The following is a 114,626-nucleotide window of genomic DNA, read 5'->3' as shown; positions in this document are numbered from 1 at the left end:
CTGGCAGCACGGGCCAGTTCAGTCGCGTCTGTTGGCGGTCGTTGCCTTGGTGCTGGCGGCACTGTTCCCGCAGCGACTGATGTTCGGTTTCTTCGGCGTGCTGTTGCCGCTGGCGATGTTGCTGGTGATCCAGCGGCCCTGGTATTTCGGCCTGTTGCCGGGGCTGGTGTGCCTGGCGGCCAATCAATGGCAAGTGCTGTACTCCGCTGCCTGGTTCGGCAGCGGTGCGGCGATTTTGGGTATTGTCGTTTGTCTGATTGCGCCATTGTCGGGCCTGCTGCTATTGCGACATGCCCAAGGCATCCAGCCACCGCCGATGCGCCGCTGGGCCTATGCCCTTTATCCTGGGCATTTCCTCGCGCTTCTGGCCTTGCGCCAACTCGTCGCCTGACGCCCGTCCCCTGTGGCGAGGGAGCTTGCTCCCGCTGGGCTGCGCAGCAGACCCAAACCCGGCGCATGTGGTTAGTCAGTTAGATCGAATTTGTCGGTTTCACGACTGCTTCGCAGTCGAGCGGGAGCAAGCTCCCTCGCCACAGGAGTGTTCGCCCGTTCACCCATTTCGGCCCATGTCGTAAACGCACCTTTGCGTGGCGTCCATAGGCATTTGACCTGTCTGCGCCGGTCATACCATCGCTATCAAAGGGCACTGCCGAAATGCCAGTGCCTCACCGAGACGAAAGGCGCACCGCCGCCGCTGGGAGAGACGCGATGTTCAGCAAGCAAGACCAGATTCAGGGTTACGACGATGCACTGCTGGCGGCGATGAATGCCGAGGAGCAACGCCAGGAAGATCACATCGAGCTGATCGCGTCAGAGAACTACACCAGCAAGCGCGTGATGGAAGCGCAAGGCAGTGGCCTGACCAACAAATACGCCGAAGGCTATCCGGGCAAGCGCTACTACGGTGGCTGCGAGCACGTCGACAAGGTTGAAGCCCTGGCCATCGAACGCGCCAAGCAATTGTTCGGTGCCGATTACGCCAACGTGCAGCCGCACTCCGGTTCTTCGGCCAACAGCGCCGTTTATCTGGCCCTGCTGCAAGCCGGCGACACCATTCTGGGCATGAGCCTGGCCCACGGCGGTCACTTGACCCACGGCGCCAAAGTGTCGTCCTCGGGCAAGCTGTACAACGCTGTGCAGTACGGCATCGACACCGACACCGGTCTGATCAACTACGACGAAGTCGAGCGCCTGGCCGTCGAGCACAAACCAAAAATGATCGTTGCCGGTTTCTCGGCCTACTCCAAGACCCTCGACTTCCCACGTTTCCGCCAGATCGCTGACAAGGTCGGTGCCCTGCTGTTCGTCGACATGGCTCACGTCGCCGGTCTGGTCGCTGCTGGCCTGTACCCGAACCCGCTGCCTTACGCCGACGTAGTGACCACCACCACCCACAAGACCCTGCGCGGTCCACGTGGTGGGCTGATCCTGGCCAAGGCCAACGAAGAAATCGAGAAGAAGCTCAACGCCGCGGTATTCCCTGGTGCCCAGGGCGGCCCGTTGATGCACGTCATCGCCGGTAAAGCAGTGTGCTTCAAGGAAGCACTGGAGCCTGGCTTCAAGGCCTACCAGCAACAAGTGATCGACAACGCCAAGGCAATGGCCGGCGTATTTATCAAACGCGGCTACGATGTAGTGTCCGGCGGTACCGATAACCACCTGTTCCTGGTCAGCCTGATCCGTCAGGGCCTCACCGGTAAAGAGGCGGACGCAGCACTCGGTCGCGCCCACATCACCGTGAACAAGAACGCTGTCCCGAACGATCCACAGTCGCCGTTCGTGACCTCCGGCCTGCGTATCGGCACCCCGGCGGTGACCACTCGCGGCTTCAAGGTTACCCAGTGTGTTGAACTGGCTGGCTGGATCTGCGACATCCTCGACAACCTCGGCGACGCCGATGTCGAGGCCAATGTCGCGCAGCATGTGGCAGCCCTGTGCGCGGACTTCCCGGTTTATCGCTGAGCGCGGTTTTGGAGTAAATGACTATGCAACGCTATTCGGGCTTCGGCCTCTTCAAACACTCCCTCAGCCACCATGAAAACTGGCAGCGCATGTGGCGTACGCCGACCCCGAAAAAGGTCTACGACGTGGTCATCGTCGGCGGTGGCGGGCATGGTCTGGCGACCGCCTACTACCTGGCCAAGGAACACGGCATCACCAACGTGGCCGTGGTCGAGAAGGGCTGGCTGGGCGGCGGTAACACCGCGCGCAACACCACCATCGTGCGCTCCAACTACCTGTGGGACGAGTCGGCACACCTGTACGAACACGCGATGAAATTGTGGGAAGGCCTGTCCCAGGACCTGAACTACAACGTGATGTTCTCCCAGCGTGGCGTCTACAACCTGTGCCACACCCTGCAGGACATTCGTGATTCCGAGCGTCGGGTCAGCGCCAACCGCCTCAACGGCGTGGACGGCGAACTGCTCGATGCCAAGCAAGTGGCAGACGAGATCCCGTACCTCGACTGCTCCAAGAACACCCGCTACCCGGTGATGGGCGCTACCGTCCAGCGTCGCGGCGGCGTGGCCCGTCACGATGCCGTGGCGTGGGGCTTTGCCCGTGCCGCCGACGCCTTGGGCGTGGACCTGATCCAACAGACCGAAGTGATCGGTTTCCGTAAGGAAAACGGTGTGTGCATCGGTGTTGAAACCAACAAGGGCTTCATCGGCGCCAAGCGCGTCGGCGTGGTGACTGCCGGTAACTCCGGGCACATGGCCAAACTTGCCGGTTTCCGCCTGCCGATCGAATCGCACCCGCTGCAAGCGCTGGTGTCCGAGCCGATCAAGCCGATTATCGACAGCGTGATCATGTCCAACGCCGTACACGGTTACATCAGCCAGTCCGACAAGGGCGACCTGGTGATCGGCGCCGGTATCGACGGCTACAACGGCTACGGCCAGCGTGGTTCGTACCCGGTGATCGAGCACACCATCCAGGCCATCGTCGAGATGTTCCCGGTGCTGTCGCGCGTACGCATGAACCGTCAGTGGGGCGGCATCGTCGACACCACGCCGGATGCGTGCCCGATCATCTCGAAGACTCCGGTACCGAACATGTTCTTCAACTGCGGTTGGGGCACCGGTGGCTTCAAGGCTACACCTGGCTCGGGCAACGTGTTTGCCGCAAGCCTGGCCAAGGGTGAAATGCACCCATTGGCTGCACCTTTCTCCATCGACCGCTTCCACAGCGGTGCGTTGATCGACGAACACGGCGCTGCAGCAGTCGCCCACTAACAGGAGAAATCCCTATGTTGCATATCTTCTGTCCTCACTGTGGCGAACTGCGCTCCGAAGAGGAATTCCATGCATCCGGCCAGGCGCACATCCCGCGTCCACTGGATCCGAACAGCTGCACCGACGAGGAGTGGGGCGACTACATGTTCTTCCGCGATAACCCTCGCGGTCTGCACCACGAACTGTGGGATCACGTCGCCGGTTGCCGTCAGTACTTCAACGTGACCCGTGACACCGTGACCTACGAGATTCTCGAAACCTACAAGATCGGCACCAAGCCGCAGTTCACCGACAAGACCGACAGCCCGAAAGCGGCCGCCACGGCTCTGGGAGAGAAGGTATGAGCCAGATCAATCGCCTGTCCAACGGCGGACGCATCGACCGCAACAAAGTGCTGAGTTTCACCTTCAACGGCCAGGTCTACAAAGGTTTTGAAGGCGACTCGCTGGCCGCAGCCTTGCTGGCCAACGGTGTCGATATCGTCGGCCGCAGCTTCAAGTATTCGCGCCCACGCGGCATCTTCGCCGCCGGTGCCGAAGAGCCGAACGCCGTGCTGCAGATCGGTGCGACCGAAGCCACGCAGATCCCGAACGTACGCGCCACGCAACAAGCGCTGTATCAAGGCCTGGTCGCCACCAGCACCAACGGCTGGCCAAGCGTGAACAACGACATGATGGGGATTCTCGGCAAGGTCGGCGGCAAGCTGATGCCACCGGGCTTCTACTACAAAACCTTCATGTACCCGCAATCGTTCTGGATGACTTACGAGAAGTACATTCGTAAGGCAGCCGGTCTTGGCCGTTCGCCGACCGAGAACGATCCGGACACCTACGACTACATGAACCAGCACTGCGACGTGCTGATCGTCGGCGCTGGCCCTGCGGGTCTGGCGGCTGCACTGGCGGCTGCCCGCAGCGGCGCCCGTGTGATCCTGGCCGATGAGCAGGAAGAGTTTGGTGGTAGCCTGCTCGACTCCCGCGAAAGCCTCGATGGCAAACCAGCTACCGAGTGGGTTGCCAGCGTCATCGCCGAGCTGAAAAACACCCCTGACGTGCTGCTGTTGCCGCGCGCCACGGTCAACGGTTACCACGACCATAACTTCCTGACCATTCACGAGCGCCTCACCGATCACCTCGGCGACCGCGCTCCGATCGGCCAGGTGCGTCAGCGCATCCACCGGGTTCGCGCCAAGCGCGTGGTGCTGGCGACAGGTAGCCACGAGCGTCCACTGGTTTACGGCAACAACGACGTGCCGGGCAACATGCTCGCCGGCGCTGTGTCGACTTATGTACGTCGCTATGGCGTGGCACCGGGCAAGAAACTGGTGCTGTCGACCAACAACGACCACGCCTACCGCGTTGCCCTGGACTGGCTCGACGCCAGCCTGCAAGTGGTGGCCATCGCCGACGCCCGCAGCAACCCTCGCGGTGCGCTGGTGGAAGAAGCGCGCGCCAAAGGCATTCGCATCCTGACCGGCAGCGCCGTGATCGAGGCCCGTGGCAGCAAGCACGTGACCGCCGCTCGCGTTGCAGCGATTGATGTAAAAGCACACACCGTGACCAGCCCGGGCGAATGGCTCGATTGCGACCTGGTCGCCAGTTCCGGCGGTTACAGCCCAGTGGTTCACCTGGCTTCGCACCTGGGTGGCAAGCCGATCTGGCGTGAAGACATCCTCGGTTTCGTACCGGGCGAAGCACCGCAGAAACGCGTGTGCGTCGGTGGCATCAACGGCGTCTACAGCCTCGGCGATTCGTTGGCCGATGGTTTTGAAGGCGGTGCTCGCGCTGCCAGCGAAGCTGGTTTCGGCAAGGTCGAAGGCGTACTGCCCAAAGCCCTGAGCCGACTCGAAGAGCCGACGCTGGCGCTGTTCCAGGTGCCTCACGAAAAAGCCACTGCCCGTGCGCCGAAGCAATTCGTCGACCTGCAGAACGACGTCACCGCAGCCGCCATCGAACTGGCGACCCGCGAAGGTTTCGAATCGGTCGAGCACGTCAAGCGCTACACCGCACTGGGCTTTGGCACCGATCAGGGCAAGCTCGGCAACGTCAACGGCTTGGCCATCGCCGCCCGTTCGCTGAACGTGACCATCCCGCAGATGGGCACCACCATGTTCCGCCCGAACTACACGCCGGTGACTTTCGGCGCCGTGGCCGGTCGTCACTGTGGGCACATCTTCGAGCCGGTTCGCTTCACCGCGCTGCATCACTGGCACGTGAAGAACGGCGCCGAGTTCGAAGACGTCGGTCAGTGGAAACGTCCTTGGTACTTCCCGAAAAACGGTGAAGACCTGCATGCCGCGGTCAAGCGCGAATGCAAAGCCGTGCGCGACAGCGTCGGCCTGCTGGACGCTTCGACCCTGGGCAAGATCGACATCCAGGGCCCGGACTCCCGCGAGTTCCTCAACCGTATCTACACCAACGCCTGGACCAAGCTCGACGTGGGCAAGGCGCGCTACGGCCTGATGTGTAAAGAAGACGGCATGGTGTTCGACGACGGCGTGACTGCATGCCTGGCCGACAACCATTTCGTGATGACCACCACCACCGGCGGCGCTGCGCGCGTGCTGCAATGGCTGGAAATCTACCACCAGACCGAATGGCCAGACCTGAAGGTGTACTTCACTTCCGTGACGGATCACTGGGCAACCATGACCCTGTCCGGGCCGAACAGCCGCAAGCTGCTCAGCGAAGTCACCGACGCCGACCTGAGCAACGAAGCCTTCCCGTTCATGACCTGGAAAGAAGCCCTGGTCGGTGGCGTGCCGGCGCGGATTTTCCGGATTTCGTTTACCGGTGAGCTGTCGTACGAAGTCAACGTGCAGGCCGACTATGCGATGGGCGTGCTGGAAAAAATTGTCGATGCTGGCAAGAAGTACAACCTGACGCCATATGGCACTGAAACCATGCACGTACTGCGGGCCGAGAAGGGCTTCATCATCGTCGGTCAGGACACTGACAGTTCGATGACCCCGGACGACCTGAACATGGGCTGGTGTGTCGGTCGCACCAAACCGTTCTCGTGGATCGGCTGGCGTGGCATGAACCGTGAAGACTGCGTGCGTGATCAGCGCAAACAGCTGGTTGGCCTGAAGCCGATCGATCCGACCAAATGGTTGCCGGAAGGTGCTCAACTGGTGTTCAACACCAAGCAAGCCATCCCGATGACCATGGTGGGCCACGTGACTTCCAGTTACCTGCACAACTCCCTGGGCTATTCGTTTGCCATGGGCGTGGTGAAAGGCGGCTTGAAGCGCATGGGTGAGCGGGTGTTCGCACCGCTGGCCGACGGCAGCGTGATCGAGGCGGAAATCGTTTCTTCGGTGTTCTTCGATCCGAAAGGCGATCGCCAGAACGTGTAATCGATCACCCCCCGCGCCAGGCGCGGGGGGCGACAAAGAATTCAGGACAGGTGCTTTATGACCGCAGCCAATGTTTACCAACAACGCCCAACCACTGGGGCCAAGGCCGAGTCGTCGCTGCATCACGCCGACCTCGCCAGCCTGGTGGGCAAGGGTCGCAAAAACGCCGGCGTGATCGTGCGTGAGAAAAAACTCCTCGGTCACCTGACCATCCGTGGCGATGGCCACGACGCCGCGTTCGCTGCTGGTGTGCACAAGGCCCTTGGCATCGAATTGCCAGGTGCGCTGACCGTGATCATCAAAGGCGAAACCAGCCTGCAATGGATGGGGCCGGATGAATGGCTGCTGATCGTGCCGACCGGTGAAGAATTCGCCGCCGAGAAAAAACTCCGTGAAGCGCTGGGCGACCTGCACATTCAGATCGTCAACGTCAGCGGTGGCCAGCAGATCCTCGAACTCAGCGGCCCGAACGTACGTCAAGTGCTGATGAAATCCACCAGCTACGACGTGCACCCCAACAACTTCCCGGTGGGCAAGGCTGTTGGCACAGTGTTCGCCAAGTCGCAACTGATGATCCGCCATACCGCCGAAGACACCTGGGAACTGCTGATTCGCCGCAGCTTCTCGGATTACTGGTGGTTGTGGTTGCAGGATGCGGCGGCTGAGTACGGGCTTAGCGTCCAGGCGTAATTAGGTTTGTGACTGCTTTTGTGGCGAGGGAGCTTGCTCCCGCTCGGCTGCGCAGCAGTCGTAAACCCTGCCTCCGCGTTCCTTCTGCAGGAATGCGGATGTTGATTTTGGGGTCGCTTCGCAACCCAGCGGGAGCAAGCCCCCTCGCCACAGAGTTCTCTCTGATCACAGATGTTGCAGCAGGAGTCACCGCACTATGAGCCGCGCCCCAGACACATGGATTCTGACCGCCGACTGCCCAAGCGTCCTCGGCACCGTGGATGCGGTGACCCGCTTTCTGTTCGAGCAGGGCTGCTACGTCACCGAGCACCACTCCTTTGATGACCGGCTCTCAGGCCGTTTCTTCATCCGAGTGGAGTTTCGGCAACCCGACGCTTTCGACGAACAAGCCTTCCGCGCAGGCCTGGCGGAGCGTGGTGCCGCCTTCGGGATGGTCTTCGAGCTGACCCCGCCGAACTACCGGCCGAAAGTGGTGATCATGGTCTCCAAGGCCGATCACTGCCTCAACGACTTGCTCTACCGCCAGCGCATCGGCCAGTTGTCGATGGACGTGGTCGCGGTGGTCTCCAACCACCCGGACCTCAAGCCGTTGGCCGACTGGCACCAGATTCCGTACTACCACTTTCCGTTGGACCCCAACGACAAACCATCGCAAGAGCGCCAGGTCTGGCAGGTGATCGAAGAAGCCGGCGCCGAGCTGGTGATCCTTGCCCGCTACATGCAGGTTCTGTCGCCAGAGCTGTGCCGCAAACTCGACGGCAAGGCGATCAACATTCACCACTCGCTGCTGCCGGGCTTCAAGGGCGCCAAGCCGTATCACCAGGCCTACAACAAAGGCGTGAAACTGGTCGGCGCCACGGCGCATTACATCAACAACGATCTGGATGAAGGTCCGATCATCGCCCAAGGCGTGGAAGCCGTTGATCACAGTCACTATCCCGAAGACTTGATCGCCAAGGGGCGGGATATCGAAGGGCTGACGTTGGCGCGGGCCGTGGGTTATCACATTGAAAGACGCGTGTTCCTTAACGCTAACAGGACAGTTGTTCTCTAGCGTTTTTACTGCCTGAAAAGATCGCCTGTCTCTGTAGACGCTGCCGAAGGTTCGGGCCGCGTTCGGACGATCTTTTGATTTATCGAGCAATCAACGCGCCGCCGTTTCCTGGCGACGCGACCGCTACATAAAAACAACAGCGAGGTGAAAGCATGTCTGGTAATCGTGGTGTGGTGTATCTCGGCGCAGGCAAGGTCGAAGTACAGAAAATCGACTATCCCAAAATGCAGGACCCGCGCGGCAGGAAGATCGAGCACGGTGTCATCCTGCGCGTAGTTTCCACCAACATCTGTGGTTCCGATCAGCACATGGTGCGCGGGCGTACCACCGCTCAGACCGGTCTGGTGCTGGGCCACGAGATCACGGGTGAAGTGATCGAGAAGGGTAGCGGTGTCGAGAACCTGCAGATCGGCGACTTGGTGTCGGTACCTTTCAACGTTGCCTGTGGCCGTTGCCGTTCGTGCAAAGAGCAACATACTGGCGTCTGCCTGAGCGTTAACCCGGCGCGTCCGGGCGGTGCCTATGGTTATGTCGACATGGGTGACTGGACCGGTGGCCAGGCTGAATACGCGTTCGTGCCGTATGCCGACTTCAACCTGCTGAAACTTCCAGATCGCGACCGGGCCATGGAAAAAATCCGTGACCTGACCTGTCTCTCCGACATCCTGCCGACCGGTTACCACGGCGCAGTGACTGCCGGCGTTGGCCCTGGCAGCACCGTGTACGTCGCCGGCGCCGGCCCGGTTGGCCTGGCAGCTGCCGCTTCCGCTCGCCTGCTGGGTGCTGCGGTGGTGATCATCGGTGACGTCAACCCGATCCGCCTGGCCCATGCCAAGGCTCAGGGCTTCGAAATCGCTGACCTGTCGACAGACACCCCGCTGCACGAACAAATCGCTGCACTGTTGGGCGAACCGGAAGTGGACTGCGCCGTCGATGCCGTAGGCTTCGAAGCTCGCGGTCACGGCCATGCCGGCGTGAAGCACGAGGCTCCGGCCACCGTGCTCAACTCGCTGATGGGCGTGGTTCGCGTCGCTGGCAAAATCGGTATTCCTGGCCTGTACGTCACCGAAGATCCGGGTGCAGTGGATGCTGCCGCGAAAATGGGCAGCCTGAGCATCCGCTTCGGCCTGGGCTGGGCCAAATCCCACAGCTTCCACACCGGCCAGACGCCAGTGATGAAGTACAACCGCCAGCTGATGCAGGCGATCATGTGGGACCGCATCAAGATTGCCGACATCGTCGGTGTGGAAGTCATCAGCCTGGATGATGCGCCACGGGGTTACGGCGAGTTCGATGCCGGCGTGCCGAAGAAGTTTGTGATCGATCCGCACAAGTTGTTTAGTGCGGCATAAGTAAAAAAACGGGCGGCCCTTGGGTCGCCCGTTTTTTATATGAATCAAAGGTACTCAGTAAAAGGTACCCGGCATTAGCTTGCCTTGAGCTTCAGATAAGGAACCGCTGTCTCGCCATTCTCTACTAACGTTTTGCCGCCGTAGCTGCAGATGGAGCCATCAAAGCTTTCGGCTTTCAGTTCGTATTTTTTGGCCAGATAATCATCGTTGGTAGCCATTGTGACGCCAGTCCATGTTTTGCCATTGGCGGTCGCGGTGTATTTGTAACCTTCATTGAAAGGGGCGGGAATATTCTTGTCGTCACTTGTATAAGGCGATGATTTGATATCACCCACTTTAGGGCAGGTGCTGACGTCTGCTGCATAAACATTGCCCATCAGCGCCATCATTGCAAACACACCCACCGCAATTTTGCTTTGCATTATTTAGTACTCCATTACGTAATTGGAGTGCCAATGCTGGTGGGCTTTCCTTTTTGTGCCTACTGTCAGATTTGATAGTTTTTTATGCTGTTTTCGAATCGTTAGTAGCTTAATTATTCGAATATGAAATAAGCGAACTAGACAAGGAACATGCCTCCGGATACCCGGTCCAATCGGCAGTTTTGCCGCTCCCGTTACCGGGCGGTTTTTCATGGCACAAGAGGATGTCTGGATGAACGTTTCACGCGGTTTTGCACTGGCATCGCTCATGGTTGTCGCTTCGTTGACGACGCTGGCCGCCAGCCCGGCTTTTGCACAGTTAAGCCTCAGCGATGCGGTCAAGGCGGTGTCATCGATGCAGGACGACGAGGATGTCGAGGGTGTCGAGGCCGATGATGTCGACGGCATCGTGGCGGCGGCGCCCAAGGCGGCCGGTTTGCTTAATACCCTGGGTTCGCAGCTCGACATTACCCCGGAGCAGGCCATCGGCGGTGCCGGTGCGATGCTGGGGCTGGCGAGGAATCAGCTCAGCGGCCAGGACTTCTCCGAACTGAGCAAAACCGTGCCGGGCCTCGCTCAGATCGCCGGCAACAGCGCGATCAGTGGCCTGACTGGCTTGGGTGGGTTGCTCGGTGCGGGTTCAGACAAGAATGCGTTGCTCAATGGCTTGCTGGGTAACGTCAAGGACACCAAGGACCTGAACAACGCCTTCAGCGCCCTGGGCATGGACACCGGGATGGTCGGCGTGTTTGCCCCGGTGATCCTGCAATACCTCGGTCAGCAAGGCGTTGCCGGTTCGTTGCTGCAAAACCTCGGCGGGATCTGGGGCACAGGCGCCGGTAGCTGAGTCAGCCCTCTGCGCGTAGTGCCTGGATGCGCCGGTCTTTCTCGATCCAGAGCTGGTTGACCCAGTTCTGGATTGTTTCGCGAAACTCCGGATCGTTTTCGTAATCGCCTTGCCACAGCGCCGGGTCCAGTTCGCGGGTGTGGATGTCGATGATCACCTTGGGTACGTTGCCGCTGAGCAAATCCCAGAACCCCGGAATCTTCTGCTGCGCATACACCACCGTCACATCGAGAATGGCGTCCAACTGTTCGCCCATCGCCGCCAGCACGAACGCCACGCCGCCCGCCTTGGGCTTGAGCAGGTGGGTGAACGGTGACTGTTGTTGGGCGCTTTTCGCCGCGGTGTAGCGGGTGCCTTCCAGGTAGTTGACCACGGTCACCGGCTGGCGCTTGTACAACTCGCAGGCTTGTTTGGTGATCTCCAGGTCCTTGCCGGCCAGCTCCGGGTGCTTCTCCAGGAACGCCTTGCTGTAGCGCTTCATGAACGGATAGTCCAACGCCCACCAGGCCAGGCCCAGGAACGGCACCCAGATCAATTCTTTCTTGAGGAAGAACTTGAAGAACGGCGTGCGCCGGTTCAGTGCCTGGATCAGCGCCGGGATATCGACCCAGGACTGATGGTTACCGATCACCAGATACGAGGTGTCGCCGCGCAGCTCATCGCCGCCGCGAATATCCCATTGGGTGGGAATGCACAGGCGGAAGATCAGCTTGTCGATCTCGGCCCAGGTCTCGGCAATCCACATCACCGCCGCCGAGGCGTAATCGCGAAAGCGCCCGGGCAGGAGCAGTTTGAGCAGCGCGAACACCATCAAAGGCCCGAACAGGACCAGCGTGTTAAGCAATAGCAGCAGGGTAACGAAACAGCCGGTGAGCAGGCGGCGCATAGATAACTCTTGAAAGCGTGTGGGCGCGCCATGATAAGCAGCTTCGGGTGACAGGCCAAATCACCGATGACGAATGTTTCACCTTTGCGGCGATATGCTCTCGACGTATCGACAATTGCCTTTGTGGCGAGGGAGCTTGCTCCCGCTGGGCTGCGTAGCGGCCCCAAAACCAGGCACCGCGATTTTCAGGTGTACCGCAGGCAACGGTTTTACGAGTGCTGCGCACCCGAACGGGAGCAAGCTCCCTCGCCACAAAAGTGGGAAGTGGTCCAACTATCGTTGTTTTTTGCGGTCTAGAATTCGGCCATGCGTCCACATCCTCAAGGAAGCCCCTTACGTGAAATCTCTCCTTGCACTGCTTGCCCTCGTGACCTTGCCGGTTCTGGCCGCTGAGCCGACCCTTTACGGGCGTTACGAATACATCGCGCTGCCGGAAATCGGCGGTGAAGTCCTCAAGGCCAAAATGGACACCGGTGCCCTGACCGCATCGCTGTCGGCCAAAGACATCGAAACCTTCACCCGCGACGGCGACGAGTGGGTGCGCTTTCGCCTCGCCACCAAAGGCGCGAGCAACAAGGTCTATGAACACAAGGTCGCGCGTATCAGCAAGATCAAGAACCGTGCCGATGAAGAAGATGAAGACAAGGCCGTGAGCGAAGTGACCAAGCGCCCAGTGGTCGATCTGGAACTGTGCCTGGGCAACGTCAAGCGCACCGTCGAGGTCAACCTCACCGACCGCAGCAGCTTCAATTACCCGTTGCTGATCGGCGCCAAAGCCCTGCGCGAGTTTGGCGCGGCAGTGAACCCGGCGCGTCGCTTTACAGCCGACAAACCCGACTGCTGATTGACGGCGAATCAGCCTTGGGGCACCGTTCGTCCACTTAACCAGCGGGCTCGGACGCCATGCCTCATATCCTGATTGTCGAAGACGAAGCGGCGATTGCCGACACCCTGATTTTCGCCTTGCAGGGCGAGGGCTTTACCACCACCTGGTTGAGCCTTGGCGCGGCGGCGCTCGAACATCAGCGCGCCACGCCGGCCGACCTGATCATTCTCGATATCGGCCTGCCGGATATCAGCGGCTTCGAGACCTGCAAGCAATTGCGGCGTTTCAGCGAAGTGCCGGTGATGTTCCTCAGTGCACGTGACGCCGAGATCGACCGCGTGGTGGGCCTGGAAATCGGCGCCGACGACTACGTGGTCAAGCCGTTCAGCCCTCGGGAAGTGGCGGCGCGGGTCCGGGCGATTCTCAAGCGCATGGCGCCACGACCGGTGGCGGAGATGTCGGAGGTGGCTTCAGCGCTGTTTCGCATCGACGGCGAACGGGTGCAGATCAGCTATCGCAACCAGCCGCTGAGCCTGACTCGCCATGAGTTTCGTTTGCTGCAATGCCTGCTGGAACAACCTGAGCGAGTCTTCAGTCGCGAGCAATTGCTCGATGCGCTGGGTGTGTCCGCCGATGCCGGTTACGAGCGCAGCATCGACAGCCATATCAAGAGCGTGCGCGCCAAGTTGCGCCTGGTGAAGGCCGACGCCGAGCCGATCCAGACTCATCGCGGCCTCGGCTACAGCTACAGCCCGGGGCACAGCTGATGTCACTGGGGATCCGGATTTTTCTGGTCTACGTGCTGTTCATCGGCCTGACCGGCTACTTCGTGCTCAACACCGTGATGGAAGAAGTCCGCCCCGGTGTGCGCCAGTCCACTGAAGAAACCCTGGTGGACACCGCCAACCTGATGGCCGAGATCCTGCGCGACGACTTCAAGGCCGGCACCCTCAGCCAGAACCGCTGGCCCGAGTTGCTCAAGGCTTATGGCGAGCGGCAACCGAAGGCGAAAATCTGGGGCCTGTCGAAGAATCAGGTCAATCACCGCATTTACGTCACCGATGCCAAGGGCATTGTGGTGCTGGATTCCAGCGGGATTGCGGTGGGCCAGGACTACTCGCGCTGGAACGACGTCTACCTGACTCTGCGTGGCGAGTACGGCGCGCGTTCGACGCGCAGCAACCCCGATGACTCGAACTCGTCGGTGATGCACGTCGGGGCACCGATTCGCGACAACGGCCAGATCATCGGCGTGGTGACCGTGGCCAAACCCAACAGCTCACTGCAGCCTTACGTCGATCGCACCGAACGGCGATTGCTGACGTATGGCGCCGGATTGATTGGCCTCGGTTTGTTGTTCGGTGCGCTGTTGTCCTGGTGGCTGAGCGCGGCACTGCGGCGGTTGACGGCTTATGCCCAGGCCGTCAGCGAAGGTCGACGGGTCGAGGTGCCGCATTACCGCGGCGGCGAGCTGGAGCAACTGGCCACGGCGCTGGAGCACATGCGTACCCAACTCGAGGGCAAAGCCTACGTCGAGCGTTATGTGCACACCCTGACCCATGAATTGAAAAGCCCGCTGGCGGCGATTCGCGGCGCGGCGGAGCTGCTGCAAGGCGAAATGCCGCCGGCCCAGCAGCAGCGCTTCGTCAGTAACATCGACAGCGAAAGTGCGCGCATGCAGCAGTTGATCGAGCGACTGCTGAATCTGGCGCAGGTTGAACAACGCCAAGGATTGGAGGAGCGGGTGGCGGTGCCATTGGCGGGCCTGGTGGAAGAACTGTTGAACGCGCAGGCTGCGCGAATCGAAGGCAAGCAATTGCGTGTGGAACGGCAAATTGCAGCGGATCTGAATCTGCTTGGCGAGCCGTTTCTGTTGCGCCAGGCGCTGGGCAATCTGCTGGAGAATGCCTTGGACTTCACCCCAGCGCACGGCGTGCTGCGATTGTGTGCCGAGCGAGTCGGTGAGCAGATCGAGTTCAGGCTGTTCAACCAGGCCGAAGCGATTCCCGACTATGCGTTGCCACGCTTGAGCGAGCGCTTCTACTCACTGCCGCGTCCGGACAGTGGACGCAAGAGCACCGGTTTGGGGCTCAACTTCGTTGAGGAAGTGGTCAAGCTGCATGGCGGTGCGATGAGTATCGGCAACGTCGACGGCGGTGTTCAAGTGCGTTTGCGGTTGCCTTCAAGCCGCTGAAGATCGCAGCCTTCGTCAGCACCTGCGCCGAGCGCAAATTCCACACACTCTCCACATTCTTCCCACAAAACCCCCACATACCCAATCCAGACTTTCCCCATCCAAACAGGGAGAGTCCCATGAACCGAAGCCTGACCCTAAAACTCGGGGCAATTGCCCTGCTGATTCTGTTGCTGCTGATCCCGCTACTGATGATCAACGGTGTGATCCAGGAGCGCCAGCAACTGCGTGACGGTGTACTCGAAGACATCGCCCGCAGTTCCAGTTACAGCCAGCAATTGAGCGGCCCGCTGATGGTGGTGCCCTATCGCAAAACAGTGCGCACCTGGAAAACCAACGAAAAAACCAACCAGCGTTATCAGGATGTCGTCGAGGAGCGCGGGCGTTTGTATTTCTTGCCGGAGCGTTTCGAACTCGACGGCCAGGTCCAGACCGAGCTGCGCGCCCGGGGTATCTACGAGGCGCGACTGTTCCATGCCGATAACCGCATCAGCGGGCATTTTTCGGTTCCGGCACAACTGGGCATCAAGGAGGACTTCGCCGATTACCGCTTCGATCAGCCGTTTCTGGCCGTTGGCATCAGCGACATTCGCGGCATCGAGAATGCGCTGAAACTCGAACTCAATGGCCAGAAGCTGGATTTTGTACCGGGTAGCCAGGTGGGCTGGCTGGGCGAGGGTGTGCACGTGACGCTGCCGGCGCTGGACACCCAACAGGCCACGGAACTGGCCTTCGGTTTCGACTTGCGTCTGCAAGGCACCGGCCAGTTACAAGTTCTGCCGGTGGGCAAGACCAGCAAGGTTTCACTGGCCGCCAATTGGCCTCACCCCAGCTTCATCGGCAATTACCTGCCGGCCCAGCGGGAAATCACCGATCAGGGCTTTACCGCCAACTGGCAGACGTCGTTTTTCTCCACCAACCTGCAAGAAGCGTTGAACAGTTGCGTGTCGGGCGGTCATTGCGAGGCGTTCAGCGGTCGCAGTTTCGGCGTGAGTTTCATCGACCCGGTGGACCAGTACCTGAAAAGCGATCGGGCAATCAAATACGCATTGCTGTTCATCGTCCTGACCTTCGCCGGTTTCTTCCTCTTCGAAGTGCTGAAAAGCCTGGCGGTGCACCCGGTGCAGTACGCCTTGGTGGGTGTGGCGCTGGCGTTCTTCTACCTGTTGTTGCTGTCGCTGTCCGAACACATCGGCTTTGCCCTGGCGTATCTGCTGTCGGCGAGTAGCTGTGTGGCGTTGATCGGTTTTTATGTCTGCCATGTGCTGCGCAGCGTGCGTCACGGTTTGAGCTTTTCGGCGGGGTTGGCGGCGTTATACGGGCTGCTTTACGGCTTGTTGAGCGCCGAGGATTACGCGCTGTTGATGGGCTCGCTGCTGTTGTTCGGGCTACTGGGTGTGTTCATGGTGCTGACCCGCAAGCTGGACTGGTACGGGATCGGGCAGAAAACCGCGAAGCCCTTGGACTTTGATATAGGTGCCGTGGAATGAGCCGGTGGTTGGGGTTGCGCGAGGATCAGCGTGTGGGTGAGGTGTTGGCGACGCGGATTGCCAGGTTGTTTGCACAGAGATCAAAAGATCGCAGTCTGCGGCAGCTCCCACAGGAGCACGCGTTCGGCGTAGGAGCTGCCGAAGGCTGCGATCTTCTGAGGCCGGCATGGCCGACCAACGATCAAACCTTGGGCATCGTCGCGATCATCGAAGGCCGCTGACTCACTTCGAAATACCACTCGGCCAACTTTGGATTTTCCGTGCGCCATTCCAGATCCGGATGGCGCAAATCCAGATAACCCAAGGCACAGGCAACACTGATCGCCGCTACATCGAAATGGCTGGTCAGCTCGGCAATCGCATCGGCCTCCAACAGCGCCAAGGCGCGGCGAATCTTGTCGCGCTGACCGTCGAGCCATGCGTCCCAATGTTTTTCCGGCGAGCGCAGGGCCACTTCATAGCGAACCATCACTGCGGCATCCATGATCCCGTCTGCCAGAGAGGCCAGGGTCAAGCGCCGCCAGCGCGCCGAGCCTTCACGAGGAATCAGCGGATTGCCGACGTGCTGGTGATCGAGGTAATCGAGGATCACCCGGCTGTCGTACAACACATTGCCGTCGGCCAGGCGCAGCGCAGGAATCTTGCCCAACGGGTTGTCTTCGTTGAGAGCCGGATCCGGGCTGACCGGCGTGAGCTGGCTGGCTTGCAGCGCCACGCGGTTGGTTTGACCGGTCTCGTGCAACAGCACCATGACTTTGCGAACAAAGGGCGACGCGGGGTTGTGGAACAGGGTCATGCTGGGGGCGGACATGTCGGCATCTCGATCATGGGCAGTGTCGGGAGCATAGCGCTTTAGTGTTTGAGTGTGGGAGCGAGCTTGTGGCGAGGGGGCTTGCCCCCGTTCGGCTGCGCAGCAGTCGTAAAACCGCCGAATGCGGTCTATATGGCGAAATGCAGGGGGCCGCTTCACGACCCAACGGGGCGGTGCGGCGGTCCGACAAGCCCCCTCGCCACAGGTCAGAAAGAAGGCGCTTGCCGCCGCCGCTTCCACTGACTCAACCGCTGCTGCAGGTTCAACGGGCTATGAATCTGTTGCTGCCGCGCTCGGCTGAACAAAATCAGCATCAGCTCCGCCGTTGCCAAGGCATCGGCACTGGCGTTATGCCGTTCGAAGACCTCCAGCTTGAACCAGTCGATCCACTCATCCAGCCCGGCCTCGCGAAAGTGTGCCTGGGGGCAAAGCAGCGGGGCGATGTCTGCCACGTCCAGAAACGGATGCTGCAGCTTGTAACCCAGATGTTCTTTCAGTGCGCGCCCCAGCATGTGCTGGTCGAACGGCGCATGAAAGGCCAGCACCGGGCTGTCGCCGACAAATTCCATGAATTCGAGCAGGGCCTGCGCGGGGTCGCTGCCGGCGGCAATGGCGCTCGGGCCCAGGCCGTGAATCAACACGCTGGGGCCGAGTTTGAGTTCGTTGCATTGCAGCGTGCGCTCGAACTGCTGGCTGAAATCGATCGCGCCGTCCTCGATCACCACGGCCCCGATGGACAGCAGCCGATCCTTGTTCAGGTTCAGCCCGGTGGTTTCCAGGTCGAGCACCACCCAGCGTTGCTCGCGCAGGCTGCAGTCGCTCAGCTGGGTCACGGCCGGCAAGCGCTCCAGACGGTGTTGCAGTTCGCCGGGCAAAACGGGACTGGCCGGGCGCAGCCATGAAAACAGGCTCATAACTGATACCGCAGGGTCAGGCTGCTTTGCAGGCGTTGGGCCTGGCGCAGGGATTCACGCAGGATGCGTCGGTCCAGATGATTGAGGCTGTCGGGATCGACCCGGTTGGAGTAGGGCAAGTTCTCACGGGTCTGTAGCTGATGTTGCTGCATGCGGGTTTGCTGGATGAAGTGATACGCCTCTTCATAGGCCGCGCCGTCCAGCTGATCGATGACCTCTTTTTCCACCAATTGGCGAAAGCGCTCCAGGGTGTTGTTGGCATCGATGCCGTGGGCCAGGGCCAGCACTCGCGCGCCGTCGACGAATGGAGTCAGGCCCTGGAGTTTCAGGTCGAGGGTGGCTTTCTCGCCATTCTTGCGCGCCAGGACGAATTCGCGGAAACGTCCTACGGGCGGACGGTTGCGCAGGGCGTTCTCGGCCATCATGCGCTGGAACAACCGGTTGTCGCCGACCTGATCGAGAATGCCCCGGCGCAGTTGCTCGCAGCCCCGCTCATCGCCCCAGACCACGCGCAGATCGAAATAGATACTCGACCCCAGCAGGTTTTCCGGCGTTGCCTCGCGGATAAACGCTGCAAAGCGTCGTGCCCACTCGATCCGGGACAAACACAGCTCGGGGTTGCCGGCCATGATGTTGCCTTTGCACAAGGTAAAGCCGCACAGTGCGAGGCTCTGATTGACCTGCTGGGCGATGGGCAACAACTTGCCGCGAATCTCGGCGGCGTGGGCCGCATCGCGAGCTTCGAACAGAATGCCGTTGTCCTGATCGGTGTGCAGCGTCTGCTCGCGGCGGCCTTCGCTGCCGAAGCAAAGCCAACTGAACGGCACACCGGGATCACCTTTCTCCGCGATGGCCAGTTCGATCACCCGGCAGACGGTGTGGTCGTTGAGCAGGGTGATGATATGGGTGATCTGCGTCGAGGACGCGCCGTGGGCTAGCATCCGCTCGACCAATTGGCCGATTTCGCCGCGGATCGCCACCAGGTTTTCCACCCGCTGGGCGCTGCGAATGGTCCGCGCCAGGTGCACCAGATCGACCCTTTGCAGGGAAAACAGGTCACGCTCCGAAACCACGCCACACAGGCGCTGGTCCTTGACCAGGCAGACGTGGGCGATGTGTCGCTCGGTCATGGCGATCGCTGCGTCGAAGGCACTGTGGTCCGGCGTCAGGAAAAACGGCGCCCGGGTCATGTGCCGCTCGATGGATTCATTGAAATCGCTGGTGCCGTTGGCCACCACATGCCGCAAGTCACGCAGGGTGAAAATGCCCAGCGGCGCCTTTTGCTCATCGACCACCACAATGCTGCCGACTTGCTGATCGTGCATCAGCGTCACCGCTTCACGCAGGGGCGTGATCGGGCTGCAGGTTACCGGGTGACGCATGGCCAATTCGCCCAGCCGGGTATTGAGCGAGTACTGGGTGCCGAGGGTTTCCACGGCTTTTTGCTGGACTTGCTGATTGACCTGATCCAGCAAGCTGCTGACACCGCGTAGGGCAAAGTCGCGGAACGGGTTGGACAGTGCGAACAGTTTGATGAACGCCAGCTTGTTCAGTTGTAGGCAAAAGGTATCTTCGGCCGCCAGGTGTTCGGTACGGGTCGCACGTTCGCCCAGCAGCGCGGCCAGGGGAAAACACTCGCCGGTGGTGATTTCGAAGGTGGTTTCGGTGCCACCCTTGGCCGTGTGCGGGCGTTCGCCCACGACCCGGCCCTGTTTGACGATGTAGAAATGCTCGATCGGGCCATCGGCGGGTTTAATGATGCTTTCGCCGGGGGCATAAAAGCGCAGCTGACACTGCTCGACCAGATAAGCCAGATGGGCGTTTTCCATCTGATTGAAGGGTGGGAAACGCCCCAGGAATTGCAAAGTGCCCTGGATGTTCTGCAACACCGCGGTTTTCCCTGCCTGGGTGAAGGCGTCCGCTTTACTCATAACCATTACCGCAGTCTTTTTCTGATTGTTGTGTCGGATCGTTGTTTCAGATCGTTCCAGGCATGGTCGACCCCTGCGGGCAGGGTGCCCATTGGACGTAAGTCTAGGTAGGCGGTGCAGCGGCCGAAATATGGGAAATGTCTGACACAACGGTGGGAAAAACCTCCTACATTGTCTATTGGAAAAGTTTCCGACGAAGTGCACATTGAAGTCTGCTGAGCGATGTCTGACGCCCTGTGTCAGGGATCGCATCGAAAACGTTGAGAACGCCATGTCCGACCACGATATTTTGAGTGATGCCGAGCGCGAAGCGCTCAGCGCCGTCATGCTGGAACCAGACTTGCCGCCGCAGCGGGTGCTTATCGTCGATGACGATAAGGATGCCCGCGAATTGCTATTGGAAATTCTGGGGCTCGATGGCATTCACTGCATGACGGCGGCCAGCGGCGAAACGGCGCTCAAAATGCTGGCGGAGAAGCCATCGATCGGTCTGGTGATTACCGATCTGCGGATGGGGCATGTCGATGGCCTGGAATTGATCCGCCAGGTGCGGGAATCGGCACGTGCGGCGATGCCGATCATCATCGTTTCCGGCGATGCCGATGTGAAGGATGCGATCGAAGCGATGCACTTGCACGTCGTGGACTTTCTGCTCAAGCCCATTGATAGCGAAAAATTGCTTGAACTGGTCAAGCATGAGCTGGGGATGGATGTATAGCGCGGACTTCCAGGTTGGCAGCTTTTGTGGCGAGGGGCTGTTGTGGCGAGGGGGCTTGTCGGAACGCCGCACCGCCCCGTTCGGCTGCGCAGCAGTCGTAGATTCTCACTGAAAAAGTGCATGGGGCTGCTTCGCAACCCAACGGGGGCAAGCCCCCTCACCACAGGAATTGCATGTCTAGTCCTGAAACAGGTGTGAACCTATTTCAGGACTAGACAGCGTAAATGAAAAAGCCCTGATCTCTCGATCAGGGCTTTTTTACGTCCGGCTTCAGCGTCTACTCAAAGGCCATTGGCAGCTTTGAACTCGCGACGACGACGGTGCAGAACCGGCTCGGTGTAGCCGTTCGGCTGTTTAGTGCCTTCGACCACCAACTCGACCGCCGCCTGGAAGGCGATGTTGCTGTCGAAGTTGGGTGCCAGCGGGCGGTACAGCGGGTCGTTGGCGTTTTGACGGTCAACCACCGGCGCCATGCGCTTGAGGCTTTCCATCACTTGCGCTTCGGTAACGATGCCGTGGCGCAGCCAGTTGGCGATGTGCTGGCTGGAAATACGCAGCGTCGCACGGTCTTCCATCAGGCCGACGTCGTTGATGTCCGGCACTTTCGAGCAACCTACGCCCTGGTCGATCCAGCGCACCACGTAACCGAGAATGCCCTGGGCGTTGTTGTCCAGTTCGTTCTTGATCTGTTCCGCAGTCCAGCTCGGATTCACAGCCAGCGGGATAGTCAGGATGTCGTCCACCGAAGCACGCGCACGTTTGGCCAGTTCGGCCTGACGGGCGAACACGTCGACCTTGTGGTAATGCAGCGCGTGCAGCGCAGCAGCGGTCGGCGATGGAACCCAGGCGGTGTTGGCACCGGCCAATGGGTGAGCGATTTTCTGTTCCAGCATCGCTGCCATCAGGTCCGGCATGGCCCACATGCCTTTACCGATTTGGGCACGACCTTGCAGGCCGGTGCTCAAGCCAATATCGACGTTCCAGTTCTCGTAGGCACTGATCCACTTCTCGGCCTTCATGTCGGCCTTGCGCACCATCGGGCCGGCTTCCATGGAGGTGTGGATTTCATCGCCCGTGCGGTCGAGGAAACCGGTGTTGATGAACACTACGCGCTCGCTGGCAGCCTTGATGCAGGCCTTGAGGTTGACCGTGGTACGGCGCTCCTCGTCCATGATCCCGACTTTCAGCGTATTGCGCGGCAGGCCGAGGACGTCTTCGATGCGACCGAACAGCTCGTTGGTGAACGCGGCTTCTTCCGGGCCGTGCATCTTCGGCTTCACGATGTAGACCGATCCGGTACGGCTGTTCTTGCGCGAGCTGTTGCCGTTGAGGCTATGGATCGCCGCGAGGCAAGTCACCAGACCGTCGAGAATGCCTTCTGGCACTTCGTTGCCGTCTTTGTCGAGGATCGCGTCAATGGTCATCAGGTGACCGACGTTGCGCACGAACAACAGCGAGCGACCGTGCAGGCTCAGTTCGCTGCCATCGAGAGCGGTGTAGGTGCGGTCGGCGTTCATGGTGCGGGTAAAGGTCTGACCGCCCTTGGAGACTTCTTCCGACAGGTCGCCCTTCATCAGGCCGAGCCAGTTGCGATAGATCACCACTTTGTCATCGGCATCGACTGCGGCGACCGAGTCTTCGCAGTCCATGATGGTGGTCAGCGCGGCTTCCATCAGGATGTCTTTGACACCGGCTGCGTCGGTCTGGCCGACCGGGGTGCTGGCATCGATCTGGATTTCGAAGTGCAGGCCGTTGTTCTTCAGCAGGATCGCGGTCGGAGCCGCCGCATCGCCGTGGAAACCGATCAGTTGAGCATCGTTGCGCAGGCCAGTGTTGCTGCCGCCTTTGAGGGCGACGACCAGTTTGCCGTCAACGATTTTGTAGCCGGTGGAGTCGACGTGGGAACCGGCAGCCAGTGGCGCGGCCTCGTCGAGAAAGGCGCGGGCGAAAGCAATGACCTTGTCGCCACGTACCTTGTTGTAGCCTTTGCCCTTTTCCGCGCCATCCGCTTCGCTGATGGCGTCGGTGCCGTAGAGCGCGTCATACAGCGAACCCCAGCGGGCGTTCGAGGCGTTGAGCGCGAAACGGGCGTTCATTACCGGCACCACCAACTGTGGGCCGGCCATGCGGGCGATTTCGTCATCGACGTTTTGTGTCGTTGCCTGGAAATCGGCCGCTTCTGGCAGCAGATAACCGATGTCTTGCAGGAAGGCTTTGTAGGCCACCGCATCGTGCGCAACACCTGCACGAGCCTGGTGCCAGGCATCAATGCGAGCCTGGAAATCATCGCGTTTGGCGAGTAGGGCTTTGTTCTTCGGCGCCAGGTCATGGATGACCTTGTCGGCACCGCCCCAGAACGTGTCGGCGGTGAGGCCGGTACCGGGAATGGCTTCGTTGTTCACGAAGTCGAACAGGACTTTGGCGACCTGCAGGCCACCGACTTGAACGTGTTCAGTCATTGCTTGCCTCACTCTGCTCAGCTATTTCGCTTTTCAGCTCTTCAATTTAACAATGAAGCCTCTGGCCATTTAAACCACAAACCCTTCTACCAGTACATGCCATTGCTGGCGGCTGGGTTCGTTCCGATCAACGGCATTGCGGCCTTGCTGACGGGGCTTTCAGGGTTGCGAGTGTGCCTGCGGCAGACATCGATCCAACGTTATGTAGTGCGCGCTGCGGCATACTACATGATGAATTGCGGTTGTGAAAATTAGACTAATTACGTCGTTCTGCGACCCTATGACGCATTGCAGTCATGTCGGGGAGCGGGATGTTCTCAAAAAACCATTGGATTGTTCCAGCTAAATATAAAAACTTGTACACATAATCTTCGATGCCCTGCTATGGAGAGGGGGTTTTTGTGGCGAGGGGGCTTGCCCCCGTTCGGCTGCGAAGCAGTCGTAGATCGCCTGATGCGAATACGCTGGAGAAACTCAAGGGGCCGCTTCGCGACCCAACGGGGGCAAGCCCCCTCGCCACAACCAGCGCCTTGCCTATACTTGCCTTTCCATAACAAAAGTCATGACAAGAGGGCTGCGCCATGGACCATCTCGTACTCACGGTATTCGCCCCGGACAAGCCCGGGCAGGTCGAGCGCATTGCCCAATGCATTGCCGAGCATGGCGGCAACTGGCTGGAGAGCCGCATGTCGCGCATGGCCGGGCAGTTCGCCGGGATTCTTCGGGTGGGCGTGCCCGCCGAAGCCTACGATGAACTGGTAGACGCCCTACAGGGACTGTCGACCCAGGGCATCCGCGTGATGATCGCCGAAAGCAGCATCGAACAATCCTGCACCTGGAAGCCGATTGCCATGGAACTGGTGGGCAATGATCGTCCGGGCATTGTGCGAGACATTACGCGTCTGCTGAGTGAGCAAGGGGTGAGCCTGGAGCGGCTGGTGACCGAAGTGCGTCCGGCGCCGATGAGCAGCGAGCCGTTGTTCCATGCCGAAGCAATTCTCGCGGTGCCCCTGACTTTGTCGCTGGAGGTGCTGCAATCGCGCCTGGAAACCCTGGCGGACGACCTGATGGTCGAATTGGTGCTGCGCAGCGAACCTTGAACAGGTTATCCAAGTTATACGTGCACCTGCCTGTGGATAACCTGTAGAGACACCCCGCCAGCCCGCGCCGGCCGGGGCTCTTCAGGATCTGATCAAAAAACCAGCAGTTTCAGTGACTTGCGCACAAACGCCGGGGATCACGCTGTGGATAACCTTGGGAAGGATGGATGCAGGCCACGGGAGACGTGGCCTGTAGAGGTTTGTACGTTTTCTGATCAGCTGCGGCGGCGCAGACTTATCCACGCGTCGATGCTGTAAACCGCCAGACCTGCCCAGATAAAGATGAACGCCACCAGCGTGCTGGACGACAAGTGTTCGCCAAACAGCAGTACGGCTTGCAACAGCACCAGCGTCGGCGCCAGGTACTGGAGAAATCCGAGGGTGGTGTATGGCAAGTGCCGTGCGGCGGCGTTGAAACACACCAGCGGCACCAACGTCACCGGACCGGCGGCTACCAGCCACCAGGCTTCGGAGCTGGTCCAGAATGCGGCTTGCGCGCTGGTCGCCGTCGGGTTGAACAGCAGCCAGGCGACAGCAATCGGCACCAGCATCCAGGTTTCCACCACCAGCCCCGGCAGCGCCTTGACCGGCGCCTGTTTGCGGATCAGGCCGTAGAAGCCGAAGGTCAATGCCAGCACCAGCGACACCCACGGCAGACTGCCGACTTGCCACACTTGCTGCGCGACACCGACCGCTGCCAGCCCCACCGCAATCCACTGCATGCGCCTTAGCCGTTCGCCGAGGATCAGCATCCCCAGCAACACGTTTACCAATGGATTGATGTAGTAACCGAGGCTGGCTTCAAGCATGCGTCCATTGTTCACCGACCAGACGTAAGTCAGCCAGTTGGCCGCGATCAGCGTGCCGCTCAGGGCCAGGATCGCCAGCCGCCGTGGATTCTCACGCAGCTCGCGCCACCAGCCGGGATGCTTCCAGACGAGCAGCAGCAAGGCGCCGAACAACGCGGACCAAAGCACTCGGTGGATGATGATCTCCACGGCGGGCACGCTGGCGATGGCTTTGAAGTAGAGCGGGAACAATCCCCAGATGATGTAGGCACTCAGGCCCAGAATGTACCCGCGACGCAGGTTGGCGGCTTGCATGAGAATCCTTGCTTAGGCAGCTAACAAAGAAGGGATTGTATAGATGTGTGGCCTTTTTTGTAGGAGCGAGGCTTGCCCGCGAAGAACGATGACTCGGTATGTCAGGCAAACCGCATTATCGTTCTTCGCGGGCAAGTCGGATCGCCGCACCGCTCGCTCCTACAGGGACGCGGTGTTTAGAAGAGTTTCAATGGCTCTTCATTCAGCGCCGCCAATTGCTCACGCAACGCCAACACTTGATCACCCCAATAGCGCTCGGTGCCGAACCACGGAAAGCTGCGGGGGAAGGCCGGGTCGTCCCAGCGGCGGGCGAGCCAGGCGCTGTAATGCATCAACCGCAAGGCGCGCAGCGGTTCGATCAGCGCCAGTTCCCGCGGATTGAAGTCGTGGAATTCGCTGTAGCCATCCATCAGTTCCGACAACTGCCCCAGACATTCCTGACGGTCACCCGCCAGCATCATCCAGATATCCTGCACCGCCGGACCCATGCGGCAGTCATCGAGGTCGACGATGTGGAACATCTCGTCGCGGCACATCATGTTGCCGGGGTGGCAATCGCCATGCATGCGGATGTTCTGGTGTGGCGTGGCCTGATAGACCTCTTCCACGCGCTTGAGCAGGTCGCGGGCCACGGATTCGTAGGCGGGCAGCAGGCTGCGCGGGATGAAATTGCCTTCGAGCAAGGTGGTCAGCGAGTCATGACCAAAATTCTTCACCCCTAGCGCTTCACGATGCTCGAACGGTTTTGTAGCACCGACCGCATGCAGACGACCCAGCAGTTGGCCCAGGCGATACAGTTGATCAAGGTTGCCCGGCTCCGGAGCGCGGCCGCCACGGCGAGGGAACAGGGTGAAACGGAAACCGTTGTGTTCGTGCAGGCTTTCATCGTTGTGGATCATCGGCGCGACCACCGGTATATCGCACTCGGCGAGCTCGAAGGTGAATTGGTGTTCTTCGAGAATCGCTTCGTTGGTCCAGCGCTGCGGACGGTAAAACTTGGCGATCAGCGGCTCGGAGTCTTCGATGCCAACCTGATAGACACGGTTCTCGTAGCTGTTGAGCGCCAGAATGCGCGCGTCGCTGAGAAAGCCGATGCTTTCGACGGCATCGAGCACGAGGTCTGGGGTGAGGGTTTCAAACGGGTGGGCCATGCTGACTCCTGCGCGCGGCAGGCTGCCGCGTCCGGCCAAGCATGGTAGCGCAGACGGGGCATCTTTAGGGGGTGGGCTTGAGGTAAGAGTTGTTTGGGCTGACGCTTTCGCGGGCAAGCCTTGCTCCTACAGTAGGCGCGAGACTTGCCGCGAAGAGGCCCTGTCAGGCGCCGACGATCCCGCCATCCTCGCGGGTAATCGCCATCACCGAAGACCGTGGCTTGCCGTTGGGCAGATGCTCAGGGAACGTCGAACCGCCGTTTTCCCCCGGATGCTGAATCCCGACAAACAAGGTCTTCTGATCCGGCGAGAAGCTGATCCCCGTCACCTCACAACCTATCGGCCCGACCATGAAGCGGCGGATCTCGCCAGTCACCGGGTCAGCACAGAGCATCTGGTTATTGCCCATGCCCGCGAAGTCACCCGCGTTGCTCGAGTCGCCGTCGGTCAGAATCCACAAGCGCCCGGCCTTGTCGAAGCCCAGGCCGTCCGGGCTGTTGAACATGTTCTGCGGGGTGATGTTCGACGAGCCGGCCTTCGGCGTGCCGGCGTGGACGCCCGGGTTGCCGGCGACCACAAACAGGTCCCAGGCAAAGCTATTCGAACCGTGATCGTCGCGGTCGGTGCGCCAGCGCAGGATCTGCCCGTAGACGTTCTTCGCGCGCGGGTTCGGGCCGCCCACCGGCTGGCCTTCTTCGCCGCGCTTGGCGTTGTTGGTCAGGGTGCAATAAACCTGGCCGTCCTTGGGGCTGACGACGATCCATTCCGGGCGGTCCATGCGCGTGGCGGTTACCACACTGGCTGCGAGACGTGCATGAATCAGCACTTCGGCCTGATCGGCAAAGCCGCTGCTGGCGTCGATGCCGTTCTTGCCGTGGGTCAGTTCGATCCACTGACCCTGGCCTTTCGGATGATCGGCGTTGCCGTCGCCCGCATCGAAACGCGCCACGTACAAGGTGCCGTGGTCCAGCAGATCGCGGTTGGCTTTGGGGTTTTTGTGGTTGATCTTGTCGTGGCTGACGAATTTATAGATGAACTCGCCACGTTCGTCGTCGCCCATGTACACCACGGCGCGACCGTCGTTGGTTTCGGCCAGGGCAGCGTTTTCATGTTTGAAGCGGCCCAGCGCGGTGCGTTTGACCGGCGTCGATTGCGGATCGAACGGGTCGATTTCCACCACCCAGCCGTGGCGGTTGAGTTCGTTGGGATTTTTCGCCAGGTCGAAGCGTGGATCGTGTTGATGCCAGTTGATGTCTTTGCTGGTTGCCACTGCGCCGTAGCGTTTCTGCGCGGCGTCGAATTTTTGCTCGGCATTGCTGCTGCCGAAGCAGTCGGTGAAGTTCTCTTCGCAGGTCAGATAAGTGCCCCACGGCGTTTTGCCGTTGGCGCAATTCTGGAAGGTGCCGAGGACTTTCTTGCCGTGTTTGTCGGCACTGGTTTTCAGCAGGTCGTGACCCGCTGCGGGGCCGCTCAGTTTGATGGGCGCATTACCGTGAATGCGCCGGTTGTAGCGCGAGCCCTGGACGAACTGCCACTGGCCGTTCTTGCGCTGCACTTCGATCACTGACACGCCTTCGCAGGCCAGGGCCTTGCGCACATCTTCCGCCGATTGCGGCATGCCGCCGTGGGGGTAGAGGTAGCGGTAATTGGTGTATTCGTTGTTGATCGCCATCAGCGCCCGGTCTTTGTCACCGGGGAATTCGAACAGGCTCATGCCGTCGTTGTTGTCGCCGAACTGGACTTCCTGCGCCTGGGCCGTGCCGTTACCGCTAGGGTCGAATGCCGGGCCATTCTTTTGCAGAGGCTGACCCCAGCTAATCAAAACCGAGGACTTGTAGCCCGGCGGCAGGGTGATGGTATCGGTGGTGGCGGCGGCAATGCTGTCGAAGCCCAACAGCTTGCTGGAACCGGCGCTGACGCTGGCGGCCAGCACGCTGCGACTCAGCAGGTTGCCACCGAGAAACATCGCCGCACCGCAGAGGGCGCCGGCGCTGATGAAGCCACGACGGCTGAGGCCGACCATTTTTTCGAGGTCGGTGGGTTGGTTGTCTTCTAATAGGCTCACATCAGGCTCCCTGCGGGTTTTTGCAGCCACCTTAAGGGCGGTTGATGAAGCTTTTGTTGCAGTCACCTCGTAGGAGCTGCCAAAGGCTGCGATCTTTTGATCCTGAATTTAAGATCAAAAGATCGTCCGAACGCGGCCCGAGCCTTCGGCAGCTCCTACAGCGGTGTACCCAGCAGGATGTTCGATGGCGCGAACTGCACCTGCACCGGTTTACCGGCGGCAAGCCCGAGGTTTTTCAGGTGCAGCGGCTCGGCCAGGGCGCAAAGTGTCTGGCCATTGGGCAGGCCGATGCGCACTTCGCTGGGGCTGTCTTCAGCGTCGAGGATTTCTTCGATCGTGCCCTTCAGGCAATTGTTGCCATGTGTTGCAGCTTGATCGATGCCAAGCAGTTCCAGCCAACCGGCCTTGATCAGTGCGACCACTTCGGTACCCGTTTCCAGCTCCAGGCGCAGGGTGCTGTCGTGAGTGATCTGCGCGTCAATGAGCAAGCCTTCGGCCAGTTCAAGGCGGATCCGGTCGTTGCGCCCCTGTGCATCGATCGCCACGACCTTGCCGTGCAATTGATTGCGCGCGCTGGTTCTGAGCATCAGCCGACCGAGCAAGTCCAGGTCGCTGGCCTCTTCGGCGGCTTCCAGAACCTGAGCCTGCAACGCTTGCAGCTTTTGATACAGGCGCAACACGCGCTCGCCTTCGCTGGACAATTTGGCGCCACCGCCGCCCTTGCCACCAACGCTGCGCTCCACCAGTGGTTTCTGCGCGAGGTTGTTCAGCTCGTCGATGGCGTCCCACGCGGCCTTGTAACTCAGACCGGCGCTTTTTGCGGCGCGGGTGATCGAGCCCTGTTCGGCGATGTGTTGCAGCAACGCGATGCGCTGCGGACGACGGACAATGTGCTGGGACAACAACGTAGGCAAGGACATGGCAAGGCGCTTTGGGCTGTGGCGATGGATGGGACGTTGGCGACTTGGCGTGCGGGAGTCAAGTCAGGCCCCATCGCCAGGTTTGGGGGTACGGGCCAGGCAGTAGACGTCGACCCGCGTCGCACCCGCCGCCATTAACAGCCGGGCCAGGGCCTGTGCGGTGGCGCCGGTGGTCAGCACATCGTCCACCAGTGCGAAGTGGCGACCTTTGACCGAAGCCTCGGGCGCCAGGGCGAAGGCGTGGCGCAGGTTCTTTTTACGTGCATCGGCATTAAGGTCTTGTTGCGCGCTGGTGTCCTGAGTCCTCACCAACAGCGTTTCATCACAAAGAATGTCGAGGCCGGCGCTGAGCCAGCGGGCGAGCATCGCCGCTTGGTTGAAACCCCGCTGGCGCAGCCGCTTGGGGGCCAGCGGTACCGGTATCAGCGCGTCGGGCCGATCCAGATCTTCATCGAAGCGATTTTGCAGGAACTGAGCAAGAAGTTCGGCGAGCAGGCGGCCAAACGGCCATTTTGCGCTGTGCTTGAAGCGGGTGATCAAACTGTCGACGGGAAAGCTGTAAGTCCAGGGAGCGGCGACTCGCTCGAAAGCTGGCGGTTGTTTCAGGCATTGGCCGCACGTCAGACCGGTGGCGGGCAAGGGCAGGGCGCAGGTATGGCATTGGTCGCCCAGCCAGGGCAGCTCGGTTTCGCAGGCCATGCAGATCGGTAGGGTGTCGTCCGCGACCTCTGAGCAGAGCAAACAGGATTGTTTGTTTTTTAACCAGATGTAAACCGGTCCTTCGTATCGTGGTTGACAGTGCATGAGTCTTCCTTAAATATGCCGAACATCCGTGTCGCGTCTGTGGGTATTCCATTCCCCAGTCGCTTGCCAAGCATAACCAAGGAATCGCCCATGAGCGCCAGCACCACTGCCACCCTGCGTCACGACTGGTCTTTGGCTGAAGTCAAAGCACTCTTCGTTCAGCCATTCAATGACCTGTTGTTCCAGGCGCAGACGGTGCACCGCGCGCATTTCGACGCCAATCGCGTCCAGGTTTCCACCCTGCTGTCGATCAAGACCGGCGCGTGCCCTGAAGATTGCAAATATTGTCCGCAGTCGGGTCACTACAACACTGGCCTGGAAAAAGAAAAACTGATGGAAGTGCAGAAGGTCCTCGAAGAGGCTGCTCGCGCCAAGGCCATCGGTTCGACCCGTTTCTGCATGGGCGCGGCGTGGAAACACCCGTCGGCCAAAGACATGCCTTACGTGCTGGAGATGGTCAAAGGCGTGAAGGCCATGGGCCTGGAAACCTGCATGACCCTCGGTCGTCTCGATCAGGACCAGACCGTCGCCCTGGCCGAAGCCGGCCTGGACTACTACAACCACAACCTCGACACCTCGCCGGAGTTCTACGGCAGCATCATCACCACCCGCACTTACAGCGAGCGCCTGCAAACCCTGGCCTACGTGCGTGATTCGGGGATGAAGATCTGCTCCGGCGGCATTCTCGGCATGGGCGAGTCCCTCGACGACCGCGCCAACCTGCTGATCCAGCTGGCCAACCTGCCGGAGCATCCAGAGTCGGTGCCGATCAACATGTTGGTGAAAGTCGCCGGCACGCCGCTGGAAAATGCCGACGACGTCGACCCGTTCGACTTCATCCGCATGCTCGCCGTTGCACGCATCCTGATGCCGAAATCCCACGTACGCCTGTCCGCCGGTCGCGAAGCGATGAACGAGCAGATGCAGGCCCTGGCGTTCTTTGCCGGCGCCAACTCGATCTTCTACGGCGAAAAACTGCTGACCACCGCCAACCCGCAGGCAGACAAGGACATGCAACTGTTCTCGCGTCTGGGCATCCTGCCGGAAGCCCGCGAAGAGCACGCCGACGAAGTGCATCAGGCCGCCATCGAACAGGCACTGGTGGAGCAGAAGAGCAGCGAGCAGTTCTATAACGCTGCTGTTTAACCACGTTCAGGCTTTTCTGTAGGAGCTGTCGAAAGCTGCGATCTTTTCTGGATCGACGCTGATACGGGCAAGATCAAAAGATCGCAGCCTTCGGCAGCTCCTACAGATGTTCGTGCCTCTCTTCTACTCGCGAGGTCTGCATGTCTTTCGATCTCAGCGCGCGCCTTGCTGCCCGTCGTGCCGAAAACCTTTATCGCCAACGCCCGCTGCTTGAAAGCCCTCAAGGCCCGGAAGTGGTGGTCGATGGTCAGCCGTTGCTGGCGTTCTGTAACAACGATTACCTGGGCCTGGCCAATCACCCGCAAGTGATCGAAGCCTGGCGCGCCGGCGCGTCGCGTTGGGGCGTGGGCGGTGGTGCTTCGCATCTGGTGATTGGCCACAGCGGCCCGCATCACGCGCTGGAAGAAGCCCTGGCCGAATTCACCGGCCGCCCGCGCGCACTGCTGTTCACCACCGGCTACATGGCCAACCTCGGCGCGGTTACCGCATTGGTCGGGCAGGGTGATACGGTGCTGGAAGACCGGCTCAATCACGCGTCGTTGCTGGATGCCGGGCTGCTGTCCGGTGCGCGTTTCAATCGCTATCTGCATAACGACGCGGCCAGTCTGGCCAAACGCCTTGAGAAGGCCACCGGCAATACGCTGGTGGTCACCGACGGCGTGTTCAGCATGGACGGCGACATCGCCGATCTGCCGGCGCTGGCGCGGGAAGCCAAGGCCAAAGGTGCTTGGTTGATGGTCGATGACGCTCACGGCTTTGGTCCGCTGGGCGCCAATGGCGGTGGGGTCGTCGAGCATTTCGGCCTGTGTCAGGAGGACGTGCCGGTGTTGGTTGGCACCCTCGGCAAGGCGTTCGGTACGGCCGGTGCTTTTGTGGCTGGCAGTGAGGAGTTGATCGAGAGCCTGATCCAGTTCGCTCGCCCCTACATCTACACCACCAGCCAGCCGCCGGCACTGGCCTGCGCGACGCTTAAAAGCCTGGAATTGTTGCGCAGCGAACATTGGCGACGTGAGCATTTGCAGGCGCTGATTCGCCAGTTCCGCCAAGGCGCCGAGCAGATTGGCCTGGAGTTGATGGACAGCTCCACGCCGATCCAGCCGATCATGATTGGCGATGCCGGGCGCGCGGTCCGGCTGTCGCAGATGCTGCGTGAGCGTGGCCTGATGGTGACCGCGATCCGTCCACCGACCGTGCCTGCCGGCAGCGCCCGCTTGCGCGTAACCCTGACCGCCGCCCACAGCGAGGCGCAGGTGCAGCTATTGTTAAATGGACTGGCCGATTGTTTTCAACAACTGGGACCGGAGCCAAGCCATGCGTGATCGTCTGATTCTGCTGCCGGGCTGGGGTCTCGGGATTTCTCCGCTGGAACCCTTGGCGGCTGCCTTGCAAGGCCTGGATGAGCATCTGCGCGTCGAAATCGAACCACTGCCGGAACTGGAATCGAGCGACCTTGAAGAATGGCTCGATGAACTGGATTCGACGCTGCCCCAGGATGCCTGGCTCGGTGGCTGGTCATTGGGCGGCATGCTGGCGTCCGAATTGGCGGCGAAGCGTGGTGACCGTTGCTGCGGTTTGGTGACCCTGGCGAGTAATCCTTCTTTTGTCGCCCATGAGCAGTGGTCGAGCGGGATGCCCGGCGAGACCTTCGACGCGTTTCTGGCCGGTTGCAAAGCCGACCCAGGCATGACTTTGAAACGTTTCTCGCTGCTGTGCACCCAAGGTGCCGCAGACCCGCGCGGGCTATCGCGGCTGTTGCTCGCTGGCGCACCGCTTTCGTCTCCATCGGTGCTGATGAGCGGCCTGGAGTTGCTTGCACAGCTGGATACCCGGCAAGCGTTGCAGGCGTTTCGCGGTCCGCAATTGCACTTGTTCGGTGGTCTCGACGGATTGGTCCCGGCCGAAGCGGCGGGGGATTTGCTGGCGCTGCTGCCGGATGTCGAAATCGGTCTGATTGAACAGGCCAGCCACGCGTTTCTTCTGGAAGACCCCCACGGTGTGGCGGGGGCGATTCAGGCCTTTTTGCATGAGTCCGGTGATGACTGATTTGTCCCTTCCCAACCTGCCCGGCGGCTTGCCCGATAAACGCCAGGTCGCGGCGTCCTTTTCCCGAGCGGCGGCGAGCTATGACAGCGTGGCCGAATTGCAGCGCGACGTTGGCAATGAATTGTTGCGTCGCTTGCCGGAGGATTTTGTCCCGGGTCGATGGCTGGACATGGGTTGTGGCACCGGGTATTTCAGCCGTGCGCTCGGTGAGCGTTTTCCCGCCGGCAACGGGCTGGCCCTTGATATCGCAGAGGGGATGCTCAATCACGCCCGTCCCTTGGGCGGCGCCAACCATTTCATCGCCGGTGATGCCGAACGCTTGCCGTTGCAGGATTCGACCTGCGACCTGGTCTTCTCCAGCCTGGCGGTGCAATGGTGCGCGGATTTCGCCTCGGTGCTCAACGAAGCGTATCGGGTGCTGAAACCGGGCGGTATTTTCGCGTTTGCTAGTCTGTGTGTAGGGACTCTGTACGAATTGCGCGACAGCTGGCGTCAGGTGGATGGCATGGTGCACGTCAACCGCTTCCGCGAGTTCGGTGTTTACCAGCAGCTTTGCGCGGACAGTGGCTTGAAGGTCATCAGTCTTGAAACACATCCACATGTGTTGCATTACCCCGATGTCCGCAGCCTGACCCATGAGCTCAAGGCACTCGGGGCGCATAACCTGAACCCCGGTCGGCCGGGTGGTTTGACCGGCAGGGCGCGAATCCTCGGCTTGATCGAGGCTTACGAGCAGTTTCGTCAGGCACAGGGACTGCCGGCGACTTATCAAGTGGTTTACGCCGTGCTGGAGAAACCCTTATGAGCGCAGCCTATTTCATCACCGGTACTGACACCGATGTCGGCAAGACCACCGTCGCCGCAGGTTTGCTGCATGCCGCGCGATTGGCGGGCTTGAGCACCGCGGCGGGTAAGCCGGTAGCCTCCGGGTGTGAGCTCACGCCCAAGGGGCTACGCAACGCCGATGCGCTGGCACTGTGGACCGAATGTTCATTGCCGTTGACTTACGAACAGGTCAATCCAGTTGCGTTCGAGCCGGCGATTGCACCACATCTGGCCGCACGGGAGGCCGGCGTGGCGTTGACCGTGCAATCGCTGCTGGCACCGATGCGGCAGATTCTCGATATGCGGGCGGACTTCACCTTGATCGAAGGCGCTGGCGGCTGGCGAGTGCCGTTGGCGGATCAAGACAATCTGTCAGACCTGGCCATGGCGCTGGATCTGCCGGTGATCCTGGTGGTCGGCGTGCGCCTGGGCTGCATCAACCATGCGCTGCTGACGGCCGAGGCGATTGCTCGGGATGGTTTGCAGTTGGCGGGGTGGGTGGCGAACATCATCGATCCGAAGACCTCGCGTCTTGAAGAGAACCTGGCGACGCTGGCCGAGCGCATTCCCGCGCCGTGCCTGGGGCGGGTGCCGAAACTCAAGTCGGTGACGGCCGAAGCGGTGGCCGAACATCTACAGCTGGATCTGCTGGACTGACGTTTCTGGCGTGGGTTTTACCTATGATAAGGCACTGTGCCATTAGTGTTTTTGTCGGGCCTTTTAGCGGCGTGTCTGGTTCAATGGCCGCTGTTGATCCTTTGTAGGACGAGTTCTCCCATGGAAATCTCAGGAAACACCGCTTTTTATGCCGGTCTGAGCACTATTCAGACAGGGCAGAACCGTGTCGATCAGGCTTCGGGGCAGATCGCCAACAACACCATCGAGCGTTCGGTCACCAGTCAGTCCTCCGAGGTTCAGGTCGATCGTCTGCGCTCGGTAGACCGCAGCCAGCAATCGGATCTGGCCAGCAATGTGGTCGAGATGTCTCAAGGCAAGTTCCAGGTGGAACTTGGCGTCAAAGTCGCCAAGGCCTCCGATGAAATGCTCGGTACGTTGATCGATACCTTCGCCTGATTCCTCACTGAATTCACTATCCCAGCGCCGCGTCTGTCCGCGGCGTTTTTCTGCGTAAGTCCTTCTCCCTCAACTAATCTCTCCTACATGACGTGTTGCTCAATCAACGACGTTGCGCAACCGCGCGCCCGTGATTTCCCTAGATCGAAGACGAACGGCAAAAGATCGGCGCTTGACAAGATTTGGGCGTAAACGTATGTTTCAAACAACTGTTTGACCGTCACAACAAATCACCACGGTCGTTCATTCCCGGTTACATCAGCAGAGGTTTATCGCTATGCCTGACTACAAGGCCCCCTTGCGTGATATTCGCTTCGTTCGTGACGAACTGCTCGGCTACGAAGCGCACTATCAGAGCCTTCCGGCTTGCCAGGACGCAACTCCGGACATGGTTGACGCCATTCTCGAAGAAGGCGCCAAGTTTTGTGAGCAGGTGCTGGCGCCGCTGAACCGCGTGGGTGACACCGAAGGCTGCACCTGGAGCGAGTCCGGCGTTAAAACCCCGACCGGCTTCAAAGAAGCCTACAAGCAATTCGTTGAAGGCGGCTGGCCAAGCCTGGCCCACGACGTAGAGCACGGCGGCCAGGGCTTGCCGGAGTCTCTGGGCCTGGCTGTCAGCGAAATGGTGGGTGAAGCCAACTGGTCGTGGGGCATGTACCCAGGCCTGTCCCATGGCGCGATGAACACTATTTCCGAGCACGGCACGCCTGAGCAGCAAGAGGCTTACCTGACCAAACTGGTTTCCGGCGAATGGACCGGCACCATGTGCCTGACCGAACCGCACTGCGGCACTGACTTGGGCATGTTGCGCACCAAGGCCGAACCTCAGGCCGACGGCTCCTACAAAGTGTCCGGCACCAAGATCTTCATCTCGGCCGGTGAGCACGACATGGCCGACAACATCGTCCACATCGTTCTGGCACGTCTGCCGGACGCACCTGCCGGCACCAAAGGCATCTCGCTGTTCATCGTGCCGAAATTCCTGCCGAACGCAGATGGCTCGATCGGCGCGCGCAACGCTGTGAGCTGCGGTTCCCTGGAACACAAGATGGGCATCCACGGCAACGCCACCTGCGTGATGAACTTCGACGCGGCCACCGGTTACCTGATCGGCCCGGCGAACAAAGGCCTGAACTGCATGTTCACCTTCATGAACACCGCACGTCTGGGTACCGCGCTGCAAGGTCTGGCACACGCCGAAATCGGCTTTCAGGGCGGCCTGAAATACGCTCGCGATCGTCTGCAAATGCGCTCCCTGACTGGCCCGAAAGCGCCGGACAAAGCCGCTGACCCGATCATCGTTCACCCTGATGTACGTCGCATGCTGTTGACCATGAAGGCGTTCGCCGAAGGCAACCGTGCGATGGTTTACTTCACCGCCAAGCAAGTCGACATCGTCAAATACGGCGTCGATGAAGAAGAGAAGAAGAAAGCCGACGCATTGCTGGCCTTCATGACGCCGATCGCCAAAGCCTTCATGACTGAAGTCGGTTTCGAATCCGCCAACCACGGCGTGCAGATCTACGGTGGCCACGGCTTCATCGCCGAGTGGGGCATGGAGCAGAACGTTCGCGACAGCCGTATTTCGATGCTGTACGAAGGCACCACCGGCATTCAGGCACTCGACCTGCTGGGCCGTAAAGTGCTGATGACTCAAGGCGAAGCGCTCAAGGGCTTCACCAAGATCGTCCACAAGTTCTGCCAGAGCAACGAAGGCAATGACGCGGTCAAAGAGTTCGTCGAGCCATTGGCTGCGCTGAACAAAGAATGGGGCGAGCTGACCATGAAGGTCGGTATGGCGGCCATGAAAGATCGCGAAGAAGTCGGCGCAGCATCCGTGGACTACCTGATGTACTCCGGTTACGCCTGCCTGGCCTACTTCTGGGCTGACATGGCGCGTCTGGCGGCCGAGAAACTGGCTGCCGGCACCACCGAAGAGGCGTTCTACACCGCCAAGCTGCAGACTGCGCGCTTCTACTTCCAGCGCATCCTGCCGCGTACCCGCACTCACGTTGCAACCATGCTGTCGGGCGCCAACAACCTGATGGACATGAAAGAAGAAGACTTCGCACTGGGTTACTAAGCCCTACGCAGTCTCTTCACAAAGCCGCTGCTTCTTCGGAAGCAGCGGCTTTTTTATGCCTGACGCAAACGATCACGTCTTTAAATATTCCTGACTAAAACGCTAAGAAGAACGACTTTGCTGCCGTTAAAGAGGCTGCGATGTGACACGTGTCACATTGCACGTGCTTAGCTGCTCCAAATGCAGGCACAATGCCATCTTTGTTTGCCGGGTCGGAGCTTTACCCTTGCCGCGTTCTTCCGCTGTACGTTTCAGCCATTTTTTGCCATCGCTGCTGTTGTTGCTCGCGGGGCTTGCGGCTGCCTACGTCAAGGATCTCAACGTCTTCTTCACTTCGCTGTTCAACGTGCTGCCCACTCTGGTGCTGTTGCTCGGCGGTGCGTATTGCGCGGTTTACCGACGTCAGCGTGAACTGTTTCTGATGGTCACGGTGTACATTGCCTACTTCCTGCTCGACACCCAGACCGACTATTACCGCGACAACGGCAAGGTTCGTGAAGACGCCGCCGTAGTGTTCCATCTGTGCTGTCTGTTGTTGCCGTTGCTGTTTGGCTTGTTCGCCGCCTGGCAAGAGCGCACTCACCTGTTCCAGGACATGGTGGCGCGCTTCGCTGTGTTGCTGGCGTTCGGCAGTGTGGCGCTGGGGTTGGAGCAAAGTTACCCACAGGCGCTGCTGATGTGGCTGTCGGAGATCCGCTGGCCAGCATTGCATGGTGCGTGGATGAGCTTGATCCAATTGTCTTATCCCGTGTTCATCGCCTCGTTCCTGTTGCTTGCCTGGCAATACTGGCGCAACCCAAGACCCTTGCACGCTGCGCAATTGGTGGGGCTGTTGGGATTGTTCTGGATGTTGCCGAAAACCTTCATCCTGCCCTTCACCCTGAACATCATGTGCAGCCAGGTGATGTTGATGATTGCCGCCGCGGTTGCGCATGAGGCCTATCAAATGGCCTTCCGCGACGAACTCACCGGCCTGCCGGGGCGCCGCGCCCTGAACGAACGCATGCAACGGCTGGGGCGCAATTACGTGCTGGCGATGAGCGACGTCGACCACTTCAAGAAATTCAACGACACCCACGGCCACGATGTCGGCGACCAAGTGTTGCGTCTGGTCGCCAGCAAACTGTCGAAAATCAGTGGTGGCGGTAGGGCATATCGCTACGGCGGTGAGGAATTTGCCTTGGTGTTCGCAGGCAAGACCCTCGAAGAGTGCATGCCGCACCTGGAAGTCATCCGCGAATCCATCGCCACTTACAATATCCAGCTGCGCAATCAGGACAGCCGTCCCCAGGATGACCAGCAGGGACGCCAGCGTCGCGCGGGTTCGGGCGCCTCGAGTGTTTCGGTCACCGTCAGCATCGGCGTCGCCGAACGGCTGGAACAACGCACCCCTGAAGAAGTGCTCAAATCCGCCGACCAGGCGCTCTACAGCGCCAAGGGCGCGGGGCGAAACTGTGTGATGGCATTCGGTCAGAACCGCCGTGGCGCAGTGCGCATGGACGCTGCTGCGGGTTGAGTGATGATGGCGCATTCAGCGTCTGGACTGTGATTGTGAGGTGTGATGCACGGCAGTAGGTTTGAGCCATCTGCTGCCGGAGAAATGACCATGCCCGAGTACAAAGCTCCCCTGCGCGACATGCGCTTTCTGATCGATCACGTCTTCGATTTTCACAGCAACTACGCCGCGCTGGGGGCCACCGATGCCAGCCCGGACATGGTCAATGCGATCCTCGAAGAAGGCGCGAAATTCTGCGAGAACGTTCTCGCACCGCTGAACCGCAGCGGCGACGAAGAAGGCTGTCATTTCGACAACGGTGTAGTCACAACGCCTACAGGCTTCAAGCAAGCATTCGCACAATACGTGGAAGGCGGCTGGCATGGTCTGGCGGCGGATCCTGCTTACGGCGGTCAGGGCTTGCCAAGTTCCTTGGGGCTGGTCATCAGCGAAATGGTCGGCTCCAGCAACACGTCCTGGGGCATGTACCCCGGCCTGACCCACGGTGCGATGTCGGCCATCCATGCGCATGGCACTGAAGAACAGAAACAGACCTATCTGAGCAAGCTCACCGCAGGCCAATGGACCGGCACCATGTGCCTGACCGAAGCCCATTGCGGCACCGATCTGGGCATCATCAAGACCCGCGCCGTACCGCAGGCCGACGGAAGTTACGCGATCTCCGGCAGCAAGATATTCATCTCCGCCGGCGAACACGACATGAGTGACAACATCATTCATCTGGTGCTGGCCAAACTGCCGGACGCGCCAGCGGGGACCAAAGGCATTTCGCTGTTTATCGTGCCCAAATTCCTACCCAATGCCGAGGGCGAGGCGGGCGAGCGCAATGGCGTTTCCTGTGGCTCGATCGAACACAAAATGGGCATCAAGGCCTCGGCCACCTGCGTGCTGAATTTCGATGACGCCAAGGGTTTCTTGATCGGTGAGCCGAACAAGGGCCTGAACTGCATGTTCACCATGATGAACCACGCGCGGCTCGGCACCGGCATGCAAGGTTTGTGTCTGGGGGAGGCGAGCTTCCAGGGCGCAATCAAATACGCCAACGACCGTCTGCAAATGCGCTCGCTGACCGGTCCGAAAGCGCCGGAAAAACCCGCCGACCCGATCATCGTTCATCCCGATGTGCGCAGGATGTTACTGACGATGAAGGCCTTCAACGAGGGCAATCGGGCACTGACTTACTTCACCGCACAGTTGCTGGACGCTGCGCACCTGAGCCCGGATGAAGCGGCGCGTCAGGACGCTGAGGATTTGCTGGCGTTCCTCACACCGATCTGCAAAGCCTTCATGACCGACACTGGGCTGGAGGTGACCAACCTCGGCATGCAGGTGTTTGGCGGCCACGGTTTCATTCGTGAGTGGGGCATGGAGCAGTTGGTTCGCGACTGCCGGATCGCACCGATCTACGAAGGCACCAACGGCATTCAGGCGCTGGATCTGCTTGGGCGCAAAGTCCTTGGCAGTCAGGGAAAACTGCTGCGCGGCTTCACTAAAATCGTCCACAAGTTCTGTGCGGCAAACGCTGAGCATCCGCAACTCGGCAGTTATTTTGCGCAACTCAACGGACTGAACCAGCAGTGGGGCGAGTTGACTTCCAGGATCGGCATGGCCGCGATGAAAAATCCGGATGAGGTCGGCGCCGCCTCGGTGGATTACCTGATGTACAGCGGCTACATCATCCTCGGCTACCTGTGGCTACGCATGGCGCTGGTGGCTCAGTCGCAGTTGGAGGCGGGCAGCGGTGATGCCGATTACTGCCGAGGAAAACTGGCGACCAGCGAGTTTTACTTCAAGCGTTTACTGCCGCGTACGGCTGCTCATCGGGCGGCCATCGAGGCGGGTAGCGACTGTTTGATGAAGTTGCCGGCGGAGTTGTTTGCACTTTAATCATTCAAATCAGCCATAAAGAAGCCCGCCTCGCTGCGGGCTTCTTTATGGGGGAGTAAGCCAGTGACTAAAAATAACAAAATGGTCATAGGCTGACCCTATGTGTCGTAAAAGTTGTTGAGGTACACTCGGACACAGCGAAATCACTATTCCTATGAACCACCTGTTTAGATCTTGCGAGGTTTGCCATGGCTGACTACAAAGCGCCCCTGCGCGATATGCGCTTCGTCCTCAATGAAGTTTTCGAGGTCGCCAAGCTCTGGGCCGAACTGCCTGCGCTCGCCGAGACTGTCGATGCTGAAACTGTCGAGGCCATTCTGGAAGAAGCCGGCAAGGTCACCAGCAAAAGCATCGCGCCCCTGAGCCGAGCGGCTGACGAAGAAGGTTGCCACTGGGCCGACGGTGCCGTCAGCACCCCGGCTGGTTTCCCACAGGCGTATCAGACCTACGCTGAAGGCGGTTGGGTCGGTGTCGGTGGCGATCCGACCTACGGTGGCATGGGCATGCCCAAGGCTGTTTCGGCGCAGGTCGAAGAAATGGTCAACTCCGCCAGCCTGTCGTTCGGTCTGTACCCGATGCTGACCGCCGGCGCCTGCCTGTCGATCAACGCCCACGCCAGCGAAGAGCTGAAAGCCGCGTACCTGCCGAACATGTACGCCGGTGTCTGGGCCGGTTCCATGTGCTTGACCGAGCCGCACGCCGGTACTGATCTGGGGATTATCCGCACCAAGGCCGAACCTCAGGCTGACGGTTCCTACAAGGTCAGCGGCACCAAGATCTTCATCACCGGCGGTGAACACGACCTGACCGAGAACATCATCCACCTGGTACTGGCCAAGCTGCCGGACGCGCCAGCAGGCCCGAAAGGTATCTCGCTGTTCCTGGTGCCGAAGTTCATGGTCAATGCCGATGGCAGCCTCGGTGCGCGCAACCCGGCGACCTGTGGTTCGATCGAACACAAGATGGGTATCCAGGCATCCGCAACCTGTGTGATGAACTTCGACGAAGCCGTGGGTTACCTGGTCGGCGAGCCGAACAAAGGCCTGGCGGCGATGTTCACCATGATGAACTACGAGCGTCTGGGTGTCGGCATCCAGGGCCTGGCCTCGGGTGAACGTTCCTATCAGAACGCTATTGAATACGCTCGCGACCGCCTGCAGAGCCGTTCGCCGACCGGCGTGCAGAACAAGGACAAAGTGGCTGACCCGATCATCGTCCACCCGGACGTGCGTCGCATGCTGCTGACCATGAAAGCCTCGAACGAAGGCGGCCGTGCATTTTCCACTTACGTGGCGATGCAGCTGGACACCGCCAAGTTCAGCGAAGACGCCACCACTCGCAAACGTGCAGAAGACCTGGTCGCACTGTTGACGCCTGTGGCCAAGGCATTCCTGACTGACCTGGGGCTGGAAACCACGGTTCACGGCCAGCAGATTTTTGGCGGCCACGGCTACATCCGTGAGTGGGGCCAGGAGCAGTTGGTTCGCGACGTGCGCATCACGCAGATCTACGAAGGCACCAACGGTATTCAGGCGCTGGACCTTGTCGGGCGCAAGATCGTCGGCAGCGGCGGGGCGTTCTACAAACTGTTCGCTGACGAGATTCGTCATTTCACCGCGACGGCCAGTGCTGATCTGGCGGAGTTCACCAAACCGCTGAACGATGCAGTGGACACCCTTGACGATCTGACCGCATGGCTGCTGGACCGGGCGAAAAACAACCCGAACGAAATCGGCGCTGCGTCGGTCGAGTATCTACAAGCTTTCGGTTACACAGCCTACGCCTACATGTGGGCACTGATGGCCAAGGCAGCCTTCGGTAAAGAAGCGCAGGACGATTTCTACGCGAGCAAACTCGGTACAGCGCGGTTCTATTTCGCCCGTTTGCTGCCGCGTATTCACTCGTTGAGTGCGTCGGTGAAGGCGGGGAGCGAATCGCTGTTCCTGTTGGATGCAGGACAATTCTGACCCTGTAGCGTTATGTAAGCATTCTCTTACGTGACGTGCTGCTGTTTTCCCATATGCGCAGATTGGATCCAGAGCTAATCTACTTCACATGGACGTCGCGCAGGAAGCGCAAAGCAACAACACGGACACGTAGGATTCTGCCAGGACGGCGGAGTGAAATGGATGTCAGGGAAACAGTCTGCAAAGCCCCGCTTCGGCGGGGTTTTCTTTTGGGCGCAAAAAAGTTCAGCTCAACCCATCCAGGGCCGTCGGGCTATGCAAGTGCTCATCCATCACCTCTTCCAGCAGCGTTCGCAACAACGCCAGCGAAGCCTGTTGCCGCTGCACATCCCGACACACCAACCCCACTTTCAGCGGCACCCGCGGCTCACTCAGTGGTTTCCACAGCAGCTCTTGGTCACCATGGGTCTTTTGTGAGCGCCCTGGCAGAACGGTCGCCAGCCGCGTGTGCGGCAGGCTGTCGAGAATCCCTGTCATGTTGTTCAACTCGGCCTGCACCTGCGGACGGCGTCCCAGGTTGGCCAATTGTGTCTGCCAGATCTGCCGTATCTGGAACTCTTCACCCAACAGCAACATGGGCAGCTCGGCGGCCTGACTCATGGAGACCTTCTTGAATTCGCGCAACGGATGGTCGGCCGGGATGACAAGGGTCAGCTCATCTTCATACAACTGCACGCCGTGCAAACCCGGCTGACGGGGCGGCAGGTAACTGATGCCGATATCCAGCGAACCATTGAGTAGTCGCCGCTCGATTTCCAGGCCGGTCAGTTCATAGATCTGCACCACTAAATGCGGCTGTGCCTTGCGCACGCGTTCGAGCATTTGCGGCACCAGGCTGGAGTGGACGGTTTGCAGCACGCCAATGGCCAAGGTTCGGAGCGCCTTGCCCTTGAAATTGCCCAAGGCTTCGCGCGCGCGTTGCAGGCCATCGAGCAAGGGCAGGGCATGGTTGTACAACGTGTGGGCCGCCAGGGTTGGCAGCAGACGTTTGCTACTGCGTTCGAACAGGCTCACATCGAGATTCTGTTCGAGTTGGCGGATCTGCTGGGACAACGCTGGCTGGGAGATTGAAAGTCGCTCGGCGGCCCGACCGACGTGGCCCTCTTCGTAGACCGCGACGAAATAACGCAGTTGTTTGAAATCCATAAGTAATACTTATCGAAAATGCTGAGAAATCGAAATGGCTCAGTGCCTTGCCTACGCCTAGTCTAACTGCATTCACAAGGCTTACAGGGCCATAAAGCACGATGAATACCGTTTACAGCGATGGTGTTTACATAGGCAAGGCAAAAAACCTCGGACGAGATTTTATCCGATGAATCTGTTCAACCTGCGACGCAAGCCACCGAGCCTTGATGACCTGGCGATGGACACTTCCCTGCCGGCCAGAAGCGACAACTTTTCCAGAGAGTGCCTGATGCCCAGTGTCGAACGGCCGAAACAGATTTTCGTGCGTGGCCAAGGCTCCTGGCTGTGGGACAGCGATGACCGCGCTTACCTGGATTTCTCTCAGGGTGGCGGCGCCAATAGCCTCGGACACAGCCCTTCAGCACTGGTCAAAGCGATTTCGGAACAGGCTCAGTCGCTGATCAATCCGGGTTTCGGACTGCACAACCGCGACATGCTCAACCTCGCCGAAAGGCTCTGCGCCAGTACCGGCAGTGACCAGGCGTACCTGCTCAACAGTGGCAGCGAAGCCTGTGAAGCGGCGATCAAACTGGCGCGCAAATGGGGCCAGCAATATCGTGGTGGCGCTTCGCGGATCATCGTAGCCAGTAAAGGCTGTCATGGCCGTAGTCTCGGGACGATTTCGGCGTCGGACAGTTCGAATCTGATCAACCGATTCGAGCCACAGCTGCCGGGCTTCAGTCCTGTTCCGTTCAATGACCTGCCGGCCTTGCATGCGGCCGTGGATGCCCAGACAGTCGCGATCATGCTCGAACCGATCCAGAGCGAGGCCGGGGTGATTCCCGCCACCGAGCACTACCTCAAGGGTGTCGAGCGCCTGTGTCGAGAGCTTGGCATTCTGCTGATACTCGACGAAGTGCAAACCGGCGTCGGTCGCTGCGGCACATTGCTTGCCGAACAGTCCTACGGCGTACGGGCAGATATCGTGGTGCTCGGCAAAGGGCTCGGTGGTGGCGTGCCATTGGCGGCATTGTTGGCGCGAGGCAAGGCCTGTTGTTTCGAAGTCGGCGAAATGAGCGGCACTCATCATGGCAATGCGTTGATGAGTGCCGCCGGGCTTGTCGTGCTCGACAGCGTGCAGGACAAGGGCTTTCTCGACCATATGCGGGAAACCGCTCAGCATCTGGGCGAAGGCCTGAGTCGTCTGGCCCATCGCTATGGTCACGGCGAATTGCGCGGGCAAGGGCTGCTCTGGGGGCTCGATCTGTCCGACGATTCCGCCGACGCCGTAGTCAAGGCCGCGTTGTATGAAGGCTTGCTGCTCAACGCCCCGCAACCCGATTGCCTGCGCTTTACCCCGGCCCTCACCGTCAGCAAGGCCAACATCGACGAAATGCTCCTGCGCCTGGCCCGCGCCTTCTCCCGCGTACGCACCGCGCAACTGCAGTGCCGCAAAGGTATTGCGGTCTGATCAGACCCGCCCTACACGAATTTCCGAACCGTCTCGCGGTATAACGCATCGCCCCACGTTTGACTCTTTTCGCGTGGGGCGTTTTTTTGTCTCTGCGTTTTGCCGAAGGCATTTCAGTGCTTGAGCGATAGCGGGATCAATGGCTTTTTAGAGGGAGTCGGCAAGGAGTGCCGGTGCCAGCGAAACAACATGGTTGTGGCGATGGCTTTGAATTCTATACCACTGGGTGGTATGTTTTGTGGAAGGGATGCCGATGTCACCGAGGTTATTCAAGACAAAGCGTTTTGCGATGCAGGCCGGTAAGGCTTGGGTCGGCGATGAAGAACTTCGGGAGGCATTCACCGAAATGCTCGATGGTCAGGCGGACAATCTCGGCGGCGGGGTCTGGAAAAAACGTTTGAATGCCAACCGTCACCGCTCAATTGTTCTGGCAAAGGGTGGGCATTATTGGATCTATCAATTGCTGTTCGCCAAGAAGGATCGAAGCAATATCAGCCTTGCGGAGCTGACTCAACTGCGGGGATTAGCCAAGGTTTATGGCACATTGACCGAGATGCAGGTCCAGCACTTGCTGGACATTGAGGAGTTTGTGGAGATATCCCATGAGTAAGAAATTCAAAAGTGACGTGTTTGAGTCGGTACACGAGTCAGCCAGTGCTTTGTATGCCATCGGTGCCATCAGTAAGGCAACCATGCGCGAATTCGACGAGTCATGCCTTGCAACGGTTCCGGACGCGATCCCGGCTGAGCAGATCAAAGCGCTACGTGAACGCAACAACGTCAGCCAGCCAGTATTTGCGCGTTATTTGAACACCAGCGCTTCGACAGTCAAGCAATGGGAGGCGGGAGCCAAACACCCCAGCGGTATGGCTCTGAAGTTGCTGAGCATTGTTCAGAAACACGGCCTGGAGATACTGGCCTGAAGCATCGCACTGAACCCTGACGAACACCGCAGGTTGATTAAATGAGGCGCTACGATTTCAGCCCACCTACTCCATCACCCGCCGATAAAACAACCATTCCTGCTCCAGCGCGTGGGCCTGGTTACCGGCCTTGCGAAAGCCATGGCGTTCGTCGGCGTAGTAATGCGCTTCGACCAGAATGCCATTGTCCTGTAGCGCCTTGACCATGTCGCGGGTCTGTTGCGGCACCACCACGGCGTCCAGTTCACCCTGAAAGAAGATCATCGGAACGCTGATGTTGTTCGCGTGTAGCAACGGAGTGCGCGCGGCGTAGCGTTCAGCGTCCTCTACCGGGTCGCCGATCAACCAGTCCAGATAATCGCCTTCGAACTTGTGGGTGACGCGGCCCAGCGCAACGGGATCGCTGACGCCATACAGGCTGGCGCCCGCACGAAAGACCTTGTGAAAGGCCAATGCGCACAATGCGGTGTACCCGCCGGCGCTGCCACCACGGATAAACGCTTTATCGCCGTCGATCAGTCCGCGCTCGGCCAGGTAGCCGACCACTGCGCAGGCATCTTCCACGTCCACGTCGCCCCAGCTCAAATGCAGCGCCTGGCGATAAGCACGGCCGTAGCCGCTGCTGCCTCGGTAGTTGAGGTCGGCCACGGCGAAGCCCCGTTGTGCCCAATACTGGATTCGCGGGTCGAACATCGGGTAGCAGGCTGAAGTCGGTCCGCCGTGAATGAACACCACCAAGGGCGGTTTCGTATCGTCGTTCATTGCCGGGTAGAAGAACCCGTGGGCCTCGCCCGAACCGCTCGGATAACGCAGGGTTTGCGGGCGGCTGATCTGATCGGCCGGCAGGGGGACAACGCCACCGGCGAGGGTCTTCACCTGACGGCTTTTGCGCTCAATGGCAATCACCGACGCCGAACTGACTGGTGAAGCAGCGATGCAGTAAATGAACTGCTCATCCTGTGCGAGATGGCGGAAGCGGCTGTAGTCGCCGATGAAATCCTCACAGGAGCCATCGCCATGACAAAGCCCCAATCGGCCAAACCCACCTTCGGTCCAACTCGCCAGATAAGTGTCTTCGCTCAGTGGTAACCAAGTGCAACCACCCAGCTGCCAAGGCGCCGGTCCATGGTCGGCGGCAGCGCTCGGAAGTGGGCTCAGTCCTTCTGTCGACTCCACCCACGGCTGCCAGAAACCGCCGCGATCGGTCAGACAATACAGACGGCCGCGATCATCGAATCTCGGTTGTTGCAGTGACTCCTGAGCACCGTCACCGGCCACACAACGCGGCTGCGCAAAGGTGTGATCGCGCTGGCGCTCGGCAACCATCAGGCGTGTTGCGGTCCAGGGCTGATCCGGGCGATTCCACTCGATCCAGGCCAGACGCCGACCGTCAGGACTCAGGGTCGGTGCCGCGTAGAAATCGGCACCCTCGGCTAGCAGATGGCGTTGGCCGTCAGCCAGATCGATTGCCACCAGGCGATGTCGATCGCGGTTCTCTTCCACCGCCAGCACTTGCCCGTTGGCGAACTGCAGATCGCCGTACCGGCATTCACTTGAAGTCAGTACCTCAGGTGTTTCATCTGACAGCGATTGCCGATACAGCTGCTGATCGGCCTCGTTGACGAATACCAGCCCGTCATCGGTCAGACAAAACGCGCCACCGCCATATTCATACACCCGGCTGCGCACACTGAAGGTGGGCGGCGTCAGACAATGCGCCTGACCGTCGCGCCACTGCCAGATCCGGCAGGCGGCATCTTCGGGGCGGTACTCGTTCCAGAACAGGCCATGTGGCCCGACCTGCAACTCGGCGAAGTCGATGCCGGCCGCGACGGCCCTGGCGGCGCTCAAGGGTTCAGCTTTTGGCGATGAGGCGTGAGTTTCGTTCATTGCGAAAGGCCAGTTGTTCAATGGTCTGGGTCGCGTGCTCGGCTTCTTCGCGGGCCTTGAGGATCACGCCGTGATGTTCCGACTTGCTGCACACCGGGTCGGCATTGCTCGCGTCACCCGTGAGCATGAACGCCTGGCAACGGCAGCCGCCGAAGTCCTTTTCTTTTTCGTCGCAGGAGCGGCACGGCTCGGGCATCCAGTCGTAACCGCGAAAGCGGTTGAAGCCAAACGAGTCGTACCAGATGTGCTGCATGCTGTGGTCGCGCACGTTGGGAAACTGCACCGGCATCTGTCGGGCGCCGTGACAGGGCAGTGCGGTTCCGTCCGGTGTGACCGTCAGAAAAATACTGCCCCAGCCGTTCATACAGGCTTTCGGACGTTCTTCGTAATAGTCCGGTGTCACGAAAATCAGCTTGCACGGATGCCCTTCGGCTTCCAGTTTCGCGCGGTATTCGTTGGTGATGCGTTCGGCGCGAACCAATTGTTCCTTGGTCGGTAGCAGGCCGACCCGATTGAGCTGAGCCCAACCATAGAACTGGCACGTCGCGAGTTCGACGAAGTCTGCCTCAAGGGCAATGCACAGCTCGATGATCCGGTCGATCTTGTCGATGTTGTGCCGATGGGTGACGAAGTTCAGCACCATCGGATAGCCGTGGGCCTTCACCGCACGGGCCATTTCGAGTTTTTGCGCGAAGGCTTTTTTCGAGCCGGCCAACAGGTTGTTCACCTGCTCGTCGCTGGCCTGAAAACTGATCTGGATATGGTCCAGACCGGCCTTCTTGAAGTCGCTGATTTTCTGCTCGGTGAGGCCGATGCCGGAAGTGATCAGGTTGGTGTAGAACCCCAGCTTGCGTGCTTCGGCGATCAATTCGGCGAGGTCCTGGCGCACCAGCGGCTCACCACCGGAAAAGCCCAACTGCGCCGCGCCCATCTCCCGTGCTTCGCGAAAGACTTTGATCCACTGCTCGGTGGTCAATTCTTTGCCTTGCTCGGCGAAATCCAGTGGATTGGAGCAGTACGGGCATTGCAGCGGGCAGCGGTAAGTCAGTTCGGCCAGCAGCCACAGCGGCAGGCCGATTTCGGGTTTGGCTGGCAACTTGCCTGACGCAGACTCAGGCAAGTTCGATCCAGTGCTGAGCACGGGCGACCTCCATGAATTGCTCGATGTCGTCACCGAGCTCGGGCACGCCGGGGAACTGTTTGTCGAGCTCGGCGATGATGGCCGCGACATCTCGCTGGCCATCGATCAAGCCGCCGATCAGCGCGGCGCTCTCATTGAGTTTGATCATGCCTTCGGGGTAGAGCAATACATGGCCCTTTTGCGCCGGTTCGTACTGGAAACGGTAGCCGGGACGCCAGGTCGGGGTTTTGCTGCGATCAAAACTCATAAGGTGATTCCTTTATGCCAGACCCGCTGTTCGGTCACGCTGTGGTACGGCGGGCGGTTCAGTTCGTAGGCCATGCTCATGGCATCGAGCATGCTCCAAAGAATGTCCAGTTTGAACTGGAGAATTTCCAACATGCGCTCCTGACTTTCTCGCGTGGTGTAGTGCTGCAGAGTGATCGCCAGACCGTGCTCCACATCCCGGCGAGCCTGGCCCAGCCGCGTACGGAAATATTCGTAACCGGCCGGGTCGATCCACGGGTAATGCTGCGGCCAACTGTCGAGGCGCGATTGGTGGATCTGCGGCGCAAACAGCTCGGTCAATGAGCTGCTGGCGGCTTCCTGCCAACGGGCCCGGCGGGCGAAGTTGACGTAGGCATCCACGGCGAAACGTACACCGGGCAGCACCAGCTCCTGGGAGCGCAGCTGATCCGGGTCAAGGCCGACCGCTTGCCCAAGACGCAACCAGGCTTCGATACCGCCGTCTTCACCGGGGGCGCCGTCATGGTCCAGCAGGCGCTGAATCCACTCGCGACGGATTTCTCGGTCCGGGCAGTTGGCCAGGATCGCGGCGTCCTTGAGCGGGATGTTCACCTGATAGTAAAAGCGGTTGGCGACCCAGCCCTGGATCTGCTCGCGAGTCGCCCGGCCTTCATACATCGCCACGTGATACGGGTGATAGATGTGGTAATAGGCGCCCTTGGCGCGTAGGGCCGCTTCGAATTCGGCGGGGGACATTGGGGTATCAGTCATTGCGGTTCTCCGGGAACAACCGGTGGATTCTTTGGTGTCTGGTCGGGCGCCTTCGCGGGTATACAGGGATAGCGCTATCCCTGTAGGAGCGAGCGGTGCGGCGATCCGACTTGCCCGCGATGGGGCCATCCGCTACAGCACAATACTCATGCCGTCATAAGCCACTTCAACTTCACGACGGGCCAGCTCCGCACGCTCTGGCGAATCCTCATCGAGAATCGGGTTGGTGTTGTTGATGTGGATAAGCACTTTGCGCTGCTTGGGCAGTTGTTCCAGCACTTCGAGCATGCCGCCGGGGCCGTTCTGCGCCAGGTGGCCCATTTCCCGGCCAGTGCGCGTGCCGACACCACGGCGCTGCATTTCGTCGTCGTCCCACATCGTACCGTCCACCAACAGGCAATCGCTGCTGGCCATGATTTTCAACAGCGGAGCATCGACCTTGCCCAAGCCCGGTGCATAGAACAGTTTACCGCCGGTGCTCAGGTCTTCGACGATCAGGCCGATGTTGTCGCCCGGATGCGGGTCAAAGCGGTGCGGCGAGTACGGAGGGGCGGCGCTACGCAGGGGCAGCGGGGTGAAGCGCAGGTTCGGGCAGGCCGGCACGGTGAAGCTCTGATCGAGTTCGATACGGTTCCAGTTCAACCCGCCGTTCCAGTGGGTCAGCATGGTGAACAACGGGAACCCGGTACTCAGGTCTTCGTGGACCATGTCAGTGCACCAGACCTGATGCGGGCAACCTTCGCGCAGGCTGAGCAGGCCGGTGGTGTGGTCGATCTGGCTGTCCATCAGGATGATTGCGCTGATGCCGGTATCACGCAGCGCGCGTCCCGGCTGCATCGGCGCGAAACTCTGGAGCTGGGCGCGGATGTCCGGCGAAGCATTGCACAGCACCCAGTTCACGCCATCATCGGAAATTGCGATGGACGACTGGGTACGCGCCTCGGCCCGCAGGCTGCCGTCGCGAAAACCTGCGCAGTTCGCGCAGTTGCAGTTCCACTGGGGGAAACCGCCGCCGGCGGCGGAACCTAGAATCTGGACAAACATGGCCGCTCCATCATTGAAAACTGAAAATAAAAACGCCCCGGCAAGCCGAGGCGTAGCACTGCATTCTCTACCAAACGGCAGAGCTTAGCGGCTTGCGAAGTACATGGTGACTTCGAAGCCGATACGCAGGTCGGTGTAAGCAGGTTTGGACCAGGACATAGGAGCGCTCCTTCAGGTGGATGGGACAGTTGAGGCCTATACATATAGTCCACCTCCAGTCGGAGATGTTCAGATAGTTAGGTGGCTATGTTACTCAAAATTACGGAGCGATTGGCTGCGAATCTTTGAGAAAGCTAATTGCAGCGCCGGTAATGATCATTTTGCCACTTGCCAACGCGTAGTCGGGCAAGGTCCGCTGGCCAGACAGCGCCAGCCACCTTCGGCCCTATTCAGTCGCTGTGCCGCGGCCAGCAAGGCTTTGCGGTCGATCATCAGAATCGCTTGAGGTAGAAGGCCCAGATAATCCGACGAGTGGCCGGCCAGTTTCCCTTGCCAGAGCAGTTCGGCGGCCTGGGCGTTGGGCAGGGTGGTGCTGTCGAATTGATCGGCCAGGGCTTGGCGTTGGGCGATGAAGGTCAGCTCATCGATGCTTTCGATCATCCCTTCCAGTTCGCCGAGGAATTGTTCGATGTGCTGCAACAAGTCCAGAGGTGCGACGCTTGGCGATTGCACGCCGAACAACAGCCCGGTCTGACCGTTGATCTGGCGCAGCCCGCTGAATACCGCGTAACCGAGTTGCAGCTCTACCCGCAAGCGTTGATAGAACGGTGTCTGGCACAGGTGTGCGAGCAAGCGCCAGGCAGCTTCGTCGGCGATGTCGTGGGTTGCCGTCGGACAAAAGAGTAACAGCGCGTGTTCGCTGGAGCCGGTATCGACGGCGTTCCAGAGATGCTGTGAGCCGATCGATAGAGGTGACGTCGATTGATGGTCCGGCGTTCCCGGCACACGACTCAAGACCAGCCCCATCGCCGCTTGCGTCTGGGCCGACAGTCCGGTCGTCAGGCCATCCCAGCGCGCACTCGACCAGAGTTGCTGCAAGTCATCCGAGGCTGCTTTGTGCTCAGCGCATAAATCGGGCAGCGCCTTGAGCAGCTGTCGAATCGGCATCAAAGGGATGGCCGTCGGTGCTTCCTGTGAGAAACGGGCATCAGGTTTTGTCAGCGCTTTTAGCACATGTTCGAGGACTGTTGGCATCGGTTCCTGCAGCCCCGTCAGTCTCAGCAGCCATTCATTGCCCGATGCGCTGAAGGAAGCGTCGACACCGGCCTGACGAGCATCTTCGTGCAACGGCTGCAGGCTGTTTTCCAGATTCGCCTGAAGGCGGCTGTGAGGTGCGGATTCCAGGCGCCAGCGCAGATAAACCGCACCTTCATCCGTGTTGTCCGGCAATGCTTGACTGAACTGCATCGGCGATCGTTCGCGGCGACTGCGCGAGCGATCCTGGGCAAAGGTCCGCAGGCCGCGGTGGGCGCTGGTCTGGCCGCGAATCAAGCCGGCATTCGGGGCTGGAGTCTCGGTACGCAAAAACGGGTTGGGAGTCGGTAGTTGCCACTGGCCGGTGAAGTTATCCACAGCGCCGATTTGTTTCAGGATTGCCTTGAGGGCGACGACGCCTTGTTCGGATAACCCCGGTTCAAGTTGCTCGCTGTCCCGTTGGGCCAGCTGCAAGGCACTGCTGACTTGCTGTTGGCGCTGTTGCAGGGCGGCATATTCTTCGCGCAATGGGGCCCAATCCTGACGGGAGGCAAAAAAGCCCAGCCAATCCAGAATCCGTTCACGGATCGCGCTGCCCGATTGCGTGGCGTTCGCGGGCAACGTGAATTCGATGTGCAGCAAGGCTTGCCCGGCGTAGCGGTAGAGCGGCGCGGCTTTCAGGTTGTCTGCCAGCCCGCTGTCTCGCAGCTGCGCCAACAGGCCGCCGGGCTTTGCGGCGGTCAGCCAATGGCACAGGAACGCCAGCGCTTCGGGCGATGAGTCGGGCAGCCCTTCGAAGGTGAACAGCAGATCCAGTCGACGTTCTCCAGCCTGTTGATAACTATTGGCCGATGAATCCATCAACAGGCTGGGCTTTGCCTGAGGGACTTTTTTACCGGCGGGAATGGCAATGGCAAACGCCTGCGCCATCCCTTTCAATTCTTCGAGACTCTGCGGGCCGGCCAGGCTCAACGTCATTTGCCCGGTCTGATAAAACTGCTGATGGAAGTCCTTCAACGCTTGCTGAAACTCGGGCTGCGGAATCGGCAGGCTGTAACGGTTGCCAGCATGAAACGCCCGTAACGGGTGAGCCGCCGAGAGCCCGTCGAACAGCGCGAATTGCTGTTGGGCTGTGGCATCCCGCGACCAGGCGACAAATTCGGCGTGCAGCACTTCCCGTTCCCGCCGCTGATCGTCCGGATTCATACGCGGATGGGCGAGCATGTCTGACAGATGCTCCAGCCCAGCGCTGAACGCCTGGGGCGGCAGTTCGAAAAAGAACTCCGTCGTCCGTTCGCTGGTGCGCGCATTCACCTGCCCGCCATGACCTTGCACATAGGCCATCAGCCCTTGTCCTGCGGGAAAGCGCTCTGTACCCAGGAACAGCAAATGCTCGAGAAAGTGCGCCAGCCCCGGCCAGGCCGATGGCACGTCGTGACTGCCGGCAGCGACCCGCAACGCAGCGGCGCCGCGCTTCAAACCGGGAGCATGACGCAGCGTCACCCGCAGACCGTTGGCCAGGGTTTCAGTGTGAAGGTGGGGGTGATTCAGCGCAGGCATGAGCACTTCCAGAACAGAGAAGCGCTAATGCTAGCGGATTAGGGGACGTTCTCAATCAGTTTCCACACTGCGCCGGGGAAACTGATTGAGAACGCCCCCTAAGTGGATCAGCGCTTGTTCAGCGCGCCGTAAAGCTCGGGACGGCGATCGAGGAAGTAGCGGTTGGCGGCGCGGGAATCGATCATCAGTTGGCGATCCAGTTCACCGACAATCAGCGATTCATCTAGGCCGGCCCGGGCGATACGGCTGCCATCCGGCGCGGCGATGCTGCTCTGGCCGCAATACTGGATCTCGCCCTCGCTCCCACAGTAGTTGGCGTAAGCCACATAACACTGGTTTTCGAAGGCCCGGGCGCGGACGGTGACGTCGGCGATGAAATCGTAGGGAATCATGTTCGCCGTCGGCACCAGGATCAGCTCGGCACCGGCTAACGCCAGACGCCGGGCGTTCTCCGGGAACTCCAGGTCGTAGCAGATCAAAAAGCCAAGCTTCCAGCCATTGAGTTCAACCAACGGAAACTCATCCGGCCCGGGGCTGAACATCGAGTGATCGAGGTCACCGAACAGATGAGTTTTGCGGTAGTTGCACAGCCGCTCGCCATTGGCGTCGATCAACTGCACGGCGTTGTAGATCTGCCCGTCCTCGGTACGCTCCGGGTAGCCATACAGAATGGCGATCCCGGTTGCTTTGGCGATGCGCGCGATTTGCTGCGCCGATTCACCGTTGTGCACCTCCGCCAGCACGCTGACGGCGTCTATGCCGATGTTGTAGCCGGTCAGGAACATCTCCGGCAGCACCAGCAAGTCCGCGCCCTTGGCCTCCAGCGCCAGTTGATGCAGGCGTTGCAGGTTGCCTGCGACATCCAGGGGCCGCGGTGGACATTGGTAAAGGGCTACGCGCATTTCGGATTCCTCTTACTCGGGCAGGGCGATCGGACCGATCTCGTTGAACACATCTCCTGGACCCGGGTTTTCGGCGTGAGTTTCACCGCCAAAGTGTTTCATGATGCCCCACACCGCGTTGAGCGACGTCTGCACCGCGCCTTCAACCCACGCCGGCGTCCACGAAACGTCATCGCCGGCGATGAAAATCCCGCGTTGCTCGGGCGGCATGTCGTCCTGCATGAAGTGCGCATACATGCGCTGGTTGTAGCGGTAGTGACCGGGCAGCGCGCCTTTGAAGGCCCCGAGGAAATGTGGGTCGGCTTCCCACGACACGGTGATCGGATCGCCGATGATCCGCGCGGCGATGTCGACTTTCGGGTAGATCTTCTTCAACGCATCCAGCGCCAGCTTCACGCGCTTTTCCACTGGCTGTGGAAGCATTTTCAGAGCATCGCTCATCCACGAGTACGACAGGCAAATCACCCCAGGCTTGTCGTCACCGTTATCGAACAAGTACGTGCCACGGGTCAGGCGATCAGTGAGGGTCATGCTCATCAGGTCGCGGCCGGTTTCCGGGTCTTTGTCCTTCCAGAACGGGCGGTCGACCATCACGAAAGTTTTCGACGACTGCATGTAGCGGGTACGGTCCAGGGCCATCCACATTTTTTGCGAGAACAGGCTCTCGTCGCATTCGATCTGGGTGGTCAGCAGCCAGCTCTGGCAAGTGGTCAGCACCGCTGCGTATTCGCGGGTATCGCCCCAGTTGTCGGTGACCGCAAAACGGCCGCCTGCCGCGTGGGCAATTTTCTTCACGCCGGTACGTGGCGCGCCGTTGTGCAGCGAGCTCAGGCTGGTGCCTTCCGGCCAGTGCACGCAACGCTCCGGCACATGGCGCCAGATACCCTGCGGCACTTGTTCCACGCCGCCGACCACCAGGTGTTGGTGATCGTCGCAGTTGGTCATCACCACGCGGAAAATTTCCAGCATCGAGTTGGGGAAGTCCGAGTCCCAGCCGCCGGTGCCGAAACCAACCTGGCCGAACACTTCACGGTGATGGAACGAGAGCTTGGCGAAGGCTTTGGAGGTGGCGACGAAATCGTAGAACGTGCGGTCGTCCCACAACGGCACGAGGGTGTTCCACAATTCCTTGAGGCGCGGCACGTCGCGATCGCGGATCGCCTGCTGGATCTCGCCGAAGCGCGAACCGTCTTCCAGGGCATCGGCCCAGGCATCAGCGACTTCTTGGAACAGTGCAGGAAGATCCGCCAGTTTCTGTGCGTAATGGGTTTTGCCTTCCAGATCGATCACTGTGCTGCCAGACGCGGGGGTCAGCGGGTTCGGGAAGGGCTTGGTCTCGAGGCCGAGCTTGTCGACGTAGTGGTAAAACGCAGTGGACGACACCGGGAAGCGCATGCCGCCGAGCTCGGCGATGATGCCTTCGGCACCATTGAACGCTTGGGAGCGTAGACGACCGCCCATTTTCGAGGCTTCGTAGACGACCGGTTTGAGGCCCAGTTTCATCAGTTCATAGGCGGCCACCAGACCGGCAATGCCAGCCCCGACGATCGCCACTTCGGCGCCGTGATTGTGCGCTGGAATGCTCCCCAGGCCGGCTGGGTGCTCGATCCAGTCGTCGAAGGCGAAAGGGAAATCCGGGCCGAAAATAGTGACTGGTTTTTTACCGTCTGCAGGATGGCGATTGTTCTTGTTCATGGCTGACCTTGCTGGCGACCCGACGCAGGATGCGCGTCTGAGTATAGGAAAAGATGGCAGCCATTCTAGAGAGCGTAGAACACGTTAATAAGACGCAATGTGTCGTCGTTTTGCTAATTGTTTTATCAATATGACGATGTATCACTACATATTGTAGGTGTGAGCAGTGCAGCGATCCGACTTGCCCGCGAAGAGTCCCGACCAGACACCGAAGGCCTCAAACCGGCTGCCCCCGATCAATCTTGCTGCTCAGGATGATCGAAGTCGTCGTCTTCTCCACCCCATCCACACTGCCAATCTGATCCAGCAACTGATCCAGCTGCTCCGGCGAATCGGTGCGCAACCACGCCACATAATCAAACTCGCCACTCACCGCACACAGCTGCTGCACCTGAGCCATGGCGCTAAGTCGTCGCAGCACTTCCTTGCCAGACCTCGGTTGCACCGTAATCCCGACGTAAGCCTGCAATCCGCCATCCACCACACGCTGACCCAGTCGCACACCGTAACCGGTGATCACCTTGGCCTTTTCCAACCGTGCCAGGCGCGAAGTGACGGTGGTGCGGGCGATGCCCAGTTGCCGGGCGAGCATGGCCACACTTTCACGGGCATTGATCTGCAGGGCGGCGATCAATTGGCGGTCGATTTCGTCGAGAACAGGCGGGCGAGTGTCAGGCAAAGGGGTATCTCCAGCGGTATAGAGCAATGGGCAGGCATATTACAGGCAGTCCATGCCCTCAACGGGTTAATTGGATGGACACAAATTGTCACTCGTAGTCGAATGCGCAACCAGGGGCTGTGAAGCGAGGGGATGAAATGAAGGGTATGCCTGCGGCTCTGCGCGACTATGCATTGCAAATTGCCAATCACGAAATGGGGCATTACGTCGTAGCCCGAGCCCTGGGTTTTGAAACGGGTGATGTGACCCTGAAAGTGACCATGGGCCTGACGCACCATGGCGGGGCCTCCATTACCTTGACGCGGTCCATTTCGTCGCTCGAAGCCATGAAGGAACATTTGGAAGCCCGGATAATGGTCCTCTTCGCCGGCGCCATGGCGCAGACATTACCGCCAAAGCATTCGCCCGAGAAACGCGTCGATAAGTCGAAAGCGGCAGCCATCCTGAACGGAGAGTTTGGAGCGGAACAGGATCACGCAAAAATAAGAGAATTGCGGTACTTGCTTCGAAATATCGCCTATCCCGATACGGATCCAGCGTCGTCCGACAGCATCATTGCTGAGCTGACAGACATTAATGATCGCTTGTGGTTGCGCACTCAAGAAATCGTCGAGGCATTGGCCGAGACGATTACTGGATTGGCAGGGCTTCTGGTGGAGCGCATGGTCATTGTGGAGCAGTGGGGGCGGCCGGCGGATACGTATGAGGTTGTGTTGACGGGGGGAATGCTTGAACGGCTGGGGCCAGTGCAGGCGATCCCTTCATTGGGTGTTTGGGCGTAAGCTGATTGGCAGCGACGTCCGGAGAGTATCCCGTCGAAGAAAAGCCCCACAAGGCGGCAAAGTGCCCAAATGCGCCCATTACGCAACTCTCGGAGTTTGCCTACAACCTTGGCGGACGTCATCCGATAACCCGCCGTCCGCGCAAAATATAACCTGGACGGCAGACAGGAAAAATAACGCACGACCGGCCTCGGAGCAGCGCACAAGGCGCGACCCGAGCTCCGACAGGAAGACGCTGTATGTCCTTACCTCCCACGACTCAAGCCAGCATTGAACAGTTGCACCGAGACGTGGCTGCTTTGGCTGAAGACATGCGTAGCCCGGCCCCCACCGCGACCCGAGCGATACTACTGCCGTTCGGGCTCGGCGCCGCGCTGGCCCTGGTGACCTTTCATGTGCGCTAGATCCGTGCTGTCTAGGATCAGAATTAGGCCGCGCCCGGAGAGTTGGCGAGGCTGGTCAAATGTGGCATTACACATTTCCGACTGCACCTGGCCTGCGTTACAGCCGCCACCCATCATTTAGCAGTGATTTTGGCGGCATCTAACCTACGTTAGGAGTTACCAGTATGTTCAAAGTAACCCCCAATCCGCCGGCAAGGTCCAACGCTAAGATCATCGATCAACGCGCTGTTGATCGACTGTTGTCCCATATGCTTTTGGGTCAGAGACGGCACCGAGAAATCGTGCCAGGGCTTCAGTCCCCCTCCGTGAACCGCCGCCGCGTCAGGAAAAGCACCACGCCCAGCGGCACGGCCAGCAGTGCTAGCAGCTCCAGGTCAAAGCCCAGCACCTGCTGCTCACCAACCTTGAAGATGCTGACCAAGCCCGTTGCCAGCAGCGCCAAACCCAGCCACTTGCGCAGCGGGTATGGTTTCAGAAACTGAACGAGGATCGCGCCCAGCACCAGAAGGACGACAGTTTGCATGATGTAGGGCATGTGCAGTTCCTCAGACCTTGATGACCAGCGTCACGACAGAGCGCTGTGGGCCAATCCCGCCATGGACCTCTCCCTCGATGCTGACCAGCACGTCACCTGCATGCAGGTTCGGCAGGGCCCCTTTGAGGTACCAGTTGACACCTGTCGTCACGACTGCACCTGAAGCCCAGCCAATGAGCGGCCCGCCCAACGCACCTACCCTCCCGGCAACGCCACCTGAGGCCGCAGCAATTCCCTTGGCGACGTTGCCGCACATAGTGATGATAGCATCGGCCTGCTGCCGGGTCAGGGGATTGGAAATGCAGACTGTCAGCAGGCATGGCAGGTTTCGAGCCTGCATTCGGTCGTACATATCGACGACCATGCTGTTGACTTGGTAATGGGCGCGTTTCGCTTCGCCAAAGTGCAGCTCGCGCAGGCGACCTCGGTCGCTTTCCATGAGGGTGATTTGAGACAGATTGAAGACGATCCCTTCCTCGGACCTGTACTGCGTAGTCTTCTCGAACTTCATGCGCGTATCCATTCGTGCAAAAAGACGATGATTTTCAACAAGCGGTGACTAAGATGCAAACGGTCTTTGTTGTGAGGCTCCGGGGAGTTTGACGTCTGCACGGGTCTCATCGTCAGCTACCGCACCCCCGCAAGGTCAGTTTTCGGTCAGCGGCAACAGCGACGGCTCATTCGGCGTCCGAAAGTGTGCTGTGGGACCTGAAGCAAGAGAACAATAGCTTCGACCTGGATTCGGCTTACGATCAGTATGATCGTGCTCGGGAGATGTCAGCTGCGTTGGAGCTGGGCACTATGCTGGGACGGTACTCCTTCGCGGTGCCGGATGAGGTTGCACGCGGTGAGTTGCGGCTGTTGCGCAATTCAGAGGATGACCTGTAGGCCAAGGCACCTCCTTGAAGCGCCTTGGCGGCTGGCGAACCAGAATTGTACCCTTGGACCATAGGACGGTATCTGTGATGGACCAGCCAGAAACACAAAAGCCGCGCAATGCGCGGCTTTGAGTTTGGTGGGCCCACACGGACTTGAACCGTGGACCAAAGGATTATGAGTCCTCTGCTCTAACCAACTGAGCTATAGGCCCTCAGTAGGCCGCGGATTATAGCGATGGTTTCTCGGCTGTGCTATCCGAAAAATCCGATACGGCTATACGAAGAAACGTCGCGGCGAATTCGTCGGGGGAAAGTGGCAGGCTGACGATGTAGCCCTGGATCTGTTCGCAGCCTTCGGTGGTGAGGAATTGTTGCTGGGCATGGGTTTCGACGCCTTCGGCGATGACGGTGAATTGCATGCTGCGGCCCAGGGCAATGATTGCGCGGACAATCGCCGCATCGTGGGGGTCGTCCGGCAAGCCGCGGACGAAGGACTGGTCGATCTTGAGGATGTCCAGCGGCAGGCGCTTGAGGTAGCTCAGGGATGAATAGCCGGTGCCGAAGTCATCGATCGCCAGTTGCACGCCCAGGCGTTTGAGTTGATGCAGGACCGCCAGCGCTTCTTCGGCCTGGCTCATGATGAAGTTTTCGGTAATCTCCAGTTGCAGAAAATCGGGTTTGAGGCGGTTGTCCTTGAGCAGCTGCTCGATCCGGCCGAGCAGGTTCGGTTGGCGTAATTGAGCGCCTGCGAGGTTGACCGAGAGCGGGCCGAGGCACTCATAGACCTGATTCCACTCGTACATTTGCCGGCAGGCGGTTTCCAGTACCCAATCGCCGATTTGCAGGATCATGCCGTTCTCTTCGGCCAGGGGAATGAAGTGCTCGGGGGGCACATCGCCGAAGGTCGGGTGATGCCAGCGAATCAGCGCTTCGGCGCCGACCAGCCGATGATCCTTGAGGCTGATTTTGGGCTGGTAGTACAAAAACAGCTCATTGCGCTCGATGGCACGTCGCAGTTCATGCTCCAGTGCCACGCGTTCGCTGGCCTGGGCGGTGAGGTCGCGGGTGTAGCTTTCAACCCGGTTACGGCCCTTGGCCTTGGAGCGATACATCGCGGCATCGGCGTTCTTGACCAGTGTGGCGACGTCGCAGCCGTCCTTGGGGTACAGGCTGGTGCCGATGCTGGCGCTGATGAAAAACTCGTGCTCGCCCGCCTGGAAAGGGGCGCTGAAGCAATTGAGCAGCTTGGTGGCAATGTTATCGGCATCGCTGGCCTGTTGCAGGCCGGGGAGCAGGATGATGAATTCGTCGCCACCCAGTCGCGCCACGGTATCGATATCGCGCAACTGCTCCTTGAGGCGCACGGCGATGCCTTTTAGCAGCAGGTCGCCGACCGGGTGACCGAGGCTGTCGTTGATGTGTTTGAAACGGTCCAGGTCCAGGAACAGTACGGCGCCCTGGCCACCGTTTTCCTGCTGGTTGTTCAGCGCGGTCAGCAGGCGGCTTTCGAACAGTGTGCGATTCGGCAGGCCGGTCAGTGGATCGTGGTGCGCCTGGTAGTCGAGTTTGGCTTGCGCATGCTTGAGGCTGGAAATGTCCGCGAACACCGCGACAAAGTGGGTGATGAGTTTGTCCCGGTTGCGCACGGCGCTGATGGTCAGCCAGCTCGGGTAGAGCTCGCCGTTCTTGCGCCGGTTGGAAATCTCGCCTTGCCAATGACCTTCGGCGGTCAGTTGATGCCACATCGCAGCATAGAAGGCGCTGTCGTGCAGGCCCGAGGCGAGCAGGCGAGGGGTGTGGCCCAGTGCTTCGGTCTCGCTGTAGCCGGTGATTTCGGTGAAGGCCCGATTGACCGCGCTGATGTGCTGTTGGGTATCGGTGATCAAGACACCCTCGGCGGTGCTTTCGAACACGGTGGCGGCCTGTTGCAGTTTTTCCTGCATCAGGTGCCGTTCGGTAATGTCCCGGGCGATGGTCAGCATGCAGTCTTCATCGCCGATGGGCAGTGGCCGGCTTGAAACTTCGCAGAGCCGGATCTGCCCGTCCTTGCGGCGGATGTGGCAACTGAAGTCGCGGACGAAACCATCCCGGTGCAGCAATTCGAGCATCTGTTTGCGCTCGTTGAGATTGACCCAGATCCCCAGGTCCAGCGCCGACCGATCCACAGACATCGCACTGTTGAACCCGGTTATACGGCTGAAACCTTCGTTGACTTCCAATAGCAGGCCGTCGCTCTGCCGGGACAGCAGCAAGCCGTCGGGGGAGGCGTGGAAGGCCTTGGCGAATTTCTCTTCGGAGGTTTGCAGCTGTTGCTGGGTTTCCTTGAGCTGACTGATGTCTCGCACGACCACCACCAGGGCCGGGGTCGTGTCGAGGTCGAAAGGCTCGGCGGAAATCAGGCCGGTAAACACCTGGCCATTGTTGCGGCGAAAGGGCATCTCCAGGTTGCGGATACTGCCGGCCTGCAACCGCTGCAGCAAACCCGGTCCCACGCCGGGAACGCCCCAGATGTTCAGGTCGGTGGCCGTCTGGCCTATGACGTCTTCGGCCTTGAGGCCGATCTGTTCCTCGAACGCTTCGTTGACTTCCAGCAGGCAGCCATCGGAAAGCCGTGCGATCACCAGAATATCCGGGCATTGCTGGAACACTGAGGCGAACTTCTGCTCCGACAGGCGCAGCGCCTCTTCGGTGCGTTTGGCTTCGCTGATGTCGATCATCAGCCCGCGCAGGACCGGTTCATGGCCGTGTTCGATCAGGCTGACGATATCGCGGACCCACAGGCAGCGGCCGTCAGCGGTGATGACCCGGTAATCGACGCTGTGATCGCGCCCGGCCGCCACTTCGCGGTCGCAGAAGGCCTGGGCCCGGGTGAGGTCCGCGGGGTGGATGATGTTGCGCCAGAAGCCCGGAATCAGCCAATGGGACAGGGGATAACCGAGGAGGTCCTGGGCGTGGGGCGACACGTAACTGTAGGTGTAATCGCTGATCTGCGCTTCCCAGGCGATGGCTGAAAGACTCTCCACCAGCCCGCGGTAATGGTATTCGCTGCTGCGCAGCTCCTGTTCCAGGTCGACCCTGCGGGCTATTTCCGAACTCAGTCGGCGATTGATCCGGATCACCACTGCCAGCACGATCATCAGAGCCAATAGCCCTGGCAGGCCGTAAATCAGCACGTCGGACCAGAAGGTCCGATGATCCAGGACGTTACCGACCCAATGTTCCTGGATGGCACTGATTTCACTCGGGCTCATGTCTGCCAGGACTTTGTCCAGGATACTGACCAGCAGCTTGTTGTTCGGGGGGACGGCCATCGCCAATTGGTAGCGGTAGGGCGTCTCACCGCTGACGTAGAGCCCTTCGAGCTTGAGCTGGCGCAGGCTCCAGACACTTGAGGCGAGATCGCCCACGACCGCGTCCACTTCGTCGGTAGCCAGCGCTTGCAATGCCGAGCTGACATTGGGCATCGCCACCAGATTCAGGTCGGGATGCTGGGTGCGCAACAGTTCATGGGGGGCGTAGTTTTCCACCACGGCGATCTTCAGCCCGTACAGGTCTTTGAGTTTGCGCGGTTGGGGGCCTCCGACGTGGGCCAGAATGACAATCGGAAAGTCGAGGTAGGGGCGGGTGAACGACAGATAGGTCTGGCGCTCGGGGGTCGACATGATGCCCGGCAAGATGTCTAGCTTGCCTTGTTTGGCCTGCTGCAGCACTTCAGTCCAGCTGACCGGTTCGATGGGCGTGAGTTTGATGGCCAGCCGTTGCCGGATGACGTTGATATAGTCTGCTGCCAGGCCCTGATAACGCCCATGGTCGTCGCGAAATTCAAACGGCGGCCACGACGCATCGACGCCCAGGCGCAATTCCGGGTGAGCCGCCAGCCAGCTACGTTCTTCGTCGGTCAGAGTCAGCGCGCCAGCCGTTGCGGTCCAGGTCATCAGCGACAGCAAAAAAAGCACGGTCGACCATCTGGGCATAACGGTCTCGTTATGGCTTTGGGGGAATGCTTCGAGTGTAGACGGGCTATTCGGCGGGTGGGACGTGCGGGGCATTTAATCTGTATAAAGCAAAACCCCCGGCCTGGGCCGGGGGTTCTGTGATCACTCGTCGAGGAAGGAGCGCAAATGCTCGCTTCTCGTCGGGTGGCGCAGCTTGCGCAGCGCCTTGGCTTCGATCTGACGAATCCGTTCACGGGTCACGTCGAACTGCTTACCAACCTCCTCGAGGGTGTGGTCGGTATTCATGTCGATACCGAAACGCATGCGCAAAACCTTGGCTTCACGGGCAGTGAGGCCGGACAGGACTTCGCGAGTCGCTTCTTTAAGGCTCTCAACGGTGGCGACATCGATTGGCGACTGCATGGTCGAGTCTTCGATGAAGTCACCCAGATGGGAGTCTTCGTCATCACCGATCGGGGTTTCCATGGAGATCGGCTCTTTAGCGATCTTCAATACCTTGCGAATCTTGTCCTCAGGCATTTCCATGCGTTCGCCCAGCTCTTCCGGGGTCGGTTCGCGACCCATTTCCTGCAACATCTGCCGGGAAATACGGTTGAGCTTGTTGATCGTCTCGATCATGTGCACCGGAATACGGATGGTGCGGGCCTGGTCGGCGATCGAGCGAGTGATCGCCTGACGGATCCACCAGGTGGCATAAGTCGAGAATTTGTAGCCACGGCGGTATTCGAACTTGTCTACCGCTTTCATCAAGCCAATGTTGCCTTCCTGGATCAGATCGAGGAACTGCAGGCCACGGTTGGTGTACTTCTTGGCGATGGAGATCACCAGACGCAAGTTCGCTTCGACCATCTCTTTCTTCGCGCGGCGGGCCTTGGCCTCACCGATCGACATGCGACGGTTGATGTCCTTGATCTCGGCGATCGTCAAACCGGTTTCGGTTTCCAGCGCGGTCAGCTTCTGCTGGCAACGAATGATGTCCGGTTGCAGGCGACCAATGGCTTCAGCGTATTTGCTTTTGCCTTTGGCCAGTGCATCGCTCCAGCTTTCGTCGACTTCGTTGCCCGGGAACTGGCGCAGGAAGTCGGCACGCGGCATGCGGGCATCACGAACGCACAATTGCATGATCGCGCGCTCTTGCTGACGCAGACGATCCAGGGCGCTGCGAACACGCTCGACCAGGCCTTCGAATTGCTTCGGCACCAGTTTGATCGGCATGAACAGCTCAGCCAGGGCCAACAGCTCGGCAATCGCAGCCTTGTTGTAGCGACCGTGCTTTTTCAGCGCCTTGCGGGTGATTTCCATCTGGTCGGCGACAGCGCCAAAACGCTGTGCGGCGATGACCGGATCCGGACCGCTTTCGGCTTCTTCTTCGTCATCGCTTGCTTCGGCGTCATCGTCGTCGGTGTCGTCGGCAGCTGGAGCGGCTTTCGGGTCGACAGGCGGTGGCACTTCGGCTGCAGGCGGCGCAATGCCGTCGTCCGGGTCGATATAACCGCTCAGGACGTCGGACAGGCGGCCACCTTCGGTGGTGACGCGAGTGTACTCGGAGAGAATATGGTCAACCGTGCCAGGGAAGTGCGCGATTGCGCCCATCACTTCGCGGATGCCCTCTTCAATACGCTTGGCGATTTCGATTTCGCCTTCACGTGTGAGGAGCTCTACCGTACCCATTTCACGCATGTACATGCGCACTGGGTCGGTGGTGCGACCAATGTCGGTCTCGACCGCTGCCAACGCTGCAGCTGCCTCTTCGGCCGCGGCTTCGTCGGTATCGGCGTCGGCCAGCATAAGGGAATCCTTATCTGGCGCAACCTCGAATACGTTGATCCCCATGTCATTGATCATGCGGATGATGTCTTCCACCTGTTCCGGATCTGAAATATCCTCCGGCAGGTGGTCGTTGACCTCCGCGTAAGTCAGGTAGCCCTGCTCACGACCAAGTGTGATCAACTCTTTGATACGAGACTGCTGTTGCGCTTTTCCGGACATAACACCCTATCCACTGAAGGTCTTGGCGGGCAAAAAACAAGCCGAGGATTATACCTGAGCTATGACCTCACGCGCCAGTTGAGGTCGGGTTTGATGCGCAAACATTGCGGCTTAAAAGATCGCGCAGTTGATTTTTCTCTTCGGCACTCAACTCACTTTGACGCGCTTTTCGAAGAAGTTGTTCCAGATTTCGCTCGCGTTGGCGGGCTGACAAGCTAGTAATGGTGTCGAAAAACTGTTGTTCAAGGTTATCTCCATCAATCAGCCATTCCTTTTCTGCCAGCGCTTTCAGTAGTCGGCCCTGTTCAGTGCCGTGCCAACGCGCAATCAGTTGAAATGAGTTTAGCTTGGGATTCTTCTGTACGGCTTCGAGCAGGGCGACCAGCAGTTGCGTGTTAGTGTGGTCTTCGGCCGCAAAGTGCCCGGCATCCTCGACTTTTTCGGCCAGTTGCGGGTGATGCAGCAGCGTGCGCAAGGCGGCCAGGGTGGGTGGCTCTACAGCGGCCGGTACCCGTGGCGCGCGTGGTTGATCGCGATCGCCGCCGCGTTTGCCGTTCTTGTCCCACGGCTTCTTGTCCCACTTCTTGCCGCCGGCACCCGGTTTCTTCGGCGTCCACTCCTGCTGCGGCACATACATCTCTTGCGCCTGCGGTTGATGGTAGTCGCTGTAATCCGGCATGGCGTCGTAATCAATGCCCGGGTCGTACGCCGGTGGTGCTTCCTGAGGTGCGCTTTGCACCAGTTGGCTCACAGCTTCACCGCTGAGCCCGGTAATTTCGGTCAGGCGCTGGCGCATCAGAATGCGCAGGTTGGCGCCCGGGACTTTGTCGATCAGCGGCGCGGCGAGGGTGGCCATGTGGGCCTTGCCTTCGAGCGAGCGCGGGTCCGATTCCTCGGTCAGCTGTTGGAAAAAATAATCAGCCAATGGCTGTGCATGCTGATTGATCCGCGCACGGAAGGCGTCAGTGCCTTCGGAGCGGACCAGCGTGTCCGGGTCTTCGCCTTCGGGCAGGAATAGAAAGCGTGCGCGCCGTCCGTCCTGCAAGCTCGGCAGCGTCGCTTCCAGTGCACGCCAGGCAGCGTTGCGGCCGGCCTGGTCGCCGTCGAAGCAGAACAGTACGTTGGGTACGACGCGAAACAGTCGCTTCAAGTGCTCTTCGCTGGTGGCGGTGCCCAGGGTCGCCACAGCATTGCGCAGGCCTTGCTGGGCGAGGGCGATGACGTCCATGTAGCCTTCGACGACGATGATTTCGTCGAGGTTGCGGTTGTTCTTGCGCGCTTCGTAAAGGCCATAGAGTTCCTGGCCCTTATGGAAAACCGGGGTTTCCGGCGAGTTCAGGTATTTCGGCTTGTCGTCGCCCAGCACCCGGCCGCCGAAGGCGATGATGCGCCCGCGGCTGTCGCGGATCGGGAACATCACGCGATCGCGGAAGCGGTCGTAGCGCTTGCCGGTTTCGGCGTTCTCCACCAGCAGGCCGGCATCGATCATGGCCTTTTGCTGCAGGGTGTCGCTGCTCAAGTGCTTGAACAGATTGTCCCAGCCGGGCGGGGCGAAACCGAGGCCAAAGTCCCGGGCGATTTCGCCGGTCAATCCACGACCTTTCAAGTAATCCACAGCCGCTTTGCGCGATGGATGGCTTTTCAGGGCCTGACGGTAAAAATCGGCGGCGGCAGTGAGCAGTGGATACAGAGGCGAGTCGGTGGGCTGCCGCGGTTTGTGCGGTCGGCCGCTTTCTTCGCGGGGGATTTCCATGCCGGCGGCTTTGGCCAGTTCTTCTACAGCCTGGGGGAAGTCCAGGTTGTCGTGGTCCATGATGAAGCCGAGGGCGTTACCGCCAGCGCCGCAGCCGAAGCAGTAATAGAACTGTTTGTCGGGGCTGACGCTGAAAGAGGGGGTTTTTTCTTTGTGAAACGGGCAGCAGGCAGTGTAGTTCTTGCCGGCCTTTTTCATTTGCAGGCGCGAGCTGACCACATCGACGATGTCGGTGCGGTTCAGAAGGTCGTCAATGAAGCTCTGGGGAATTAGCCCGGCCATGGCGTTCTCGTCATCTGCGCTGAAATGGACCCGAAACGAAGTGCGGCCGAACGCGGGTCATTGTTTGAGGCGCGCAGGGTGTGCGGCTCGACCGGTGTCGTCTGCGTAATCGCTGTCAGGAAGTGTATCTGCCGAAAATCCGCTGACGTTAGTACCGATCAGCATTCGACTATATGAAAGTGTTTCGCTGAGTCCGGCGACGGCCAGTCAATGGCCTCGGATAGCTCATAAGCGGGCACGCAAGAAGGTGCCTTGGGCTGATCGTCGTGAGAGGAATCAGTGGGTGTGCTCGTCAGTAGCCTTGAAAGGCTCGTCAGAAAAGACGTGCACCGCTGGCAAAAGAGCCAGGTCTGACGCTGTGAAGCAGGTTTGTCTCGGTCGCGTCTGCGGCTTTGACGGTGAAGCATCAAGCGTTGTCCGCAAATGCCATTAGCCCGGCTGAGGGCCGGGCTTGGCAGAAGCTTGCTACGATCGTCTGCGTATTAGTACAGACGAACGGCGCGGCGCTGTTCGCGCTGTACTTTCTTGGCGTGACGCTTAACAGCGGCTGCTGCTTTACGCTTACGCTCAGAAGTAGGCTTCTCGTAAAATTCGCGGCTACGAACTTCAGCCAGTACACCGGCTTTTTCGCAGGAGCGCTTGAAACGACGCAGAGCTACGTCGAAGGGTTCGTTCTCTTTAACTTTGACGGCTGGCATCCAGAGCTACCTTCATTCATTACCGGGGTCAACATCCTCGCGGCAAAAGAGCACTTGAAGACGTCGGTTTTTAAGGGTTGCGGATGTTAACCCCTCATCGCTCGGAATGCAAAGCCTCTGATCGAAAACCGCTGGTCGGGGCATCACGCGACGACTATTATGCGCGCCTTCGAATTCAGCCTCTACAAGGCGCAAACCCATGCTAGTACTGGGATTAGAAACCTCCTGCGACGAAACCGGTGTCGCACTTTACGACAGTGAACGCGGGTTGTTGGCCGATGCGCTGTTCAGTCAGATCGACCTGCATCGCGCCTATGGCGGCGTTGTGCCGGAGCTGGCTTCGCGCGATCACGTCAAACGCATGCTGCCCTTGATCCGTCAGGTGCTGGCGGAGGCCGACTGCGTGCCGACCGAGATCGACGCCATCGCTTATACCGCCGGCCCCGGCCTGGTCGGAGCCTTGCTGGTAGGGGCTTCCTGCGCTCAGGCGCTGGCTTTTGCCTGGGGTATCCCGGCGCTGGGCGTGCACCACATGGAAGGTCACTTGCTGGCGCCGATGCTGGAGCCGCAGCCACCGGAGTTCCCGTTCGTCGCTTTGTTGGTCTCGGGCGGTCATACGCAGCTGGTTCAGGTCGACGGGATCGGTCAGTACACGCTCTTGGGCGAGACCCTCGACGATGCCGCCGGCGAAGCGTTCGACAAAACTGCAAAAATGATGGGCCTCAATTATCCGGGCGGTCCGGAGATTGCTCGTCTGGCGGCGCAAGGCGTTGACGGACGTTTCGTCTTCCCGCGTCCGATGTGTGATCGTCCGGGCCTGGCGTTTAGCTTCAGCGGTTTGAAAACCTTCGCCTTGAACACCTGGCAGCAATGCGTCAGCGCCGGGGACGACGGCGAGCAAGCCCGTTGCGACATCTCGCTGGCGTTCCAGCAGGCCGTGGTGGAGACTTTGACCATCAAGTGCAAGCGTGCCCTGAAACAGGCCGGCATGAGGCGTCTGGTGATCGCTGGCGGCGTCAGCGCCAACAAGGCGTTGCGCACGTCACTGGAAAAAATGCTCGGCGACATGAAGGGCGATGTGTTTTATGCCCGTCCGGAGTTCTGCACCGACAACGGTGCGATGATTGCGTTTGCCGGCTGCCAGCGCTTGCAGGCTGGTCAGCACGAAAGCCTGGCGATCAGCGTGCAGGCGCGTTGGCCGATGGAGCAGCTGTCGGCGCTGTGATGAGCGGTGCTCACGTGTGGCATTTAAAAATGCCGTTCGCGCCCGGCAAACAGGTCGCGTAGATTGCCGCGATGACGCCAGACGATCAGCCCCGTGAGCGCGCTCATGGGCAGCAGTGCCGCCGGTTCTTGCCAGGCGAGCAGCGGCAGGGTCAGGGGTGTGGCAATCAGGGCGGCGAGTGAGCTGGTGCGGGTCAGGTAGAACGTCAACAGCCAGGCACAGACTGCCAGCAGCGCAGCGGGAGGATAGAGCCCCAGCAGCATGCCGGCCGCAGTGGCGACACCTTTGCCGCCACGAAAACGGAAGTACAGTGGGAACAGATGACCGATGACGGCGAAGACGCCGATCCAGGCTTGTTCCTGTAGTGAAAGGCCCATTGCACCTGCGACCAGCACTGGCAGCAGGCCTTTGCATAGGTCGCCGAGCAAGGTCAGGATGGCGAGTTTTTTGCCGGCCAGACGCAACATGTTGGTGGCACCGGCATTGCCCGAGCCACTCATTCGCGGATCGGGGTTACCGGTCAGGCGGCTGAGCAAAATGGCGAAGGACAGAGAGCCGAGCAGGTAGGCGAAAATCGCCAGTGACCAAAACATGCTAACTATTCCGGGCGAGGACGCCCTGATTCTAACGGCGCATTGCGCCCTTGTCGTGCAGCGGAGAGAAGTGCTTGGACAGAGTGTTTATCGAGGGCCTGGAAGTCGACACCGTGATTGGTGCCTACGACTGGGAACGAGGCATCCGACAGTGTCTGCGACTTGATCTGAGCTTCGCCTGGGACAATCGTCCGGCCGCCGCCGGTGATGACCTGACCCTGGCGCTTGACTACGCGAGCGTTTCGTCACGCATCCAGGCTTTTGCCGAGCAGGCGCAGTTCCAGCTGGTCGAAACCTTTGCCGAACGTCTGGCTGAAGTGCTGATGAGTGAATTCAAGATCACCTGGATGCACCTCAGGCTGACCAAGCCAGGTGCCGTTCCGGCGGCCAAGGGCGTGGGCGTGGAGATCGAGCGCGGATGTCGCTGACTCAGGTGTATCTCGGGCTCGGTAGCAACATCGAGCGCGAATCCCATTTGCAGGCTGGCCTGGACGCCCTGGCGGGTTTCCTGGTGGATATGCGTTGCTCGGCGGTGTTCGAAAGCCAGCCGGTGGGGATCAAGAGCGGGCCGTTTTTCAACTTTGTGGTCTCGGCCTATACCGATCTGCCGCTGATGGAACTGGATCGACGGCTGAAATTCATCGAAGCGGATAACGGCCGCTACGCGCCGGACCGCAAGGGCTTGCCGCTGGATATCGACGTGCTGCTGTTCGGCGATCTGGTGGGCAATTTCGATGGTTTGGTCTTGCCGCGGGCAGAGATTCTGAAAAACGCCTTCGTGCTGTGGCCGTTGTCGCTGATTGCGCCGGACAGAGTGCATCCGGGTGTAGGCAAAAGCTTTGCGACCTTGTGGAGCGAGGCGCGGATCGATCAGGTGTTGGCGCCGGTGGCTTTTGAGTGGCGCGGTGAGCAGTTGACCCCCTCCGATATGCTGTAAAGCAAAAGATCGCAGCCTTCGGCAGCTCCTACGTCGAACCGGTTCACCCCGCGACATCGCGAGTGTATGCCAGGCCCTGTAGGAGCTGCCGCAGGCTGCGATCTTTTGCCCTTGCTTACGCTTGTTCTTTGTAAGCCTTCAACGCCTTGAGCCGCTCGCGCTTGATCGCCTCGCCCAATTCCGGTCCCTTGAATCCCTTCTCCAGCAATGGCTGAACCGCCACGCTTCGCGCCGCAGTCGCCGCGCCACGCAAATAATCCGCCTGTGGATAACTTCGCTGCTCCAGGCCTTTGCGCCCTCGAGCGTCCATCTCGCACGCCGCGATAAACTCCTCAAAGCGCTGAGGTCGACGATAGACGTCGAAACTCTGCAGCAACTCCAGCAAGGTCGACGGTTTCAGCTCCAGAGCCCGGTGGCCGTGGGTGTGATACTCGCCCGCCAGCAGTGCCAGTTCCTGACAATCCTTCGGTGCCTTGAAGCGCTCGTTGACTGCTTTGATCAGCTTCAGGCCCTTGTGCTCGTGGGCGATGTGGCGAGGCCATTCCTCCTCGGGCGTCAGTCCTTTGCCCAAGTCATGCAGCAGGCAGGCCCAGCGTACGGTCAGCGGTTGTTTGTGCTGTGCCGCTTGCTCCAGCACGCTCAGGGTATGCACGCCTGTGTCTATTTCCGGGTGATGGGCTTCGGGTTGCGGTACACCGAACAGCGCATCGACTTCCGGCATCAGCACTTTGAGCGCACCGCACTCGCGCAGCACCTGGATGAACACCTGGGGTTGGTCTTCCATCAGCGCGCGGGCGATTTCTTTCCAGCTGCGTTCCGCGGTCAGTGCCTCCAGTTCACCCGATTCGCTGAGTTGCCGCATCAGCGCCAGTGTCTCGGGGGCGACGGTGAAACCCAGCCCTGCATAACGCGCGGCGAAGCGGGCAACGCGCAGAACGCGGAGCGGATCTTCGGCGAACGCGGGGGAAACGTGACGAAGCAGGCGAGCCTCGAGATCCCGCTGGCCATGGTAGGGGTCGGTCAGGTTCTGCTGATCGTCTTCGGCCATGGCGTTGATCGTCAGGTCACGACGTATCAGGTCTTCTTCGAGCGTGACTTCGGGGCTGGCGTGAAAGGTGAAGCCGCCGTAACCGCGCCCGCTTTTGCGCTCGGTGCGGGCGAGGGCGTATTCCTCACCGCTTTTGGGGTGAAGAAACACCGGAAAATCCGCACCCACCGGGCGAAAGCCCTTGGCGAGCATTTCTTCGGTGGTGGCGCCTACCACGACCCAGTCGATATCGGTGACAGGCCTGCCCAGCAGGCGATCGCGTACCGCACCACCGACTTTATAAATCTGCATAAAAAACCTCCGTTAGCCCGACAGAATAACCTTTGCGTCGAACTTCCGGAGGCCGAAACAGGATCAAAGATGAATGACAGCCAGGTCTAGCCGGCCGTAATCCCCCTCGCCGTGCTCGCTTCTGGGTGGAACATGATGGGTTTTCACCACCTGATCCCCTTGCAGGGTTTCCAGGTGAATGTCGAAGCCCCACAGCCGGTGCAGGTGCTTGAGCACTTCCTCGGTGGAATCGCCCAGTGGCTTGCGGTCGTGCTGCTGGTGACGCAAGGTCAGCGAGCGGTCGCCGCGCCGGTCGATGCTATAGATCTGGATGTTGGGTTCACGATTGCCCAGATTGTATTGCGCCGCCAGGGTTTCGCGGATGGTTCGATAGCCCTCTTCATCGTGGATCGCCGGAACCAGCAGATCGTCCTTCTGATCGTCATCGAGAATGCTGAACAGCTTCAGGTCGCGGATTACCTTCGGTGACAGGTACTGCAGGATGAAGCTCTCGTCCTTGAAGCTGCTCATGGCGAATTTGATGCTGGACAGCCAGTCTGTGCCGGCGATTTCCGGGAACCAGCGGTAGTCCTCTTCGGTAGGCTGTTCGCATATCCGCCGGATATCGCGATACATGGCAAAACCGAGGGTGTAGGGGTTGATTCCGCTGTAGTAGGGGCTGTCGAAGCCCGGCTGGAACACCACGCTGGTATGGGACGTCAGGAACTCCATCATGAAGCCATCGGTGACCAGGCCTTCGTCATACAAGTCGTTCATCAAGGTGTAGTGCCAGAAGGTGGCCCAGCCTTCGTTCATCACCTGCGTCTGGCGCTGTGGATAAAAATACTGGGCGATCTTGCGCACGATCCGCACGATTTCACGTTGCCATGGCTCCAGCAGCGGGGCGTGTTTTTCGATGAAATACAGGATGTTTTCCTGGGGCTCGGCGGGGAAGCGTGCGTTGTCCTTGTCGCTGAATTTGTCCGCGCCTTTTGGAATGGTTCGCCACAAATCGTTGATCTGCTTTTGCAGATGTTCTTCCCGATCCTTCTGCCGACGGCGTTCTTCTTCGGCGGAAATCGGATAAGGGCGTTTGTAACGGTCGACCCCGTAATTCATCAGCGCATGGCAGGAATCGAGCAAGTCCTCTACCGCGTCGATACCGTGGCGTTCTTCGCACTGCATGATGTACTGCTTGGCGAACACCAGGTAATCGATGATCGAGCTGGCGTCGGTCCAGGTGCGGAACAGGTAATTACCCTTGAAGAAGCTGTTATGGCCATAGCAGGCGTGAGCCACCACCAGGGCCTGCATGCAGATGGTGTTTTCTTCCATCAGATAGGCGATGCAAGGGTCCGAGTTGATCACAATCTCGTAGGCCAGCCCCATCTGGCCGCGGCTGTAGGATTTTTCGGTACTTAGGAAGTGTTTGCCATAGGACCAATGGTGATAACCCAGGGGCATGCCCACAGAGGCGTAGGCGTCCATCATCTGTTCGGCAGTGATCACTTCGATCTGGTTGGGGTAGGTATCGAGCGCATAGCGGGCCGCAAGACGACTGATTTCGCGGTCGTAGGCCTGGATCAGCTCGAACGTCCATTCAGAGCCGGTGGAAATGGGTTGGCGCTTCTGCTCTTTGGCGGTCATGTCACTAACCTGCGCTGGAAGAGTTCACGGAAGACCGGATAGATATCTCCGGCCGAGACCAGTTGCTGCTGGGCAAAAGTGTCAGAGAAGGCTTCGGCGATGCGTTCGTACTCGAACCACAGGGCCTGGTGTTCGCGCGGGGTAATCTCTACATAAGTGTAGTACTGCACGAACGGCATGATCTGGTTGATCAGAATGTCGCGGCAGATCGGCGAGTCGTCGTTCCAGTTATCGCCGTCGGACGCCTGGGCGGCATAGATATTCCACTCATTGCTCGGATAACGCTCGGCCATGATCTCCTGCATCAGTTTAAGGGCGCTGGAGACGATGGTGCCGCCGGTTTCCCTGGAGTAGAAAAACTCCTCCTCATCCACTTCGCGGGCACTGGTGTGGTGGCGGATGAACACGACGTCGATTTTGTCGTAGTTCCGCTTGAGGAACAGGTACAGCAGGATGAAGAAGCGCTTGGCGATGTCCTTGGTCGCCTGGGTCATGGAGCCGGACACGTCCATCAGGCAGAACATCACTGCTTTGGAGCTGGGGTTCGGCTGCTTGATGAGCAGGTTGTACTTGAGGTCAAAGGTGTCGAGAAATGGCACTCGGTGAATGCGCGCACTGAGTTTCTCGATTTCCGCTTCGAGTTCCTGGATGTCGCCGAAGTTGTCCGGCTCCTCCCGTCTAAGCCGGGCGAGCTCCTCTTTGACTTCGCGCAGTTTTGCCCGGCTGCTGCCGGACAGGGCGATTCGCCGGGCATGGGCCGAACGCAGCGTGCGGATAATGTTGATCCGTGACGGGTTGCCCTCGTTGCTGATGCCCGCGCGTACGGTCTTGAAGGTGTCGGTGCCAGTCAGGTGACGTTTGACCAGGTTAGGCAGTTCAAGGTCCTCGAACATGAATTCGAGGAATTCTTCCTGGGTGATCTGGAAGACGAATTCGTCCATCCCTTCACCCGAGTTACCGGCCTTGCCGGGGCCTCTGCCGCCGCCACCTCCGGGCGGACGGGCAATGTGCTCGCCGCTGGTGAACTCCTTGTTGCCCGGGTGCACGATGGTCTGCTTGCCGCCCCGGCCATGGTGAAGCACCGGCTCGTCGATGTCGCGGCCGGGAATGCTGATTTGCTCGCCGTGTTCCATGTCGGTAATGGAACGCCGGCCTACCGCCTCTTCGACGGCCTTTTTGATGTGATCACGGTAGCGCCGCAGAAACCGCTGACGGTTTACCGTGCTCTTGTTCTTGCCATTGAGACGTCGGTCGATCACATAGCTCATGACTGCTCCTTAGAAGCTGTCCTGAAAGGGGCGAGCGGTTACGCAGCATCGACACCTGTGCCGAGGGATGTTCACGCTCCCCCAAGCGCTTCTGGATGCTGCCTGAACCTCGTTACCGACTTTCGAACACCTCCCAGAGGTCTGTGTAACAGAAAAAGCGTACACAGGCCTCTGGCTAACGACAACCGGTCTGACCGGCAGCGGGTTACTGTGATTTTCTGACCCGCAGATACCACTCGGACAGCAGTCGTACCTGTTTGTCGGTGTAGCCCCGCTCGACCATCCGTGTGACGAAGTCGTTGTGTTTCTGCTGGTCCTCTTTGCTGGCCTTGGCATTGAAGCTGATGACCGGCAGCAGGTCCTCGGTGTTGGAGAACATTTTCTTCTCGATGACCACCCGCAGTTTTTCGTAGCTGAGCCAGGTTGGGTTCTTGCCGTTGTTGTTGGCACGGGCGCGCAGTACGAAGTTGACGATTTCGTTGCGGAAATCCTTCGGATTGCTGATGCCGGCCGGTTTCTCGATTTTCTCCAGTTCCTCGTTCAGGGCTACGCGGTTGAGGATCTCGCCGGTTTCCGGATCGCGGTATTCCTGATCCTGAATCCAGAAGTCGGCGTACAGCACATAGCGATCGAAGATGTTCTGGCCGTACTCGCTGTAAGACTCGAGGTAGGCAGTCTGGATCTCCTTGCCGATGAATTCGATGTAACGCGGCGCCAGGTACTCTTTCAGGAAGCGCAGATAGCGTTCGCGGGTCTCGGCCTGGAATTGTTCCTGTTCGATCTGCTGTTCCAGCACGTAGAGCAGATGCACCGGGTTGGCGGCGATTTCGTGCGGATCGAAGTTGAAGACTTTCGACAGGATCTTGAAGGCGAAGCGGGTCGACAGACCGTTCATGCCTTCGTCGACACCTGCTGCGTCGCGGTATTCCTGTATCGACTTGGCCTTCGGATCGGTGTCCTTGAGGTTTTCGCCGTCATACACGCGCATCTTGGAGTAGATGTTGGAGTTTTCCGGCTCTTTAAGGCGCGAGAGCACGGTGAACTGAGCGAGCATTTTCAGGGTGTCGGGCGCGCAATGGGCCTTGGCCAGCGAGCTGTTGAACAGCAGCTTGTCGTAGATCTTCACCTCGTCGCTGACACGCAGGCAGTACGGCACTTTGACGATATAGATCCGGTCGATGAAGGCTTCGTTGTTCTTGTTGTTCCGGAAGGTGTGCCATTCTGATTCGTTGGAGTGGGCCAGCAGAATCCCGGTGAACGGAATTGCCCCCAAGCCTTCGGTGCTGTTGTAGTTGCCTTCCTGAGTGGCCGTCAGCAATGGGTGCAGCACCTTGATCGGTGCCTTGAACATTTCGACGAACTCCATCAGGCCCTGGTTGGCCCGGCACAGCGCGCCCGAATAGCTGTAGGCATCGGCGTCGTTCTGCGGGAACTCTTCCAGTTTGCGAATATCGACCTTGCCCACCAGTGCCGAGATGTCCTGGTTGTTTTCATCGCCCGGCTCGGTTTTCGCAACTGCAATCTGGTTGAGGATCGATGGATAGAGTTTCACCACGCGGAACTGGCTGATGTCGCCGCCGAATTCGGCCAGGCGCTTGGTAGCCCATGGCGACATGATGGTGTTGAGGTAGCGCCGGGGAATGCCGAAGTCTTCCTCGAGGATCGCGCCATCTTCAGTGGCGTTGAACAGACCCAGGGGCGACTCGAAAACCGGCGAGCCCTTGATTGCGTAAAAGGGCACTTTCTCGATCAGCTGTTTGAGCTTTTCGGCCAAAGATGACTTACCGCCACCGACTGGGCCCAGCAGGTAGAGGATCTGTTTCTTTTCTTCCAGACCCTGAGCGGCATGGCGGAAATACGACACAATCTGGTCGATGCATTCTTCCATCCCGTGGAAGTCTTCAAAGGCCGGATAGCGGCGGATCACCTTGTTGGAAAAGATGCGCGACAGCCTCGAGTTGGTTGAGGTGTCGAGCAGTTCCGGTTCGCCGATGGCCAGCAAGAGACGCTCGGCCGCGGAAACGTAGGCGCTGCGGTCCTTTTTGCACAGTTCCAGATACTCTTGCAGCGAGAGTTCTTCCTGGCGCGTGGACTCGAAGCGTTGTTGGAAGTGGCTAAAGATACTCATGACGTCACCTCGCTCGATACGTGGAGCCGACGCCGGATCACTCAGTCGATGCTGGCAGCAACCGAACAGGCAGTTGCTGTTTACCCCCCAGAACTCTTCCGGAGCTGACTACTCCGAAAGCTACTCCCGATGACCCGTGCGCCGGTGTACCGGCTCTCCCCTGTTTTGGATGGCCTGCGCTTAAGGATAGTTGGGAATTTGGGAGGTAAAGGCAAGATACGTAATTAGTTGTGGCAGACCGTTCGTCTGTAATCGCGCGAGCCCACGGGGGCCGGGGCTTGCGCATTACAAAATAATTATTCGGAAGTGCCTTGCGCCGTTTCCGAAGGGTAGGTCGTACGCCACAGCTCAAAACCGCCGTCCATGCTGTAGACGTCGGAAAAGCCCTGGCTGATCAGATAAGCAGCTGCGCCCTGGCTGGAATTTCCGTGATAGCAGACCACTACCGTCGGCGCATCCAGATCGGCGCCCTGGATGAAAGCATGCAGAGAATGGTTATCCAGATGCTTCGAGCCTTTGATGTGCAGCGCGGCAAATGTTGCCGGGTCGCGGACATCGACCACCACCGCGCCTTGTTCGCGCAGGGCCTGGGCCTGTTCTGGGGGGATACGTTTGAATTCGCTCATGGCGGGCTCCTGTGGCTCGGCTGAAAGCGCAGTCTAGCGCGGGGCGCTGGCTGACGTTTGTTCGGGAATAGAGGTGGCGACTGCCGGTCGAACGTGGCCATGGGCGTCGCATTTGCATCGCAGGTGCTCGAAGGTGTCGACGTTCATCAGGGTCATGGCGCCACCCCAGACACAACCGGTGTCGAGGGCAAAGAGCCCGGGTTCGTTGCACTGGCCTTCGAGCGCCGCCCAATGGCCGAAGATGATCTTCAGGCCTTTGGTCTTGCGTTCCTTGTGCGCGAACCATGGCGCATAACCCGGCGGTGCGGTGTCGATGCCTTCCTTGCCCTTGAGGTCGAGTTTGCCGTCGCTGGTGCAGAAACGCATCCGGGTGAAATAGTTGGTGATGACTCGCAGACGGGCCGCGCCTTTGAGGTCGTTGTCCCATTTCACCGGCTCGTTACCGTACATGCCGTCAAGGTAAGGCGCGAAGCGGTTGTCATCGCGCAGGGCTTCTTCGACTTCGGCGGCGCATTTCAAGGCTTTGCGCAGCGACCATTGTGGGGGGATGCCGGCATGGACCAGGGCGATATCGCGCTGGTCGTCGTAGTGCATGAGCTTTTGCTGGCGAACCCACTCCAGCAGCTCCGCACGATCGGGTGCTTCAAGAATCTCGCGCAAGGTATCGGCTTTCTTCAGGCGCTCGATGTTTTGCCCGACGGCCAGCAAGTGCAGGTCATGGTTACCGAGTACGCACACCAGCGACTCGCGGATGCTATAGAGGAAGCGCAAGGCTTCCAGCGACTGTGGGCCGCGGTTGATGAGATCACCCACCAGCCACAGACGGTCCCGTGCAGGGTCGAAGGCCACTTGCTTGAGCAGGCATTTGAGCGGTTCAAGGCAACCTTGCACATCACCGACGGCATACGTCGCCATTAGTGCAACGCTCCGGGTACCGCCAGGCGGAACGGCGCGATGATGGCGTCGAAGTGCTTACCGTCTTCGGCGAGCATCTGGTAGGTGCCCTGCATCGTGCCGACCTTGGACGTCATGACGGTGCCGCTGCTGTAAGTGTGGCTCTTGCCCACTTCGATCAACGGCTGCTGGCCGACGACGCCCGCACCGCGAACCTCCTCGACATGGCCGTCACCGTCGGTGATGACCCAATGCCGTGAAAGCAGTCTGGCGGGTAGCAGGCCATTGTTTTGCACGGTGATGGTGTAGGCGAAGGCAAAGCGGTCGTGCTCGGGTTGCGATTGTTCTGCCAGATAGCGGGTGACGACGCTGACGTCGACCTGATAACGAGGATCGGACATGCAAAAGGCCTTAGAAACGAAGCGGAACGCGGGGCGTAGCTGATAGAACTCAGTCTAGGCCAAGTATCGGGTAGTAAACCAGAGTGGCGTCCTACCCGATAGCGCTCATCGCCTGTCAGTCGGTGGCAGGCTTTTGTAGGACTTGTTCGCTGAGCTTGTCGGCCAGGCGTACGAAGGCGGCCAGGTCGAGCTGCTCGGGGCGCAGGCTGCCATCGACGCCGGCGGCTTCGATTTCAGCATTGCTCAGCAATAGTTTCAGTGTGTTGCGCAGGGTCTTGCGGCGCTGGTTGAAAGCTTCGCGCACGACGCGCTCCAGCAGGCGATGATCCTTGGCCGGGTGCGGCAGTACCGCGTGGGGCACCAGGCGTACGATCGCGGAGTCGACTTTCGGCGGAGGATTGAACGCGCCCGGGCCGACGTTGAACAGATGCTCGACCCGGCAATGGTACTGAACCATGATCGACAGCCGACCCCAGTCACCGCCACCAGGACCCGCCGCCAGACGCTCGACCACTTCTTTTTGCAGCATGAAGTGCATGTCGCGAATCAGATTGGCGTTGTGCAACAGGTGAAAAATCAGCGGCGTAGAGATGTTGTACGGCAGGTTGCCGACCACTCGCAGGCTGTTTGGCGCGGCGTTCAGGCTGTTGAAGTCAAACTTCAGCGCGTCGCCCTGATGCAGGTTGAAGTTGCTCTTGCCAGCGAACTGCTGGTTGAGGATCGGGATCAGGTCCTTGTCCAGCTCCACGACGTCGAGTTGGGCGCCGCTGTTGAGCAGGCCCGCGGTCAATGCACCCTGGCCCGGACCGATTTCCAGCAGGCGGTCTTCAGGTTTGGCGTGAATGGAGCGCAGGATGCGGTCGATAACGCCGGCATCGTGCAGGAAGTTCTGGCCGAAGCGCTTGCGCGCCCGGTGTTGGTAATGCTCGGTCATAAACGGGTCTCGGCCATCTGGTAGGCGGTTTCCAGGGCGACTTGCAGGCTGCCGGTATCGATGTTGCCGCTGCCGGCCAGGTCCAGGGCGGTGCCGTGGTCGACCGATGTGCGGATGATCGGCAAGCCGAGGGTCACGTTGACTGCCGCGCCGAAGCCTTTGTATTTCAGCACGGGCAAGCCCTGGTCGTGGTACATCGCCAGCACCGCGTCGCAGTGCTCCAGATATTTGGGGGTAAACAGAGTGTCGGCGGGCAGGGGGCCGCGAAGGTCCATGCCCTCGCCGCGCAGGCGCTCTAATGTAGGTTCGATGATGTCGATTTCTTCGTGGCCCAGATGACCGCCTTCGCCGGCGTGCGGGTTAAGCCCGCAAACCAGGATGCGTGGCTGGGTGATGCCGAACTTTTCTTTCAGGTCGGTGTGCAGAATCCGTGTGACCCGCTCCAGCCGCTCCGGCGTGATTGCGTCGGCAATTTCGCGAAGGGGCAGGTGAGTGGTGACCAGCGCCACGCGCAAGCCGCGGGTGGCGAGCATCATCACCACTTGTGCGGTGTGGGTCAGGTCAGCGAGAAATTCCGTGTGCCCGGAAAAGGCGATCCCGGATTCATTGATCACGCCCTTGTGCACCGGGGCGGTGATCATGCCGGCGAAATGCCCGTCAAGGCAGCCTTGCCCGGCGCGGGTCAGGGTTTCCAGAACGAAGGCCGCATTGGCCTTGTCCAGTTGCCCGGCGGTGACCTTGGCGTTGAGAGGCGTATCCCACACATACAGGCTGTTGGCCGGTGCAGGAACATCCGGCCAACTGTCCGGTGTGACCGGCAGCAGATCGACAACCACGCCCAGCTGCGCGGCCCGCTCGATGAGCAGGTCGCGGCTGGTGATGGCAATCAAGGGATGTGGCTGAGCTTGCGAGGCGAGCAGCAGGCACAGGTCGGGACCTATGCCGGCTGGTTCGCCGGGGGTCAGCGCGAAACGCTTGGGTTTCACTGCGCTGCCTGGTCTGCACCAGGGAGTTTGATTTCTACGTACGCTTCGTCACGGATCTGACGCAGCCAGGTTTGCAGCTCTTCGTCGTATTTGCGGTTACGCAGTACGGTCATCGCTTGCTGCTCACGGGCCTGGACGGTGCTGTCGGTGGCGCGGCGGCCAAGGACTTCCAGTACGTGCCAGCCATATTGGGTCTTGAACGGCTTGGACAGCTGACCTTGCGGGGTCTTGGCCATCACTTCGCGGAATTCAGGCACCAGCGCGTTCGGGTCGATCCAGTTCAGGTCACCACCGTTGAGGGCGGAACCCGGATCTTCGGAGAAGCTTTTCGCCAGCTCGCCGAAATCTTCGCCCGCTTCGATACGGGTATAGAGCGACTGAGCCAGGGCCTTGGTTTTTTCTTCGTCGCGGATCGGGCTCGGTTTGACCAGGATGTGCCGTACGTGTACTTCGTCACGCACCTGGGCTTCGCCGCCACGCTTGTCGAGGATCTTCAGGATAATGAAGCCGCCCGGGGTGCGCATTGGCTGGGTCACGTCGCCAACGGCCATGGTTCCGAGCAAACGATCGAACGGAGGTGGCAGTTGAGCGGCTTTACGCCAGCCCATGTCGCCGCCTTCCAGTGCGGTTTCGCTGGCGGATTTGGCGATTGCCAACTGACCGAAGTCAGCGCCTTGCTTGAGCTGTTGGTAAACCGCGTCGGCTTGTTTGGCCGCATTCTGAATTGCGTCGGAGTTGGCGCTTTCCGGCGTAGGAATCAGGATGTTGGCCAGACGGAACTCTTCGGACAGTTGCATCTTGCCCAGGTCGGACGCCAGGAAGTTCTTCACTTCCTGCTCGGACACCTGGATGCGCTCCGCCACACGGCGCTGACGCACACGGCTGATGATCATTTCGCGGCGGATCTGGTCACGGGCATCGTCATAAGACAGGCCGTCGCGAGCCAAAGCGGCGCGGAATTGTTCGATCGACATGTTGTTGCGCTGGGCAATGGTGCCGACAGCCTGGTTCAGTTCTTCATCGGTAATGCGAATGCCGGAACGTTCGCCGATCTGCAATTGCAGGTTTTCGACGATCAGACGCTCGAGCACTTGCTGATCCAGTACGCCGGTAGGCGGTACGGCAGCACCGCGTTTGGCGATGGTTTGCTGAACCTCGTGAACGCGCCGGTCCAGTTGGCTCTGCATGACCACGTCATTGTCGACGATAGCCACCACTTTATCGATGGACTGTACCGCGGCGTTGGCCGCGGTACCCAGGAACAGCGCGCCCAGCATCAGCGGGCGCAGACAATCAGAAAGCTTGGTCTTCACGTTCACGATAACCTTGGATGCCTTTGTCGAGGAAACTCTCTACTTTGGCGCCGGTGAGGCCGCCGAGTCCCTTCAGAACAATTTGGAGGAAGACGCCGTGGTCGCCTTTTTCGTTTTGTGGAGCTTCCTGACTGAATTCGTCATAGGAAACCCAGTAACGGTTGATCAGGCGTAGTTTCCAGCAGCAGTTGTCGTACTCGAAACCACCAAAGGCTTCCAGGGTACGGTTGCGGTTGTAGTCATACTGCCAGCGGCTGATGGCGTTCCATTGCGGCACGATCGGCCAGATCACCGAGAAGTCGTGCTGTTTGATCTTGTAGTAGTCCTTCACGTAGCCAGGTTGGCCCGGGGTGCCGTAATCGCCACCGCCCACCGACCATTTACCAGTGTTCTGGTCATAACGGATCTGGTCATTGCGATAGCGATAACCGGCGTTGATGACCTTGTTCGGGTTGTCTTCAGGCTGGTAGTGGAACATCGCGCTGCCCGAGCGAGGGCTGCGGCTGTCCGGGTCCCAGTTGTAGTCTGCCGTGGTGCGCCAGTCGCGGTTCCAGCGGTATTCGTATTCCAGTGCATATGGCGAAACGTTGGCTTGAGCATCAGCGCGGGTTTTTGCATCGATACCTGGCAACTGGACTTCGCGGTCCTTGAAGTACAAGGCTTGGCCAACGCTGATGCGTTGACGTTCGAAACCATTGTCTTCGATCCAGCGGTTGGTCACGCCCAGCGACAGTTTGTTCTCGTCGCCGACGCGGTCGGAGCCGGAGAAGCGGTTGTCGCGGAACAGCGAGGCATAGTTGAAGGTGTATTCGCCGGTGTCGAATACTGGAATATCCTTCTGGTCTTCCTCAGGTACATAGAGGTAGAACAGGCGCGGTTCGAGGGTCTGGCGATAATTCTTGCCAAACCATTGGGTGTCGCGATCGAAATACAGGCCGCTGTCGATACTGACAATCGGCACGCCACGGTTCTGGTTGCTGCCGAAATGTCCATTGAGGTTTTCAGTCCCGGCTGCAGCTGCGGCTTGATCCTGGGCTACGATTTGGCTTTTGCCAGTACCGTCCAGATCCAGTTGGTACTGGGTGTATTGGTACTTGAGCGAAGGCTTCAGGAAACCATAGGTCCAGTTCAACGGCAGGCTGACAGCCGGTTTGAGATTCAAGCGGTCGCCGTTGGCACGTGCCAGGCCGGTCACGTTGTTATCAAGACGTGATGCAACCGTGCCGTCTTGGTTTACGAAGTCACCGCTCTTCAGATCCCGGTCAAATCGAACGATCTCTGTCTCGTAATCGAAGTTCAAACCTTCCGGATGATACGGCAGCTGACCATTAAAGGTGATCTGCGGCAAACGATCATACGGCGTGATGTTCGAAACGGTCGCCAGCTGATAGGCCTGGGCGTTCAAGCGAGCGGTGTAGCTGTCGCCACGATAGGTGACAGAGCCCTGCTGGTTCACGTAGTCAGCGCTTTTCACGCCAATCTGGTCAGTCTGCAGATCCTGGAAGTAATACGGATCGCTGATCTTGGTGTAGTCGACTTGCGTAAAGACGCGCGAGTCGAGGCCACCCTTGTGCTGCCAGTTGTACATGTAGCGGGTTTTTTCGTAGTCGGTCTGCTTGCTGCGCTCAGTATCTTCGTCGTTGAGGTACGCGGCGCCGAACTGACCTTCGCTGGACTTGGTCAGGTAACGGAATTCGCCTTCCATCAACAGGCCGCGCTTGCTCATGTAGCGCGGGTACAACGTGGCGTCGTAGTTTGGCGCCAGGTTGAAGTAGTACGGGGTGACCAGCATGAAGCCGGTATCGCTGCCTGTGCCGATGGTCGGCGGCAGGAAGCCGGACTGGCGACGGTCGTCGATCGGGAAATAGATGTACGGCGTGTACAGAACCGGAATGTCCTTGACCCGCAGCGTCACGTTGGTCGCGGTACCGAAACCGGTGGCCGGGTTCAAGGTGATGTTGTTGCCCTTGAGCTGCCAGGCATTGCTGTTCGGTTCGCATGTGGTGTACGTACCGTCCTTGAGACGGATGATCGCGTTCTCGGCACGTTTGGCGTACAGCGCGTTACCGCGGATGCGCGACTTGTGCATCACGTATTCGGCGTTGTCGACCTTGGCTTCACCGGTGTCGAGCTGCACGTCGGCGTGGTCGCCGACGATCAGTGCGCCATTGTCGCGAATGCGCACGTTGCCGGCCAGTTCGCCACGGCTCTCGGCCTGGTACAGGTTCGCTTCGTCGGCTTCGACCTGCATGCTGCCCTGACGCATGACCACGTCACCGGCCAGGGTCGCGACTTGCTCTTCCTGCTTATAGCGGGAGGCCTTGGCGCCGATAAAGGTTGGAGCGTCGCTTTTATTCGTCTTGTCATTCATGCCAGGACGAATCGGTTCGATATAGGAACCAGAGCAGTAAGGACCGGTTTCGGCCAATTGCGCTGCAGTGAGCTTCTCGCGCGGAACCCAGTCGAGGTGGCTGTAGTCTTCACTACGCGACTTCAGGCCGCGGCCCTTGGACTCGGTAACCAGCACAGGCTTGGCGCCGGTGTCTTCGCTGGAGGCGGTGCCTGCCGGGGCTTCGCCAGTGGCGGAGACTGCGCTGCCCTCATGCACGGGGCGCGGCGGCAATGCAGCGGCCGGTGATTTTGGCGCACAGTCCCAGGCACCCGAAGCAGAGACTGAGCAGTCATACTGTTCCGCGGCGACCACGAACGACGTGGCCAGGGGTTGCAGGGCCAGCAGACTGCCGGTAACCAACAACGGAAATTTTTTACGAAACGCGGGGGATTTCAATGCCATCTTATTAGTCCGGGCTTCCTGCGTGCCATCTGCCCGCGGTGTGGGCCGCACGCCTCTCGATGGTCTGAAAAAGATGTCGGATAATAAAGCATGACCCGCTTGACGGCTAGCGCCGTCGGAGACCCTTGCAATGCCTGACCAAGATGTACGCTTGCAACACCTGAAAGTTTGGCTCGATGAACAGTTGGCTATCCTCTTTGCAGAACAAGGTTGGGGCGCCGTGCCCCCGGCCACGTTGACCGCGGCCAGTAGCGACGCGAGTTTTCGGCGCTATTTCCGCTGGGAAGGCGCAGGCAGAAGTTTCGTCGTGATGGATGCGCCACCGCCCCAGGAAAACTGCAAACCCTTCGTGGATATCGCTTTTCTGCTGGCGAAATCCGGCATAAACGTGCCGAAAATTTATGCTGAAGACCTTGAACGCGGTTTTCTTTTGCTCAATGACCTGGGCAACAAGACGTACCTGGACGTGATCGACAGCGAAAACGCCGATGATTTGTTCAAGGATGCCCTGCAAGCGTTGTTGGCTTTCCAGCAGTTGCCGATGGTGGCGCCGCTACCGAGTTATGACGTCGCGTTGCTGCGTCGCGAGCTCGAACTGTTCCCCGAGTGGTACGTGAAGCGCGAACTGGGTATCGAGTTCGATGCTGCGCAGCAGGTGCTCTGGCAGCAGGTCAGCGACCTGCTGATCGACAGCGCCCTGGCTCAGCCCAAAGTCCTGGTACATCGCGACTACATGCCGCGCAATTTGATGCGCAGCGAGCCGAATCCCGGCGTGCTGGATTTCCAGGACGCGGTCTACGGACCAGTGACTTATGACGTGACCTGCCTGTTCAAGGACGCCTTCCTCAGCTGGCCTGAAGAACGCGTGCGCGGCTGGCTGGAAGATTACTGGCAGCAAGCCGGTGCGCTCGACATCCCGGTTCAGCCGGACTTTGAAGACTTTCTGCGCGCCAGCGACCTGATGGGCGTGCAGCGTCACTTGAAAGTCATCGGTATCTTCGCCCGCATCTGCCATCGCGACGGCAAGCCACGCTATCTCGGCGATGTGCCGCGTTTCTTTGCTTATATAGACGCGGTCATTGCCCGTCGCCCTGAACTGGCTGAGCTGGATGTGTTGCTGGCCAGTCTGCGTGCTGGAGTGAAGGCATGAAGGCAATGATTCTGGCGGCGGGTAAAGGCGAGCGCATGCGTCCGCTGACCCTGACCACGCCAAAACCGCTGGTTCGCGCCGGCGGAGCACCCTTGATCGAGTATCACCTGCACGCGCTGGCGGCGGCAGGGTTTACCGAGATCGTGATCAACCATGCCTGGCTCGGTCAGCAGATCGAAGATTATCTGGGCGATGGCTCGAAATATGGCGTGAGCATTCAGTATTCGCCGGAAGGTGAACCGCTGGAAACCGGTGGTGGTATTTTCCGCGCGTTGCCGTTGTTGGGTGATGAGGCTTTTGTGGTGGTCAATGGCGACATCTGGACCGACTACGACTTCAGCGTGTTGCACCAGCCCATCGTCGGGCTCGCCCATTTGATCCTGGCGGACAACCCGGTACATCACCCGAACGGGGATTTCACCCTGGTCGATGGCCATGTGCAGGACGGTCAGCCGGATACCTCAACCCTGACCTACAGCGGCATCGCCGTGCTGCACCCGCAGCTGTTTGACGGTTGCTCGGCCGGGGCCTTCAAGCTTGCGCCATTGTTGCGCAAAGCCATGGCCGATGGACAAGTGACGGGCGAGCGCCTGAATGGACATTGGGTGGATGTCGGCACTCACGAGCGCCTGGCTGAAGTAGAAACCTTGATAGAAGCGAGACGCTGACATGTTGTGGCCAGGGACTCTGATTGGAGCCGGAGTGGGCTTTGCCATAGCCAGCATTCCGGGGGCCATGCTCGGTGCTTTGTTGGGACAGGCGTTGGATCGGCGCTTGCACCTGCAGAGCTGGGCGCATTTATGGGAAAAATTCGGTGGCCGCTCGGTGCTGCGCAACGATGAACTGCTGTTCGTGTTGCTGGGCCGATTGGCCAAGAGTGATGGGCGGGTAGTGGATGGCCACATCCAGCAGGCACGGCAGGAAATGCGTGCGCTGGAGATGACCGAGTCGGCGCAACGTCGGGCGATAGCGGCGTTCAACCGCGGCAAGTCGGGGCACGATCGGTTGCGTGGTTATCTGCGACGCTTGAGTGCTCAGCCCTATGCCGCGGAAGGCGTGTTGCGTGCCTGTTGGCGGATGGTCTGGGCCGATGGTCGCGCCGGTAGCAGCGAGCGCGAACTGATTGCCCAGTGGGGCAAATGGTTGGGCTGGACGCCGCAACAGGTGCAGGCACTGGCGAGCGACTATGAGCCGAAGCGACCATTGGTCAGCAGCGCGATTACGTATCAGGACGCCTTGCGGCTCTTGGGAGTGTCGGCGACCAGCGAGCCGGCACAGATCAAACGCGCCTATCGACGCCTGCTCAGTCGCCATCATCCGGACAAGATTGCCGGCAGCGGTGCGACGGCGTTGCAGGTTCGTGAGGCGACGGACAAGACTCGTGAATTGCACAACGCCTACACGTTGATTCGTGAACGGCGGGACTTTCGATAGCAGGGCAGAGTTGTGTCGCCCGCGAATGGGGCGACGCGATCCATCAGTCCGCCGCAGGCTGCGGATTCAACCATCCCCGCACCCGGCGAACCAACTGCTCTTGCTCAGCCTTGGCATTGCCCGGCAGTGCCTTGAGCGAGACCTGGCTGAACGCCGATGTCTTCAAGCGTTTATTGGCCTGCAAGCGTTCCAGTGCCGCGTTGCGATCCAGTGGTTTGTCCATATAGAAGATGTCGGCAGTCGGCAGCTTGATCGTCGGTGTCAACTCGGCAAGCTCAGGCTTCGCCGTAACAGGCGTCTGGGCGGCGACCATCACGAACTTCTCGACTTGCGATGGCTGCTTCTCGCTCAGATAGCGCGCGGCCCAGTAAGCGCCGGTGCCATGCCCCAGCACGACGACTTTTCGAGCGCTTTGCTGTTCGGCATAAGCGATGGCCGCGTCGATGCGAGCGAAGATTCGCTCGGCGTCGGCTTTGGCGTGTTCTTCGGTGGTTTCGGCGATAGCCTTGTCGGCCACCTCCGCTTCGCCGCCGGCGGCCTGTTCGATGGGCGCCGCGGTGGTCGAGTCTTTGCTGCCGGTATCAGGCGCTTTGGGGGCGGGCGCCACTTCGATGATACGTGGCGCAATGGCTTCGCTTTGCAGATCCGGCAAGGTGATACTCAGGCTGCTCCACTCGGCGTCCGGCAATTGGCGGCGCAATGGGCTGATTGCTTGCGGCCAGTCAACGGTTTCACCGGCACCCGGGATGATAATCACCGCACCTTTGGGCTCGGCGGTATTGGCCGGTTTCCACAAGGCGAGAAAGCTGTCGGAACCGGCTTGCAGTTGTTGCTGTTCCTGCGCCGGGATTTTTCGCTCAAGTGCCGTCGCTTCTTCCTGACTACGCTCAAGCAGCGGCTGGCGTTCGACCGGTTTTTCTTCGGCGGTTTTTTCCGCAGTGGCAGATGCCGGGTCGGCCGCCTCGACGGAAAAGGCGCACGGCAGGATCAACGACAGGCACAATGCTGGCAGTGCCAGGCGGTAGACAGGGGGCATCGGATATTCCAGGCCAGAAGTTATTCCGGCAGCCTAATGGGTTGGTCAGTATTTGTCAGTGTGTGAGACTTCGATGATGCATTTTCGCTGCCTGTGGGTTATCGGCTGTTTGTGGTTTCCCTTGATGGGCTGGGCGGCTCCCGCGCCACCGGCGCACGTCGTGTCATTGTCTTCGGCGCAACAGCAATGGCTGGCGCAGCATGAAGAGTTGCGGGTCGGGGTGGTGTTGCAAGCGCCCTATGCCCAATACGATCGCCGCTTGCAGCGCCTGTCCGGGGTCAACATCGAGTTGATGAAGTGGCTGGCCAAGTCGCTCAAGGTCGAGCTGAGCTGGCGTAATTATCCTGATCTTGCGCAACTGGAAGCCGCCGCGCGCGAAGGCGATATCGATATCGCGCCGGGACTGACCCAGACTCCCGCCGGTTTACGACTCTGGCAATTTTCCGATCCGTACATGCGGGTGCCGCAACTGGTGGTCAGCGACCAGAAGAGCACCGGTGTGGTGGAGCTGGAAAAACTCGACAGTCAGACCCGCGTCGCCGTGCGCATGCCCAGCGTCACCGCGGATTTTTTGCGTAGCACCTATCCGCATCTGAACCTGCAAGGCGTGCCTTTGGAGCGCCAGGCGCTGCAACTGTTGTTGAGTCAGCAAGCCGGTTACGCGGTGGTCGATGAAGCGCAATTCGGGCGTCTGGCTGCAGAGCCTGAGTTCGCCGGGCTGGCCGTGGTGGGCGACATCGGTTTCCCGCAACTGTTGCGAGTGGCCACGCGTCGGGACTGGCCGGAGTTGGCCGGCATCGTCGAAAACGCGCTGCGCGCGATACCGGCCAAAGACCTCGAGCGACTGCACGATCAATGGCTGCAACCCAAGTACCCGCGGCTGTCCGATTCACCGGTTTTCTGGAAAAACCTCTGTCTGCTGTTGCTGGTGTTATTGCTGAGCAGCATGGCCATTGTGTACTGGCAGCGTCGTCAGCAACACAGTCTGGAGCAACGTTTGCTGGCGGCGCGCGAAGACATTGCCCTGCGCGAGGCCAGCGAAGAAGCCTTGCGCCTCACGCAGTTCTCCATCGATCAAAGCACCGTCGGCATCCTTTGGGTCAACTGGGACAGCCATGTGCGCTACGCCAACCGTGCCGCCGAAAGTATGCTCGGCTATCCGGCGGGCGGGATCATTGATCGACCATTGATCGATTTCGAGCCCGGTTTGCACATGGACCGCTGGCTGAGTCTGTGGAAGCGCGCCCGGGCCAGTGAGGAAGGGCCGCTAAGTTTCGAAACCAATTGCGTGCGGGCCGATGGCAGTATTCTGCCGGCGGATGTTTCGTTGAGTTTCTTGCGGTTTCGTGAGGGCGAATACCTGGTGGTTTACCTCAACGACGTCACCGAGCGTCGTCGCGCCCTGGCCGCCTTGCAGGAAAGCGAAGCGCGGCTGCAAGGCATCGCCGCCAACGTCCCCGGACTGGTCTTTCGTCTGGAGCGCGCACCAGTAACCGGGCAGATCGACTTTGCCTACATCAGTGAAGGCAGCGAGAGCCTGGTGGGGTACTCGCCGGCCACCCTGGCCCATCGGGACAAAGGCCTGCGCAGCCTGGTGCATCCGGATGACAAGGCCAGTTATCACCAGACTCAGGACCATGCGCTGGACACCGACAGCGACTGGTCGTGGCAGGGGCGGATTCTGACTCGTCAGGGCGAACAGCGCTGGGCCGAGATCAAGGCCATTACCCGCCGACTGGAAGACGGCGCCTATGTCTGGGACGGGATTGTCTGGGACATCACCGAGAGCAAGCGCATCGAGCTGGAGCTGGCCAGCTCCCGTGAGCAGTTGCGCGAGTTGTCTGCGCACCTGGAGAGCGTGAGGGAAGAGGAGAAGGCGCGGATTGCCCGGGAAGTTCACGACGAGCTGGGGCAGATGTTGACTGTGTTGAAGCTGGAAACGTCCATGTGCGAACTGGCTTATGCGCAGCTCGACCCTGGCCTGCACGAGCGCTTGAACAGCATGAAGCGTTTGATCGCGCAGCTGTTTCAACTGGTGCGTGATGTGGCCACGGCGCTGCGGCCACCGATTCTCGATGCCGGGATCGCCTCGGCCATCGAGTGGCAGGCCCGACGGTTCGAGGCACGCACCCATATTCCGTGTCTGGTACAAGTGCCGGATAACTTGCCGGTGCTCAGCGATGCCAAGGCCATCGGCCTGTTCCGCATCCTTCAGGAAGCGCTGACCAATGTCATGCGTCACGCCAAGGCGCATACTGTTGAACTGACGCTGGCCCTTGAGGGCGATGAGCTTTGTCTGACTGTCAGCGATGATGGCGTAGGATTTGTCGCCGCGCCTGGCAGGCCGACATCCTTTGGCGTGGTCGGCATGCGTGAGCGGGTGTTGATCATGGGCGGGCAATTGTCGCTTGAGAGTGAGCCGGGGGAGGGCACGACACTGACGGTGCGAGTGCCGCTGGATGAAGCCTGATGGTTTTGTGTTGTTTGAGCTGGCGCCTTTGCAGGCAAGCCCGCGATAGATCCTGGTTCTGACATAAGAAGAATGGAGAAGAACGTGATCCGTGTATTGGTAGCCGAAGACCACACCATCGTTCGCGAAGGCATCAAGCAATTGATCGGCCTGGCCAAGGACTTGCTGGTGGTCGGGGAGGCGAGCAATGGCGAGCAGTTGCTCGATACCTTGCGCCATGTTCCCTGCGAAGTGGTGTTGCTGGACATCTCCATGCCCGGGGTCAACGGCCTGGAAGCGATCCCGCGGATTCGCGCCTTGAACAATCCGCCGGCGATTCTGGTGCTGTCGATGCACGACGAAGCGCAGATGGCCGCTCGGGCGTTGAAGGTCGGCGCTGCGGGTTACGCGACCAAGGACAGCGATCCGGCATTGTTGCTGACGGCGATTCGCAAGGTCGCGGCGGGCGGGCGCTACATCGATCCAGACCTGGCCGACCGCATGGTTTTCGAGGTTGGCCTGACCGATACACGGCCGTTGCATTCGTTGCTGTCGGAGCGTGAATTCTCGGTATTCGAACGCCTGGCCCAGGGCGCCAACGTCAACGACATCGCCCAGCAACTGGCCTTGAGCAGCAAAACCATCAGTACCCACAAGGCGCGGCTGATGCAGAAGCTCAACATCACCTCCCTGGCCGAACTGGTGAAGTACGCGATGGAACACAAACTCCTCTGAAGCAGTACGCGATCACCCGTAGGAGCTGCCGCAGGCTGCGATCTTTTGATCTTGATCTTCGGCTATCTTGAAGCCGCCAAAAGATCGCAGCCTGCGGCAGCTCCTACAGGGACCGTAACGGCATGCCCAATTGCGACATGCCTTAAACACTGTTTTCGCCGGTTCTTGCGGCTTGCAGCTCACCGTCTGTCGCCATCAAGAATCGACATATCCATCCCCGCCATCCTTGTAGGGCAATCCCTACCCCCAACCTTCCATCCGGCTGAGGCGATTCTCTCCTGCGCCCCGATTTGCGCGGCTCCCAGCGTCCACTAGGCTTAGTCCACAGCAGTCATCAATAACAAAGGTGTGGGTATGAGCCAGGTTGATTCAAGTGCAGGGGCCAGCGATATTCTGGTCAGCTTTCGTGGAGTGCAAAAGAGCTACGACGGCGAGAACCTGATTGTCAAAGACCTCAACCTGGAAATTCGCAAAGGCGAATTCCTGACCTTGCTCGGGCCGTCCGGTTCCGGCAAAACCACCAGTCTGATGATGCTCGCCGGCTTCGAAACGCCGACCGCCGGGGAGATTCAACTGGCCGGGCGTTCCATCAACAACGTGCCACCGCACAAGCGCGACATCGGCATGGTGTTCCAGAACTACGCGTTGTTTCCGCACATGACCGTGTCCGAGAACCTGGCGTTCCCGCTGACCGTGCGCGGCTTGAACAAAAGCGACGTCAGTGACCGGGTCAAGCGTGTGCTGAGCATGGTTCAGCTCGACACCTTCGCCCAGCGCTATCCGGCACAACTGTCCGGCGGTCAGCAGCAGCGTGTGGCCCTGGCTCGCGCCCTGGTGTTCGAACCGCAACTGGTGCTGATGGACGAACCGCTCGGCGCACTGGACAAACAACTGCGTGAACACATGCAGATGGAAATCAAACACCTGCACCAGCGCCTCGGCGTGACCGTGGTCTACGTGACCCACGACCAGGGCGAAGCCCTGACCATGTCCGACCGTGTCGCCGTGTTCCACCAGGGCGAGATCCAGCAGATCGCGCCACCGCGCACGCTCTATGAAGAGCCGAAAAATACTTTCGTCGCCAACTTCATCGGCGAGAACAACCGCCTCAACGGCCGCTTGCACAGCCATACCGGTGATCGCTGCGTGGTCGAGCTCGGTCGCGGTGAAAAGGTTGAAGCACTGGCGGTCAACGTCGGCAAGACCGGCGAACCCGTCACGCTGTCGATTCGTCCGGAGCGCGTGAGCCTCAATGGCTCGAGCGAGTCCTGTGTCAACCGCTTCTCGGGAAGGGTGGCGGAATTCATCTATCTGGGCGACCACGTCCGGGTTCGCCTGGAAGTCTGCGGCAAGACCGACTTCTTCGTGAAACAACCGATTGCCGAGCTCGATCCTGCGCTGGCTGTCGGCGACGTGGTACCGCTTGGCTGGCAGGTCGAACACGTTCGCGCGCTCGACCCACTTCTAGAGGCGCATTGATCGCCCCCTGCTTCACCAACACCAACCCTGCACGTGGAGAGAACAATAAATGTTGAGATCCCTGAAATTCACCGCCCTGGTCGTCGGCATGATCGGCGCGGCGCACGCGATGGCGGCTGGCCCGGACCTGACCGTGGTGTCCTTTGGCGGGGCGAACAAGGCGGCGCAGGTCAAAGCCTTCTACGCACCATGGGAAGCGGCGGGCCACGGCAAAATCGTCGCTGGCGAATACAACGGCGAAATGGCCAAGGTCAAAGCCATGGTCGACACCAAGAGCGTGTCCTGGGACCTGGTGGAAGTTGAATCGCCGGAACTGTCCCGTGGTTGCGACGAAGACATGTTCGAGCAACTCGATCCGAAGCTGTTCGGCAAGTCTGAAGACTACGTCAAAGGCGCTATCCAGCCTTGCGGCGTGGGCTTCTTCGTGTGGTCGACCGTGCTGGCCTACAACGCTGACAAGCTGAAAACCGCTCCGACCAGTTGGGCTGATTTCTGGGACACCAAGAAATTCCCGGGCAAGCGCGGCCTGCGCAAAGGCGCCAAGTACACCCTGGAATTCGCACTGATGGCTGACGGCGTTGCGCCGAAAGACGTCTACAAAGTGCTGGCCGGCAAAGATGGCCAGGACCGCGCGTTCAAGAAACTCGATGAACTCAAGCCAAGCATCCAGTGGTGGGAAGCCGGCGCACAACCGCCGCAATACCTCGCCTCCGGTGACGTGGTCATGAGCTCGGCCTATAACGGCCGGATCGCCGCGGTACAAAAAGAAAGCAACCTGAAAGTGGTGTGGAACGGCGGCATCTACGACTTCGACGCATGGGCCATTCCAAAAGGTCTGGACAAGACCCGTGCCGAAGCTGCGAAGAAATTCATCGCCTTCTCGGTGCAGCCGCAACAGCAGAAGACCTACTCGGAAAACATCGCCTACGGCCCGGCCAACACCCAGGCTGTGCCGTTGCTGGCCAAGGATGTCCTGAAAGACATGCCGACCACCCCGGAAAACATCGCCAACCAGGTGCAGATCGACGTCAGCTTCTGGGCTGACAACGGCGAGCAACTGGAGCAGCGCTTCAATTCCTGGGCTGCGAAGTAACCAGAGGGCTAGCCCTCTTGTGAGGGCGAGCCTTTGTGGTGAGGGGGCTTGCCCCCGTTGGGTCGCGAAGCGGCCCTAAAACCTGCAACCGCGATGTATCAGGTACACCGGATGCATGGTTTCACGGCTGCTTCGCAGCCGAACGGGGGCAAGCCCCCTCGCCACAATTTCGCTCCCCCTTATCGATTGATCAAAGATTTCCGGAGTACGCCATGGCTATCGCCGTTCCCGTGAACGCGGGCACCGACCCCACCTTGAAGCAGCGGCTAAAGCACGCCGAGCGAATCAACCGCTGGAAAGCACAAGCCTTGATCGCGCCGTTGGTGCTGTTTCTGTTGCTGGTGTTCCTGGTGCCGATCGTGGCGCTGCTCTACAAAAGCGTCGGTAACCCGGAAGTGGTCGGCGTGATGCCGCGCACCGTGGCTGCCATTACCAGTTGGGATGGCCGAGGCCTGCCGGCAGAGCCTGTGTACAAGGCCGCCAGCGAAGACCTCGCCGAAGCCCGCAAGAATCAGACCTTGGGTGATTTGTCCAAGCGCTTGAACATGGAGTTGGCCGGCTACCGCAGCCTGCTGACCAAAACCGCGCGCGCCTTGCCGTTCGCCACGGAGCCTGCTTCATATAAAGAAGCGCTGGAAGGACTCGACGAGCGCTGGGGCGATCCGGCCTATTGGCAGGTGGTGCGCCGCAACACCAGTGGCGTGACGCCTTATTACCTGCTGGCCGCCGTCGACCACCGTATCGACGACCTCGGCGAACTGGCCCGGGCCACTCCCGATCAGGCGATCTACCTCGACATCTTTGCCCGTACGTTCTGGATGGGCCTGATCATCACCATGATCTGCCTGGTGCTTGCCTATCCGCTGGCCTACCTGCTGGCGAACCTGCCCTCGCGCCAAAGCAACCTGCTGATGATTCTGGTGCTGTTGCCGTTCTGGACCTCGATTCTGGTGCGGGTCGCGGCGTGGATCGTGTTGCTACAATCGGGCGGCTTGATCAACAGTGGCCTGATGGCCATGGGCGTCATCGATAAGCCGCTGGAGCTGGTGTTCAACCGCACCGGGGTCTACATCTCGATGGTGCACATCCTGCTGCCGTTCATGATTCTGCCGATCTACAGCGTGATGAAAGGTATCTCGCCGACTTACATGCGTGCGGCGATTTCCCTGGGCTGCCACCCGTTCGCCAGTTTCTGGCGGGTGTACTTCCCGCAGACCTATGCCGGTGTTGGCGCCGGTTGCCTGTTGGTGTTCATCCTCGCCATCGGCTACTACATCACCCCGGCGTTGCTGGGCAGCCCGAACGATCAGATGGTCAGTTACTTCGTCGCCTTCTACACCAACACCAGCATCAACTGGGGCATGGCGACCGCACTCGGTGGGCTGTTGCTGCTGGCGACCGTGGTGCTTTATCTGATTTACAGCTGGCTGGTGGGCGCCAGTCGCCTGCGCCTGAGCTAAGGAGAGAGTGAAATGCTGAGTCCTTATATGTCGCCCATCGAACGGGTGTGGTTCTACAGCTTGCGGATTCTCTGCGGCTTGATTTTGTTGTTCCTGATCTTGCCGGTGCTGGTGATCATTCCGCTGTCGTTCAACTCGGGGAGTTTTCTGGTCTACCCGCTGCAAGGCTTCTCGCTGCACTGGTATCAGGACTTCTTTGCCTCGGCGGAATGGATGCGTTCGTTGAAGAACAGCATGATCGTGGCTCCGGCAGCGACCGTGCTGGCGATGATCTTCGGTACGCTGGCGGCGATCGGCCTGACCCGTGGCGACTTCCCGGGCAAGGCGCTGGTGATGGCGCTGGTGATTTCGCCGATGGTGGTGCCGGTGGTGATCATTGGTGTGGCCAGTTACCTGACCTTCGCGCCACTGGGGTTCGGCAACAGCTATACCTCGTTGATCGTGGTGCACGCCGTGCTGGGCGTGCCGTTCGTGATCATCACGGTGTCGGCGACCTTGCAGGGGTTCAACCAGAACCTGGTGCGGGCCGCGGCCAGCCTGGGCGCTTCGCCGCTGACGACGTTCCGCCGGGTGACCTTGCCGTTGATTGCGCCGGGGGTGATTTCCGGTGCGCTGTTTGCCTTCGCTACCTCGTTCGATGAAGTGGTGGTGACGCTGTTCCTCGCCGGTCCCGAACAAGCGACCTTGCCTCGGCAGATGTTCAGCGGCATCCGCGAAAACCTCAGCCCGACGATCGCCGCTGCCGCGACGCTGCTGATCGCATTCTCGGTGATCCTGTTGCTGACCCTGGAATGGCTGCGTGGGCGCAGCGAAAAACTGCGTACCGCCCAAGCCTGACGCGGTCCTCTGTAGGAGCTGCCGAAGGCTGCGATCTTTTGATTTTCCAAAAGCAAAGTCAAAAGATCGCAGCCTTCGGCAGCTCCTACTGCAGACAAACCCCAATCCCCAGCTACTATTGTGCCCAGCTCCCCTATCTATAAGAGGCTGCGCACATGAGTCTTTCCTCTTTCAAAATCGCTCACAAACTGATCACCGGCGCAGGTGCCATCGAGCAACTGGCGGCCGAGCTCACACGTCTGGACATCGACAACCCGCTGATCGTCACCGATGCCGCGCTGGTCAAGTCCGGCACGGTGGAGCTGGCGCTGGCGCAGCTGGGCGAGCGCAGTTATGAGATTTTCGACCGGGTGTTGCCGGACCCGGAAATCGCCATCGTCGAAGATTGTATGCGGGTTTACCGTGAGGGTGGGCATGACGGGCTGATCGGCCTCGGCGGCGGCAGTGCCATCGATATCGCCAAGAGTGTTGCCGCCTATGCCGGTTATCACGGCGCGCTGGAGGATTTGTTCGGCATCGATCAGGTGCCGCGCAAAGGCCCGCCGCTGATCGCCATCCCGACCACCGCCGGCACCGGTTCGGAAGTGACCAACGTGGCCATCCTCTCAGACAAGGTCGCGCAGCTGAAGATGGGCATTATCAGCGATTACCTGTTGCCGGATGTGGCACTGGTCAGCCCGCAAATGACCCTGACCTGCCCACGCAGTGTCACCGCCGCCAGTGGCGTCGATGCGCTGGTGCACGCCATCGAGTCCTACCTGTCGCTCAACGCCTCGCCCATCACCGATGCCTTGGCCATTGGCGCGATCAAGCTGATTAGCAAGGCGCTGCCCAAGGCCTACGCCAATCCCTCCCACCTGCAAGCCCGCGAAGACATGGCCACCGCCAGCCTGATGGCCGGCATGGCGTTCGGCAATGCCGGGGTCGGCGCGGTGCATGCGTTGGCGTATCCGCTGGGCGGGCGTTTCAACATTGCCCATGGTGTCAGCAATGCCTTGCTGCTGCCGTATGTCATGACCTGGAACAAGATGGCCTGCGTGGAACGCATGCAGGATATTGCCGAGGCCATGGGGGTGAAGACCGCTCATCTGAGCGCCTATGAAGCGGCGGATAAAGCCGTGGAGGCGATGACCGAGCTGTGCGCCGCCGTGGAGATCCCGCGAGGTCTGCGCAGTTTCGGGGTACCCGAGGAGGCGATCCCCGCCATGGCCGTGGAAGCCGCCGGCACCGAACGCCTGATGCGCAACAATCCGCGTAAGTTGAGCGCCACCGATATCGAGAAGATCTACCGAGCGGCCTATTAGGACTTGCCCCAATCATCGCAGCACGGTGCGCGCGTCAAAGCATGAGGTATACAATGCGCGCCATCGTGATTCTGCTCAAAAAAGGTGCGTCATGCAGCCCTTCGTTATTGCTCCGTCGATTCTCTCCGCCGACTTCGCCCGCCTGGGCGAGGAAGTGGACAACGTCCTGGCCGCCGGCGCCGACTTCGTGCACTTCGATGTCATGGACAACCACTACGTGCCGAACCTGACCATCGGCCCGATGGTCTGCTCTGCGCTGCGCAAGTACGGTGTGACCGCGCCGATCGACGCGCACCTGATGGTCAGCCCGGTGGACCGCATCGTCGGTGACTTCATCGAAGCCGGTGCGACCTACATCACCTTCCACCCGGAAGCCACGCTGCACGTCGACCGTTCCCTGCAACTGATCCGCGAAGGCGGCTGCAAGGCGGGCCTGGTGTTCAACCCGGCGACTCCGCTGGACGTGCTCAAGTACGTGATGGACAAGGTCGACATGATCCTGCTGATGAGCGTCAACCCGGGCTTCGGCGGGCAGAAGTTCATTCCAGCCACCCTCGACAAGCTGCGTGAGGCGCGGGCACTGATCGATGCTTCCGGTCGTGACATTCGCCTGGAAATCGACGGTGGGGTGAACGTGAACAACATTCGCGAAATCGCCGCTGCCGGTGCCGATACTTTCGTGGCCGGCTCGGCGATCTTCAATGCGCCGAACTACCAGGAAGTGATTGAAAAAATGCGCTCCGAACTGGCGCTGGCTCGCCCATGAGCGGTTTTGAGCAGCTGTTCCCGGGGCGTTTGCCGCGGCTGGTGATGTTCGATCTGGATGGCACGCTGGTCGATTCGGTCCCTGACCTCGCAGCGGCTGTGGATAACATGCTGCTCAAACTCGGGCGTGACCCGGTCGGCATCGAACCGGTGCGTGAGTGGGTCGGCAACGGCGCGCCGGTGCTGGTGCGCCGTGCACTGGCCGGCGGCATCGATCATTCGTCGGTCGATGACGGCGAAGCCGAAGGTGCACTGCAGATTTTCATGGAGGCCTACGGTGAGGGGCATGAGCTGACCGTGGTCTATCCCGGTGTGCGCGACACCCTGAAATGGCTGAACAAGCAGGGCGTGGCGATGGCGCTGATTACCAACAAGCCGGAGCGCTTCGTCGCGCCGCTGCTGGATCAGATGAAAATCGGCCGTTACTTCAAATGGATTATCGGCGGCGACACCCTGCCACAACAGAAACCCGACCCGGCCGCGCTGTTTTTCGTGATGAAAATGGCCAACATTCCGGCGTCGCAATCGTTGTTCGTCGGCGACTCGCGCAGCGATGTGCTGGCGGCGAAAGCGGCGGGGGTCAAATGCGTGGCCCTCAGTTACGGTTATAACCACGGTCGACCGATTGCCGAAGAGTCGCCGGCGCTGGTGATCGATGATCTGCGCAAACTAATTCCCGGTTGCCTGGATCCGGCCGCTGAGATAACGTTGCCCGACGCTGTTCAACCCCCTGCTGGAAACGCCATCGTGGTGGTCACTCGCAAACTCTGGATGAAAGTCATCAAGGCCCTGGCCCGCTGGCGTTGGCGCGCCTGACTTGTTCCTGGCCGGCGTACCGGCGCGTTTGCATACCTGACCGTTAGACCCTCAAGCCACGAGGCACCTCATGATCCGCGAAGAATTCCTGCGTTTGGCCGCTGCCGGCTACAACCGCATCCCGCTTGCCTGCGAAACCCTGGCCGACTTCGACACGCCGCTGTCGATCTACCTGAAACTGGCCGACAAGCCGAACTCCTATTTGCTGGAGTCGGTGCAGGGCGGCGAGAAGTGGGGCCGTTATTCGATCATCGGCCTGCCGTGCCGCACTGTATTGCGGGTTCACGATCACCACGTCAGTGTGACCCACGACGGTGTCGAGATCGAAAGCCATGACGTTGAAGACCCGCTGGCTTTCGTCGAAGCCTTCAAGGCGCGCTACAACGTGCCAACCATTGCCGGTCTGCCGCGCTTCAACGGCGGTCTGGTGGGTTACTTCGGTTACGACTGCGTGCGTTATGTGGAGAAGCGTCTGGGTAAATGCCCGAACCCGGATCCGCTGGGCGTGCCGGACATTCTGCTGATGGTGTCCGATGCGGTGGTGGTGTTCGACAACCTCGCCGGCAAGATGCATGCGATTGTCCTGGCCGATCCGTCGCAGGAAGATGCCTTCGAACAAGGTCAGGCGCGTCTGCAAGCGCTGTTGGAACAACTCCGTCAGCCAATCACTCCGCGCCGTGGCCTGGACTTCAGCAAGCAGCAATCGGCCGATCCAGTGTTTCGTTCGAGTTTCACCCAGGACGATTACGAGAAAGCCGTCGACACCATCAAGGAATACATCCTGGCCGGTGACTGCATGCAGGTCGTGCCGTCCCAGCGCATGTCGATCGACTTCAAGGCTGCGCCTATCGATCTTTACCGGGCGCTGCGTTGCTTCAACCCGACGCCGTATATGTACTTCTTCAACTTCGGCGACTTCCACGTCGTCGGCAGTTCGCCGGAAGTGCTGGTGCGGGTCGAAGACAACCTGATCACCGTGCGCCCGATTGCTGGCACTCGCCCACGCGGGGCCAACGAAGAGGCGGACCTGGCGCTGGAAAAAGACCTGCTGTCGGACGACAAGGAAATCGCCGAGCACTTGATGCTGATCGATCTGGGCCGCAACGATACTGGGCGCGTCTCGGAAATCGGCTCGGTGAAGCTCACCGAGAAGATGGTCATCGAGCGTTATTCCAACGTGATGCACATCGTGTCTAACGTCACCGGCCAATTGAAGGCCGGGCTGACAGCGATGGACGCACTGCGGGCGATCCTGCCGGCCGGCACCTTGTCCGGCGCACCGAAGATTCGCGCGATGGAAATCATCGACGAGCTGGAACCGGTCAAGCGGGGCGTCTATGGCGGCGCGGTCGGTTACTTCGCCTGGAACGGCAACATGGACACCGCGATTGCGATTCGCACCGCCGTGATCAAGAACGGTGAACTGCATGTGCAGGCCGGTGGCGGCATCGTCGCCGACTCGGTACCGGCGCTGGAATGGGAAGAAACCCTGAACAAGCGTCGCGCGATGTTCCGCGCCGTGGCCCTGGCCGAACAAACCCCGGAAAACTGATCCACATAGAAAACGCGGTGCCTGCGAGGGCGCCGCGTTTTTTTATGCCTGTCATTCCCCTTTTAATCTTTTGATCTTGTGCTTCGGCCGCTCTCGACACCGCCAAAAAACTTCCAGCTTTTTGCCATCTGTCGCTAACCCTTCGATTGTTTCGCGAGCTGTCGCTCCGGCCATATTGCACGCTCTGCCCAGCTACGTTACTGTGCCCAGACGTATGAATGAGACCTTTCCCGTGTTGATCGTCAGCAAACTCCTGGATCAAGTCATCAAGGCACACGCCCGTTGGCGTTGGCGCGCCTGAATCTTTTCTGCCGGCCTGGCCGGACCTGTACCGCTTTGCCTTCTTTACCTGTACGAAATGCCGCTTTGCTGGCGCCACTCCAGCACCCGTCAAAGCGCAGCGCACTGCGGGTAAATCATTCGAAGGCCGTATTAAAAGTCAGTGAATTCAAGAGGTTCTTAACGCCATGTTGCTGATGATCGATAACTACGACTCTTTTACTTACAACGTTGTGCAATACCTCGGCGAGCTAGGCTCCGAGGTCAAAGTCGTGCGCAACGATGAACTCACCATTGCCGAAATCGAAGCCCTCAAGCCTGAGCGCATCGTCGTGTCTCCCGGTCCTTGCACCCCGACCGAAGCCGGTATTTCCATCGAAGCGATCAAATACTTCGCCGGCAAGCTGCCGATTCTCGGCGTTTGCCTGGGTCACCAATCCATCGGCCAGGCGTTTGGCGGCGATGTGGTCCGTGCCCGTCAGGTCATGCACGGAAAGACCAGCCCGGTATTTCACGAGGACAAGGGCGTATTCGAAGGTCTGAATCGCCCGTTGACGGTCACCCGCTACCATTCGCTGATCGTCAAGCGCGAAACCCTGCCCGATTGCCTGGAGCTGACTGCCTGGACCCAGCTCGAAGACGGCTCGGTGGATGAGATCATGGGCCTGCGTCACAAGACGCTGAACATCGAGGGTGTGCAATTCCACCCCGAGTCTATCCTCACCGAACAGGGGCACGAGCTGTTCGCCAACTTCCTCAAACAAACTGGCGGCACGCGCTAAGGACTTTCCATGGATATCAAGACAGCCCTGAGCCGTATCGTCGGCCACCTCGACCTCAGTACCGATGAAATGCGTGATGTCATGCGCGAAATCATGACCGGGCAATGCACGGACGCACAGATTGGTGCGTTCATGATGGCCATGCGCATGAAGAGCGAAAGCATCGACGAGATCGTCGGCGCCGTGACGGCGATGCGCGAGTTGGCGGACAAGGTCGAACTCAACACCCTCGACGGCGTGGTCGATGTGGTCGGCACCGGCGGCGACGGGGCCAATATCTTCAACGTCTCGACTGCTTCCTCATTCGTGGTCGCGGCGGCCGGTTGCACCGTGGCCAAGCACGGTAACCGTGCGGTGTCGGGCAAAAGCGGCAGCGCCGATTTGCTGGAAGCAGCGGGTATCTACCTGAACCTGACCCCAGTTCAGGTTGCACGCTGCATCGACAACGTTGGCATCGGTTTCATGTTTGCCCAGACCCATCACAGCGCCATGAAGCACGCCGCCGGCCCGCGCCGCGAGCTGGGCTTGCGCACCTTGTTCAACATGCTCGGCCCGCTTACGAATCCGGCCGGCGTGAAACATCAGGTGGTGGGTGTATTCAGTCAGGCGTTGTGCCGGCCATTGGCCGAAGTCTTGCAGCGCTTGGGCAGTAAGCACGTGCTGGTGGTGCACTCCAAGGATGGCCTGGACGAGTTCAGCCTGGCGGCCCCGACCTTTGTCGCGGAGTTGAAGAATGACCAGATCACCGAGTATTGGGTCGAGCCCGAAGACCTCGGCATGAAGAGCCAGAGCCTGCACGGTCTGTCGGTGGAAAGCCCGGCGGCTTCCCTGGAACTGATTCGCGATGCCTTGGGCAAGCGCAAGACCGAGAATGGTCAGAAAGCCGCCGAGATGATCGTGCTCAATGCCGGCGCCGCGCTGTACGCCGCCGACCATGCCAGCAGTTTGAAAGAAGGCGTTGCCCTGGCGCACGATGCGCTGCACACAGGCCTCGCTCGGGAAAAACTTGAGGAGTTGGGTGCATTTACCGCGGTATTCAAAGTGGAGAATGAGGGATGAGTGTACCGACGGTTCTGGAAAAAATTCTGGCCCGCAAAGTCCAGGAAGTCGCCGAGCGTAGCGCTCGTGTGAGCCTGGCAGAGCTGGAAAACCTGGCCAAGGCGGCCGATGCACCCCGTGGTTTCGCCAAGGCATTGATCGATCAGGCCAAGAAGAAACAGCCGGCGGTGATTGCTGAAATCAAGAAAGCTTCGCCAAGCAAGGGCGTGATTCGCGAGAACTTCGTGCCTGCGGACATTGCCAGGAGTTACGAGAAGGGCGGGGCTACTTGCCTGTCGGTGCTCACCGACATCGACTACTTCCAGGGTGCGGATGCGTATCTGCAACAAGCCCGGGAGGCGTGCAAGCTGCCGGTGATCCGCAAAGACTTCATGATCGATCCGTACCAGATCATCGAGTCCCGCGCCCTGGGCGCTGATTGCGTGCTGTTGATCGTCTCCGCACTGGATGACGTGAAAATGGCCGAGCTGGCGGCCGTGGCCAAAAGTGTCGGCCTCGATGTGCTGGTGGAAGTCCACGATGGCGACGAGCTGGAGCGGGCCTTGAAAACCCTCGACACGCCGCTGGTGGGCGTGAACAACCGCAACCTGCACACCTTCGAGGTCAGCCTGGAAACCACCCTCGACCTGTTGCCGCGTATTCCGCGTAATCGTCTGGTGGTCACCGAGAGTGGCATTCTTAACCGCGCCGATGTCGAGTTGATGGAAATCAGCGACGTGTATGCGTTTCTGGTCGGCGAAGCGTTCATGCGCGCCGAAAGCCCGGGTACTGAACTTCAGCGCCTGTTCTTTCCTGAACGCGGTGTTCCAGTGAGCGGCTCTACGCTCGACTGAACACATTTTCGCAGGCAACCCGATCCCCTCTGGGAGCGGGCTTGCCCGCGAGTAGGTCATCAAGCCCCCCAAAGACTTCATGTCTTACGGAGTCGTCCATGTCCCAGCCAACCTCTCTGACCATCGAAGCCGGCCTGCTCGCCGAACAGGACCTGTTGGCCCATGTGTGCACCGGTGATTCGGAGTTCAGCTTGCTATTCTGGCAACCCACAGACCAGGCATTGGTCATGCCGCGCCGCTTGAATCGCTTGCCGGGTTTCGAGGCGGCGTGCGAGATATCAGCCGCTGCCGGTTGGCCGGTACTGCTGCGCGAAACTGGCGGCGAGCCGGTGCCGCAATCGGCATCGACCCTCAACATCGCGCTGGTCTACGCGCCACCGCGCAGCGAGGGTGACCAGAATCGGATCGAAACCGCCTATCGCCGGCTCTGCGACCCGATTTGCCAGCTTCTTGACGAGTTGGGCGGCGTGTCGTCCCTGGGCGAAATTGAGGGCGCGTTCTGCGACGGCCGTTTCAACGTCAACCTCGATGGTCGCAAGATGGTCGGAACCGCTCAGCGCTGGCGGCAGAGCAAGGGCGGTCAGCGTCCGGTCGGGCTGGTGCACGGGGCGATGCTGATCGATAACGAGCGAGAGTCGATGGTCGCAGCGGTCAATCGTTTCAACGAAGCCTGCGGTCTGGAACAGCGGGTTCGCGCAGAAAGCCACATTGCCCTGCATGAAAAGTTTGCCGCTCCTGATGCGCTGGAACGGCTCGATGCGTTGTATCGCCAAATGCTGGCAGAAGTGCTCGGGGCTTAAGTGTTCCAGGCGTCGGTTTTCAGAGCCTAGCGCGTACCGAAGACCACCATGGTCTTGCCTTTGACGTCGACCAGGTTGCGCTCTTCCAGATCCTTGAGCACGCGGCCGACCATCTCACGGGAGCAACCGACAATCCGGCCGATTTCCTGACGGGTCACCTTGATCTGCATGCCGTCCGGGTGGGTCATGGCGTCTGGCTGCTTGCACAGCTCCAACAGGCAGCGAGCAACGCGACCGGTCACGTCGAAGAACGCCAGGTCGCCGACCTTGCGCGTGGTATTGCGCAGGCGTTGTGCGATTTGTCCGCTGAGCACGTAAAGAATGTCTGGATCCTGTTGAGACAACTCGCGGAATTTCGCGTAGCTGATTTCCGCGACTTCGCATTCGACTTTGGCGCGAACCCAGGCGCTGCGCTCCTGTTCCAGCCCGGCTTGCTCGAACAGACCCAGTTCACCGAAGAAGTCGCCGGAGTTGAGGTAGGCAATGATCATTTCACGGCCGTCGTCATCCTCGATCAGGATGGTCACCGAACCCTTGATGATGAAGAACAACGTGTCCGAGCGGTCGCCGGCACAAATGATGTTGCTCTTGGCGGCATAGCGACGGCGCTGGCAGTGCATCAACAGTTTGTCGAGGTTCTTGATTTTGGATATGGGGGTAATAGCAACCATGGTTGTATCCCGAAAAGACTGCACGGTGTGTTTGTTTTTTGTAGGGGGCTGGTGAAGCCTGGTTTTTTGTTTGCTACAAAGCTGGCTAAGCGCCAGTGAATTGGCGTCAGCTTAACAGACACATTCCTTCAAGATTCGAGAATTTACCTACGACGCATACGGTTATGTCCTAGTAAGGCGAAGCGCTGCCAATCAAGGGCCCTGTGCTAAGCTGGCGACCCTTTTTTATACAGTGGAGTCTTGGCGATGAAGGCACGCATCCAATGGGCAGGCGAAGCCATGTTCCTCGGTGAATCCGGCAGCGGTCATGTCGTGGTCATGGACGGTCCGCCCGATGCCGGCGGTCGTAACCTGGGTGTCCGGCCGATGGAAATGCTCCTGCTGGGTGTTGGCGGTTGCAGCAATTTCGATGTGGTCAGCATCCTCAAGAAGTCGCGTCAGGCCGTCGAAAGCTGCGAAGCCTTCCTGGAAGCCGAGCGTGCGACCGAAGATCCGAAGGTGTTTACCAAGATCCACATGCACTTCGTGGTCAAGGGCCGCGGGCTGAAAGAAGCCCAGGTCAAGCGTGCCATCGAGCTGTCGGCCGAGAAGTACTGCTCGGCCTCGATCATGCTCGGCGCGGCTGGCGTGGCGATTACCCACGACTACGAGATTATCGAGCTCGGTTGAATCGACATTCAACTATCATAAAAGCGGTGCAGACTCTGGTGATCCATAGCTGACGTCTGCATAATGCGCCACTTTTTTCAGGGCAGTGATCGGTCACCCGACAGGTCGCTTGCCTGAACAGACAACCAAAATCGCCATCGCGAAGAGGTGTTAACCGTCCTACGCAGGTGCGTCGTTCGCATCTGACGGGCATGCTTGATCACGCGGCCAGCCCGCAATACATAGAGAGTTTTTAACGGTGAAAAGCAAACTCAAGCTCCACGGGTTCAATAACCTGACAAAGACCTTGAGCTTCAACATCTATGACATCTGCTACGCGGAAACCCCGCAAGACCAGCAGGCTTACGTCGAGTACATCAATAAAGAGTACAACGCCAAGCGCCTGACGCAGATCCTCACAGAAGTTGTCGATATCATTGGTGCCAATATCCTGAACATCGCCAGTCAGGACTATGAACCCCAGGGCGCCAGCGTCACGATTCTGATCTCTGAAGAGCCGGTAACCCCCACCGACAGTCAGATTGAAGAGTCTCCGGGCCCGTTGCCCGAAATCATCCTGGCCCACCTCGACAAGAGCCACATCACGGTGCACACCTACCCGGAAATCCATCCGGTGGACGGTATCGCGACGTTCCGTGTGGACATCGACGTGTCGACCTGTGGCGTCATTTCACCGCTCAAGGCGCTCAACTTTCTGATTCACCAGTTCGATTCGGATATCGTGACTGTGGATTACCGCGTGCGCGGCTTCACCCGTGACGTTGAAGGCAAGAAGCACTTCATCGACCACGAGATCAACTCGATCCAGAACTATCTCTCCGAAGACACCCGCGACGCGTACCAGATGACCGACGTGAACGTGTACCAGGAAAACCTGTTCCACACCAAAATGCTGCTGAAGAACTTCGAACTGGATAACTACCTGTTCGGCGACGCCACCAGCAACCTGTCCTCTGAGCAGCGTGCCCAGGTGACTGAGCGTGTGAAACACGAAATGCTCGAAATCTTCTACGCGCGCAACATGCCGAGCTGAGAGTTCCGAGTACAAAAAAAGGCGACTACCGCAAGGTAGTCGCCTTTTTCATTGCTGTTGTCCGCGAAGAGGCCCGATCAAACAACACAACCGTCAGATCCGATAAGTGCTCTTGGTCATCACCTTGGCCAGTAGACTCATCCCGAACTTCACCGGCGCAGGAAAACGGAACCCTCCAGCATCCAGCGCACTTTCGGCGTGATGTTCTTCATCAATGCGCATCTGCTCAAGGATCGCCCGGGATTTTTCGTCCTCGGCGGGCAGTTGTTCAAGGTGTTCGTTCAGGTGTTTGCAAACCTGATGCTCGGTGGCGGCAACGAAACCCAGGCTGACTTTGTCGCTGATCAACCCGGCCACCGCGCCAATCCCGAACGACATTCCGTAGAACAGCGGATTGAGAATGCTGGTGTGGCTGCCCAACTGGTGGATGCGCTGTTCGCACCAGACCAGATGATCGATTTCTTCTTCGGCGGCATGTTCCATGGCAGCGCGCACTTGCGGCAACTTGGCGGTCAGGGCTTGACCTTGATACAGCGCCTGGGCACAGACTTCGCCGGTATGGTTGATGCGCATCAAACCGGCGACGTGCCGGGTGTCCTCGTCGTTCATTTGCGCATCCGGCTGCACGATGGCAGGCGACGGACGATAGGGCTGACCACTGAAGGGCAGCAAAGTACGCATCGCGGCATCGGCTTGCAGCAGAAGACGGTCAATTGGCGAGTAGTGACGTTGGGTAGTCATGCTGACCTCCGGGAAGAATCTCGGCGGCCAGTTTAACCCAATCGGCCGGGGAGGGTTTGCGCTGGGTCATCTGTGGCGAAGGAGCTTGCTCCCGCTCGACCGCGAAGCGATCGTAAATTCAGCCCATCGGTTCTGTCTGGAAAAACTCGATGCGTGGATTTGGGGCTGCTTCGCAACCCAGCGGGAGCAAGCTCCCTCGCCACATAAACCGGTACCGCTTGCAATCAGCCCGGAGGCCAGTGCATCTGGCGTTGACCCAGAACGTGCATATGTATGTGATAAACGGTCTGCCCGCCCAATTCATTGCAGTTCATGACCACCCGGAAACCTTCTTCACAGCCCAGTTCCAGAGCCAGACGCTGCGCGGTGAACAGAATATGCCCGGCCAGAGCCTTATCGTCCTCGGTGAGGTCGTTAAGGGTGCGTACCGGTTTCTTCGGGACCACCAGGAAATGCACGGGGGCCTGTGGCGCGATGTCGTGGAAGGCCAGTACCTGGTCGTCCTCGTAAATGATCTTCGCCGGGATTTCCCGGTTGATGATCTTGGTGAACAGAGTATCCACAGCTGTTTTCTCCGTTGTTTGGCTGGCTTGAGTGTACGCATGGGCCCTGCCTGAGCCCAGTTTTTTACCTTGAAGGCTGGTCAGCGCGGGCAGTACGCCTTATTGACCATGCCCGCGATTGTCCGGGTCAGCCAGCGCGAGCCGAGCCGTGGCAGGAAGGCGAACCAGCGATTCAGGCGACCGGGGATGATAATGGCGCGATTTTTCTCCAGGGCGCGCACGGTATAGAGCGCGACTTCCTCTGGGCTCATCAGCAGTTTGCTCTCGCCCAGCTTATCGGTGTTCAGTTGCGCGGTGCGGAAAAACGCCGTGCGGGTCGGACCGGGGCAGAGCACTGACACCTTGACCGCGCATTTTTTCAGTTCGACGCGCAAGCCTTCGGAAAAATTCAGCACATAAGCCTTGCTGGCGTAATAAGTGCTCATCCAGGGGCCGGGATGGAACGCCGCAACCGAGGCAACGTTCAGAATCTGCCCGCCGCCCTGCAAGGCCATGCTGTTACCGATGGCATGACACAAGCGAGTGAGGGCCAGGATGTTCACTTCGATCAGATCCTGCTCGGTCATCCAGTCCTGGGCCAGGAATGGTCCACAGGTACCGATGCCGGCGCAGTTGACCAGCAGATCGATTTGCCGCTCACCTTCCTCCAGCTCCAGTAGAAAACCGGACAGGCGCAACGGTTCTCCCAGGTCACAGGCACGAAACAACACTTCCACGCCGAAACGTTGAGTCAGTTCAATCGCAATACTTTCCAGCTGATCACGCTGTCGGGCCACCAGTAACAGGCTGCGGCCGCGCCGGGCCAGCGCTTCGGCCATCGCCAGGCCGATGCCGCTGGAAGCGCCAGTGATCAGAGCGTAACGGGTCATGCAGTTCTCCATCGCAACAGCTCCGCGCCAGCGACGCAGGTGTCACGGGCGGGGAGCGCTGTTCATTCTTTTGCAGAGTCTACAGGGGGCTGGGCCGCTTCGGCTGCATCGTCGGTTGAATCTGCTGCCGAGTCGACTTCGACAGGCGCAGCTTCGACTTCATCGGTGGTCACAGAGCTACTTTGATAGGCGCTATCAGTGGCGCTTTCATACTCATCCTGAATTGCCGTGAGACCTCCGGTCAGCCCGCCAACGAACATGATCGCAATAAACACCAGCCACAATGAAGCCAGTACCCTGACTGCGTTGCTGTTGGGCGGCGGCGGTGCGCCATATCGATTGGCAGTGTTGTTACCCGGCACGATCATTATCACGAACGGGAAAGCGCCCCCCACGAACGGCACAAGGTTCAACAGCCAGAGCCAGCCAGACCAGCCGATATCGTGCAGGCGCTGCACACTGAACTGAATGCTGATGAACGCGAGTATCACGATCAGAATAACGGCCAGCAGACCCGCGACAATCAGGCCGGCAGTCGAGTTGGTGCTGATGAGGCCGAAGCCGAAAATGGCCAGCACCGAGCCAATGCCCAACGTCACCAGCGTCAGAGCCATTGTCCAGGCCAGAAAGCGCAGTCGGCCGATGCGGCCACTGAAACTGAATGCCTTGAGTGTGGCGAACTCCGGCAGCGCTTCGCCGACGGTGGCGCGCGGTGGAGCGTAGGGGGACTCAGGCTCTGCCGATGGCGATGGGCTGGTGTGAACGTCGGACAGGTTCAGCTCGATCGAGGGTACGGCTTCAATTCGGGCATCGATGCCGGTTTTCGTCAGCGCCTGAAGATAAGTTTGCGCATCGGCATGTGACAGGTCGCGTTTGAGGGCAACCGTCCGGCCACTGAACAGGCGTTCAATAGCTGCGACATCGCTTTTGAACAGCTCGGCGAGATTGAGCTTGGCGGTGGTGGCATCAACACCGGGCAGCAAAGCACCATCGAAGACGATCTTGAAACGGTTTTCGCTCATGGCCGAGGCATCCTTGTCGCGAGAGTTGTAATGGAAAGTGTAACAAGAGGGAGTGTAAGGCTGGCCGGGTTGGGCTGGCCAAACTTTCCTGTCAGCGCGGCCAGCGTTTGGGCAGTGCTGCCGCCAGTTCCAGCGCCTTGCGGTATTCGGTGCCGAGACGTTCGACCAGTTGGTCGACACTCGGCAGATCCTCGATCTCCCCGACACCCTGGCCCGCAGACCACACGGTTTTCCAGGCTTTGGCTTCATCGTTTAACGGCTTGAGCTTGGAGCCGAAGTCCACCTCGCCCTTGCTTTGCAGCGCCGCCATGTCGAAACCGGCGGCCTCCAGGCTCTGACGCATGAAGCTTGCCGGAACCCCGGACACCGCTGGAGTATGGACGATGTCCGCGGCTCTGGCAGTCAGGAGCATCTCCTTGTAGGCGTCAGGCGCATGACTTTCGGTGGTGCCGATAAATCGCGTACCGAAGTAGGCCAGATCCGCACCGAGCAATTGCGCGGCAAGAATCTCGTGGCCATGGTTCAGGCAGCCAGCCAGCAACAGGGTCTTGTCGAAAAACTGGCGAATCTCGGCGATCAGTGAGAACGGGCTCCAGGTCCCGGCGTGACCACCGGCCCCCGCGGCAACGGCAATCAAACCGTCGACACCGGCTTCGGCGGCTTTTTCTGCGTGGCGACGGGTCGTCACGTCGTGAAACACCAGGCCACCGTAGCTGTGCACGGCATCGACCACTTCCTTCACGGCGCCGAGGCTGGTGATCACGATCGGTACTTTGTGTTCGATGCAGATCGCCAGATCCGCCTGCAATCGCGGATTGCTGTGGTGGACGATCAGGTTCACCGCGTAAGGCGCGGGGTTTTCCAGTGTCGCCAGCCCTGCTTCGATTTCCTCCAGCCAGGCCTTGAAACCGCTGCTCTCACGCTGGTTCAGCGCAGGGAAACTGCCCACCACGCCATTACGGCAGCAGGCGAGCACCAGCTCAGGGTTGGAAATCAGGAACATCGGCGCCGCCACCACGGGCAGACGCAAGCGTTGTTCGAGCAAAGCGGGCAGCGACATTGGAAGTACCCCGGGTGAGTGTGCCTGTCGGATTTAAAACGGCCGGACGACGACCAGAATTACGATAGCCAGCAATATCAGAACCGGCACTTCATTGAACCAGCGATAAAAGACATGGCTGCGGGTGTTTTCGCCACGGGCAAAACGTTTTACCTGTGCGCCGCACATGTGGTGGTAGCCGATCAGGATCACCACCAGGGTCAGCTTGGCGTGCATCCACGCGCCCTGGCCGAAATAGGCGCTCGGGTTGAGGCTGATCAGCCAGATACCGAACACCAGGGTGGCGATCATCGCTGGCCCCATGATCCCCCGGTACAGCTTGCGCTCCATGATGCTGAAGCGTTCCTTGCTGACGGTGTCTTCGCTTTGCGCGTGATAGACGAACAGGCGCGGCAGGTAAAACAGGCCGGCAAACCAGCAGACCATGCTGATGATGTGAAGCGCTTTGAGCCACAGATAAAGCATTTTTGGTTATTCCCAGGTTCACGGTAGTGAAGATAGTAGGGGGTAGAGCGCCCGCACGTCACCTTGACGGTTGTCGCAGGGCCGCGCGGCCCCTATTATCGACGGCTTTCCAGTGGGTTCGTTGAGGGCAGGTTTATGGTCAAGGTCGGTATCGTCGGCGGCACGGGTTACACCGGTGTCGAACTGCTGCGTCTGTTGGCACAGCATCCGCAGGCAGAAGTGGTGGTGATCACTTCCCGATCCGAGGCCGGCCTGGCCGTGGCCGACATGTACCCGAACCTGCGAGGCCATTACGACGGCCTGGCGTTCAGCGTTCCGGACATCAAGACCCTCGGGGCTTGCGATGTAGTGTTCTTCGCCACGCCGCACGGTGTCGCCCATGCCCTGGCGGGTGAGTTGCTGGCTGCCGGAACCAAGGTTATCGACCTGTCGGCAGACTTCCGTTTGCAAGACGCCGATGAATGGGCCAAGTGGTACGGCCAGCCGCACGGTGCGCCGGAACTGCTGGATGAGGCGGTCTACGGCTTGCCGGAAGTCAATCGCGAGCAGATCAAGCAGGCACGCCTGATTGCTGTACCGGGTTGCTACCCGACCGCGACGCAATTGGGTTTCCTGCCATTGCTCGAAGCCGGTCTGGCCGATACCACACGCTTGATTGCGGACTGCAAATCCGGTGTCAGTGGTGCCGGTCGTGGCGCTTCCGTAGGTTCGCTGTACTCCGAGACGTCGGAAAGCATGAAGGCCTACGCCGTAAAAGGTCACCGTCACTTGCCGGAAATCCGTCAGGGGCTGCGCCGTGCAGCGGGCAAGGACGTTGGCCTGACCTTCGTTCCGCACCTGACGCCGATGATTCGCGGTATTCACTCGACGCTCTACGCGACTGTCGTGGACCGCTCGGTGGATCTGCAGGCGCTGTTCGAAAAGCGTTATGCCAACGAACCGTTCGTCGACGTAATGCCAGCCGGCAGCCATCCGGAAACCCGCAGCGTGCGTGGTGCCAACGTTTGCCGTATCGCCGTGCATCGTCCGCAGGATGGTGATCTGGTGGTGGTGTTGTCGGTCATCGACAATCTGGTCAAAGGCGCGTCGGGTCAGGCTGTGCAGAACCTGAATATCCTCTTCGGTCTGGATGAGCGCCTGGGCCTTTCCCATGCGGGCATGCTGCCGTAAGGCTTTATCCGCAATGCAAAAAGGCCCGTTGAACGGGCCTTTTTGCATTCTGGTCTGACAATTGGGTTGATTGATATACCGTAACAATAGTTGACCGATTTTCTGGGAGAAGCGGATAATGCGCGTCATCACGCATTATGGCGGCGTAACGCCGGGAGATAGTCAGCATGAGCGTCGAATCCTTCACCCCCACGGCTTTGCAATTCACCCACGGTGCTGCGCACAAGGTGAAGAGCCTGGTCGATGAAGAGGGGAATGATCGCTTGAAGCTGCGCGTATTCGTTACGGGCGGCGGTTGTTCAGGGTTTCAGTACGGCTTCACCTTCGATGAAGAAGTGGCCGATGACGACACCATTGTCGAGCGCGAAGGCGTCAGCCTGGTGGTCGATCCGATGAGCTTCCAGTACCTGGCAGGTGCCGAGGTGGATTACCAGGAAGGTCTGGAAGGTTCGCGTTTCGTGATCAAAAACCCGAATGCCACCACCACGTGTGGCTGCGGCTCTTCGTTCTCGATCTGATCGCAACTCACCGCATCAACAAGCGCCGCAGGGTCTCAGGACTCTGCGGCGTTTTGCTGTCTGGGGTTAAGGTTCAGGCGGGGTAGATGGCGCCGAGAATGCGCAGGCCACGCGCGCCGGTGACGCTTGGGCGGTTGGTCGCGATA

The 114,626-nt window shown here is 59.7% G+C and carries 103 protein-coding genes and 1 tRNA gene (2 of these 104 only partly in view); 54 read left to right on the top strand and 50 right to left on the bottom strand.

Annotated features, from left to right (window positions below):
• The 8 genes from LOY36_RS26240 to fdhA form a co-directional block, all read left to right on the top strand.
• A protein-coding gene (locus LOY36_RS26240; protein WP_258671383.1) for a conjugal transfer protein TraX crosses the window boundary here: on the top strand, positions 1-391 show its 3' portion. 326 nt of this gene lie to the left of the window's left edge; 391 of the gene's 717 nt are visible here — the last part of the coding sequence; its start codon lies off the left edge, out of view; it ends in the stop codon at positions 389-391.
• Between the two features lie 317 nt (positions 392-708).
• A complete protein-coding gene (glyA, locus tag LOY36_RS26235; RefSeq protein ID WP_258671381.1) occupies positions 709-1,962 on the top strand; it encodes a serine hydroxymethyltransferase in 1,254 nt (417 codons plus the stop codon).
• A 23-nt stretch (positions 1,963-1,985) separates the two neighbouring features.
• The gene (locus LOY36_RS26230) at positions 1,986-3,236 is read left to right on the top strand and encodes a sarcosine oxidase subunit beta (RefSeq protein ID WP_007936415.1); all 1,251 of its coding nucleotides are present in this window, start codon (positions 1,986-1,988) and stop codon (positions 3,234-3,236) included.
• A 14-nt stretch (positions 3,237-3,250) separates the two neighbouring features.
• Positions 3,251-3,580: a sarcosine oxidase subunit delta gene (locus LOY36_RS26225; protein ID WP_007907563.1), complete on the top strand. Its 330-nt coding sequence runs from the start codon at positions 3,251-3,253 to the stop codon at positions 3,578-3,580.
• Positions 3,577-6,594 carry a sarcosine oxidase subunit alpha gene (locus LOY36_RS26220; protein ID WP_019650294.1) on the top strand — a complete coding sequence of 1,006 codons (3,018 nt, stop codon included), beginning with the start codon at positions 3,577-3,579 and terminating at the stop codon, positions 6,592-6,594. Before LOY36_RS26225 ends, LOY36_RS26220 begins: the two co-directional genes overlap by 4 nt.
• Positions 6,595-6,651: 57 nt before the next feature.
• Positions 6,652-7,284: a sarcosine oxidase subunit gamma gene (locus LOY36_RS26215; RefSeq protein ID WP_019580687.1), complete on the top strand. Its 633-nt coding sequence runs from the start codon at positions 6,652-6,654 to the stop codon at positions 7,282-7,284.
• Positions 7,285-7,480: 196 nt separating this feature from the next.
• Complete coding sequence (purU, locus tag LOY36_RS26210) at positions 7,481-8,338, top strand: formyltetrahydrofolate deformylase (RefSeq protein ID WP_018928799.1); 858 nt, start codon at positions 7,481-7,483, stop codon at positions 8,336-8,338.
• Positions 8,339-8,490: 152 nt separating this feature from the next.
• Positions 8,491-9,690, top strand: coding sequence for a formaldehyde dehydrogenase, glutathione-independent (fdhA, locus tag LOY36_RS26205; RefSeq protein WP_019580688.1), 1,200 nt, complete (start codon positions 8,491-8,493; stop codon positions 9,688-9,690).
• Between the two features lie 74 nt (positions 9,691-9,764).
• Here the strand turns inward: fdhA and LOY36_RS26200 are convergent, their stop codons facing one another.
• Complete coding sequence (locus tag LOY36_RS26200; RefSeq protein WP_258671377.1) at positions 9,765-10,112, bottom strand: hypothetical protein; 348 nt, start codon at positions 10,110-10,112, stop codon at positions 9,765-9,767.
• A 232-nt stretch (positions 10,113-10,344) separates the two neighbouring features.
• Between LOY36_RS26200 and LOY36_RS26195 the strand changes: the two genes are divergently transcribed.
• Complete coding sequence (locus tag LOY36_RS26195) at positions 10,345-10,959, top strand: DUF2780 domain-containing protein (RefSeq protein WP_258671376.1); 615 nt, start codon at positions 10,345-10,347, stop codon at positions 10,957-10,959.
• Between the two features lies 1 nt (position 10,960).
• Here the strand turns inward: LOY36_RS26195 and LOY36_RS26190 are convergent, their stop codons facing one another.
• Positions 10,961-11,845, bottom strand: coding sequence for an acyltransferase (locus LOY36_RS26190; RefSeq protein WP_019650296.1), 885 nt, complete (start codon positions 11,843-11,845; stop codon positions 10,961-10,963).
• A gap of 337 nt (positions 11,846-12,182) precedes the next feature.
• On the opposite strand from LOY36_RS26190, the gene LOY36_RS26185 reads away from it, so the two are divergent.
• The 4 genes from LOY36_RS26185 (at position 12,183) to creD (ending at position 16,355) form a co-directional block, all read left to right on the top strand.
• Positions 12,183-12,689 carry an ATP-dependent zinc protease gene (locus LOY36_RS26185; protein ID WP_018928803.1) on the top strand — a complete coding sequence of 169 codons (507 nt, stop codon included), beginning with the start codon at positions 12,183-12,185 and terminating at the stop codon, positions 12,687-12,689.
• A gap of 59 nt (positions 12,690-12,748) precedes the next feature.
• A complete protein-coding gene (creB, locus tag LOY36_RS26180; RefSeq protein ID WP_258671374.1) occupies positions 12,749-13,438 on the top strand; it encodes a two-component system response regulator CreB in 690 nt (229 codons plus the stop codon).
• Complete coding sequence (creC, locus tag LOY36_RS26175; protein ID WP_258671373.1) at positions 13,438-14,865, top strand: two-component system sensor histidine kinase CreC; 1,428 nt, start codon at positions 13,438-13,440, stop codon at positions 14,863-14,865. Before creB ends, creC begins: the two co-directional genes overlap by 1 nt.
• 119 nt (positions 14,866-14,984) lie before the next feature.
• Entirely contained in the window at positions 14,985-16,355 is a 1,371-nt protein-coding gene (creD, locus tag LOY36_RS26170) for a cell envelope integrity protein CreD (RefSeq protein ID WP_258671371.1), read from the top strand.
• A gap of 181 nt (positions 16,356-16,536) precedes the next feature.
• Here creD and LOY36_RS26165 read toward each other — a convergent pair whose 3' ends face one another.
• From LOY36_RS26165 to LOY36_RS26155, 3 genes are all read right to left on the bottom strand, one after another.
• Positions 16,537-17,166 carry a glutathione S-transferase gene (locus LOY36_RS26165; protein WP_258671368.1) on the bottom strand — a complete coding sequence of 210 codons (630 nt, stop codon included), beginning with the start codon at positions 17,164-17,166 and terminating at the stop codon, positions 16,537-16,539.
• 206 nt (positions 17,167-17,372) lie between these two features.
• A complete protein-coding gene (locus tag LOY36_RS26160; RefSeq protein ID WP_258671366.1) occupies positions 17,373-18,080 on the bottom strand; it encodes a PolC-type DNA polymerase III in 708 nt (235 codons plus the stop codon).
• Positions 18,077-20,017: a putative nucleotidyltransferase substrate binding domain-containing protein gene (locus LOY36_RS26155; RefSeq protein WP_019650302.1), complete on the bottom strand. Its 1,941-nt coding sequence runs from the start codon at positions 20,015-20,017 to the stop codon at positions 18,077-18,079. The genes LOY36_RS26160 and LOY36_RS26155 overlap by 4 nt, the downstream gene beginning before the upstream one ends.
• A gap of 265 nt (positions 20,018-20,282) precedes the next feature.
• On the opposite strand from LOY36_RS26155, the gene LOY36_RS26150 reads away from it, so the two are divergent.
• The gene (locus LOY36_RS26150) at positions 20,283-20,729 is read left to right on the top strand and encodes a response regulator (RefSeq protein ID WP_258671364.1); all 447 of its coding nucleotides are present in this window, start codon (positions 20,283-20,285) and stop codon (positions 20,727-20,729) included.
• Between the two features lie 281 nt (positions 20,730-21,010).
• Here the strand turns inward: LOY36_RS26150 and LOY36_RS26145 are convergent, their stop codons facing one another.
• Complete coding sequence (locus LOY36_RS26145) at positions 21,011-23,188, bottom strand: malate synthase G (RefSeq protein WP_258671362.1); 2,178 nt, start codon at positions 23,186-23,188, stop codon at positions 21,011-21,013.
• 581 nt (positions 23,189-23,769) lie between these two features.
• Here LOY36_RS26145 and LOY36_RS26140 point away from each other — a divergent pair.
• A complete protein-coding gene (locus tag LOY36_RS26140) occupies positions 23,770-24,288 on the top strand; it encodes a glycine cleavage system protein R (RefSeq protein WP_007936467.1) in 519 nt (172 codons plus the stop codon).
• A gap of 215 nt (positions 24,289-24,503) precedes the next feature.
• Here LOY36_RS26140 and rarD read toward each other — a convergent pair whose 3' ends face one another.
• The 5 genes from rarD to LOY36_RS26115 all read right to left on the bottom strand — a co-directional run bounded on the left by rarD (position 24,504) and on the right by LOY36_RS26115 (position 30,331).
• Positions 24,504-25,391, bottom strand: coding sequence for an EamA family transporter RarD (rarD, locus tag LOY36_RS26135; RefSeq protein WP_019580701.1), 888 nt, complete (start codon positions 25,389-25,391; stop codon positions 24,504-24,506).
• Between the two features lie 176 nt (positions 25,392-25,567).
• Positions 25,568-26,542, bottom strand: a complete 975-nt coding sequence (locus tag LOY36_RS26130) for a serine/threonine protein kinase (RefSeq protein WP_258671360.1) — start codon at positions 26,540-26,542, stop codon at positions 25,568-25,570.
• 163 nt (positions 26,543-26,705) lie between these two features.
• Entirely contained in the window at positions 26,706-28,607 is a 1,902-nt protein-coding gene (locus tag LOY36_RS26125; RefSeq protein WP_258671358.1) for a PhoX family phosphatase, read from the bottom strand.
• 155 nt (positions 28,608-28,762) lie between these two features.
• A complete protein-coding gene (locus tag LOY36_RS26120) occupies positions 28,763-29,527 on the bottom strand; it encodes a TOBE domain-containing protein (RefSeq protein WP_018928815.1) in 765 nt (254 codons plus the stop codon).
• A 63-nt stretch (positions 29,528-29,590) separates the two neighbouring features.
• Positions 29,591-30,331, bottom strand: coding sequence for a ComF family protein (locus tag LOY36_RS26115; RefSeq protein WP_258671356.1), 741 nt, complete (start codon positions 30,329-30,331; stop codon positions 29,591-29,593).
• Between the two features lie 90 nt (positions 30,332-30,421).
• Here LOY36_RS26115 and bioB point away from each other — a divergent pair, with 90 nt between their 5' ends.
• From bioB to LOY36_RS26065, 10 genes are all read left to right on the top strand, one after another.
• Complete coding sequence (gene bioB / locus LOY36_RS26110) at positions 30,422-31,477, top strand: biotin synthase BioB (protein ID WP_008008198.1); 1,056 nt, start codon at positions 30,422-30,424, stop codon at positions 31,475-31,477.
• A gap of 140 nt (positions 31,478-31,617) precedes the next feature.
• A complete protein-coding gene (bioF, locus tag LOY36_RS26105) occupies positions 31,618-32,796 on the top strand; it encodes an 8-amino-7-oxononanoate synthase (protein ID WP_258671354.1) in 1,179 nt (392 codons plus the stop codon).
• Positions 32,789-33,520 (top strand): alpha/beta fold hydrolase, encoded by a 732-nt coding sequence (locus LOY36_RS26100; RefSeq protein WP_258671353.1) that lies wholly within the window; start codon positions 32,789-32,791, stop codon positions 33,518-33,520. The genes bioF and LOY36_RS26100 overlap by 8 nt, the downstream gene beginning before the upstream one ends.
• Complete coding sequence (bioC, locus tag LOY36_RS26095; protein WP_019650311.1) at positions 33,513-34,325, top strand: malonyl-ACP O-methyltransferase BioC; 813 nt, start codon at positions 33,513-33,515, stop codon at positions 34,323-34,325. The genes LOY36_RS26100 and bioC overlap by 8 nt, the downstream gene beginning before the upstream one ends.
• Positions 34,322-35,002 carry a dethiobiotin synthase gene (bioD, locus tag LOY36_RS26090; protein ID WP_019650312.1) on the top strand — a complete coding sequence of 227 codons (681 nt, stop codon included), beginning with the start codon at positions 34,322-34,324 and terminating at the stop codon, positions 35,000-35,002. Before bioC ends, bioD begins: the two co-directional genes overlap by 4 nt.
• Positions 35,003-35,122: 120 nt before the next feature.
• Entirely contained in the window at positions 35,123-35,419 is a 297-nt protein-coding gene (locus LOY36_RS26085) for a hypothetical protein (RefSeq protein WP_007936482.1), read from the top strand.
• Between the two features lie 277 nt (positions 35,420-35,696).
• The gene (locus LOY36_RS26080) at positions 35,697-37,502 is read left to right on the top strand and encodes a phenylacyl-CoA dehydrogenase (protein WP_007936490.1); all 1,806 of its coding nucleotides are present in this window, start codon (positions 35,697-35,699) and stop codon (positions 37,500-37,502) included.
• A 226-nt stretch (positions 37,503-37,728) separates the two neighbouring features.
• Positions 37,729-39,018, top strand: coding sequence for a GGDEF domain-containing protein (locus LOY36_RS26075; protein ID WP_018928822.1), 1,290 nt, complete (start codon positions 37,729-37,731; stop codon positions 39,016-39,018).
• 90 nt (positions 39,019-39,108) lie between these two features.
• Complete coding sequence (locus tag LOY36_RS26070; protein WP_258671351.1) at positions 39,109-40,905, top strand: acyl-CoA dehydrogenase C-terminal domain-containing protein; 1,797 nt, start codon at positions 39,109-39,111, stop codon at positions 40,903-40,905.
• Positions 40,906-41,093: 188 nt separating this feature from the next.
• The gene (locus LOY36_RS26065; protein ID WP_258671350.1) at positions 41,094-42,872 is read left to right on the top strand and encodes an acyl-CoA dehydrogenase C-terminal domain-containing protein; all 1,779 of its coding nucleotides are present in this window, start codon (positions 41,094-41,096) and stop codon (positions 42,870-42,872) included.
• 225 nt (positions 42,873-43,097) lie between these two features.
• Here the strand turns inward: LOY36_RS26065 and LOY36_RS26060 are convergent, their stop codons facing one another.
• Complete coding sequence (locus LOY36_RS26060) at positions 43,098-44,018, bottom strand: LysR family transcriptional regulator (protein ID WP_258671348.1); 921 nt, start codon at positions 44,016-44,018, stop codon at positions 43,098-43,100.
• Between the two features lie 169 nt (positions 44,019-44,187).
• Between LOY36_RS26060 and LOY36_RS26055 the strand changes: the two genes are divergently transcribed.
• From LOY36_RS26055 to LOY36_RS26045, 3 genes are all read left to right on the top strand, one after another.
• Positions 44,188-45,471, top strand: coding sequence for an aspartate aminotransferase family protein (locus tag LOY36_RS26055; RefSeq protein WP_258671347.1), 1,284 nt, complete (start codon positions 44,188-44,190; stop codon positions 45,469-45,471).
• A 253-nt stretch (positions 45,472-45,724) separates the two neighbouring features.
• Entirely contained in the window at positions 45,725-46,081 is a 357-nt protein-coding gene (locus LOY36_RS26050) for a type II toxin-antitoxin system RelE/ParE family toxin (protein WP_258674223.1), read from the top strand.
• Complete coding sequence (locus LOY36_RS26045; protein WP_019650317.1) at positions 46,074-46,394, top strand: DNA-binding transcriptional regulator; 321 nt, start codon at positions 46,074-46,076, stop codon at positions 46,392-46,394. The genes LOY36_RS26050 and LOY36_RS26045 overlap by 8 nt, the downstream gene beginning before the upstream one ends.
• A gap of 66 nt (positions 46,395-46,460) precedes the next feature.
• Here the strand turns inward: LOY36_RS26045 and LOY36_RS26040 are convergent, their stop codons facing one another.
• The 10 genes from LOY36_RS26040 to LOY36_RS25995 form a co-directional block, all read right to left on the bottom strand.
• The gene (locus LOY36_RS26040; protein ID WP_258671345.1) at positions 46,461-48,284 is read right to left on the bottom strand and encodes a S9 family peptidase; all 1,824 of its coding nucleotides are present in this window, start codon (positions 48,282-48,284) and stop codon (positions 46,461-46,463) included.
• Positions 48,250-49,425 carry a pyrroloquinoline quinone biosynthesis protein PqqE gene (gene pqqE / locus LOY36_RS26035; RefSeq protein WP_408981097.1) on the bottom strand — a complete coding sequence of 392 codons (1,176 nt, stop codon included), beginning with the start codon at positions 49,423-49,425 and terminating at the stop codon, positions 48,250-48,252. The genes LOY36_RS26040 and pqqE overlap by 35 nt, the downstream gene beginning before the upstream one ends.
• A complete protein-coding gene (gene pqqD, locus LOY36_RS26030) occupies positions 49,397-49,672 on the bottom strand; it encodes a pyrroloquinoline quinone biosynthesis peptide chaperone PqqD (protein ID WP_018928829.1) in 276 nt (91 codons plus the stop codon). The genes pqqE and pqqD overlap by 29 nt, the downstream gene beginning before the upstream one ends.
• Positions 49,669-50,421 (bottom strand): pyrroloquinoline-quinone synthase PqqC, encoded by a 753-nt coding sequence (gene pqqC, locus LOY36_RS26025; RefSeq protein ID WP_258671344.1) that lies wholly within the window; start codon positions 50,419-50,421, stop codon positions 49,669-49,671. Before pqqC ends, pqqD begins: the two co-directional genes overlap by 4 nt.
• A gap of 132 nt (positions 50,422-50,553) precedes the next feature.
• Positions 50,554-51,465 carry a pyrroloquinoline quinone biosynthesis protein PqqB gene (pqqB, locus tag LOY36_RS26020; protein WP_018928830.1) on the bottom strand — a complete coding sequence of 304 codons (912 nt, stop codon included), beginning with the start codon at positions 51,463-51,465 and terminating at the stop codon, positions 50,554-50,556.
• A gap of 84 nt (positions 51,466-51,549) precedes the next feature.
• The gene (pqqA, locus tag LOY36_RS26015) at positions 51,550-51,624 is read right to left on the bottom strand and encodes a pyrroloquinoline quinone precursor peptide PqqA (protein ID WP_009045898.1); all 75 of its coding nucleotides are present in this window, start codon (positions 51,622-51,624) and stop codon (positions 51,550-51,552) included.
• 156 nt (positions 51,625-51,780) lie between these two features.
• Positions 51,781-54,219: a pyrroloquinoline quinone biosynthesis protein PqqF gene (gene pqqF / locus LOY36_RS26010; RefSeq protein WP_258671342.1), complete on the bottom strand. Its 2,439-nt coding sequence runs from the start codon at positions 54,217-54,219 to the stop codon at positions 51,781-51,783.
• A gap of 107 nt (positions 54,220-54,326) precedes the next feature.
• The gene (locus tag LOY36_RS26005; protein WP_258671340.1) at positions 54,327-55,121 is read right to left on the bottom strand and encodes a carbon-nitrogen hydrolase family protein; all 795 of its coding nucleotides are present in this window, start codon (positions 55,119-55,121) and stop codon (positions 54,327-54,329) included.
• 12 nt (positions 55,122-55,133) lie between these two features.
• Complete coding sequence (locus LOY36_RS26000; protein ID WP_018928833.1) at positions 55,134-56,816, bottom strand: NAD(P)/FAD-dependent oxidoreductase; 1,683 nt, start codon at positions 56,814-56,816, stop codon at positions 55,134-55,136.
• Between the two features lie 217 nt (positions 56,817-57,033).
• Complete coding sequence (locus LOY36_RS25995) at positions 57,034-57,495, bottom strand: Lrp/AsnC family transcriptional regulator (RefSeq protein ID WP_007980298.1); 462 nt, start codon at positions 57,493-57,495, stop codon at positions 57,034-57,036.
• A 137-nt stretch (positions 57,496-57,632) separates the two neighbouring features.
• On the opposite strand from LOY36_RS25995, the gene LOY36_RS25990 reads away from it, so the two are divergent.
• Together LOY36_RS25990 and LOY36_RS25985 are read left to right on the top strand one after the other, a co-directional pair.
• The gene (locus LOY36_RS25990; RefSeq protein ID WP_258671338.1) at positions 57,633-58,277 is read left to right on the top strand and encodes a peptidase M41; all 645 of its coding nucleotides are present in this window, start codon (positions 57,633-57,635) and stop codon (positions 58,275-58,277) included.
• A 239-nt stretch (positions 58,278-58,516) separates the two neighbouring features.
• Entirely contained in the window at positions 58,517-58,681 is a 165-nt protein-coding gene (locus tag LOY36_RS25985) for a hypothetical protein (RefSeq protein ID WP_258671336.1), read from the top strand.
• Positions 58,682-58,973: 292 nt separating this feature from the next.
• Here the strand turns inward: LOY36_RS25985 and LOY36_RS25980 are convergent, their stop codons facing one another.
• The 7 genes from LOY36_RS25980 to rpsU form a co-directional block, all read right to left on the bottom strand.
• Complete coding sequence (locus tag LOY36_RS25980) at positions 58,974-59,216, bottom strand: hypothetical protein (protein ID WP_054594326.1); 243 nt, start codon at positions 59,214-59,216, stop codon at positions 58,974-58,976.
• 10 nt (positions 59,217-59,226) lie between these two features.
• Positions 59,227-59,727 carry a hypothetical protein gene (locus tag LOY36_RS25975; RefSeq protein WP_258671334.1) on the bottom strand — a complete coding sequence of 167 codons (501 nt, stop codon included), beginning with the start codon at positions 59,725-59,727 and terminating at the stop codon, positions 59,227-59,229.
• A 502-nt stretch (positions 59,728-60,229) separates the two neighbouring features.
• Positions 60,230-60,306 (bottom strand) — tRNA-Ile (locus LOY36_RS25970).
• A 15-nt stretch (positions 60,307-60,321) separates the two neighbouring features.
• Positions 60,322-64,068: a bifunctional diguanylate cyclase/phosphodiesterase gene (locus tag LOY36_RS25965; protein ID WP_019650327.1), complete on the bottom strand. Its 3,747-nt coding sequence runs from the start codon at positions 64,066-64,068 to the stop codon at positions 60,322-60,324.
• Positions 64,069-64,191: 123 nt separating this feature from the next.
• Positions 64,192-66,039 (bottom strand): RNA polymerase sigma factor RpoD, encoded by a 1,848-nt coding sequence (rpoD, locus tag LOY36_RS25960; RefSeq protein ID WP_019580727.1) that lies wholly within the window; start codon positions 66,037-66,039, stop codon positions 64,192-64,194.
• Positions 66,040-66,106: 67 nt separating this feature from the next.
• Entirely contained in the window at positions 66,107-68,074 is a 1,968-nt protein-coding gene (gene dnaG, locus LOY36_RS25955) for a DNA primase (RefSeq protein ID WP_019650328.1), read from the bottom strand.
• Between the two features lie 482 nt (positions 68,075-68,556).
• Positions 68,557-68,772, bottom strand: a complete 216-nt coding sequence (gene rpsU, locus LOY36_RS25950) for a 30S ribosomal protein S21 (protein WP_002551877.1) — start codon at positions 68,770-68,772, stop codon at positions 68,557-68,559.
• 199 nt (positions 68,773-68,971) lie between these two features.
• Here rpsU and tsaD point away from each other — a divergent pair, with 199 nt between their 5' ends.
• Positions 68,972-69,997, top strand: a complete 1,026-nt coding sequence (gene tsaD / locus LOY36_RS25945; protein ID WP_258671331.1) for a tRNA (adenosine(37)-N6)-threonylcarbamoyltransferase complex transferase subunit TsaD — start codon at positions 68,972-68,974, stop codon at positions 69,995-69,997.
• A 23-nt stretch (positions 69,998-70,020) separates the two neighbouring features.
• Here tsaD and plsY read toward each other — a convergent pair whose 3' ends face one another.
• Positions 70,021-70,590: a glycerol-3-phosphate 1-O-acyltransferase PlsY gene (gene plsY / locus LOY36_RS25940; protein ID WP_019650331.1), complete on the bottom strand. Its 570-nt coding sequence runs from the start codon at positions 70,588-70,590 to the stop codon at positions 70,021-70,023.
• 74 nt (positions 70,591-70,664) lie between these two features.
• On the opposite strand from plsY, the gene folB reads away from it, so the two are divergent.
• Both folB and folK read left to right on the top strand, forming a co-directional pair.
• Complete coding sequence (folB, locus tag LOY36_RS25935; RefSeq protein ID WP_019650332.1) at positions 70,665-71,018, top strand: dihydroneopterin aldolase; 354 nt, start codon at positions 70,665-70,667, stop codon at positions 71,016-71,018.
• On the top strand, positions 71,009-71,527 hold the full coding sequence (gene folK, locus LOY36_RS25930) for a 2-amino-4-hydroxy-6-hydroxymethyldihydropteridine diphosphokinase (protein ID WP_018928844.1): 519 nt from the start codon (positions 71,009-71,011) through the stop codon (positions 71,525-71,527). Before folB ends, folK begins: the two co-directional genes overlap by 10 nt.
• 115 nt (positions 71,528-71,642) lie before the next feature.
• On the opposite strand, the gene LOY36_RS25925 is transcribed toward folK, so the two are convergent.
• From LOY36_RS25925 to LOY36_RS25875, 11 genes are all read right to left on the bottom strand, one after another.
• The gene (locus LOY36_RS25925) at positions 71,643-72,866 is read right to left on the bottom strand and encodes a multifunctional CCA addition/repair protein (RefSeq protein ID WP_258671329.1); all 1,224 of its coding nucleotides are present in this window, start codon (positions 72,864-72,866) and stop codon (positions 71,643-71,645) included.
• 63 nt (positions 72,867-72,929) lie between these two features.
• Positions 72,930-74,492 (bottom strand): SpoVR family protein, encoded by a 1,563-nt coding sequence (locus tag LOY36_RS25920; protein WP_018928846.1) that lies wholly within the window; start codon positions 74,490-74,492, stop codon positions 72,930-72,932.
• A complete protein-coding gene (locus LOY36_RS25915; protein ID WP_018928847.1) occupies positions 74,489-75,760 on the bottom strand; it encodes a YeaH/YhbH family protein in 1,272 nt (423 codons plus the stop codon). The genes LOY36_RS25920 and LOY36_RS25915 overlap by 4 nt, the downstream gene beginning before the upstream one ends.
• Positions 75,761-75,965: 205 nt before the next feature.
• Positions 75,966-77,888, bottom strand: a complete 1,923-nt coding sequence (locus tag LOY36_RS25910) for a PrkA family serine protein kinase (RefSeq protein WP_007904259.1) — start codon at positions 77,886-77,888, stop codon at positions 75,966-75,968.
• A 296-nt stretch (positions 77,889-78,184) separates the two neighbouring features.
• Positions 78,185-78,514, bottom strand: a complete 330-nt coding sequence (gene glpE / locus LOY36_RS25905) for a thiosulfate sulfurtransferase GlpE (RefSeq protein WP_258671327.1) — start codon at positions 78,512-78,514, stop codon at positions 78,185-78,187.
• A gap of 33 nt (positions 78,515-78,547) precedes the next feature.
• The gene (locus tag LOY36_RS25900) at positions 78,548-79,429 is read right to left on the bottom strand and encodes a symmetrical bis(5'-nucleosyl)-tetraphosphatase (RefSeq protein ID WP_258671326.1); all 882 of its coding nucleotides are present in this window, start codon (positions 79,427-79,429) and stop codon (positions 78,548-78,550) included.
• Positions 79,429-79,809 carry a Co2+/Mg2+ efflux protein ApaG gene (gene apaG / locus LOY36_RS25895; protein ID WP_258671324.1) on the bottom strand — a complete coding sequence of 127 codons (381 nt, stop codon included), beginning with the start codon at positions 79,807-79,809 and terminating at the stop codon, positions 79,429-79,431. The genes LOY36_RS25900 and apaG overlap by 1 nt, the downstream gene beginning before the upstream one ends.
• A 115-nt stretch (positions 79,810-79,924) precedes the next feature.
• Entirely contained in the window at positions 79,925-80,743 is an 819-nt protein-coding gene (gene rsmA / locus LOY36_RS25890; RefSeq protein WP_019650336.1) for a 16S rRNA (adenine(1518)-N(6)/adenine(1519)-N(6))-dimethyltransferase RsmA, read from the bottom strand.
• Positions 80,740-81,729 (bottom strand): 4-hydroxythreonine-4-phosphate dehydrogenase PdxA, encoded by a 990-nt coding sequence (pdxA, locus tag LOY36_RS25885; RefSeq protein WP_258671321.1) that lies wholly within the window; start codon positions 81,727-81,729, stop codon positions 80,740-80,742. Before pdxA ends, rsmA begins: the two co-directional genes overlap by 4 nt.
• A complete protein-coding gene (gene surA / locus LOY36_RS25880; protein WP_019650338.1) occupies positions 81,726-83,042 on the bottom strand; it encodes a peptidylprolyl isomerase SurA in 1,317 nt (438 codons plus the stop codon). Before surA ends, pdxA begins: the two co-directional genes overlap by 4 nt.
• The gene (locus LOY36_RS25875; RefSeq protein WP_258671316.1) at positions 83,023-85,836 is read right to left on the bottom strand and encodes an LPS-assembly protein LptD; all 2,814 of its coding nucleotides are present in this window, start codon (positions 85,834-85,836) and stop codon (positions 83,023-83,025) included. The genes surA and LOY36_RS25875 overlap by 20 nt, the downstream gene beginning before the upstream one ends.
• Positions 85,837-85,966: 130 nt before the next feature.
• On the opposite strand from LOY36_RS25875, the gene LOY36_RS25870 reads away from it, so the two are divergent.
• Genes LOY36_RS25870 through LOY36_RS25860 form a run of 3 tightly spaced genes read left to right on the top strand, consistent with a single transcriptional unit; the run spans position 85,967 to position 88,420 of the window.
• A complete protein-coding gene (locus LOY36_RS25870) occupies positions 85,967-86,986 on the top strand; it encodes an aminoglycoside phosphotransferase family protein (RefSeq protein ID WP_258671314.1) in 1,020 nt (339 codons plus the stop codon).
• The gene (murU, locus tag LOY36_RS25865; RefSeq protein WP_258671311.1) at positions 86,983-87,654 is read left to right on the top strand and encodes an N-acetylmuramate alpha-1-phosphate uridylyltransferase MurU; all 672 of its coding nucleotides are present in this window, start codon (positions 86,983-86,985) and stop codon (positions 87,652-87,654) included. Before LOY36_RS25870 ends, murU begins: the two co-directional genes overlap by 4 nt.
• A gap of 1 nt (position 87,655) precedes the next feature.
• A complete protein-coding gene (locus LOY36_RS25860) occupies positions 87,656-88,420 on the top strand; it encodes a TerB family tellurite resistance protein (protein ID WP_026345947.1) in 765 nt (254 codons plus the stop codon).
• A 43-nt stretch (positions 88,421-88,463) separates the two neighbouring features.
• Here the strand turns inward: LOY36_RS25860 and LOY36_RS25855 are convergent, their stop codons facing one another.
• Complete coding sequence (locus tag LOY36_RS25855) at positions 88,464-89,456, bottom strand: alpha/beta hydrolase family protein (protein WP_258671310.1); 993 nt, start codon at positions 89,454-89,456, stop codon at positions 88,464-88,466.
• A 73-nt stretch (positions 89,457-89,529) separates the two neighbouring features.
• Here LOY36_RS25855 and LOY36_RS25850 point away from each other — a divergent pair, with 73 nt between their 5' ends.
• The 14 genes from LOY36_RS25850 (at position 89,530) to LOY36_RS25785 (ending at position 105,699) form a co-directional block, all read left to right on the top strand.
• Positions 89,530-91,926, top strand: a complete 2,397-nt coding sequence (locus tag LOY36_RS25850; RefSeq protein WP_258671309.1) for a PAS domain S-box protein — start codon at positions 89,530-89,532, stop codon at positions 91,924-91,926.
• 72 nt (positions 91,927-91,998) lie between these two features.
• A complete protein-coding gene (locus LOY36_RS25845; protein ID WP_258671307.1) occupies positions 91,999-92,640 on the top strand; it encodes a response regulator transcription factor in 642 nt (213 codons plus the stop codon).
• A 354-nt stretch (positions 92,641-92,994) separates the two neighbouring features.
• Positions 92,995-94,119: an ABC transporter ATP-binding protein gene (locus LOY36_RS25840; RefSeq protein ID WP_018928861.1), complete on the top strand. Its 1,125-nt coding sequence runs from the start codon at positions 92,995-92,997 to the stop codon at positions 94,117-94,119.
• A gap of 49 nt (positions 94,120-94,168) precedes the next feature.
• On the top strand, positions 94,169-95,212 hold the full coding sequence (locus tag LOY36_RS25835; protein WP_019650345.1) for an ABC transporter substrate-binding protein: 1,044 nt from the start codon (positions 94,169-94,171) through the stop codon (positions 95,210-95,212).
• Positions 95,213-95,424: 212 nt separating this feature from the next.
• On the top strand, positions 95,425-96,672 hold the full coding sequence (locus LOY36_RS25830) for an ABC transporter permease (protein WP_258671305.1): 1,248 nt from the start codon (positions 95,425-95,427) through the stop codon (positions 96,670-96,672).
• Between the two features lie 12 nt (positions 96,673-96,684).
• Positions 96,685-97,509, top strand: a complete 825-nt coding sequence (locus tag LOY36_RS25825; protein ID WP_018928864.1) for an ABC transporter permease — start codon at positions 96,685-96,687, stop codon at positions 97,507-97,509.
• A gap of 155 nt (positions 97,510-97,664) precedes the next feature.
• On the top strand, positions 97,665-98,813 hold the full coding sequence (locus LOY36_RS25820; protein ID WP_258671304.1) for an iron-containing alcohol dehydrogenase: 1,149 nt from the start codon (positions 97,665-97,667) through the stop codon (positions 98,811-98,813).
• A 91-nt stretch (positions 98,814-98,904) separates the two neighbouring features.
• Positions 98,905-99,579 carry a ribulose-phosphate 3-epimerase gene (rpe, locus tag LOY36_RS25815; RefSeq protein ID WP_007941649.1) on the top strand — a complete coding sequence of 225 codons (675 nt, stop codon included), beginning with the start codon at positions 98,905-98,907 and terminating at the stop codon, positions 99,577-99,579.
• Positions 99,576-100,394: a phosphoglycolate phosphatase gene (locus tag LOY36_RS25810; RefSeq protein WP_007941650.1), complete on the top strand. Its 819-nt coding sequence runs from the start codon at positions 99,576-99,578 to the stop codon at positions 100,392-100,394. Before rpe ends, LOY36_RS25810 begins: the two co-directional genes overlap by 4 nt.
• Before the next feature lie 70 nt (positions 100,395-100,464).
• Positions 100,465-101,946 carry an anthranilate synthase component I gene (trpE, locus tag LOY36_RS25805; protein ID WP_258671302.1) on the top strand — a complete coding sequence of 494 codons (1,482 nt, stop codon included), beginning with the start codon at positions 100,465-100,467 and terminating at the stop codon, positions 101,944-101,946.
• A gap of 467 nt (positions 101,947-102,413) precedes the next feature.
• Positions 102,414-103,007 carry an aminodeoxychorismate/anthranilate synthase component II gene (locus LOY36_RS25800; RefSeq protein ID WP_018928869.1) on the top strand — a complete coding sequence of 198 codons (594 nt, stop codon included), beginning with the start codon at positions 102,414-102,416 and terminating at the stop codon, positions 103,005-103,007.
• 9 nt (positions 103,008-103,016) lie between these two features.
• Positions 103,017-104,066, top strand: a complete 1,050-nt coding sequence (gene trpD / locus LOY36_RS25795; protein WP_018928870.1) for an anthranilate phosphoribosyltransferase — start codon at positions 103,017-103,019, stop codon at positions 104,064-104,066.
• Positions 104,063-104,899 (top strand): indole-3-glycerol phosphate synthase TrpC, encoded by an 837-nt coding sequence (gene trpC / locus LOY36_RS25790; RefSeq protein ID WP_258671301.1) that lies wholly within the window; start codon positions 104,063-104,065, stop codon positions 104,897-104,899. Before trpD ends, trpC begins: the two co-directional genes overlap by 4 nt.
• A 98-nt stretch (positions 104,900-104,997) precedes the next feature.
• Positions 104,998-105,699 (top strand): lipoyl protein ligase domain-containing protein, encoded by a 702-nt coding sequence (locus tag LOY36_RS25785; RefSeq protein WP_258671300.1) that lies wholly within the window; start codon positions 104,998-105,000, stop codon positions 105,697-105,699.
• 26 nt (positions 105,700-105,725) lie between these two features.
• Here LOY36_RS25785 and crp read toward each other — a convergent pair whose 3' ends face one another.
• Complete coding sequence (crp, locus tag LOY36_RS25780; protein WP_018928873.1) at positions 105,726-106,370, bottom strand: cAMP-activated global transcriptional regulator CRP; 645 nt, start codon at positions 106,368-106,370, stop codon at positions 105,726-105,728.
• Positions 106,371-106,616: 246 nt separating this feature from the next.
• On the opposite strand from crp, the gene LOY36_RS25775 reads away from it, so the two are divergent.
• Both LOY36_RS25775 and speD read left to right on the top strand, forming a co-directional pair.
• Positions 106,617-107,039 carry an OsmC family protein gene (locus LOY36_RS25775; RefSeq protein ID WP_007941657.1) on the top strand — a complete coding sequence of 141 codons (423 nt, stop codon included), beginning with the start codon at positions 106,617-106,619 and terminating at the stop codon, positions 107,037-107,039.
• 238 nt (positions 107,040-107,277) lie between these two features.
• Positions 107,278-108,072, top strand: coding sequence for an adenosylmethionine decarboxylase (speD, locus tag LOY36_RS25770; protein ID WP_018928874.1), 795 nt, complete (start codon positions 107,278-107,280; stop codon positions 108,070-108,072).
• Between the two features lie 93 nt (positions 108,073-108,165).
• Here the strand turns inward: speD and coq7 are convergent, their stop codons facing one another.
• From coq7 to hemJ, 6 genes are all read right to left on the bottom strand, one after another.
• Entirely contained in the window at positions 108,166-108,813 is a 648-nt protein-coding gene (coq7, locus tag LOY36_RS25765) for a 2-polyprenyl-3-methyl-6-methoxy-1,4-benzoquinone monooxygenase (RefSeq protein WP_018928875.1), read from the bottom strand.
• A 224-nt stretch (positions 108,814-109,037) separates the two neighbouring features.
• Positions 109,038-109,376: a histidine triad nucleotide-binding protein gene (locus LOY36_RS25760; protein ID WP_007906873.1), complete on the bottom strand. Its 339-nt coding sequence runs from the start codon at positions 109,374-109,376 to the stop codon at positions 109,038-109,040.
• An 80-nt stretch (positions 109,377-109,456) separates the two neighbouring features.
• A complete protein-coding gene (locus LOY36_RS25755) occupies positions 109,457-110,245 on the bottom strand; it encodes an SDR family oxidoreductase (protein WP_018928876.1) in 789 nt (262 codons plus the stop codon).
• Between the two features lie 62 nt (positions 110,246-110,307).
• Positions 110,308-111,267 (bottom strand): DUF805 domain-containing protein, encoded by a 960-nt coding sequence (locus tag LOY36_RS25750; RefSeq protein WP_258671299.1) that lies wholly within the window; start codon positions 111,265-111,267, stop codon positions 110,308-110,310.
• Positions 111,268-111,358: 91 nt separating this feature from the next.
• The gene (locus LOY36_RS25745; RefSeq protein WP_019650353.1) at positions 111,359-112,327 is read right to left on the bottom strand and encodes a nitronate monooxygenase family protein; all 969 of its coding nucleotides are present in this window, start codon (positions 112,325-112,327) and stop codon (positions 111,359-111,361) included.
• A gap of 33 nt (positions 112,328-112,360) precedes the next feature.
• Positions 112,361-112,792: a protoporphyrinogen oxidase HemJ gene (hemJ, locus tag LOY36_RS25740; RefSeq protein ID WP_018928879.1), complete on the bottom strand. Its 432-nt coding sequence runs from the start codon at positions 112,790-112,792 to the stop codon at positions 112,361-112,363.
• A gap of 135 nt (positions 112,793-112,927) precedes the next feature.
• Between hemJ and argC the strand changes: the two genes are divergently transcribed.
• Both argC and erpA read left to right on the top strand, forming a co-directional pair.
• Positions 112,928-113,962 (top strand): N-acetyl-gamma-glutamyl-phosphate reductase, encoded by a 1,035-nt coding sequence (gene argC, locus LOY36_RS25735; protein WP_019580754.1) that lies wholly within the window; start codon positions 112,928-112,930, stop codon positions 113,960-113,962.
• Between the two features lie 167 nt (positions 113,963-114,129).
• Positions 114,130-114,480: an iron-sulfur cluster insertion protein ErpA gene (gene erpA, locus LOY36_RS25730; protein WP_007906865.1), complete on the top strand. Its 351-nt coding sequence runs from the start codon at positions 114,130-114,132 to the stop codon at positions 114,478-114,480.
• Positions 114,481-114,553: 73 nt separating this feature from the next.
• Here erpA and LOY36_RS25725 read toward each other — a convergent pair whose 3' ends face one another.
• A protein-coding gene (locus LOY36_RS25725) for an anhydro-N-acetylmuramic acid kinase (RefSeq protein ID WP_026345948.1) crosses the window boundary here: on the bottom strand, positions 114,554-114,626 show its 3' end. It continues 1,019 nt past the right edge of the window; 73 of the gene's 1,092 nt are visible here — the last part of the coding sequence; its start codon lies beyond the right edge, outside the window — the gene reads right to left on this strand; the stop codon is at positions 114,554-114,556.

The sequence above is a fragment of the Pseudomonas sp. B21-019 genome, from assembly GCF_024749225.1.
GTDB lineage: Bacteria > Pseudomonadota > Gammaproteobacteria > Pseudomonadales > Pseudomonadaceae > Aquipseudomonas.
This window is presented reverse-complemented; position numbering and strand designations above follow the sequence as displayed.

What these genes read in the sequence shown, in the direction of transcription:
- argC (WP_019580754.1), top strand. Translation starts at nt 112,928, where the DNA reads ATGGTCAAGGTCGGTATCGTCGGCGGCACGGGTTACACCGGTGTCGAA.
- LOY36_RS26230 (WP_007936415.1), top strand. Translation starts at nt 1,986, where the DNA reads ATGCAACGCTATTCGGGCTTCGGCCTCTTCAAACACTCCCTCAGCCAC.
- bioC (WP_019650311.1), top strand. Translation starts at nt 33,513, where the DNA reads ATGACTGATTTGTCCCTTCCCAACCTGCCCGGCGGCTTGCCCGATAAA.
- glpE (WP_258671327.1), bottom strand. Translation starts at nt 78,514, where the DNA reads ATGAGCGAATTCAAACGTATCCCCCCAGAACAGGCCCAGGCCCTGCGC.
- LOY36_RS25825 (WP_018928864.1), top strand. Translation starts at nt 96,685, where the DNA reads ATGCTGAGTCCTTATATGTCGCCCATCGAACGGGTGTGGTTCTACAGC.
- hemJ (WP_018928879.1), bottom strand. Translation starts at nt 112,792, where the DNA reads ATGCTTTATCTGTGGCTCAAAGCGCTTCACATCATCAGCATGGTCTGC.
- LOY36_RS26190 (WP_019650296.1), bottom strand. Translation starts at nt 11,845, where the DNA reads ATGCGCCGCCTGCTCACCGGCTGTTTCGTTACCCTGCTGCTATTGCTT.
- LOY36_RS26000 (WP_018928833.1), bottom strand. Translation starts at nt 56,816, where the DNA reads ATGAACAAGAACAATCGCCATCCTGCAGACGGTAAAAAACCAGTCACT.
- bioD (WP_019650312.1), top strand. Translation starts at nt 34,322, where the DNA reads ATGAGCGCAGCCTATTTCATCACCGGTACTGACACCGATGTCGGCAAG.
- plsY (WP_019650331.1), bottom strand. Translation starts at nt 70,590, where the DNA reads ATGTTTTGGTCACTGGCGATTTTCGCCTACCTGCTCGGCTCTCTGTCC.
- apaG (WP_258671324.1), bottom strand. Translation starts at nt 79,809, where the DNA reads ATGTCCGATCCTCGTTATCAGGTCGACGTCAGCGTCGTCACCCGCTAT.
- rarD (WP_019580701.1), bottom strand. Translation starts at nt 25,391, where the DNA reads ATGCAAGCCGCCAACCTGCGTCGCGGGTACATTCTGGGCCTGAGTGCC.
- LOY36_RS25915 (WP_018928847.1), bottom strand. Translation starts at nt 75,760, where the DNA reads ATGAGCTATGTGATCGACCGACGTCTCAATGGCAAGAACAAGAGCACG.
- LOY36_RS25965 (WP_019650327.1), bottom strand. Translation starts at nt 64,068, where the DNA reads ATGCCCAGATGGTCGACCGTGCTTTTTTTGCTGTCGCTGATGACCTGG.
- LOY36_RS26120 (WP_018928815.1), bottom strand. Translation starts at nt 29,527, where the DNA reads ATGTCCTTGCCTACGTTGTTGTCCCAGCACATTGTCCGTCGTCCGCAG.
- erpA (WP_007906865.1), top strand. Translation starts at nt 114,130, where the DNA reads ATGAGCGTCGAATCCTTCACCCCCACGGCTTTGCAATTCACCCACGGT.
- pqqF (WP_258671342.1), bottom strand. Translation starts at nt 54,219, where the DNA reads ATGCCTGCGCTGAATCACCCCCACCTTCACACTGAAACCCTGGCCAAC.
- LOY36_RS25775 (WP_007941657.1), top strand. Translation starts at nt 106,617, where the DNA reads ATGAAGGCACGCATCCAATGGGCAGGCGAAGCCATGTTCCTCGGTGAA.
- fdhA (WP_019580688.1), top strand. Translation starts at nt 8,491, where the DNA reads ATGTCTGGTAATCGTGGTGTGGTGTATCTCGGCGCAGGCAAGGTCGAA.
- LOY36_RS25990 (WP_258671338.1), top strand. Translation starts at nt 57,633, where the DNA reads ATGAAGGGTATGCCTGCGGCTCTGCGCGACTATGCATTGCAAATTGCC.
- LOY36_RS25975 (WP_258671334.1), bottom strand. Translation starts at nt 59,727, where the DNA reads ATGAAGTTCGAGAAGACTACGCAGTACAGGTCCGAGGAAGGGATCGTC.
- trpE (WP_258671302.1), top strand. Translation starts at nt 100,465, where the DNA reads ATGATCCGCGAAGAATTCCTGCGTTTGGCCGCTGCCGGCTACAACCGC.
- LOY36_RS25980 (WP_054594326.1), bottom strand. Translation starts at nt 59,216, where the DNA reads ATGCCCTACATCATGCAAACTGTCGTCCTTCTGGTGCTGGGCGCGATC.
- LOY36_RS26155 (WP_019650302.1), bottom strand. Translation starts at nt 20,017, where the DNA reads ATGGTTATGAGTAAAGCGGACGCCTTCACCCAGGCAGGGAAAACCGCG.
- LOY36_RS26085 (WP_007936482.1), top strand. Translation starts at nt 35,123, where the DNA reads ATGGAAATCTCAGGAAACACCGCTTTTTATGCCGGTCTGAGCACTATT.
- murU (WP_258671311.1), top strand. Translation starts at nt 86,983, where the DNA reads ATGAAGGCAATGATTCTGGCGGCGGGTAAAGGCGAGCGCATGCGTCCG.
- LOY36_RS25870 (WP_258671314.1), top strand. Translation starts at nt 85,967, where the DNA reads ATGCCTGACCAAGATGTACGCTTGCAACACCTGAAAGTTTGGCTCGAT.
- LOY36_RS25985 (WP_258671336.1), top strand. Translation starts at nt 58,517, where the DNA reads ATGTCCTTACCTCCCACGACTCAAGCCAGCATTGAACAGTTGCACCGA.
- creD (WP_258671371.1), top strand. Translation starts at nt 14,985, where the DNA reads ATGAACCGAAGCCTGACCCTAAAACTCGGGGCAATTGCCCTGCTGATT.
- LOY36_RS26130 (WP_258671360.1), bottom strand. Translation starts at nt 26,542, where the DNA reads ATGGCCCACCCGTTTGAAACCCTCACCCCAGACCTCGTGCTCGATGCC.
- LOY36_RS25910 (WP_007904259.1), bottom strand. Translation starts at nt 77,888, where the DNA reads ATGAGTATCTTTAGCCACTTCCAACAACGCTTCGAGTCCACGCGCCAG.
- LOY36_RS26220 (WP_019650294.1), top strand. Translation starts at nt 3,577, where the DNA reads ATGAGCCAGATCAATCGCCTGTCCAACGGCGGACGCATCGACCGCAAC.
- LOY36_RS26045 (WP_019650317.1), top strand. Translation starts at nt 46,074, where the DNA reads ATGAGTAAGAAATTCAAAAGTGACGTGTTTGAGTCGGTACACGAGTCA.
- LOY36_RS26100 (WP_258671353.1), top strand. Translation starts at nt 32,789, where the DNA reads ATGCGTGATCGTCTGATTCTGCTGCCGGGCTGGGGTCTCGGGATTTCT.
- LOY36_RS25860 (WP_026345947.1), top strand. Translation starts at nt 87,656, where the DNA reads ATGTTGTGGCCAGGGACTCTGATTGGAGCCGGAGTGGGCTTTGCCATA.
- LOY36_RS26200 (WP_258671377.1), bottom strand. Translation starts at nt 10,112, where the DNA reads ATGCAAAGCAAAATTGCGGTGGGTGTGTTTGCAATGATGGCGCTGATG.
- LOY36_RS25785 (WP_258671300.1), top strand. Translation starts at nt 104,998, where the DNA reads ATGTCCCAGCCAACCTCTCTGACCATCGAAGCCGGCCTGCTCGCCGAA.
- LOY36_RS25855 (WP_258671310.1), bottom strand. Translation starts at nt 89,456, where the DNA reads ATGCCCCCTGTCTACCGCCTGGCACTGCCAGCATTGTGCCTGTCGTTG.
- bioB (WP_008008198.1), top strand. Translation starts at nt 30,422, where the DNA reads ATGAGCGCCAGCACCACTGCCACCCTGCGTCACGACTGGTCTTTGGCT.
- LOY36_RS25750 (WP_258671299.1), bottom strand. Translation starts at nt 111,267, where the DNA reads ATGAGCGAAAACCGTTTCAAGATCGTCTTCGATGGTGCTTTGCTGCCC.
- LOY36_RS26080 (WP_007936490.1), top strand. Translation starts at nt 35,697, where the DNA reads ATGCCTGACTACAAGGCCCCCTTGCGTGATATTCGCTTCGTTCGTGAC.
- LOY36_RS25745 (WP_019650353.1), bottom strand. Translation starts at nt 112,327, where the DNA reads ATGTCGCTGCCCGCTTTGCTCGAACAACGCTTGCGTCTGCCCGTGGTG.
- LOY36_RS26150 (WP_258671364.1), top strand. Translation starts at nt 20,283, where the DNA reads ATGTCCGACCACGATATTTTGAGTGATGCCGAGCGCGAAGCGCTCAGC.
- LOY36_RS26060 (WP_258671348.1), bottom strand. Translation starts at nt 44,018, where the DNA reads ATGGATTTCAAACAACTGCGTTATTTCGTCGCGGTCTACGAAGAGGGC.
- LOY36_RS25920 (WP_018928846.1), bottom strand. Translation starts at nt 74,492, where the DNA reads ATGACCGCCAAAGAGCAGAAGCGCCAACCCATTTCCACCGGCTCTGAA.
- LOY36_RS26055 (WP_258671347.1), top strand. Translation starts at nt 44,188, where the DNA reads ATGAATCTGTTCAACCTGCGACGCAAGCCACCGAGCCTTGATGACCTG.
- trpD (WP_018928870.1), top strand. Translation starts at nt 103,017, where the DNA reads ATGGATATCAAGACAGCCCTGAGCCGTATCGTCGGCCACCTCGACCTC.
- creB (WP_258671374.1), top strand. Translation starts at nt 12,749, where the DNA reads ATGCCTCATATCCTGATTGTCGAAGACGAAGCGGCGATTGCCGACACC.
- tsaD (WP_258671331.1), top strand. Translation starts at nt 68,972, where the DNA reads ATGCTAGTACTGGGATTAGAAACCTCCTGCGACGAAACCGGTGTCGCA.
- LOY36_RS25830 (WP_258671305.1), top strand. Translation starts at nt 95,425, where the DNA reads ATGGCTATCGCCGTTCCCGTGAACGCGGGCACCGACCCCACCTTGAAG.
- folK (WP_018928844.1), top strand. Translation starts at nt 71,009, where the DNA reads ATGTCGCTGACTCAGGTGTATCTCGGGCTCGGTAGCAACATCGAGCGC.
- pqqB (WP_018928830.1), bottom strand. Translation starts at nt 51,465, where the DNA reads ATGTTTGTCCAGATTCTAGGTTCCGCCGCCGGCGGCGGTTTCCCCCAG.
- pqqC (WP_258671344.1), bottom strand. Translation starts at nt 50,421, where the DNA reads ATGACTGATACCCCAATGTCCCCCGCCGAATTCGAAGCGGCCCTACGC.
- LOY36_RS25850 (WP_258671309.1), top strand. Translation starts at nt 89,530, where the DNA reads ATGATGCATTTTCGCTGCCTGTGGGTTATCGGCTGTTTGTGGTTTCCC.
- LOY36_RS26065 (WP_258671350.1), top strand. Translation starts at nt 41,094, where the DNA reads ATGGCTGACTACAAAGCGCCCCTGCGCGATATGCGCTTCGTCCTCAAT.
- pqqD (WP_018928829.1), bottom strand. Translation starts at nt 49,672, where the DNA reads ATGAGTTTTGATCGCAGCAAAACCCCGACCTGGCGTCCCGGCTACCGT.
- rsmA (WP_019650336.1), bottom strand. Translation starts at nt 80,743, where the DNA reads ATGACCGAGCATTACCAACACCGGGCGCGCAAGCGCTTCGGCCAGAAC.
- crp (WP_018928873.1), bottom strand. Translation starts at nt 106,370, where the DNA reads ATGGTTGCTATTACCCCCATATCCAAAATCAAGAACCTCGACAAACTG.
- LOY36_RS26050 (WP_258674223.1), top strand. Translation starts at nt 45,725, where the DNA reads ATGTCACCGAGGTTATTCAAGACAAAGCGTTTTGCGATGCAGGCCGGT.
- LOY36_RS25800 (WP_018928869.1), top strand. Translation starts at nt 102,414, where the DNA reads ATGTTGCTGATGATCGATAACTACGACTCTTTTACTTACAACGTTGTG.
- coq7 (WP_018928875.1), bottom strand. Translation starts at nt 108,813, where the DNA reads ATGACTACCCAACGTCACTACTCGCCAATTGACCGTCTTCTGCTGCAA.
- LOY36_RS25820 (WP_258671304.1), top strand. Translation starts at nt 97,665, where the DNA reads ATGAGTCTTTCCTCTTTCAAAATCGCTCACAAACTGATCACCGGCGCA.
- LOY36_RS25845 (WP_258671307.1), top strand. Translation starts at nt 91,999, where the DNA reads ATGGAGAAGAACGTGATCCGTGTATTGGTAGCCGAAGACCACACCATC.
- LOY36_RS26225 (WP_007907563.1), top strand. Translation starts at nt 3,251, where the DNA reads ATGTTGCATATCTTCTGTCCTCACTGTGGCGAACTGCGCTCCGAAGAG.
- purU (WP_018928799.1), top strand. Translation starts at nt 7,481, where the DNA reads ATGAGCCGCGCCCCAGACACATGGATTCTGACCGCCGACTGCCCAAGC.
- rpsU (WP_002551877.1), bottom strand. Translation starts at nt 68,772, where the DNA reads ATGCCAGCCGTCAAAGTTAAAGAGAACGAACCCTTCGACGTAGCTCTG.
- LOY36_RS25900 (WP_258671326.1), bottom strand. Translation starts at nt 79,429, where the DNA reads ATGGCGACGTATGCCGTCGGTGATGTGCAAGGTTGCCTTGAACCGCTC.
- creC (WP_258671373.1), top strand. Translation starts at nt 13,438, where the DNA reads ATGTCACTGGGGATCCGGATTTTTCTGGTCTACGTGCTGTTCATCGGC.
- LOY36_RS26140 (WP_007936467.1), top strand. Translation starts at nt 23,770, where the DNA reads ATGGACCATCTCGTACTCACGGTATTCGCCCCGGACAAGCCCGGGCAG.
- LOY36_RS26040 (WP_258671345.1), bottom strand. Translation starts at nt 48,284, where the DNA reads ATGAACGAAACTCACGCCTCATCGCCAAAAGCTGAACCCTTGAGCGCC.
- LOY36_RS25835 (WP_019650345.1), top strand. Translation starts at nt 94,169, where the DNA reads ATGTTGAGATCCCTGAAATTCACCGCCCTGGTCGTCGGCATGATCGGC.
- LOY36_RS26160 (WP_258671366.1), bottom strand. Translation starts at nt 18,080, where the DNA reads ATGAGCCTGTTTTCATGGCTGCGCCCGGCCAGTCCCGTTTTGCCCGGC.
- LOY36_RS25755 (WP_018928876.1), bottom strand. Translation starts at nt 110,245, where the DNA reads ATGACCCGTTACGCTCTGATCACTGGCGCTTCCAGCGGCATCGGCCTG.
- LOY36_RS26005 (WP_258671340.1), bottom strand. Translation starts at nt 55,121, where the DNA reads ATGCGCGTAGCCCTTTACCAATGTCCACCGCGGCCCCTGGATGTCGCA.
- dnaG (WP_019650328.1), bottom strand. Translation starts at nt 68,074, where the DNA reads ATGGCCGGGCTAATTCCCCAGAGCTTCATTGACGACCTTCTGAACCGC.
- LOY36_RS26215 (WP_019580687.1), top strand. Translation starts at nt 6,652, where the DNA reads ATGACCGCAGCCAATGTTTACCAACAACGCCCAACCACTGGGGCCAAG.
- LOY36_RS26115 (WP_258671356.1), bottom strand. Translation starts at nt 30,331, where the DNA reads ATGCACTGTCAACCACGATACGAAGGACCGGTTTACATCTGGTTAAAA.
- LOY36_RS25875 (WP_258671316.1), bottom strand. Translation starts at nt 85,836, where the DNA reads ATGGCATTGAAATCCCCCGCGTTTCGTAAAAAATTTCCGTTGTTGGTT.
- trpC (WP_258671301.1), top strand. Translation starts at nt 104,063, where the DNA reads ATGAGTGTACCGACGGTTCTGGAAAAAATTCTGGCCCGCAAAGTCCAG.
- bioF (WP_258671354.1), top strand. Translation starts at nt 31,618, where the DNA reads ATGTCTTTCGATCTCAGCGCGCGCCTTGCTGCCCGTCGTGCCGAAAAC.
- LOY36_RS26195 (WP_258671376.1), top strand. Translation starts at nt 10,345, where the DNA reads ATGAACGTTTCACGCGGTTTTGCACTGGCATCGCTCATGGTTGTCGCT.
- LOY36_RS26070 (WP_258671351.1), top strand. Translation starts at nt 39,109, where the DNA reads ATGCCCGAGTACAAAGCTCCCCTGCGCGACATGCGCTTTCTGATCGAT.
- LOY36_RS25925 (WP_258671329.1), bottom strand. Translation starts at nt 72,866, where the DNA reads ATGCAGATTTATAAAGTCGGTGGTGCGGTACGCGATCGCCTGCTGGGC.
- LOY36_RS26165 (WP_258671368.1), bottom strand. Translation starts at nt 17,166, where the DNA reads ATGTCCGCCCCCAGCATGACCCTGTTCCACAACCCCGCGTCGCCCTTT.
- rpoD (WP_019580727.1), bottom strand. Translation starts at nt 66,039, where the DNA reads ATGTCCGGAAAAGCGCAACAGCAGTCTCGTATCAAAGAGTTGATCACA.
- rpe (WP_007941649.1), top strand. Translation starts at nt 98,905, where the DNA reads ATGCAGCCCTTCGTTATTGCTCCGTCGATTCTCTCCGCCGACTTCGCC.
- LOY36_RS25840 (WP_018928861.1), top strand. Translation starts at nt 92,995, where the DNA reads ATGAGCCAGGTTGATTCAAGTGCAGGGGCCAGCGATATTCTGGTCAGC.
- LOY36_RS25810 (WP_007941650.1), top strand. Translation starts at nt 99,576, where the DNA reads ATGAGCGGTTTTGAGCAGCTGTTCCCGGGGCGTTTGCCGCGGCTGGTG.
- LOY36_RS26145 (WP_258671362.1), bottom strand. Translation starts at nt 23,188, where the DNA reads ATGACTGAACACGTTCAAGTCGGTGGCCTGCAGGTCGCCAAAGTCCTG.
- glyA (WP_258671381.1), top strand. Translation starts at nt 709, where the DNA reads ATGTTCAGCAAGCAAGACCAGATTCAGGGTTACGACGATGCACTGCTG.